The 113,597-nt window shown below is 61.2% G+C and carries 102 protein-coding genes, 2 tRNA genes and 2 pseudogenes (1 of these 106 running past the window's edge); 52 read left to right on the top strand and 54 right to left on the bottom strand.

Annotated features, from left to right (window positions below; all coding sequences use genetic code 11):
- The 13 genes from tolB to ACP7E3_RS11485 all read right to left on the bottom strand — a co-directional run.
- Positions 1-98, bottom strand: partial view of a Tol-Pal system beta propeller repeat protein TolB gene (tolB, locus tag ACP7E3_RS11545; protein ID WP_046382256.1) — the 5' portion only. Its footprint begins 1,183 nt before the window's first position; the window shows 98 of its 1,281 coding nt (coding positions 1-98); it begins with the start codon at positions 96-98; its stop codon lies beyond the left edge, outside the window.
- 17 nt (positions 99-115) lie between these two features.
- A complete protein-coding gene (tolA, locus tag ACP7E3_RS11540; protein WP_017847130.1) occupies positions 116-1,189 on the bottom strand; it encodes a cell envelope integrity protein TolA in 1,074 nt (357 codons plus the stop codon).
- Positions 1,189-1,641, bottom strand: a complete 453-nt coding sequence (tolR, locus tag ACP7E3_RS11535) for a protein TolR (protein WP_160384999.1) — start codon at positions 1,639-1,641, stop codon at positions 1,189-1,191. The genes tolA and tolR overlap by 1 nt, the downstream gene beginning before the upstream one ends.
- Positions 1,642-1,664: 23 nt before the next feature.
- Complete coding sequence (tolQ, locus tag ACP7E3_RS11530) at positions 1,665-2,360, bottom strand: protein TolQ (protein ID WP_017847129.1); 696 nt, start codon at positions 2,358-2,360, stop codon at positions 1,665-1,667.
- Between the two features lies 1 nt (position 2,361).
- Entirely contained in the window at positions 2,362-2,817 is a 456-nt protein-coding gene (gene ybgC, locus ACP7E3_RS11525) for a tol-pal system-associated acyl-CoA thioesterase (RefSeq protein WP_046382255.1), read from the bottom strand.
- A 139-nt stretch (positions 2,818-2,956) separates the two neighbouring features.
- Positions 2,957-4,015, bottom strand: coding sequence for a Holliday junction branch migration DNA helicase RuvB (gene ruvB, locus ACP7E3_RS11520; RefSeq protein ID WP_017847127.1), 1,059 nt, complete (start codon positions 4,013-4,015; stop codon positions 2,957-2,959).
- Positions 4,016-4,627 carry a Holliday junction branch migration protein RuvA gene (gene ruvA, locus ACP7E3_RS11515; protein WP_017847126.1) on the bottom strand — a complete coding sequence of 204 codons (612 nt, stop codon included), beginning with the start codon at positions 4,625-4,627 and terminating at the stop codon, positions 4,016-4,018. It abuts the gene before it with no gap.
- A 68-nt stretch (positions 4,628-4,695) separates the two neighbouring features.
- Positions 4,696-5,220: a crossover junction endodeoxyribonuclease RuvC gene (gene ruvC, locus ACP7E3_RS11510; RefSeq protein ID WP_017847125.1), complete on the bottom strand. Its 525-nt coding sequence runs from the start codon at positions 5,218-5,220 to the stop codon at positions 4,696-4,698.
- Between the two features lie 157 nt (positions 5,221-5,377).
- On the bottom strand, positions 5,378-6,124 hold the full coding sequence (locus ACP7E3_RS11505) for a YebC/PmpR family DNA-binding transcriptional regulator (protein ID WP_017847124.1): 747 nt from the start codon (positions 6,122-6,124) through the stop codon (positions 5,378-5,380).
- A 135-nt stretch (positions 6,125-6,259) separates the two neighbouring features.
- A complete protein-coding gene (gene aspS / locus ACP7E3_RS11500) occupies positions 6,260-8,035 on the bottom strand; it encodes an aspartate--tRNA ligase (RefSeq protein ID WP_079444591.1) in 1,776 nt (591 codons plus the stop codon).
- Positions 8,036-8,144: 109 nt separating this feature from the next.
- The gene (locus ACP7E3_RS11495) at positions 8,145-8,366 is read right to left on the bottom strand and encodes an FmdB family zinc ribbon protein (protein ID WP_026140049.1); all 222 of its coding nucleotides are present in this window, start codon (positions 8,364-8,366) and stop codon (positions 8,145-8,147) included.
- 182 nt (positions 8,367-8,548) lie between these two features.
- A complete protein-coding gene (locus ACP7E3_RS11490; protein ID WP_017847121.1) occupies positions 8,549-8,890 on the bottom strand; it encodes a ribbon-helix-helix domain-containing protein in 342 nt (113 codons plus the stop codon).
- Positions 8,891-9,070: 180 nt separating this feature from the next.
- Positions 9,071-9,544 (bottom strand): Dps family protein, encoded by a 474-nt coding sequence (locus ACP7E3_RS11485; RefSeq protein ID WP_057004530.1) that lies wholly within the window; start codon positions 9,542-9,544, stop codon positions 9,071-9,073.
- Between the two features lie 427 nt (positions 9,545-9,971).
- Between ACP7E3_RS11485 and ACP7E3_RS11480 the strand changes: the two genes are divergently transcribed.
- Positions 9,972-10,574, top strand: coding sequence for a cold-shock protein (locus ACP7E3_RS11480; RefSeq protein WP_010566142.1), 603 nt, complete (start codon positions 9,972-9,974; stop codon positions 10,572-10,574).
- Positions 10,575-10,641: 67 nt separating this feature from the next.
- On the opposite strand, the gene ACP7E3_RS11475 is transcribed toward ACP7E3_RS11480, so the two are convergent.
- Together ACP7E3_RS11475 and ACP7E3_RS11470 are read right to left on the bottom strand one after the other, a co-directional pair.
- Positions 10,642-10,848: a SlyX family protein gene (locus tag ACP7E3_RS11475; protein ID WP_017847119.1), complete on the bottom strand. Its 207-nt coding sequence runs from the start codon at positions 10,846-10,848 to the stop codon at positions 10,642-10,644.
- Between the two features lie 3 nt (positions 10,849-10,851).
- Entirely contained in the window at positions 10,852-11,277 is a 426-nt protein-coding gene (locus ACP7E3_RS11470) for an HIT domain-containing protein (protein WP_046382253.1), read from the bottom strand.
- Between the two features lie 743 nt (positions 11,278-12,020).
- Between ACP7E3_RS11470 and ACP7E3_RS11465 the strand changes: the two genes are divergently transcribed.
- Positions 12,021-13,319 (top strand): OprD family porin, encoded by a 1,299-nt coding sequence (locus tag ACP7E3_RS11465; protein WP_079444592.1) that lies wholly within the window; start codon positions 12,021-12,023, stop codon positions 13,317-13,319.
- 191 nt (positions 13,320-13,510) lie between these two features.
- On the opposite strand, the gene ACP7E3_RS11460 is transcribed toward ACP7E3_RS11465, so the two are convergent.
- Both ACP7E3_RS11460 and ACP7E3_RS11455 read right to left on the bottom strand, forming a co-directional pair.
- A complete protein-coding gene (locus ACP7E3_RS11460) occupies positions 13,511-14,353 on the bottom strand; it encodes a mechanosensitive ion channel family protein (protein WP_017847116.1) in 843 nt (280 codons plus the stop codon).
- 135 nt (positions 14,354-14,488) lie between these two features.
- Positions 14,489-14,974, bottom strand: a complete 486-nt coding sequence (locus ACP7E3_RS11455; RefSeq protein ID WP_017847115.1) for a YajQ family cyclic di-GMP-binding protein — start codon at positions 14,972-14,974, stop codon at positions 14,489-14,491.
- 123 nt (positions 14,975-15,097) lie between these two features.
- On the opposite strand from ACP7E3_RS11455, the gene ACP7E3_RS11450 reads away from it, so the two are divergent.
- From ACP7E3_RS11450 to ACP7E3_RS11440, 3 genes are read left to right on the top strand one after another with little or no spacing between them, the layout of a single operon-like run.
- Positions 15,098-16,015 carry a putative 2-dehydropantoate 2-reductase gene (locus tag ACP7E3_RS11450; RefSeq protein ID WP_126588765.1) on the top strand — a complete coding sequence of 306 codons (918 nt, stop codon included), beginning with the start codon at positions 15,098-15,100 and terminating at the stop codon, positions 16,013-16,015.
- A gap of 46 nt (positions 16,016-16,061) precedes the next feature.
- Positions 16,062-18,098: a sensor histidine kinase gene (locus ACP7E3_RS11445; RefSeq protein ID WP_026140048.1), complete on the top strand. Its 2,037-nt coding sequence runs from the start codon at positions 16,062-16,064 to the stop codon at positions 18,096-18,098.
- Between the two features lie 2 nt (positions 18,099-18,100).
- On the top strand, positions 18,101-18,679 hold the full coding sequence (locus ACP7E3_RS11440) for a cob(I)yrinic acid a,c-diamide adenosyltransferase (protein WP_426123149.1): 579 nt from the start codon (positions 18,101-18,103) through the stop codon (positions 18,677-18,679).
- A gap of 115 nt (positions 18,680-18,794) precedes the next feature.
- On the opposite strand, the gene ACP7E3_RS11435 is transcribed toward ACP7E3_RS11440, so the two are convergent.
- From ACP7E3_RS11435 to secA, 3 genes are all read right to left on the bottom strand, one after another.
- Positions 18,795-19,739 carry a Nudix family hydrolase gene (locus tag ACP7E3_RS11435; protein ID WP_046382249.1) on the bottom strand — a complete coding sequence of 315 codons (945 nt, stop codon included), beginning with the start codon at positions 19,737-19,739 and terminating at the stop codon, positions 18,795-18,797.
- A 19-nt stretch (positions 19,740-19,758) separates the two neighbouring features.
- A complete protein-coding gene (argJ, locus tag ACP7E3_RS11430; RefSeq protein ID WP_026140046.1) occupies positions 19,759-20,976 on the bottom strand; it encodes a bifunctional glutamate N-acetyltransferase/amino-acid acetyltransferase ArgJ in 1,218 nt (405 codons plus the stop codon).
- 124 nt (positions 20,977-21,100) lie between these two features.
- On the bottom strand, positions 21,101-23,836 hold the full coding sequence (secA, locus tag ACP7E3_RS11425) for a preprotein translocase subunit SecA (protein WP_017847109.1): 2,736 nt from the start codon (positions 23,834-23,836) through the stop codon (positions 21,101-21,103).
- 294 nt (positions 23,837-24,130) lie between these two features.
- Between secA and ACP7E3_RS11420 the strand changes: the two genes are divergently transcribed.
- Positions 24,131-24,586 (top strand): DUF721 domain-containing protein, encoded by a 456-nt coding sequence (locus ACP7E3_RS11420; protein WP_017847108.1) that lies wholly within the window; start codon positions 24,131-24,133, stop codon positions 24,584-24,586.
- A 4-nt stretch (positions 24,587-24,590) separates the two neighbouring features.
- Here the strand turns inward: ACP7E3_RS11420 and ACP7E3_RS11415 are convergent, their stop codons facing one another.
- Positions 24,591-26,075 carry a helicase HerA-like domain-containing protein gene (locus ACP7E3_RS11415; protein WP_169881532.1) on the bottom strand — a complete coding sequence of 495 codons (1,485 nt, stop codon included), beginning with the start codon at positions 26,073-26,075 and terminating at the stop codon, positions 24,591-24,593.
- Positions 26,076-26,280: 205 nt separating this feature from the next.
- Here ACP7E3_RS11415 and ACP7E3_RS11410 point away from each other — a divergent pair.
- From ACP7E3_RS11410 to ACP7E3_RS11390, 5 genes and pseudogenes are all read left to right on the top strand, one after another.
- Positions 26,281-27,312: pseudogene (locus tag ACP7E3_RS11410) on the top strand (HAMP domain-containing protein); the annotation flags it as partial.
- Between the two features lie 93 nt (positions 27,313-27,405).
- The gene (locus tag ACP7E3_RS11405; RefSeq protein WP_370737559.1) at positions 27,406-28,170 is read left to right on the top strand and encodes a methyl-accepting chemotaxis protein; all 765 of its coding nucleotides are present in this window, start codon (positions 27,406-27,408) and stop codon (positions 28,168-28,170) included.
- Positions 28,171-28,313: 143 nt separating this feature from the next.
- Positions 28,314-29,435 (top strand): glycosyltransferase family 4 protein, encoded by a 1,122-nt coding sequence (locus tag ACP7E3_RS11400; RefSeq protein WP_046382247.1) that lies wholly within the window; start codon positions 28,314-28,316, stop codon positions 29,433-29,435.
- A complete protein-coding gene (locus tag ACP7E3_RS11395; protein ID WP_177029677.1) occupies positions 29,428-30,171 on the top strand; it encodes a DUF2334 domain-containing protein in 744 nt (247 codons plus the stop codon). Before ACP7E3_RS11400 ends, ACP7E3_RS11395 begins: the two co-directional genes overlap by 8 nt.
- Positions 30,168-31,268: a lysylphosphatidylglycerol synthase transmembrane domain-containing protein gene (locus ACP7E3_RS11390; protein WP_057004534.1), complete on the top strand. Its 1,101-nt coding sequence runs from the start codon at positions 30,168-30,170 to the stop codon at positions 31,266-31,268. The genes ACP7E3_RS11395 and ACP7E3_RS11390 overlap by 4 nt, the downstream gene beginning before the upstream one ends.
- A gap of 127 nt (positions 31,269-31,395) precedes the next feature.
- On the opposite strand, the gene purU is transcribed toward ACP7E3_RS11390, so the two are convergent.
- On the bottom strand, positions 31,396-32,244 hold the full coding sequence (purU, locus tag ACP7E3_RS11385; protein WP_017847102.1) for a formyltetrahydrofolate deformylase: 849 nt from the start codon (positions 32,242-32,244) through the stop codon (positions 31,396-31,398).
- 347 nt (positions 32,245-32,591) lie between these two features.
- Between purU and mvaT the strand changes: the two genes are divergently transcribed.
- The gene (gene mvaT / locus ACP7E3_RS11380) at positions 32,592-32,966 is read left to right on the top strand and encodes a histone-like nucleoid-structuring protein MvaT (protein WP_005790963.1); all 375 of its coding nucleotides are present in this window, start codon (positions 32,592-32,594) and stop codon (positions 32,964-32,966) included.
- A 91-nt stretch (positions 32,967-33,057) separates the two neighbouring features.
- On the opposite strand, the gene sbcB is transcribed toward mvaT, so the two are convergent.
- Positions 33,058-34,485 carry an exodeoxyribonuclease I gene (gene sbcB / locus ACP7E3_RS11375; protein ID WP_108524485.1) on the bottom strand — a complete coding sequence of 476 codons (1,428 nt, stop codon included), beginning with the start codon at positions 34,483-34,485 and terminating at the stop codon, positions 33,058-33,060.
- Between the two features lie 167 nt (positions 34,486-34,652).
- Between sbcB and ACP7E3_RS11370 the strand changes: the two genes are divergently transcribed.
- Genes ACP7E3_RS11370 through ACP7E3_RS11355 form a run of 4 tightly spaced genes read left to right on the top strand, consistent with a single transcriptional unit; the run spans position 34,653 to position 38,992 of the window.
- On the top strand, positions 34,653-35,345 hold the full coding sequence (locus ACP7E3_RS11370; RefSeq protein WP_026139913.1) for an RDD family protein: 693 nt from the start codon (positions 34,653-34,655) through the stop codon (positions 35,343-35,345).
- Positions 35,342-36,322: a stage II sporulation protein M gene (locus tag ACP7E3_RS11365; protein ID WP_017846071.1), complete on the top strand. Its 981-nt coding sequence runs from the start codon at positions 35,342-35,344 to the stop codon at positions 36,320-36,322. Before ACP7E3_RS11370 ends, ACP7E3_RS11365 begins: the two co-directional genes overlap by 4 nt.
- Positions 36,309-37,838 (top strand): DUF4129 domain-containing protein, encoded by a 1,530-nt coding sequence (locus tag ACP7E3_RS11360; RefSeq protein ID WP_169881533.1) that lies wholly within the window; start codon positions 36,309-36,311, stop codon positions 37,836-37,838. The genes ACP7E3_RS11365 and ACP7E3_RS11360 overlap by 14 nt, the downstream gene beginning before the upstream one ends.
- The gene (locus ACP7E3_RS11355; RefSeq protein WP_426123143.1) at positions 37,835-38,992 is read left to right on the top strand and encodes a DUF4350 domain-containing protein; all 1,158 of its coding nucleotides are present in this window, start codon (positions 37,835-37,837) and stop codon (positions 38,990-38,992) included. The genes ACP7E3_RS11360 and ACP7E3_RS11355 overlap by 4 nt, the downstream gene beginning before the upstream one ends.
- Positions 38,993-39,274: 282 nt before the next feature.
- Here the strand turns inward: ACP7E3_RS11355 and ACP7E3_RS11350 are convergent, their stop codons facing one another.
- A complete protein-coding gene (locus ACP7E3_RS11350; protein WP_108524487.1) occupies positions 39,275-40,603 on the bottom strand; it encodes an OprD family porin in 1,329 nt (442 codons plus the stop codon).
- A gap of 498 nt (positions 40,604-41,101) precedes the next feature.
- Between ACP7E3_RS11350 and ACP7E3_RS11345 the strand changes: the two genes are divergently transcribed.
- Together ACP7E3_RS11345 and ACP7E3_RS11340 are read left to right on the top strand one after the other, a co-directional pair.
- Positions 41,102-42,142: an AAA family ATPase gene (locus tag ACP7E3_RS11345; protein ID WP_186354534.1), complete on the top strand. Its 1,041-nt coding sequence runs from the start codon at positions 41,102-41,104 to the stop codon at positions 42,140-42,142.
- Between the two features lie 7 nt (positions 42,143-42,149).
- Complete coding sequence (locus tag ACP7E3_RS11340; protein ID WP_057004539.1) at positions 42,150-43,481, top strand: DUF58 domain-containing protein; 1,332 nt, start codon at positions 42,150-42,152, stop codon at positions 43,479-43,481.
- A gap of 60 nt (positions 43,482-43,541) precedes the next feature.
- On the opposite strand, the gene ACP7E3_RS11335 is transcribed toward ACP7E3_RS11340, so the two are convergent.
- Positions 43,542-43,901, bottom strand: coding sequence for a PilZ domain-containing protein (locus tag ACP7E3_RS11335; RefSeq protein WP_046385190.1), 360 nt, complete (start codon positions 43,899-43,901; stop codon positions 43,542-43,544).
- A gap of 227 nt (positions 43,902-44,128) precedes the next feature.
- On the bottom strand, positions 44,129-44,503 hold the full coding sequence (locus tag ACP7E3_RS11330) for a tetratricopeptide repeat protein (RefSeq protein WP_017139782.1): 375 nt from the start codon (positions 44,501-44,503) through the stop codon (positions 44,129-44,131).
- A gap of 172 nt (positions 44,504-44,675) precedes the next feature.
- Between ACP7E3_RS11330 and pyk the strand changes: the two genes are divergently transcribed.
- Positions 44,676-46,127 carry a pyruvate kinase gene (pyk, locus tag ACP7E3_RS11325; protein ID WP_079444600.1) on the top strand — a complete coding sequence of 484 codons (1,452 nt, stop codon included), beginning with the start codon at positions 44,676-44,678 and terminating at the stop codon, positions 46,125-46,127.
- Positions 46,128-46,219: 92 nt separating this feature from the next.
- Here the strand turns inward: pyk and ACP7E3_RS11320 are convergent, their stop codons facing one another.
- Entirely contained in the window at positions 46,220-47,164 is a 945-nt protein-coding gene (locus tag ACP7E3_RS11320; protein ID WP_169881535.1) for an iron-sulfur-binding ferredoxin reductase, read from the bottom strand.
- A gap of 217 nt (positions 47,165-47,381) precedes the next feature.
- On the opposite strand from ACP7E3_RS11320, the gene ACP7E3_RS11315 reads away from it, so the two are divergent.
- From ACP7E3_RS11315 to ACP7E3_RS11300, 4 genes are all read left to right on the top strand, one after another.
- Positions 47,382-48,905, top strand: a complete 1,524-nt coding sequence (locus tag ACP7E3_RS11315) for a fumarate hydratase (protein ID WP_017846082.1) — start codon at positions 47,382-47,384, stop codon at positions 48,903-48,905.
- Between the two features lie 105 nt (positions 48,906-49,010).
- The gene (locus ACP7E3_RS11310) at positions 49,011-50,777 is read left to right on the top strand and encodes an ATP-binding protein (protein ID WP_426123139.1); all 1,767 of its coding nucleotides are present in this window, start codon (positions 49,011-49,013) and stop codon (positions 50,775-50,777) included.
- Positions 50,771-52,096, top strand: a complete 1,326-nt coding sequence (locus ACP7E3_RS11305; protein ID WP_193039586.1) for a sigma-54-dependent transcriptional regulator — start codon at positions 50,771-50,773, stop codon at positions 52,094-52,096. The genes ACP7E3_RS11310 and ACP7E3_RS11305 overlap by 7 nt, the downstream gene beginning before the upstream one ends.
- Positions 52,097-52,312: 216 nt before the next feature.
- Entirely contained in the window at positions 52,313-53,632 is a 1,320-nt protein-coding gene (locus ACP7E3_RS11300) for an MFS transporter (RefSeq protein WP_046382234.1), read from the top strand.
- 116 nt (positions 53,633-53,748) lie between these two features.
- Here ACP7E3_RS11300 and ACP7E3_RS11295 read toward each other — a convergent pair whose 3' ends face one another.
- Positions 53,749-54,504, bottom strand: a complete 756-nt coding sequence (locus ACP7E3_RS11295) for a COG4705 family protein (RefSeq protein WP_057004542.1) — start codon at positions 54,502-54,504, stop codon at positions 53,749-53,751.
- 193 nt (positions 54,505-54,697) lie between these two features.
- On the opposite strand from ACP7E3_RS11295, the gene ACP7E3_RS11290 reads away from it, so the two are divergent.
- Positions 54,698-55,330 (top strand): flavin reductase family protein, encoded by a 633-nt coding sequence (locus tag ACP7E3_RS11290; protein ID WP_046382233.1) that lies wholly within the window; start codon positions 54,698-54,700, stop codon positions 55,328-55,330.
- Positions 55,331-55,456: 126 nt separating this feature from the next.
- Here ACP7E3_RS11290 and ACP7E3_RS11285 read toward each other — a convergent pair whose 3' ends face one another.
- Positions 55,457-55,702 carry a hypothetical protein gene (locus ACP7E3_RS11285; protein ID WP_017846087.1) on the bottom strand — a complete coding sequence of 82 codons (246 nt, stop codon included), beginning with the start codon at positions 55,700-55,702 and terminating at the stop codon, positions 55,457-55,459.
- A gap of 41 nt (positions 55,703-55,743) precedes the next feature.
- Positions 55,744-56,085, bottom strand: coding sequence for an antibiotic biosynthesis monooxygenase family protein (locus ACP7E3_RS11280; protein ID WP_046382232.1), 342 nt, complete (start codon positions 56,083-56,085; stop codon positions 55,744-55,746).
- A 327-nt stretch (positions 56,086-56,412) separates the two neighbouring features.
- On the opposite strand from ACP7E3_RS11280, the gene ACP7E3_RS11275 reads away from it, so the two are divergent.
- Positions 56,413-57,342, top strand: a complete 930-nt coding sequence (locus tag ACP7E3_RS11275; RefSeq protein ID WP_046382231.1) for an AraC family transcriptional regulator — start codon at positions 56,413-56,415, stop codon at positions 57,340-57,342.
- 36 nt (positions 57,343-57,378) lie between these two features.
- Here ACP7E3_RS11275 and ACP7E3_RS11270 read toward each other — a convergent pair whose 3' ends face one another.
- From ACP7E3_RS11270 to edd, 4 genes are all read right to left on the bottom strand, one after another.
- Positions 57,379-58,806, bottom strand: a complete 1,428-nt coding sequence (locus ACP7E3_RS11270) for an ATP-binding protein (RefSeq protein ID WP_162231530.1) — start codon at positions 58,804-58,806, stop codon at positions 57,379-57,381.
- A gap of 31 nt (positions 58,807-58,837) precedes the next feature.
- Positions 58,838-59,572, bottom strand: coding sequence for a response regulator (locus tag ACP7E3_RS11265; RefSeq protein ID WP_046382230.1), 735 nt, complete (start codon positions 59,570-59,572; stop codon positions 58,838-58,840).
- A 123-nt stretch (positions 59,573-59,695) separates the two neighbouring features.
- Positions 59,696-60,655: a glucokinase gene (locus ACP7E3_RS11260; RefSeq protein WP_108524491.1), complete on the bottom strand. Its 960-nt coding sequence runs from the start codon at positions 60,653-60,655 to the stop codon at positions 59,696-59,698.
- Positions 60,652-62,478 (bottom strand): phosphogluconate dehydratase, encoded by a 1,827-nt coding sequence (gene edd / locus ACP7E3_RS11255; protein ID WP_046382228.1) that lies wholly within the window; start codon positions 62,476-62,478, stop codon positions 60,652-60,654. The genes ACP7E3_RS11260 and edd overlap by 4 nt, the downstream gene beginning before the upstream one ends.
- 221 nt (positions 62,479-62,699) lie before the next feature.
- Between edd and gap the strand changes: the two genes are divergently transcribed.
- The 8 genes and pseudogenes from gap to ACP7E3_RS11215 all read left to right on the top strand — a co-directional run bounded on the left by gap (position 62,700) and on the right by ACP7E3_RS11215 (position 71,718).
- Positions 62,700-63,701 (top strand): type I glyceraldehyde-3-phosphate dehydrogenase, encoded by a 1,002-nt coding sequence (gap, locus tag ACP7E3_RS11250; RefSeq protein ID WP_057004545.1) that lies wholly within the window; start codon positions 62,700-62,702, stop codon positions 63,699-63,701.
- A gap of 190 nt (positions 63,702-63,891) precedes the next feature.
- Positions 63,892-64,410 (top strand): RNA polymerase sigma factor, encoded by a 519-nt coding sequence (locus ACP7E3_RS11245; RefSeq protein WP_017846095.1) that lies wholly within the window; start codon positions 63,892-63,894, stop codon positions 64,408-64,410.
- Between the two features lie 74 nt (positions 64,411-64,484).
- Complete coding sequence (locus ACP7E3_RS11240; protein ID WP_426123133.1) at positions 64,485-65,453, top strand: FecR family protein; 969 nt, start codon at positions 64,485-64,487, stop codon at positions 65,451-65,453.
- A 116-nt stretch (positions 65,454-65,569) separates the two neighbouring features.
- The gene (locus ACP7E3_RS11235; protein ID WP_301556558.1) at positions 65,570-68,134 is read left to right on the top strand and encodes a TonB-dependent receptor; all 2,565 of its coding nucleotides are present in this window, start codon (positions 65,570-65,572) and stop codon (positions 68,132-68,134) included.
- Positions 68,135-68,274: 140 nt separating this feature from the next.
- Positions 68,275-68,883, top strand: coding sequence for a biliverdin-producing heme oxygenase (locus ACP7E3_RS11230; RefSeq protein ID WP_017846098.1), 609 nt, complete (start codon positions 68,275-68,277; stop codon positions 68,881-68,883).
- 159 nt (positions 68,884-69,042) lie between these two features.
- Positions 69,043-69,444, top strand: a complete 402-nt coding sequence (locus ACP7E3_RS11225) for a YbaN family protein (protein WP_057004547.1) — start codon at positions 69,043-69,045, stop codon at positions 69,442-69,444.
- A gap of 135 nt (positions 69,445-69,579) precedes the next feature.
- Positions 69,580-70,860, top strand: a pseudogene (locus ACP7E3_RS11220) (HAMP domain-containing protein); the annotation flags it as partial.
- 102 nt (positions 70,861-70,962) lie between these two features.
- The gene (locus ACP7E3_RS11215; protein ID WP_411565001.1) at positions 70,963-71,718 is read left to right on the top strand and encodes a methyl-accepting chemotaxis protein; all 756 of its coding nucleotides are present in this window, start codon (positions 70,963-70,965) and stop codon (positions 71,716-71,718) included.
- A 102-nt stretch (positions 71,719-71,820) separates the two neighbouring features.
- Here the strand turns inward: ACP7E3_RS11215 and ACP7E3_RS11210 are convergent, their stop codons facing one another.
- From ACP7E3_RS11210 to ACP7E3_RS11200, 3 genes are read right to left on the bottom strand one after another with little or no spacing between them, the layout of a single operon-like run.
- Positions 71,821-72,111, bottom strand: a complete 291-nt coding sequence (locus ACP7E3_RS11210) for a hypothetical protein (RefSeq protein WP_169881539.1) — start codon at positions 72,109-72,111, stop codon at positions 71,821-71,823.
- Complete coding sequence (locus ACP7E3_RS11205) at positions 72,086-72,214, bottom strand: hypothetical protein (protein ID WP_262377345.1); 129 nt, start codon at positions 72,212-72,214, stop codon at positions 72,086-72,088. The genes ACP7E3_RS11210 and ACP7E3_RS11205 overlap by 26 nt, the downstream gene beginning before the upstream one ends.
- Entirely contained in the window at positions 72,189-72,752 is a 564-nt protein-coding gene (locus ACP7E3_RS11200; protein ID WP_017846101.1) for an NAD(P)H nitroreductase, read from the bottom strand. The genes ACP7E3_RS11205 and ACP7E3_RS11200 overlap by 26 nt, the downstream gene beginning before the upstream one ends.
- Before the next feature lie 140 nt (positions 72,753-72,892).
- Here ACP7E3_RS11200 and ACP7E3_RS11195 point away from each other — a divergent pair, with 140 nt between their 5' ends.
- The 3 genes from ACP7E3_RS11195 to ACP7E3_RS11185 are packed head-to-tail and all read left to right on the top strand — an operon-like array spanning position 72,893 to position 76,516.
- Complete coding sequence (locus ACP7E3_RS11195) at positions 72,893-74,320, top strand: di-heme oxidoredictase family protein (RefSeq protein WP_126588776.1); 1,428 nt, start codon at positions 72,893-72,895, stop codon at positions 74,318-74,320.
- A gap of 31 nt (positions 74,321-74,351) precedes the next feature.
- Entirely contained in the window at positions 74,352-75,416 is a 1,065-nt protein-coding gene (locus ACP7E3_RS11190) for an imelysin family protein (RefSeq protein WP_057004550.1), read from the top strand.
- 2 nt (positions 75,417-75,418) lie between these two features.
- Positions 75,419-76,516 carry a DUF1513 domain-containing protein gene (locus ACP7E3_RS11185; RefSeq protein WP_426123236.1) on the top strand — a complete coding sequence of 366 codons (1,098 nt, stop codon included), beginning with the start codon at positions 75,419-75,421 and terminating at the stop codon, positions 76,514-76,516.
- Between the two features lie 97 nt (positions 76,517-76,613).
- Here ACP7E3_RS11185 and ACP7E3_RS11180 read toward each other — a convergent pair whose 3' ends face one another.
- The 5 genes from ACP7E3_RS11180 to colR form a co-directional block, all read right to left on the bottom strand.
- Entirely contained in the window at positions 76,614-76,841 is a 228-nt protein-coding gene (locus tag ACP7E3_RS11180; protein WP_169881540.1) for a hypothetical protein, read from the bottom strand.
- Positions 76,838-77,557: a lipopolysaccharide kinase InaA family protein gene (locus tag ACP7E3_RS11175; RefSeq protein ID WP_057004553.1), complete on the bottom strand. Its 720-nt coding sequence runs from the start codon at positions 77,555-77,557 to the stop codon at positions 76,838-76,840. The genes ACP7E3_RS11180 and ACP7E3_RS11175 overlap by 4 nt, the downstream gene beginning before the upstream one ends.
- Positions 77,558-77,561: 4 nt before the next feature.
- Complete coding sequence (locus ACP7E3_RS11170; RefSeq protein ID WP_057004554.1) at positions 77,562-78,242, bottom strand: class I SAM-dependent methyltransferase; 681 nt, start codon at positions 78,240-78,242, stop codon at positions 77,562-77,564.
- Between the two features lie 187 nt (positions 78,243-78,429).
- A complete protein-coding gene (locus tag ACP7E3_RS11165) occupies positions 78,430-79,710 on the bottom strand; it encodes a sensor histidine kinase (RefSeq protein ID WP_108524496.1) in 1,281 nt (426 codons plus the stop codon).
- Positions 79,700-80,383: a two-component system response regulator ColR gene (gene colR / locus ACP7E3_RS11160; protein ID WP_046382217.1), complete on the bottom strand. Its 684-nt coding sequence runs from the start codon at positions 80,381-80,383 to the stop codon at positions 79,700-79,702. The genes ACP7E3_RS11165 and colR overlap by 11 nt, the downstream gene beginning before the upstream one ends.
- Before the next feature lie 203 nt (positions 80,384-80,586).
- Here colR and ACP7E3_RS11155 point away from each other — a divergent pair, with 203 nt between their 5' ends.
- Together ACP7E3_RS11155 and ACP7E3_RS11150 are read left to right on the top strand one after the other, a co-directional pair.
- Positions 80,587-82,536, top strand: coding sequence for an LTA synthase family protein (locus ACP7E3_RS11155; RefSeq protein WP_426123127.1), 1,950 nt, complete (start codon positions 80,587-80,589; stop codon positions 82,534-82,536).
- 50 nt (positions 82,537-82,586) lie between these two features.
- The gene (locus ACP7E3_RS11150) at positions 82,587-83,324 is read left to right on the top strand and encodes a phosphatase PAP2 family protein (RefSeq protein ID WP_057004557.1); all 738 of its coding nucleotides are present in this window, start codon (positions 82,587-82,589) and stop codon (positions 83,322-83,324) included.
- Positions 83,325-83,431: 107 nt separating this feature from the next.
- Here the strand turns inward: ACP7E3_RS11150 and groL are convergent, their stop codons facing one another.
- From groL to ACP7E3_RS11125, 5 genes are all read right to left on the bottom strand, one after another.
- Complete coding sequence (gene groL, locus ACP7E3_RS11145; protein WP_057004558.1) at positions 83,432-85,078, bottom strand: chaperonin GroEL; 1,647 nt, start codon at positions 85,076-85,078, stop codon at positions 83,432-83,434.
- A 50-nt stretch (positions 85,079-85,128) separates the two neighbouring features.
- Positions 85,129-85,425, bottom strand: coding sequence for a co-chaperone GroES (locus ACP7E3_RS11140; RefSeq protein ID WP_017846112.1), 297 nt, complete (start codon positions 85,423-85,425; stop codon positions 85,129-85,131).
- 246 nt (positions 85,426-85,671) lie between these two features.
- Entirely contained in the window at positions 85,672-86,148 is a 477-nt protein-coding gene (locus tag ACP7E3_RS11135; protein WP_017846113.1) for an FxsA family protein, read from the bottom strand.
- Positions 86,149-86,215: 67 nt separating this feature from the next.
- Entirely contained in the window at positions 86,216-86,947 is a 732-nt protein-coding gene (locus ACP7E3_RS11130; protein WP_046382214.1) for a HugZ family protein, read from the bottom strand.
- A gap of 101 nt (positions 86,948-87,048) precedes the next feature.
- The gene (locus ACP7E3_RS11125) at positions 87,049-88,056 is read right to left on the bottom strand and encodes a DUF481 domain-containing protein (protein ID WP_426123123.1); all 1,008 of its coding nucleotides are present in this window, start codon (positions 88,054-88,056) and stop codon (positions 87,049-87,051) included.
- A 192-nt stretch (positions 88,057-88,248) separates the two neighbouring features.
- Between ACP7E3_RS11125 and ACP7E3_RS11120 the strand changes: the two genes are divergently transcribed.
- The 4 genes from ACP7E3_RS11120 to ACP7E3_RS11105 all read left to right on the top strand — a co-directional run bounded on the left by ACP7E3_RS11120 (position 88,249) and on the right by ACP7E3_RS11105 (position 93,037).
- A complete protein-coding gene (locus tag ACP7E3_RS11120; protein ID WP_186352037.1) occupies positions 88,249-88,563 on the top strand; it encodes an MGMT family protein in 315 nt (104 codons plus the stop codon).
- A 43-nt stretch (positions 88,564-88,606) separates the two neighbouring features.
- Entirely contained in the window at positions 88,607-90,139 is a 1,533-nt protein-coding gene (locus ACP7E3_RS11115) for an AmpG family muropeptide MFS transporter (protein WP_057004561.1), read from the top strand.
- A gap of 208 nt (positions 90,140-90,347) precedes the next feature.
- The gene (locus tag ACP7E3_RS11110) at positions 90,348-92,063 is read left to right on the top strand and encodes a proline--tRNA ligase (protein WP_017846118.1); all 1,716 of its coding nucleotides are present in this window, start codon (positions 90,348-90,350) and stop codon (positions 92,061-92,063) included.
- 20 nt (positions 92,064-92,083) lie between these two features.
- The gene (locus tag ACP7E3_RS11105) at positions 92,084-93,037 is read left to right on the top strand and encodes a hypothetical protein (protein ID WP_426123120.1); all 954 of its coding nucleotides are present in this window, start codon (positions 92,084-92,086) and stop codon (positions 93,035-93,037) included.
- Positions 93,038-93,106: 69 nt separating this feature from the next.
- On the opposite strand, the gene dinB is transcribed toward ACP7E3_RS11105, so the two are convergent.
- On the bottom strand, positions 93,107-94,165 hold the full coding sequence (gene dinB / locus ACP7E3_RS11100; protein ID WP_046382209.1) for a DNA polymerase IV: 1,059 nt from the start codon (positions 94,163-94,165) through the stop codon (positions 93,107-93,109).
- Between the two features lie 281 nt (positions 94,166-94,446).
- Between dinB and ACP7E3_RS11095 the strand changes: the two genes are divergently transcribed.
- The 7 genes from ACP7E3_RS11095 (at position 94,447) to ACP7E3_RS11065 (ending at position 104,176) form a co-directional block, all read left to right on the top strand.
- Positions 94,447-94,523, top strand: a tRNA-Met gene (locus tag ACP7E3_RS11095).
- A 298-nt stretch (positions 94,524-94,821) separates the two neighbouring features.
- Entirely contained in the window at positions 94,822-95,865 is a 1,044-nt protein-coding gene (locus ACP7E3_RS11090) for an HlyD family secretion protein (RefSeq protein WP_057004563.1), read from the top strand.
- A 2-nt stretch (positions 95,866-95,867) separates the two neighbouring features.
- A complete protein-coding gene (gene rbbA, locus ACP7E3_RS11085) occupies positions 95,868-98,609 on the top strand; it encodes a ribosome-associated ATPase/putative transporter RbbA (RefSeq protein WP_079444617.1) in 2,742 nt (913 codons plus the stop codon).
- A 1-nt stretch (position 98,610) separates the two neighbouring features.
- On the top strand, positions 98,611-99,735 hold the full coding sequence (locus ACP7E3_RS11080) for an ABC transporter permease (protein WP_046382207.1): 1,125 nt from the start codon (positions 98,611-98,613) through the stop codon (positions 99,733-99,735).
- Between the two features lie 174 nt (positions 99,736-99,909).
- A tRNA-Met gene (locus tag ACP7E3_RS11075) sits at positions 99,910-99,986 on the top strand.
- Between the two features lie 267 nt (positions 99,987-100,253).
- Positions 100,254-102,896, top strand: a complete 2,643-nt coding sequence (gene mprF / locus ACP7E3_RS11070; protein WP_057004564.1) for a bifunctional lysylphosphatidylglycerol flippase/synthetase MprF — start codon at positions 100,254-100,256, stop codon at positions 102,894-102,896.
- The gene (locus tag ACP7E3_RS11065; RefSeq protein WP_046382205.1) at positions 102,896-104,176 is read left to right on the top strand and encodes a virulence factor family protein; all 1,281 of its coding nucleotides are present in this window, start codon (positions 102,896-102,898) and stop codon (positions 104,174-104,176) included. The genes mprF and ACP7E3_RS11065 overlap by 1 nt, the downstream gene beginning before the upstream one ends.
- A gap of 107 nt (positions 104,177-104,283) precedes the next feature.
- Here ACP7E3_RS11065 and recJ read toward each other — a convergent pair whose 3' ends face one another.
- Positions 104,284-105,993, bottom strand: a complete 1,710-nt coding sequence (gene recJ, locus ACP7E3_RS11060; RefSeq protein ID WP_046382204.1) for a single-stranded-DNA-specific exonuclease RecJ — start codon at positions 105,991-105,993, stop codon at positions 104,284-104,286.
- Positions 105,994-106,050: 57 nt separating this feature from the next.
- Positions 106,051-106,593, bottom strand: a complete 543-nt coding sequence (locus tag ACP7E3_RS11055) for a YaeQ family protein (RefSeq protein WP_017846127.1) — start codon at positions 106,591-106,593, stop codon at positions 106,051-106,053.
- 148 nt (positions 106,594-106,741) lie between these two features.
- On the opposite strand from ACP7E3_RS11055, the gene ACP7E3_RS11050 reads away from it, so the two are divergent.
- Together ACP7E3_RS11050 and ACP7E3_RS11045 are read left to right on the top strand one after the other, a co-directional pair.
- Positions 106,742-107,941 (top strand): CaiB/BaiF CoA transferase family protein, encoded by a 1,200-nt coding sequence (locus ACP7E3_RS11050; RefSeq protein ID WP_017846128.1) that lies wholly within the window; start codon positions 106,742-106,744, stop codon positions 107,939-107,941.
- Between the two features lie 16 nt (positions 107,942-107,957).
- The gene (locus ACP7E3_RS11045; protein ID WP_426123115.1) at positions 107,958-108,827 is read left to right on the top strand and encodes a TIGR02285 family protein; all 870 of its coding nucleotides are present in this window, start codon (positions 107,958-107,960) and stop codon (positions 108,825-108,827) included.
- A gap of 170 nt (positions 108,828-108,997) precedes the next feature.
- Here the strand turns inward: ACP7E3_RS11045 and ACP7E3_RS11040 are convergent, their stop codons facing one another.
- Positions 108,998-109,282 (bottom strand): DUF3509 domain-containing protein, encoded by a 285-nt coding sequence (locus ACP7E3_RS11040; protein WP_017846130.1) that lies wholly within the window; start codon positions 109,280-109,282, stop codon positions 108,998-109,000.
- A gap of 313 nt (positions 109,283-109,595) precedes the next feature.
- On the opposite strand from ACP7E3_RS11040, the gene ACP7E3_RS11035 reads away from it, so the two are divergent.
- On the top strand, positions 109,596-109,817 hold the full coding sequence (locus ACP7E3_RS11035; RefSeq protein ID WP_017846131.1) for a hypothetical protein: 222 nt from the start codon (positions 109,596-109,598) through the stop codon (positions 109,815-109,817).
- 97 nt (positions 109,818-109,914) lie between these two features.
- Here the strand turns inward: ACP7E3_RS11035 and thrC are convergent, their stop codons facing one another.
- The 3 genes from thrC to ACP7E3_RS11020 all read right to left on the bottom strand — a co-directional run bounded on the left by thrC (position 109,915) and on the right by ACP7E3_RS11020 (position 113,557).
- Complete coding sequence (thrC, locus tag ACP7E3_RS11030; RefSeq protein ID WP_426123113.1) at positions 109,915-111,324, bottom strand: threonine synthase; 1,410 nt, start codon at positions 111,322-111,324, stop codon at positions 109,915-109,917.
- Between the two features lie 67 nt (positions 111,325-111,391).
- Entirely contained in the window at positions 111,392-112,696 is a 1,305-nt protein-coding gene (locus tag ACP7E3_RS11025; RefSeq protein ID WP_017846133.1) for a homoserine dehydrogenase, read from the bottom strand.
- A 129-nt stretch (positions 112,697-112,825) separates the two neighbouring features.
- On the bottom strand, positions 112,826-113,557 hold the full coding sequence (locus ACP7E3_RS11020) for a thioredoxin fold domain-containing protein (protein WP_003175893.1): 732 nt from the start codon (positions 113,555-113,557) through the stop codon (positions 112,826-112,828).
- Positions 113,558-113,597 lie beyond the last annotated feature (40 nt).

Here is a 113,597-nt window from a genome sequence, read left to right as displayed (position 1 = left end):
ACGGCGATCGGGGTGGCCCGATCGCTACCGCTGGTGACCAGGATGTTCTTTTCATCCGCCGCCGCTATCCCTGCCATACAGCAAATAACGACAAGCATTCCTCGAAGAAGGTTTCTCACAAGGCTAAATCCTCAGGTGTGAATGTCATCTTGAATGAACGATAGGGAGCGAAGTCGCTTGGTTTCATTCCCTGCATCTCGGTCAACCGGCCAATATTCTTGACCGCCGCGACCGCCGAACTGTCGAACGAACCGTCACCACTGGACTTGGCCACGCTGACCGAAGTCACCGTACCGTCCGGCAACATGCCGATCTGCAGCACTACTGTCATGCCTTTGCGTGCCGAAGGCGGACGTGTCCAGCCTTCTGCTGCCCGCGCCCGAATCAGGTCGTCGAAACTGCCCGCGACTTCATCGCCACGTTCATCGGCCAAGGCTTGCTGACGCTGCGGCGTGTCGGAGAGCAAATCTGCCAAGGCCTGGGCCTTTTTCTCTTCGGCGGATTTACGCGCTGCTTCCTGGGCCTTTTTCTTGGTGGCATCGGCGGCAGCTTTCTTCTTCGCGTCGTCGGCGATTTTCTTCTTCGCCTCGTCTGCTTCAGCTTTTTTCTTGGCGTCTTCGGCGGCTTTCTTCTTCGCGTCTTCGACTATCTTTTTCTTGGCGTCTTCAGCGGCCTTTTTCTTGGCCTCTTCTTCGGCAGCTTTTTTGGCTTCTTCTTCAGATTTCTTCTTGGCTATATCAGCCAATTGTTTCTCTTCGGCTTTTTTAGCTTCGGCAGCTTTCTCGGCTTTCTTGGCTTCATCAGCCTTTTTCGCCTCGTCAGCCTTCTTCGCTTCGTCAGCCTTTTTCGATTCCTCGGCCTTTTGAGCCGCCTCTTCTTTCTTTTGTTCCGCAGCAGCCTTCACTGCTTCCTGCTCGACCTTCTTCTGTTCCATCTGCTCGACTTCAGTCTGGCGCGCAGCCGACTTCTGGGCCTCACCCGCAATCTTCTGATTGGTCTGGGTAGTGGCCTGACTTTTCGATTTCAGCTGATACAGGGTCGCCTGCACGATCGGCTTGGCTGGCGGCAGGTCCGGGGTCATGGCAAAGCTGACGAACAGCATGCCAAACACCAGGACGTGCAGGGCAATTGCCCAGACGCTAGGCCAGAAGTAGCTTTCCGAGGCGGACGGCTCTCGCTGTTGGTGCATCAGGGCGCCTCGGTAATCAAGCCAACGTTACCGACGCCGGCCTTCTGCAGCCCGCCCATGGCGCCCATGACGGAACCGTAGTCGACCGACTTGTCGCCGCGGATGAACACCTGGGTGTGCTTGCCGCCTTCGTTGCCGGAGCGAATGATCTTGGTCACCGCATCGGTCATCGCCGGCAAGGTCAGGGCCTTGTCCTGTTGTTTCTGCGTATCGACTTCACTGCCAAGGTTCCAGTAGTAGGTCTTGTCAGCCTTGATCGAAATCGTCAGCACCTGGGTGTTGTTGTCCTGGGGCAAGGCTTCGCTGGAAACCTTGGGCAGATCAACCTTCACACCCTGGTTGAGCATCGGCGCGGTCACCATGAAGATCACCAGCAGCACCAGCATCACGTCGATGTAAGGCACTACGTTCATCTCGGCGACCGGCTTGCGCTTGGTTCGTGCTCGAGTGATTAAAGCCATCGGGGAGTACCTGCTTATTCTTCGCTGGTGTGCACTTTACGGTGCAGGATCGCCTGGAATTCGTCGGCGAAGGTGTAGTAACGGCTGATCAGGGTCTCACCGCGCGCGGCGAAGCGGTTGTAGGCGATAACCGCCGGGATCGCAGCGAACAGGCCGATCGCGGTGGCGACCAGGGCTTCGGCGATACCCGGGGCCACGGTGGCCAGGGTCGCTTGCTGGGCCTGGGCCAGGCCACGGAAGGAGTTCATGATCCCCCACACGGTACCGAACAGGCCGATGTACGGGCTGACGGAACCCACGGTGGCGAGGAACGGCAGGCTCTGCTCCAGCTTCTCTTCTTCGCGGGAGATGGCCACGCGCATGGCACGGGCCACGCCTTCCATGACCGCTTCCGGATCGACGCCCGGCTGCTGGCGCAGGCGCGAGAACTCCTTGAAGCCGGCACGGAAGATCTGCTCGACGCCCGAATCCGGGTCAGGGTTGCTACCGGCCTGGCGATACAGTTTGGACAGGTCGATACCCGACCAGAAGCGCTCTTCGAAGCTCTCCAGGGCACGTCGACCGGCACGCAGCAGGTTGCTGCGCTGAAAAATCATGACCCAGGATGTAACCGATGCGGCTAACAGGATCAGCATCACCAGTTGAACCACAACACTGGCATTACTGACCAGGCTCCACATGGAGGAATGGTCGACGACGGTAGGTTCCACGCTAAATCTCCTGCTTTGATTGTTTACCCGCGCCGCTCACGGCGGCAAAGGCCGCACGTAGAGTTTCGGGAATGGCCCGAGGTTTCAAACTATTGGGGCGCACACACGCCACCAGGAACTGCCCCTCACAGAGCAGCGTTGCATCCGCAGCCCGCCTGACCTGCTGTTTAAAGCGCAGGCTGACACGGTTCAATTCGATTACTTCAGCGCTGACCAGCAGCTCATCGTCCAATCGCGCCGGCGCGTAATAACGCGCCTCGCTGGAATGCACGACAAACAACAGGTCCTCCCCTGCCAGCTGGGATTGGGCAAAGCCCAGCTCCCGTAGCCGCTCGGTTCGAGCCCGCTCCATGAACTTGAGGTAATTGACGTAATACACGATGCCGCCAGCATCGGTGTCCTCGTAATAAACGCGACAGCGATGTGCGAACGACTGATCCCCGTTTTGCGCGCGCATACTCTAGTGCTTACTCCTCAGGTTGCCAATCCGGCTGGGCAACTGTTTTTTCATTCTATGAAACATTTCTAACGACTGAATGACGACGCCAGCCACTAGGACAGCACAAACCTTGAATAAATCGACCCGAGTGACCTTTTTAATCGTCCACTGCATCGAGGAATTCGTCTAGCACGGGCATCTCGCCCAATCGTGACGGAATGTTTAGCCCAAAGTGCAAATAGGCATGGCGGGTAACCACCCGGCCCCTTGGTGTACGCATGATGTAGCCCTGCTGGATCAGGTACGGCTCCAGCACGTCCTCAATGGTATGGCGCTCTTCACTGATGGCCGCTGCCAGGCTGTCCACGCCCACCGGGCCACCGTCGAATTTCTCGATCATGGTCAACAGTAGCCGCCGGTCCTGGTGATCGAAGCCGTGTTCATCCACGTCCAGCAGGTTCAACGCCAGGTCGGCCACGGCCTTGGTGATATGGCCCTTGGCTCGCACTTCGGCAAAATCGCGCACGCGTCGCAGCAAGCGGTTGGCGATCCGTGGCGTACCCCGCGCCCGCCGGGCGATTTCAAACGCGCCTTCGGGGTCCAGGGGCAAGCCGAGAATGCCGGCCGAACGGCTGACGATGGTCGCCAGGTCTGCGGTGCTATAGAACTCTAGACGTTGGACGATGCCGAAACGGTCTCGCAACGGGTTGGTCAGCATGCCCGCGCGCGTGGTCGCGCCCACCAGGGTGAACGGCGGCAGGTCGAGCTTGATCGAGCGGGCCGCGGGGCCTTCACCGATCATGATGTCGAGCTGGAAGTCTTCCATCGCCGGGTACAGCACTTCCTCGACGATGGGCGACAGGCGGTGGATTTCGTCGATGAACAGCACGTCGTGCGGTTCGAGGTTGGTCAGCAGCGCCGCGAGGTCGCCCGGACGCTCCAGCACCGGGCCGGAGGTGGACTTGATCGACACCCCCATTTCCTGGGCGATGATGTTGGCCAGGGTGGTTTTACCCAACCCCGGCGGGCCGAAGATCAAGGTGTGGTCCAGGGATTCACTGCGCCCACGCGCAGCCTGGATGAACAACTCCATCTGCTCGCGCACGGTGGGCTGGCCGATGTAGTCGGCCAGGCTCAGGGGGCGGATGGCGCGGTCCTGGACTTCTTCACGGTCACGGGGGCCGGTGGCCGCGATCAGACGATCAGCTTCAATCACTTAAATCATTCCCTTCAGGGCTCGGCGGATCATGTCTTCGCTGCTCAGGTTCTTGTCCTTGATGGCCGACACCGCTTTGCTGGCTTCCTGCGGCTTGTAGCCCAGGGAAATCAGCGCGCTGACCGCATCGCTTTCGGCACTGGCCACCTGGGCCGCCGGCTGGTTCGGCTGGTTCGGCACCAGGGCGAACATGCTCGGCACGACTTCCCAGGCTTTGAAACGGTCCTTGAGCTCCACCAGCAGGCGTTCGGCGGTTTTCTTGCCGACCCCCGGCACCTTGGTCAGCGCCGAGGTGTCCTGGGCCGACACCGCGCGTACCAGTTCATCCACTTCCAGGCTCGACATCAGCGCCAGGGCCAGTTTCGGCCCTACGCCATTGAGGCGAATCAATTCGCGGAAGAAGTCCCGGTCACGCTTGCCAATGAAGCCATAGAGCAGTTGCGCATCTTCGCGCACCACAAGGTGAGTATGCAGGGTCAATGGCTCGCCAACCGACGGAAGGCGATACAGGGTGGTCATGGGCACTTCCAGCTCATACCCCAGCCCGTTGACATCCAGAATCAGGTGCGGCGGCTGTTTCTCAGCCAGGGTGCCGCGCAAGCGTCCAATCACGGTTCAGATCCTTAAAGCTTGGGGGTCAGATCGAGGCCTGACCGCAAATAACGATTGCGCCGATGCTATCAGAGACGCAGCCGCCCGCCACGACTACGTGCCGCCCCCAGGCCGTGAGGCAGCAGGCTGGAACGGGTATGCGCGTGGCAAATGGCGATGGCCAGGGCGTCGGAGGCGTCGATCTGCGGCTTGGAGGTGAGTTTGAGCATGTGCATGACCATCATCTGCACCTGCTCTTTATTGGCCGCGCCGGTGCCGACCACGGCCTGCTTGACCTGGGTGGCGGTGTACTCGGCGATTTCCATGGCCTCCTCGGCACCGGCGACGATGGCGGCGCCACGGGCCTGGCCGAGCTTGAGAGCCGAGTCGGCGTTTTTGGCCATGAACACCTTTTCGATCCCCATGGTCACCGGCTTGTAGGTCTGGATCACTTCACGCACGCCGCGATAGACGATCTGCAGGCGCTCGGCCAACTCGCCCGCACCGGTGCGGATGCAGCCCGAGGCGACATACACGCAGCCGCGCGGGGTGTGTTGCACCACACCAAAACCGGTGATGCGCGAACCGGGGTCGATACCTAGAATTAAAGTCATAACGCCTGCAGGTCGGGTAAACACAATTTTTGATACAGGTAAAATCCAATGTGGGAGGGGGCTTGCTCCCGATTACGGTGGTTCAGTCGATTCATAAATGACTGACACACCGTAATCGGGAGCAAGCCCCCTCTCACATTTAGATCCACATCGTCCGTCAGCCTAGCTGCTCGGCGACCGACTCTGGAATGTCAGCATTCGAGTAAACGTTCTGCACGTCATCCAGGTCCTCGAGCATATCCAGCATCTTCAGCACTTTCTGCGCGCCGTCCAGGTCCAGTTCGGCGCTGGTGGTCGGCAGCATCACGATTTCTGCGTCGGTGCCTTTGAAACCAGCGGTTTCCAACGCGTTACGCACCGCATAGAACCCGGCGAACGAGGTGAACACATCGATCGAGCCGTCTTCATTGGTCACCACGTCGTCGGCATCCGCTTCCATCGCGGCTTCCATCAACGCGTCTTCATCCACGCCCGGCGCAAAGGAAATTTGGCCCTTGCGCTCGAACAGGTAGGCCACCGAGCCGTCCGTGCCGAGGTTGCCACCGCACTTGCTGAACGCATGACGCACCGCCGCGGCGGTACGGTTGCGGTTATCGGTCATGCACTCGACCATCACCGCCACGCCGCCCGGGCCGTAGCCTTCGTAGGTCAGCTCGACCATGTCGTCGGTATCGGCCGCACCGGCGCCACGGGCCACGGCGCGGTCGATGATGTCGCGACTCATGTTGGCGCCGAGGGCCTTGTCCAGCGCCAGGCGCAGACGCGGGTTGGAGCCTGGGTCACCGCCGCCCTGGCGGGCGGCGACGGTCAGTTCGCGAATCCACTTGGTGAAGATCTTGCCTTTCTTGGCATCCTGACGCTCTTTGCGGTGCTTGATGTTCGCCCACTTGGAATGGCCAGCCATAACACAACTCCGAAATTCTCTAGAAACCTTATCAACCCCGCCCCAGGCGGGATACAACCCTTGTAACGCAAAGGCGCATCCGAAGATGCGCCTTTTTGACTGCGTAAAACCTTATCGCGCTTTCACGCAGCGGCCTTACTCAGCCTTTGGCGCCTCGCGCAGGCGGATATGCAGCTCGCGCAGTGCCTTGGCATCCACGACACCTGGCGCCTGGGTCATGACGTCCGCAGCGCTCTGGGTTTTCGGGAAGGCGATCACTTCACGGATCGACTGGGCGCCGGTCATCAGCATCACCAGACGGTCCAGGCCAAAGGCCAGGCCACCGTGGGGCGGTGCGCCGTACTTCAGGGCGTCGAGCAGGAAGCCGAATTTCTCTTCCTGTTCGGCTTCGTTGATGCCCAGCAGACGGAATACCGCTTGCTGCATTTCCTTGCGGTGGATACGGATCGAACCGCCACCCAGCTCAGTGCCGTTCAAGACCATGTCGTAGGCCCGGGACAGAGCGCCCGCCGGGTTGGCTTCGAGCTCTTCCGGCGAGCACTTCGGCGCGGTGAACGGGTGGTGCAAGGCGCTGAAGCTGCCGTCGTCGTTCTCTTCGAACATCGGGAAGTCGACGACCCACATCGGTGCCCACTTGCAGGTCAGCAGGTTCAGGTCGTGGCCCAGCTTGATCCGCAGCGCGCCCAGGGCTTCGCTGACGATCTTGGCCTTGTCGGCGCCGAAGAACACGATGTCACCGTCGACTGCGCCCACGCGATCGAGGATCACATTGAGGTTGGTTTCCGGGATGTTTTTCACGATCGGCGACTGCAGGCCGTCAACGCCCTTGGCACGCTCGTTGACCTTGATGTACGCCAGGCCCTTGGCACCGTAGATGCCGACGAACTTGGTGTAGTCGTCGATCTGCTTGCGCGGCATGCTCGCACCGCCAGGCACGCGCAGGGCGGCGATGCGGCATTTCGGGTCGTTGGCCGGGCCGCTGAACACCTTGAAGTCGACGTCCTTGAGTTGGTCGGCCACGTCCACCAGTTCCAGCGGGATACGCAGGTCAGGCTTGTCGGAACCGTAGCGGCGCATGGCTTCTTCGAAGGTCATGTGCGGGAATTCGCCGAATTCCAGGTCCAGCACTTCCTTGAACAGGTTGCGGATCATTTGTTCGGTGATGCCCATGATCTCTTTTTCATCGAGGAAGCTGGTCTCGATGTCGATCTGGGTGAATTCAGGCTGGCGATCGGCGCGCAGGTCTTCGTCACGGAAGCACTTGGCGATCTGGTAGTAACGGTCGAAGCCGGCCACCATCAGCAGTTGCTTGAACAGCTGCGGCGATTGCGGCAGGGCGAAGAAACTGCCGGCGTGGGTACGGCTCGGCACCAGATAGTCACGCGCGCCTTCCGGGGTGGCACGGGTGAGGATCGGCGTTTCAACGTCGAGGAAGCCGTTTTCATCGAGGAAGCGACGGATGCTGGTGGTCATGCGCGAGCGCAGACGCAGCTTCTCGGCCATTTCCGGGCGACGCAGGTCCAGGAAGCGATAACGCAGGCGGGTTTCTTCGCCAACATCGGAATATTCGTTCAGTGGGAACGGCGGGGTTTCCGACTCGTTCAGCACTTCCAGCTCGTAGCCCAGCACTTCGATCGCGCCGGACGCCATGTTCGGGTTCACCGCACCGGCCGGACGCAGGCGCACCTTGCCGGTGATCTTCACTACGTATTCGCTGCGCACGCGGTCGGCGGCGGCGAAGCTCTCGGCGCGGTCCGGGTCGAACACCACCTGGGCCAGACCATCACGATCACGGATATCGAGGAAGATCACCCCGCCGTGGTCGCGGCGACGGTGAACCCATCCGCAAAGGGTGATTTCCTGACCTTCCAGGGTCTCGTTCAGTTGGCCGCAATAATGGCTGCGCATCATGGTAGTGGTTTCACTTCTCGTAATTCGAAATTCGGTGGCAGGCTTGGCCTCAGTCACCGTACATAAGTCAGGGGACGGATAATGCAGGAGCCTGCGCGTAGAGTTCAACTCAGTCTGCTTTGTCGCCGCCCGCCAGATTCTTCTTCGAGCCGGTCTTGAAGTCGGTCTCGTACCAGCCGCTGCCGCTCAGGCGGAAGCCCGGCATGGACAACATCTTTTTAAGCTCAGGCGCCTTGCAAGCTGGGCAATCGACCAGCGGCGCGTCGCTGATCTTCTGGATGGCTTCCAACTGATGACCACAGGAAGCGCATTGATAGTCGTACATGGGCATGGAGATGTCTCGGCGATCAGATCGTTACTGTGCCGCGCCGGCCTCCGGATAGAGGCCACTGCGCAGAAAGCGCCTGCAGCGGCAAAGCGCGGGATTATATCTGGTAAATCGAGGCAGCGCAGCCGGCTTTCTGCCCGAGGCCCGGCCCGCCTGAACGCCGGGCCAGCCCCGGAACCCCCGGATTACTCGGGATTGGACAGGCAAGCGCGGCCTTTCAATACGTGAACCACGCAGACCACCCTGACCAGCCCGCTGAAGTTCTTCACGCCGCCATAGCGCAAATGCACTTCCCGATCGACATAAGACAACAGCGCACTGACTGAACAGGCATTGAGCCTGGCTATTTCCGTGAGGATATTCCAGTAGATCTGTTCCAGCCGCAGGCAAGTGGAAAACCCATTGAGCCTTACCGATCGGGACAACGGCCGCGCCAGCCCCATATCGAACCCTTTGACAAAGGGGTCGACGTTTATCTTATGAAAACCACAGGTCTCCATCACTCTACTACCCACTCCACGCGACATACACCTGACACTCCATTGCCAAACAGCAGTCCATGGGCTTCTCCCATTGGACAGTGGGCCTATCAAACAGCAGGACGACGGGGGGTAGCCAGAAGACGGGGAGTTGATAGTCGTAGGACAACGCCAGGAAGCACGGAGAAACAAGCGAGCGGCGCCAGGGCCGCCGCCCGAGGTCGGTGTTTACTTGTTTTCGAGTAGGGAACGCAGCATCCACGCAGTTTTTTCGTGAACTTGCATACGCTGGGTCAACAGGTCGGCCGTCGGTTCGTCGCTGACTTTATCGAGCAGCGGAAAAATACCGCGCGCGGTACGCGTAACCGCCTCCTGGCCCGCCACCAGTTGCTTGATCATCTCTTCAGCGCTGGGCACGCCCTCTTCTTCCTTGATCGAAGAAAGACGCGCATAGATCGAATAGGCACCCGGCGCCGGGAAGCCCAGGGCACGAATGCGCTCGGCAATCAGGTCCACCGCCAGCGCCAGCTCGTTGTACTGCTCTTCGAACATCAAGTGCAGCGTGCGGAACATGGGGCCCGTGACGTTCCAGTGGAAATTGTGGGTCTTCAGGTACAGTACATAGGTATCGGAAAGCAGACGCGAAAGCCCGTCGACGATGGATTTGCGATCTTCTTCACTGATACCGATATCGATTGCCATGTTTATCCCCTTCAATTGAACAGCATTCATTGATCAGGTGCCGGATCACTCTAGCAAGAGTACCCACTGTGTGCAGCCCGACGCACCGAGGCGACGTGCGGCAAATCGCCCTGCGCGGCCTCGCTGGCCCGCGACGGTGAAGGCTTTAGGCGCGACAGAAAATTTCCCCGACAGCAGGCAAAACGCCTGCAACTGTCTAGGACAAGCGTTTGACGCAGAAATGCCCTGCCCCTTGCAACGCCCGGAAATGCTTGATTTGAGTAGGCACAGCCTTTGCTGTTAAATAGGCAGCGTGTCGCTGCCGTTATTTTCTTCGGCCAGCGCATAGGCTGATACCCGCGCACGTGCCCAACGCCTCCCATTGTTCAGAAGCGAACCGTGCCAGTCAGCTCTTCCTTGTGATCCGTCTTAACGTGAGTTAATCAAAATGTTGAAAATCGTCCACCTGCTAACGGGCGTTGCAGCTTTGCTGCTGTCCTTTATCCCGAGCCTGCAGCCTGAAAGCCTGCCCTACCTGCAACAACATGACGCTCTGTACCTGGCCTTGTTCGGCCTTCTTAACCTGACGCTGGCGCCAGTGATCCCTTACTGGAACAAAGGCACGCGTCATCAACTGCAAAACCTGGTCAGCGCGCTGCTGGTGCTGACTGTTGTCGTACAAACCCTCACCCTCCTGGCACCCATGCCTGAAGTCGGCGGCCACCCGGCCATCCTGCTCAGCCTGGTGATTGCGCTGGTCGCCATCGTTCTTCACCTGGCCATCAGCTTCTACCGTTCGTCCCCTGCGGCCGCGTCGCAAAACTACGACATGACCAATCGGGATACCGGGACCGTCAAGTGGTTCAACACGTCCAAGGGCTTCGGCTTTATTTCCCGCGATTCGGGCGACGATATCTTCGTCCACTTCCGGGCCATCCGTGGCGAAGGCCATCGCGTCCTGGTCGAAGGCCAGCGTGTGGAATTCTCCGTCATGAACCGCGACAAAGGCCTGCAAGCCGAAGATGTGATCGCCGCGTTGCCGCGTCGCTGATTCCAAGCCAGGCAAAAAAAACCGCGATCCGGCACAAGCTGGATCGCGGTTTTTTATTGCGCGGCTATTAATAGTGAGGCGGCGGCGCTTCTTCTTCGGACGACTCGAACTGGCCGCCCATTTCTTCCTGGCGCTTGAGCAGCGCGGTCATCTGCAGTTGCAGGCGTTCGACCGCCCGCTGCTGGGTGACCAGGATGTCGTTGAGGGTTTCGATGGTGTCGTCCTGAAAGGCCAGGCGGCTTTCCAGGTCGGTCACGCGGTCTTGCAGATCCATGGTTCAGTCCTGGCTAAAGATGAAGTCGGCAGGTGACAGCTCGCGCAACCGCGCACGGATCGCTGCCACCTGTTCTTCAGTATACGGCCGGGCCGGATGCTTGCCCCAGACCGGCGCAGGCCAGGCCATGTCATCGCGCTTGCGCACGATCACATGCACATGCAACTGGCTGACAACGTTCCCCAGCGCGCCGATGTTCATCTTGTCGGCGCCGAAACCTTCACTCAGCAATTGCGCAAGGGTTGTCGTTTCATTCCACAGTTTTTGTTGATCTATGACAGACAATTGAAAAACTTCGCTGATACCGTTTATGCGCGGTACCAGAATAAACCAAGGGTAATTCGAGTCATTGGACAGCAGCAGGCGGCACAACGGGAAGTCCCCGATGGTCAGTGTGTCTTGTTGCAGGCGTTGATCTAAGGCGAACACCGCGGGCACTCCGTTCGGCAGGTCAGATTCTGGCGCCCAGCATACCTTCGAACGCCGACGGCTTCACTTCGAATACAGACGCCAACGCGCATCCCGATAAAAAACCTGCCCCTTTTCGAGGCAGGCGAATAATTGAGCTACGCTGAATCGGGACTCATCGGAGTGCACCAAAATGACCCACTCATGCCTCAAAGAGATCCGCCAAGTACCCACCCATGAGGGTGAACCGGTAACGTTTCGCGCAGGTACAGGATTCATGCACCACCGAATCAATGGAATGCATGGCCGTCAAGGACAAACTGAACGGCTTGAGAGGCCCGTGTTTATGCGGTTTTTACACTGCAGTGAGGCTTTTCACGAAAAAATGACATTCAGTTACCGGTTTGGGCGCGCTTGTTGCATTCACACCCACATCGTCGGCAACGGCACCCTTCGGGAAGCGGGTGTTTCGCGATAAGAACACTAGCGAGTCAATGCGTATCAAGGATGCATTCAAACTTAGAAAAGGGTTTGAAAACAGCATTGAAGTTGTCAGTTCGGTAACATTCGGACTGTGAATTTGCGACATGGACCTAGCAATTCACGACAGCCTCGTAAAGAAGCTGAAAGGAAAGATGGGTAAGTATCGTCATTAGAGTCAGCGTGATATAACTTTACGCGGACACAAAAAAAGAAAGAGCCGCCCAGATAAAAATACAGGTGGGACGGCAGTACTCTTCCTAAAACCAAAGGAGCAAATCACGATGCGCGTGATGAAGTGGAGCATGATCGCCCTGGCTGTTTCAGCAGGCACCTCGCAGTTCGCAATGGCGTCTGCCCAAGACGATGCCAAGGGCTTCGTTGAAGACAGCACTTTCAGTATCAATACCCGTGCGCTGTATTTCAGCCGCGACAAACGCAACAATGACTCCGGCCAAAGCCGCAGCGAAGAAACCGGTCTTGGTTTCAACGGTCTGTACCAATCGGGCTTCACCCAAGGCACCATCGGTGTCGGCGTCGACGCCATCGGCCTGCTGGGCCTCAAGCTCGATAGCGGCAAGGGCCGTGCTGGCACTGGTCTGTTCCCAACAGGTTCGGATGGTCGTTCGCAAGACGACTACTCCAAAGGCGGCGCCGCAGTTAAATTCCGCGTCTCCAATACCGTGCTGAAAGCCGGCGATCAATACACCACAGCGCCTGTATTCGCCTCTGATGACAGCCGCTTGCTGCCTGAGTTGCCGCAAGGTATCTCGATCACCAGCAACGAGATCAAAGACCTGAAGCTTGAAGCCGGTCACTTCACCTCGATCGTCGCCCAAGACCATACCTACAAGGACAGTATCTCCAGCTCCGAGCCGATTACCGGCCGTGGCCTGCGTGATGCCAACTTCCTGGGCGGTGTTTACGCCTGGACCCCAGAGTTCACTACCAGCCTCTACTACTCGAAAGTAGAAGACTACTGGAAGAAACTTTACGCCAACGTGAACTGGACCCACGCGCTGAGCGCCGATCAGTCCCTGGCCGTAGACTTCAACATCTACAGCACCAAAAGCGACGGCGCCGGTCTGCAACGCGCAGAAAAAGACAACACCACCAAGCTGGATAACCGTGCCTACAGCCTGCAAGGCGCTTACACCTACCAGGCTCACACCTTTACCCTCGCTTACCAGAAAGTTAGCGGTGACGGTGACTACGGTTACGGCGTAGACGGCGGCGGCACGGTTTTCCTGGCCAACTCCATCGCCCGTTCCGACTTCAACGCTGAAGACGAGAAATCCTGGCAAGCTCGCTACGACCTGAACATGGCCACCTTCGGCGTGCCAGGCCTGAGCTTCATGACTCGTTACGTCAACGGTAGCGGCGCCAACACTGGCACCACGTCGAACGGCAAAGAGTGGGAACGCGACATCGAAGCCAAATACGTGATCCAGAGCGGCCCAGCGAAAGACCTGAGCCTGCGTATACGCCAAGCGACTTATCGCTCGTCTGACGGCGTGTACTACGGTTCGGCGTCGCTCGACGAACTGCGTCTGATCGCGCAATACCCGCTGAACATCTTGTAATTGCCCGTTCGATTACAACGATGACTTAAGGCTTCGGCCTTAAATTAAAAGCCGCTCCCCTGCATGCAAGGGAGCGGCTTTTTTATTGCAATATTATTTCAGCAGTAAAATAACTAGCAAGCTAACTAACGACAGTATCGTTCCCGCACTTAACGTGACCTATCAGCCAAGTTAAGTGCAAATGCCTTTCATTACTTCGCCGCTGTTTCCTGCATCACCCGAATAACCCGCTGCGGAAATGGAATATCGATCCCCGCCGCTTTCAAGCGATCACGTGCCAGTTCATTGAACATGAACATCACGTCCCAATAATCCGCCGTCTTGGTCCAGCAACGCAAAGACACCGTGATCGAACTGTCGCCCAAGGTCGAAACCACGGCCACTGCCGCCGGATCAGCCAATACACGCGGGTCTTTTGCCAGCTCCAGCAACACTTCGCGGGCTTTCTGCAGGTCGGCCTCGTAGTCCACCCCCACATCAAACACCACCTTGCGGGTAGGCTGACGGTTGGTGTTGGTGATGATGCCGTTGGAGAGGATGCCGTTCGGCACGATCACGGTCTTGTTGTCGCCGGTGCGCAGCACGGTGTGGAAGATCTGGATGCTGTCGACGGTACCGGACGTACCTTGGGCTTCGATCCAGTCACCGATACGGAACGGGCGGAACAACAGAATCAGCACGCCACCAGCAAAGTTAGCCAGGCTGCCCTGCAAGGCCAGGCCGATGGCCAGGGTCGCGGCACCGATGGCGGCGACGAACGAGGTGGTTTCCACGCCGATCATCGAGGCCACGCTGACGATCAGCATGACCTTCAGCACGATGTTCGCCAGGCTGGTGATGAAGTGCTGCAGCGCCAGGTCCGCGTTACGGATGGCCAGCAAACGCCCCACTCTGTGGGTCAGGCGGTTGATCAGCCACCAGCCGATGGCCAGGGTAATCACGGCCAGCAATACCCGGCTGCCGTATTCCATGATCATCGGGATCCACGACTGGGAGGTCTTGATCAGGTGATCCACTTCAGCGTTCAAATCCATCTACATTCTCCTGTTTGCCGGATGTACGGCGTTTTTTGTGCCCACTAACGCAATTGAGCCCCGAAGGGCTCAATGGCAGGCGCAGGTTCTGGGGCGTGGGACGTCAAAAACGGCCGCAGGTTCCCCAAAGTGCCATCAGTCGCGGAAGTTATTGAACTGCAGCGGCATCTCGAAGGTCTTGGCGCGCAGGGCAGCGATGGCCTCTTGCAGGTCGTCACGTTTCTTGCCGGTGACGCGCACCTGCTCACCCTGGATGGCGGCCTGGACTTTCAGCTTGGCGTCCTTGATATGCGCCACGATCTTCTTCGCCAGTTCCTTGTCGATGCCTTCCTTGAGGACGGCTTCCTGCTTCATCAGCTTGCCGGACGCGTAGGCGTCCTTGACTTCAAGGCACTGCACGTCGATCTTGCGCTTGACCAGGGCGAGCTTGAGGATCTCGATCATCGCTTCCAGCTGGAAATCGGCTTCAGCGGTCAGGTTGACGGTCAGTTCCTTTTCCTTGAATTCGAAACTGCCCTTGCCTTTCAAGTCATAGCGACGGTCCAGTTCCTTGACGGCGTTCTCGACGGCGTTGGTGACTTCGTGTTTGTCCAGTTCGGATACCACGTCGAACGAAGGCATGTCATTTCTCCAATATAAGGGGCGGGCTCAGTAGAGATGGAGCGCGCCCAAGCTAAAATGCCGGGGCATTATAGCGGTTCTTTCGCCCCATTCGCTGTGAGCGACCCTACGGAGCACAAACTGATGTCGACCACCTGGCATATTCTCGGCGCCGGCAGCCTCGGCACGCTGTGGGCCACCCGCCTGGCCCGCGCCGGCCTGCCGGTGAAGCTGATCCTGCGCGATGCGGCACGCCTGGCCAGCTATCAGGCGGCCGACGGGCTGACCCTGGTGGAGCACGGCGTAGCGCACACTTACCCGGTACTCGCCGAAACGCCTGACAGCCCCGAGCCGATCCATCGCCTGCTGGTGGCGTGCAAAGCCTACGACGCTCAAAGCGCCGTCGCACAACTGCAATCGCGCCTCGCGCCCGGCGTCGAATTGATCCTGCTGCAAAACGGCCTGGGCAGCCAGGACGCCGTCGCCGCGCAGTATCCCCAGGCCCGCTGCATTTTTGCCTCCAGCACCGAAGGCGCGTTTCGCGACGGCGATTGGCGCGTGGTGTTTGCCGGCCACGGCTACACCTGGCTGGGGGACGCCAGTCACCCCACGGCCCCGGTGTGGCTGGACGACTTGCGCGCCGCCGGCATCCCTCACGAATGGAGCAGCGACATTCTTACGCGCCTGTGGCGCAAGCTCGCACTCAATTGCGCCATCAACCCGCTGACCGTGCTGTACCAATGCCGCAATGGCGGCCTGCAAGCCCATCAGTGCGAAGTCGCAACCTTGTGCGCCGAACTCACCGAGCTGCTGCAATGCTGCGGCCAGCCGGCAGCGGCGCAGGACCTGCAGACGGAAGTGGAACGGGTGATCCAGGCCACGGCGGCCAATTACTCTTCGATGTACCAGGACGTGGCCAGCGCGCGGCGCACCGAAATCAGCTACCTGCTGGGCTACGCCTGCCAGGCCGCCGCTCGGCATCGGCTGACGCTGCCGCATCTGCAACAGGTGTACACGCGCCTCGTCGACCAGCTGGTTGCACGCGGATTGCCCCGCGACTGAGGCACGCGCTACCCTGCCCACTCGTCTATTACCTGTGAAACCCCTGATGCCACTGCGCCAGCGTCTTGAAAACCTACCGGTAGGGCAGAAACTGCTGGCCGCCCTGCTGGTGTTGCTGACCACTGTGTTACTGGTGGCCAACCTGACTTTTATCAGCGCCGCTTACTGGATCTCCCAGGAGAGCATGGCGCCCCAGGCGCTGCAGGCGATTGGCCGGCTGGTGTCCAACCCGGCGCTTGCCGCCGAAGCCCTTGAGTCTCCGGCCAAGGCCGACGCCCTGCTCAATGAGCTGACCAGCTATTCGCCGCTGCGCGCAGCCGCGTTGTACGACGCCGAGGGCAACCGCCTGGCACAGATGCAACACGGCGACCGCCTGCACCTGCCGGGCAACTACCGGGATATCGAAGCCTGGCGCCTCACCGAGTTTCGCAGTAACCAAGTCATCACCCTGCCCCGCCCCGGCCAGCCTTCCGGGCATTTGTTGCTGGTGGCCAGCAGTGAGCTACCGGTGGCGTTCTATACCGGCACGCTGACGGCGAGCCTGGGCATCCTGATTTTCAGCGTGCTGCTGTGGCTGGTCATCGCCCGGCAGATCAAACGCCTGATCACCCGGCCGATCCATGAGCTGGAAGAGCTGTCGCGCCAGGTCACCCGCGAAGAGAACTACGCCCTGCGCGCCGGCCGTGGCAACCATGACGAAATCGGCAGCCTGGCAGAAGCCTTCAACACCATGCTGTCGCGCATCGAGGCCCGCGAGCAGCAGCTCAAGCGCGCGCGCGATGAGTCCCAGGCGGCCTACGACCAGGCACAGGGCCTGGCCGAAGAAACCCGCCACACCAACCGCAAACTGGAGCTGGAAGTCCAGGTGCGCAGCAAGATCGAGAAAAAACTCACCGGTTTCCAGAACTATCTCAACAGCATCATCGACTCGATGCCCTCGGCGCTGATCGCCCTGGATGAACAGCTCTATGTCACCCAGTGGAACCAGGAAGCCACCGCACTTTCCGGCACACGCCTGGATGAAGCGCTGAACCAGCCGATCTACCTCGCTTTCCAACCGCTCAAACCCTACCTGCCGCAGATCAAGGCCACGGTCGAGCAACACACGGTGGAGCGCATCGAGCGTGTCACCTGGGTCAAGGACGATGAATCCAAGCATTACGCCCTGACGTTCTATCCGCTGATGGGCGGCGCCGGGCGCGGTGTGGTGATCCGGATCGATGACATCACCCAGCGCCTGTCCCTGGAAGAAATGATGGTGCAGTCGGAAAAGATGCTCTCCGTCGGCGGCCTTGCTGCGGGTATGGCGCATGAAATCAACAACCCGCTGGGGGCGATCCTGCATAACGTGCAGAACATCCGCCGCCGGCTGTCCCCCGACCTGCCCAAGAACCTGGAACACGCCGAACAAGTGGGCATCGAACTGCAGACGGTCAACCGTTACCTGCAAAGCCGCGAAGTCCCACAATTGCTCGACGGTATCCAGCAGGCCGGCGCGCGGGCGGCGAAAATCGTCACCCACATGCTCAGTTTCAGCCGGCGCAGCAATCGGCAGATGGCACCGTGTGATTTGCCGGCGCTGATCGACCAGGCGGTGGAAATCGCCGGCAACGACTTTGACCTGGCGATCGGCTTCGACTTCAAGGGGCAGGCGATCATCCGCCAGTTCGACCCGCAGCTCGGCCCGGTGCCCGGCACCGCCAACGAGTTGGAACAGGTGCTGCTCAACCTGCTGAAAAACGCGGCGCAGGCCATTCACCAGCGCGAAGACGACCGCGAGCCGGGGCGCATCATCCTGCGCACCCGCCTCAACCCGCCCTGGGCGGAGATCCAGGTCGAAGACAACGGCATCGGCATGAGCGAGAACGTGCGCAAACGCACCTTCGAGCCATTCTTCACCACCAAGGAAATCGGCCAGGGCACCGGGCTGGGGTTGTCGGTGTCGTACTTCATCATCACCAATAACCACAAAGGGCAGATGGAAGTGCATTCCACCCTGGGCCAAGGCACCTGCTTCACGTTGCGCCTGCCCCTGGCCGGCAGCCAATTGTCCCCCGCTGAACTTACCCAACTGGAGCACTGATCATGGGCTTTCGCCTGTCGAAGATTTACACCCGTACCGGCGACCAGGGTGAAACCGGGCTCGGCGACGGTCGCCGCGTGCCCAAGGACCACCCGCGGGTGGAAGCCATCGGCGAAGTCGACACGTTGAACAGTCAGTTGGGCTTGCTGCTGGCCGGCCTTAAAGAGCAAAGCGGCAAGCATCCGCACCTGAAGGACGTGATCGAAGTGCTGACGCCTTGCCAGCATCGTCTGTTCGACCTCGGCGGCGAGCTGGCGATGCCGGTGTACAAAGCGCTGAACGCGGCGGAGGTGAATCGGCTGGAGGCAGCGATTGATCGCTGGAACGAAGAGGTCGGGGCGCTGGAGAACTTCATCTTGCCCGGTGGCTCAGCGCTGATCGCCCAGGCCCACGTGTGCCGCAGCGCAGCACGCAGTGCCGAGCGCCGCTGTCAGCACCTGAATGCGGTTGAACCGTTGGAGGGGGTGGCTTTGGCGTATATCAACCGGCTGTCGGATTTGCTGTTTGTGGCGGCGCGGGTAATTGCCAAGCGCCAGGGTGTGGCGGAGATTTTGTGGCAGGCGGCGGCCAAACCCCACTGATTATCAGGTGTCTGGTCTGGCGCCATCGCGGGCAAGCCCACTCCCACATTGGAAGGTGTTCACAAATCCAAATGTGGGAGTGGGCTTGCCCGCGATGAGGCCAACAAACGCTAGATCAATCTTGCGGCCAGAACGCCCGAATCCCTGCCACACCTTGAGCGCCGGCATCCCATGCCTGCTCGCGCTCAGCAGGCCCAACGCCACCCAACAGATACACCGGCTTGCTGAACCCGCGGATCAGCTCTGCCGCCTGCTCCCAACCCAACGGTTGGGCATCGGGATGGGTCTGGGTCGGCTGCACCGGCGACAGCGTGACAAAATCCACGTCCATCAATTCCGCCAGCGCCAGTTCCTCGGCGTTATGGCAAGACGCCGCCAACCAGCGATCCTTCGGCAGCGGGCGGCCCTTGCTTGCGTATTTGCGCAGTTGCGCCGAGGTCATGTGCCAACCGGCCGCGGGAAAATCCCCCAGCCATTCGAACGGGCCCTTGAGCATCAGTTGCGCCTTGCCGGCACACAGGCCCACGGCGTCTACCGCCAGGTCACGGTACTTGGGGTCGTAACCGTTAGGGGCGCGCAGTTGCACCAGCTTGATGCCGCCCGCGATGGCTTTCTGGATACCGCGCAACAGCGGCGCGGTTTCCAGCTCGCCCGGTGTGATCAGGTAGTCGCCGGGCAACCGTGCGGCGGCAACGATCGGCGCATTGGCCGCCGGGAACTCATAGTTGAGCAGGTCACGCGCCGCGACCCATTCCAGGGGTTGACCTTCGGCGCCGTGTGGCTCGCCGGTAAAGGCCGAGACTTCCCAGACATCCAGCAACACCTGCTTATCCGGGTAATCATGCTGCACCTTGATCAACGGTCGCGCCGTGGTGACCTGGATGCCCAGCTCTTCCTGCAACTCGCGGGACAGCGCCGTGGCGACCGACTCGTCGGCCTCCACCTTGCCGCCGGGAAACTCCCAGAGGCCGCCCTGATGCTGGGTATCGGCGCGGCGCGCCAGCAGGATTCTGCCGTCGACGCCGCGGATCACCGCTGCTGCTACATGCACTCGTTTCACCGCGTTTATCCTCCGGGCTTCAGGTACGGTATTCCGCGTTGATCTTCACGTACTCGTGGGACAGGTCCGTGGTCCAGATGGTTTCGCTGCACTCGCCGCGACCCAGCTCGATGCGGATGGTGATTTCTTCCTGCTGCATCACCGCCGAACCCTGGGCTTCGGTGTAGCTCTCGGCGCGGGCGCCACGGCTGGCGATGCACACGTCACCGAGGAACACGTCGATCTTGCTCACGTCCAGGTCCGGCACGCCGGCACGGCCGACGGCGGCGAGGATACGGCCCCAGTTCGGGTCGGAGGCGAACAACGCGGTCTTGATCAGCGGCGAGTGCGCCACGGTGTAACCGACATCCAGGCATTCCTGGTGGTTGCCGCCGCCGTTGACTTCAACCGTGACGAACTTGGTGGCACCCTCGCCGTCACGCACGATGGCCTGGGCCACATCCATGCACACTTCGAACACCGCTTGCTTCAACGCGGCGAACAGCGGGCCGCTGGTGGAGGTGATTTCGGGCAGGTTGGCCTGGCCGGTAGCGATCAGCATGCAGCAATCGTTGGTGGAGGTGTCGCCGTCGATGGTGATGCGGTTGAACGACTTGTTGGCGCCGTCCAGCATCAAGCGCTGCAGCACGTCGCGGGAGACTTTGGCGTCGGTGGCGATGTAGCCAAGCATGGTGGCCATGTTCGGGCGGATCATGCCCGCGCCTTTGCTGATGCCGGTGACGGTGATGGTCACGCCGTCATGTACAAACTGACGGCTCGCGCCCTTGGGCAAGGTGTCGGTGGTCATGATGCCGGTGGCGGCGGCCGCCCAGTTATCCACAGACAGGTCATCCAGCGCGGCTTGCAGGGCGCCTTCGATTTTTTCCACCGGCAGCGGCTCACCGATCACTCCAGTGGAGTACGGCAGCACCTGGCTGGCGTCGACGCCGGCCAGTTGTGCCAGTTTGGCGCAGGTCCGCGCGGCGGCGACCAGGCCAGGCTCGCCGGTGCCGGCGTTGGCATTGCCGGTGTTGGTCAGCAGGTAACGAATCGGACCGGCCACGCGCTGCTTGGCCAGGATCACCGGCGCGGCGCAGAAGGCGTTGAGGGTGAACACACCGGCGACGGTCGAGCCTTCAGCACAGCGCATCACCACGACATCCTTGCGCCCCGGGCGTTTGATGCCGGCCGAAGCGATACCGAGTTCAAAACCGGCAACCGGGTGCAATGTGGGCAAAGGACCAAGACCAACAGCCATGAATGCGCTCCTTAAAAATAGATGATGTCTGTGCCGTCGCGTTCGACGGTGGGAATTAATGGCAAAACGCCGCGACGGCTGATGCCGGTCGCGGCGCGGGGTGTTGCAGCGTCAGGCGAAAATCTTAGTTGATTTCGCCGTGGCAGTGTTTGAACTTCTTGCCCGAACCGCACCAGCACAGCTCGTTACGGCCCAGCTTCTGCTCGTTGCGCACCGGAGTCTGAGCCAGGGCCACATCGACCTCTTCGCCCAAGACCTCAGGCGCTTCAAGACCTGGCGCTTCCTCATGCTGGAACTGCATGCGCGCCGCCAGTGCCTCGGCTTCCTCACGCAGGCGCGCTTCTTCCTCGACCGGGTCTTCGCGACGCACCTGAACGTGGGACAGCACGCGAATCGAATCGCGCTTGATCGAATCCAGCAGTTCGGAGAACAGCGTGAACGACTCGCGCTTGTACTCCTGCTTCGGGTTCTTCTGGGCGTAGCCACGCAAGTGGATACCGTGACGCAGGTGATCCATGGTCGACAGGTGGTCTTTCCACAGGTCGTCCAGCACGCGCAGTACGATTTGTTTCTCGAAAGTGCGCAGCGCTTCGGCACTCGCCTGCTCTTCTTTCTCGTTGTACGCGGCCAGCAGCTCGGTCATCAGCTTCTCGCGCAGGGTTTCTTCGTACAGGTGATCGTCTTCGTCCAGCCACTGCTGAACCGGCAAGTCGACACCGAAGTCGCTCTTCAACGCGGCTTCCAGGCCGGCAACATCCCACTGCTCTGGCAGGGACTGTGGCGGAATATGCGCGCTGACGGTGGCGTTGAGCACGTCCTGACGGAAATCGGCGATGGTCTCGCCAATGTTGTCGGCGGCCAGCAACGTGTTACGCATGTGATAGATCACTTTACGCTGTTCGTTGTTGACGTCATCGAACTCGAGCAGTTGCTTACGAATGTCGAAGTTGCGGCCTTCGACCTTGCGCTGGGCCTTCTCGATGGCGTTGGTCACCATGCGGTGCTCGATCGCTTCACCGGACTGCATGCCCAGGGCTTTCATGAAGTTCTTCACCCGATCCGAGGCGAAGATACGCATCAGGCTGTCTTCCAGGGACAGGTAGAAACGGCTGGAACCGGCGTCACCCTGACGACCGGCACGACCACGCAGCTGGTTGTCGATACGGCGCGATTCGTGACGCTCGGACGCGATCACCTGCAGGCCGCCGGACTCCAGCACCGCCTGGTGGCGTTTCTGCCAGTCGGCTTTGATCTGGGCGATCTGCTCGGGAGTCGGGTTGTCCAGGGAAGCCACTTCCACTTCCCAGTTGCCGCCCAACAGGATGTCGGTACCACGACCGGCCATGTTGGTAGCGATGGTCAGCGCGCCGGGGCGACCGGCCTGGGCGATGATCTCGGCTTCTTTTTCGTGGAACTTGGCGTTGAGGACCTTGTGCTCGATGCCTTCCTTGTTGAGCAGGTTGGACACGTGCTCGGACGTTTCGATCGTCGCGGTACCCACCAGGATCGGACGCCCCTGGGCCATGCCGTCCTTGATGTCGTTGATGATCGCCGCGTATTTCTCTTCGGCGGTCAGGAACACCAGGTCGTTGAAGTCTTTACGCGCCAGCGGCTTGTTCGGCGGGATGACCACAACCGACAGACCGTAGATCTGGTGGAATTCGAACGCTTCGGTGTCGGCCGTACCGGTCATGCCGGACAGTTTGTTGTACAGACGGAAGTAGTTCTGGAAGGTGGTGGAAGCCAACGTCTGGCTTTCGGCCTGGATGTTGAGCACTTCCTTGGCTTCGATGGCCTGGTGCAGGCCCTCGGACAGACGACGACCCGGCATGGTACGCCCGGTGTGTTCGTCAACCAGAACGACCTGGCCGTCCTGGACGATGTATTCGACGTTGCGATGGAACAGCTTGTGCGCGCGCAGGCCGGCATACACGTGGGTCAGCAGGCCCAGGTTGTGGGCCGAGTACAGGCTTTCGCCCTCGGCCAGCAGGCCGATCTGGGTCAGCATGTCTTCGACGAACTGGTGACCGGCTTCGTTGAGTTCGACCTGACGGGTCTTCTCGTCGATGGTGAAGTGACCTTCTTTGGTCACCACGCCTTCCACTTCCTCGATGTGCTGCTCCAGGCGCGGGATCAACTTGTTGATCTCGGTGTACAGGCGCGAGCTGTCTTCGGCCTGGCCGGAGATGATCAGCGGGGTACGGGCTTCGTCGATGAGGATGGAGTCGACTTCGTCGATCACGGCAAAGTTGAGTTCGCGCTGGAATTTTTCTTCCATGCTGAACGCCATGTTGTCGCGCAGGTAGTCGAAACCGAATTCGTTGTTGGTGCCGTAGGTGATGTCGGCAGCATAGGCCGCACGCTTCTCTTCCGGCGGCTGGAACGGCGTCACGACGCCGACGGTCAGGCCGAGGAATTCATACAGCGGGCGCATCCAGTTGGCGTCACGGCGGGCCAGGTAGTCGTTCACCGTCACAACGTGCACGCCCTTGCCGGACAGCGCGTTGAGGTAAACACCCAGGGTCGCTACCAGGGTCTTGCCTTCACCGGTACGCATTTCGGCAATCATGCCTTCATGCAAGGTCATGCCGCCGATCAGCTGGACGTCGAAGTGGCGCATGCCCATGACACGCTTACCGGCTTCACGGGCGACCGCGAAGGCTTCGGGAAGCAACTTGTCGAGGGTTTCACCTTTGGCTATGCGGGCCTTGAACTCTTCGGTCTTGGCGCGCAATTGCTCGTCCGAAAGGGCAACCATCTGCTCTTCGAAGGCATTGACCAGCTGCACCGTCTTGAGCATGCGTTTGACTTCGCGCTCATTCTTGCTTCCAAAAAGTTTCTTTAACAAAGGCGCAAACATATCGGCAGGTTCTTCCACACATAGGGATGGAGGGCGCACCGTGAGTGGCCCGAGCGGCCCTCACGGGCGCATGCGAACGCGCATTCTACCCGGAATCGTGGGTGAGGAAAGTGGCGTTGTTCCCCAATGCAGGCATGAGCCCGTGAGAGGGCTCATTTAAAATAAGGGCTTTTACCGGAACTTCAACCCATGGAGTGCATTGATTTCGCAGATAAAGCCCCGCCAATGCATTGCCTGGGGGTCCACAGGCGCTTTCTGCTAAGATGGCGGCTCTGTTACTTAAGGTGTCTGATCATGGCGTTTCGCCCTCTTACAGCCCGCGCGCCCAGCGTGTTGCTTCGCGAAGCCAAGCCGTTGAAAGCCATCTTCAGCCATGCGCAACGCCTGGGCCACCTGCAACGCCTGGTTGAAAGCCAATTGCAACCGGCAGCGCGGGAACATTGCCATGTCGCCTCGTGGCGCGAGGGCAACCTGCTGCTTATTGTCACAGACGGCCATTGGGCGACACGCTTGCGCTATCAGCAAAAACGCTTGCAGCGACAATTGATGGCGTTTGATGAGTTTGCCAGCCTGACGCGTATCCAATTCAAGGTGCAACCGCCGACCGTTCCGCAAGGCGCGGCGGGGCACACCATGGATTTATCGGCGAATGCGGCCGAAACCATTCAGGCAACGGCCGACGGCATCAGCGATCCGGGTTTACGCGCGGCGCTGGAACGCCTCGCCGCGCACGCCAAGCCCAAAGCCTGATCGGCTATCTACGCTTGCTGCCGCCCAGCAACGACCCCAGCAAGCCCCGCACCAATTGGCGCCCCACCTGATTGGCGGCCTGTTGCATGGCTGACTTGAGCGCCTTGCCGGCCGCAGTCCCGAGGAATGCCCCGGCCCTGTCGGTAAAGCTCGGTTCTTCGCTCACCGGCTTGGCTTCTTCGGCTTCGGTCGGGCCCAACGCCTTGCGCGCCATCAGCACTTCATAGGCCGATTCGCGGTCAATCGGCTTGTCATAGCGACCCTGCAACGGCGAACTGGCAATCAGGGCGGCGCGTTCGACGTCGCTGAGCGGGCCGATCCGCGATTGCGGTGGCGCGACCAACACGCGCTGGACGACTTCCGGCGTGCCCTTTTCCTGCAAAGTGCCCACCAGTGCTTCACCGGTGCCCAGCTCTGTCAGGACCGACAACGCATCAAATGTCGGATTGGGCCGAAAACCGTCCGCCACCGCGCGCAGTGATTTCTGCTCTTTGGTGGTGAATGCGCGCAGGCCATGCTGGATACGCAAGCCAAGTTGCGCCAACACGCTGTCAGGCAAGTCCCCGGGCGATTGCGTGACGAAATACACACCCACGCCTTTCGAGCGAATCAACCGCACCACCTGTTCGAGGCGGTCCTGCAAGGCCTTGGGCGTATCGGCAAACAATAAGTGCGCTTCGTCGAAAAACAGCGCCAGCAGCGGCTTATCGGCATCGCCGCGTTCAGGCAACTGCTCGAACAGTTCAGCCAGCAGCCATAAAAGGAAGGTTGCGTACACCTTGGGGGCTTCGTGGACCAGGCGGCTGGCGTCGAGCAGGTGGATACGCCCGCGACCATCGCTGGCGGGTTGCAAAATATCCTCGAGCTGCAGCGCCGGCTCGCCGAACAACGCTTCCGCGCCCTGCTGCTCCAGCACCGCCAGGCGCCGCAACAGCGCCTGGCTGGAGCCGGTGGTCATCAGCGCCGCATCTTCACCCAGCAGTTCCGGGTGGTAGCGCAAGTGATTGAGCAGCGCCTTGAGGTCCTTCAAATCCAGCAGTAACAGGCCTTCGCGGTCCGCCACCTTGAAGGCGGCATATAACGCTGACTGCTGGCTGTCGGTGAGCTCCAGCAGGCTGCCGAGCAGCAACGGCCCCATTTCACTGATGGTGGTACGCAATGGATGACCGGACTGACCGTGAATATCCCACAGCGTGACCGGATACGCCTTGGCCGTGTAATTCAGGAAAGGCATGCCGGCGATGCGCTCGGCCACCTTGCCCTGGGGGTTGGCCGCAGCGCCGAGACCACAAAGGTCGCCCTTGATATCCGCGGCGAATACCGCCACGCCCGCATCGCTGAACGCTTCTGCCAGGCGTTGCAGGGTGACGGTCTTGCCAGTGCCCGTGGCACCGGCAACCAACCCGTGACGATTGGCCAGGCGCATGGCCTGGGCGATGGGCTGGCCATCAAGGCCGGCGCCGATAAGGAGTTGCGTGGAGTCAGGCATTTCGTCACCTATGGTTAATCTTTCGTGCCGCAAGGTCGATACACATCAATGTAAGACCCACAAAGTCTAAAAACAGGTCAGACAGCTCCTACAGGGACCTCACAGGGCTATCGCCACAAATATCACACCTTTTTTGACGCTACCATTCTGCGCATCCCATAAGGACGCGTTTTGGATATTAAGACCTTAGCGGACCCTTCAGGCCATGAATAAAAACCTGCGCTTCAGCCACAAAATCCTGCTTGCTGCCTCCCTTATCGTCATCGCCGCCTTCGCGCTGTTTACGCTTTATAACGACTACCTGCAACGCAACGCAATTCGCGAAGATCTCAACAATTACCTGCATGAAATGGGTGATGTCACTGCCAGCAACATTCAAACCTGGCTCACCGGGCGCATTGTCCTGGTGGAAAACGCGGCACAAAATATTGCGATCAATCCCGACCCCAAGGTGGTCGCCAGCCTGCTGGAACAGAAAGCCCTGACCTCCTCGTTCATGGCAACCTACGTGGGCGACAGCCAGGGCGCGTTCACTATCCGCCCCGACACCAAGATGCCGGACGGTTTCGACCCACGCGTTCGTCCTTGGTACAAAGGCGCCCAGAGCAGCAATGGTTCGACCCTGACCGAACCCTATATCGATGCCGCGACGGGGCAATTGATCATTTCCATCGCGACCCCCAGCGCCCAGGGCAGCCAGAGCATCGGCGTGGTCGGCGGCGACCTGAGCCTGCAAACCCTGGTGGACAACATCGGCGCGCTGAACTTCGGCGGCATGGGCTACGCGTTCCTGGTCAGCGCCGACGGCAAGGTGCTGGTCCACCCGGACAAAAACCTGGTGATGAAAACCCTGGCCGACGTCTACCCGAAACACACGCCGAAGATCAGCAGCGACTTCAGTGAAGTCGAGGCCAACGGCAAGGACAACATCGTGACCTTTACGCCGATCAAGGGCCTGCCGTCGGTGAACTGGTACCTTGGTATTTCCGTGGATAAAGCCACCTCCTTCGCCATGCTCAGCGAATTCCGCACCTCGGCGATCATCGCCACGATCATTGCCGTGGTAATCATCATCGCCTTGCTCGGCATGCTGATCCGAGTGCTGATGCAACCGCTGCACGTGATGACTCGCGCCATGCAGGACATCGCCGATGGCGAGGGCGACCTGACCCGTCGCCTGAGCATCCAGAATCACGACGAATTCGGCATCCTGGGTAATGCGTTCAACCGCTTCGTGGAGCGGATTCATACGTCGATCCGCGAAGTGTCCTCGGCCACCGGGCAGGTCAATGAAGTCGCCCTGCGGGTGGTCAGCGCGTCCAACTCGTCGATGATCAACTCCGACGAGCAGGCCAACCGCACCAACAGCGTCGCCGCGGCCATCAACCAATTGGGGGCCGCCGCCCAGGAAATCGCGCGTAACGCCGCACAAGCCTCGAACCAGGCCAGCGATGCGCGGCACTTGGCCGAAGACGGTCAGCAGGTGGTTGAACGCAATATCAAGGCAATGACTCAGTTGTCCGCGATGATCAGCGCTTCCAGCAGCAACATCGAAGCACTTAACAGCAAAACGGTGAATATCGGGCAAATCCTCGAAGTGATCACCAGCATCTCTCAGCAAACCAACCTGCTGGCGCTCAACGCCGCCATCGAGGCGGCGCGCGCCGGGGAAGCCGGACGTGGGTTTGCGGTGGTGGCCGACGAAGTGCGTAACCTGGCGCACCGCACCCAGGAATCGGCACAACAGGTGCAAACGATGATCGAGGAGCTGCAAGTCGGCGCCCGGGATTCGGTCAGTACCATGAGCGAAAGCCAGCGCCACAGCCTCGACAGCGTGGAAATCGCCAACCTGGCCGGCGAACGCTTGAACAGCGTGACCCAGCGCATCGGCGAGATCGATGGGATGAACCAGTCGGTCGCCACCGCCACCGAGGAGCAGACCTCGGTGGTCGAGTCGATCAACATGGACATCACCGAGATCAACACACTCAATCAGGAAGGCGTGGAAAACCTGCAATCGACCCTGCGCGCCTGCGCCGACCTGGAACAGCAGGCGGCACGGCTGAAGCATCTGGTGGGCAGTTTCCGTATCTGACCGACACCACAGAACCTTGTGGGAGCACAGGTCCGCCTTGCGCCCACATTGACCTTTATCAACTTGAGCGCGCGCGCCCCCAATTCCGATCGAACATCTATCATTACCTCAGGTCCACGTAAGGAGAGCTACGGATCGGAGGAATGTTCATCGTGCATATCGCGGACATCACCATGTTCTACGCCCCCGCCAGCGGTGGCGTACGCACTTATCTCGACGCCAAGCACCGGCGTCTGACGCTCAAGCCCGGCATTCGCCACAGCCTGTTGGTCCCCGGCGCGCACTTGAGCGAACGGGATGGGATATTCAAGGTGCCGGCCCCCGCCCTCCCCTTCGGCAAGGGCTACCGCTTCCCCCTTCGGCTCGCGCCTTGGCGAAATGTCCTGCACGATTTACAGCCCGATCTGATCGAAGTCGGCGACCCGTACCTGACCGCCTGGGCGGCGCTGGATGCACGACGCCAACTGGATGTGCCCGTCATTGGTTTTTATCACTCGGATCTGCCGCTGCTGGTGAGTAACCGCATGGGGTCGTGGTTTACCCCGAACGCTGAAGCCTACGTCAGCAAACTCTATGGGAATTTCGACCGGGTACTGGCGCCCAGCCAAGTGATGGCTGACAAGCTCATCGGGCTTGGGGTGAATAATGTCTTCGTGCAGCCGCTGGGGGTCGACCTGCAGACGTTCTGCCCGGACGTCCGCGACCCGGGCTTGCGCGCCGAACTGGGGATCGCCGCGGATACCCGGCTGCTGATCTTCGCCGGGCGCGGTTCCAAGGAAAAAAACCTGCCGCTGCTGCTCAACTGCATGAAACGCCTGGGGGACAACTACCACTTGCTGTTGGTGGGCTCCGGCATGCCGGCCAGCGTGCCGGACAACGTCACCGTGATCGATGGGTTCCGCCCCGCCCAGCATGTCGCCCGGCTGATGGCCAGCGCCGACGCACTGCTGCATGGCGGCGATCAGGAAACCTTCGGCCTGGTAATACTGGAGGCCATGGCCTGCGGCATACCGGTGGTCGCCGTGGCGGCCGGCGCATTTACCGAGATCATTGACGAGCGCTGCGGCCTACTGTGTACGCCCAATAATCCACGGGCCATGGCCGATGCGGTGCGCGAGCTGTTCGGTGCCGACAGCCGTCGCCTGGGCGCGCAGGCTCGGCGTCATGTCGAACAGCATTACGCCTGGGAGACGGTCGTCGACAGCCTGTTGACGCACTATTATGCGGTGCTGGGCAGCCACAAGCCGATGCTTGCCCATGGATGAGCGTTCGGTGCTGCTGGTGCTGCACGATGTAGCGCCGCAGACCTGGGCCGACTACCGCCCATTCGTCGCAGCCGTCGACGCGTTGGGCGGCGTGCCCATCACCTGGCTGGTGGTGCCGGAGTTTCATCATCATGACGCCCTGACCGCCCATGGCGACTTTCGCCGCCTGCTGGACAGCCGCGTGGCCAAGGGCGATGAGCTGACCTTGCACGGCTACTACCATTGCGACGACCAACCGGCTCCGCGCACCCCCAAAGCCTGGTTCATGCGGCGCCTGTATACCCATGAGGGTGAGTTCTACCAACTGCGCCAGGATCAGGCGCTGCAGCGTATCAGCGATGGCATCGCGGTATTCCGTCGCTACGACTGGCCGCTGCAAGGCTTTGTCGCTCCCGCCTGGCTGATGAGCCGCGGCACCCGCCAGGCACTGCGCCAATTGCCGCTGACCTACACCAGCGACCCGCAGCATCTGTACCGGCTACCCGACTTCACGCCGGTCAACGCCCCGGGGCTGGTGTGGAGTGCGCGCAGCGCCTGGCGCCGAGGTCTGTCCAAGTGTCTCAGCGACCGACGGGAACAGCGCTGGCAGGCGGCCCCGGTGATTCGCCTGGGACTGCACCCGGTGGACATGCGCCACGAATTTTCCCGCCGCTACTGGCTTGAAACCCTACAACGCCTGCTCAACGCCGGACGCACACCACTGACCAAGGCCGCTTGGCTGGCCACCCAGCCATGAGCCGGGTGATCTGGCTGCTGCTGGGCCTGCTACTGGCGCTGGCGATCCCCGTGTGGCTGGGAGGTGGCGAAACCGTTACGCGCCTGAAGCAATTCCCGCTGCCCCAACTGTCGCTGATGTTCGGCATGATTATCCTGTGCTGGCTGATCAACAGCGTGCGTATCCGCTTATTACTGGGCGAGCAACGCGGCCAACTGGGGCGACTCAACAGCCTGGGCGTGGTGATATCGACCGAATTCGCCATGTGCGCCACGCCCGGAGGCAGCGGCGGGCCACTGACACTGATGGTCCTGCTGGCGCGCAACGGCATACGTCCGGCCCATGGCAGCGCGGTGTTCGCCATGGATCAGTTGAGCGACCTGCTGTTTTTTTTCTGCGCACTGGTGGGGATCGCGTTGTACGCAGTGTTCCACAGCCTCAGCCCACGCCTGGAGTGGCTGTTGGGGCTCAGTGCGGCATCGATGGTGGGCGCAGTGTTCAGCGCTGTGCTGCTGGTGCGCTTTCATCGCCGCCTGATACGGCTGAGCGGCACCTTGCTCCAGCGATGCAAGGTAAGCGCCGCGACTCGCCGGCGCTGGGCGCGCAAAGTATTGCGCTTCCTGGCGGCATTTACCCAAACGCTGAAATTGCCGTGGCGCACCCTGTCCGCCGTGTTTGCCTTGACCAGCCTGCATTGGATACTGCGCTACAGCGTGCTTTACCTTGCGGTGCAAGGGTTGGGAGGCGATGTGCAGTGGGCCTGGAGTTTCCTGATCCAGATGCTGTCGCTGACGGCGGGCCAGTTCAGCCTTATGCCCGGCGGGGCCGGTGCGGCGGAGTTGACGTCAGCGGCCTTGCTGGCGCCCTGGCTGGGCAAATCCAGCGCAGCGGCGGCGATTCTGATCTGGCGGGCGGTGACCTACTATTTCTATCTGCTGGCCGGTGGGCCGGTGTTTCTGCTGATGCTCGGCAGGCCGCTGCTCAAGCGTCTGTTTCAGGGGACGCCGGCCGTTTCTGCAACTCGTCCCACAATTGGGCTGCCCCAGGAAAGTCAGTACCATCCTCGGCCTCCAGCTCATCCGGGTCATAGCGACTCAGACACCCCTCGCCCAACGTAGCTGGCGCCCTGGACGTAGCTTTATCGAGTGGATCGGTCATGGGCTTGTCCTGCTGGGCAGATCAATGAAAAAAGGCATGGGACGATTTAACGCCCAGGCCCTTCATTCTTCAATCAAAACGCGTTGATCAGAACACGACTGTTTTGTTGCCGTGTACCAGCACGCGGTCTTCCAAGTGATAGCGCAGGCCACGGGCCAGGACCATTTTCTCGACGTCACGGCCGAAGCGCACCATGTCGTCAATGCTGTCGCTGTGGCTGACACGCACCACGTCCTGCTCGATGATCGGGCCGGCGTCCAGTTCTTCGGTGACGTAATGGCACGTTGCGCCAATCAACTTCACGCCACGCAGGGAAGCCTGGTGGTACGGTTTGGCACCGACAAACGACGGCAGGAAGCTGTGGTGAATGTTGATCACCTTGCCGGCGTATTCGCGGCACAGTTCCGGCGGCAGGATCTGCATGTAGCGCGCCAGCACCACGACGTCGGTTTCATGCTGCTTGACCAGACGGGACACCTCGGCGAACGCCGGTTCCTTGTCCTGCGGGTTGACCGGCACATGGTAGTACGGGATGCCATGCCACTCGACCATGCTACGCAGGTCGTCGTGGTTGGAGATCACGCAGGCGATCTCACAGTCCAGCTCGTCGCTGTGCCAGCGGTGCAGCAAGTCCGCCAGGCAGTGCGATTCACGGCTGGCCATCAACACCACACGTTTTTTCTGCTCGGTATCGCTGATGTGCCAGATCATCGAAAACTCTTCGGCGATCGGCGCAAACGCCTCGCGAAACGCCTCAAGGCCAAAGGGCAGCGTATCGGCACGGATTTCGTGGCGCATGAAGAACCAACCGCTGAGATTGTCCGAGTGATGGCTCGCCTCGGTGATCCAGCCGTTGTGGGAGGCCAGAAAGTTACTGACTTTGGCAACGATGCCAACCCGGTCCGGGCAAGCGATCACCAGCCGAAAAGTGTGCATTAGGGGGAAACTCCAGAACTTCGCAAAGGCGGTCATTCTAGCGATTACGCAGAAAAACTGCAGTATCCGTTGACGCTTATTCTGCCCTCGCCTTGACCACACCCCTTAATAACGTAGGGTTTTACCACCGCTATATGCATGTGCATCGGCACGCTCAGGCAGTTAGCGGAAATTAAGCAGGTAGTCTTTGCCCATACCCGCTACTAATTAACTCGTTTGCATAGATTTGCCACAAACATTCAAAGTAATTCACATAAATGTTCCCTTAAATGTTTACTTGGGGAAATAGCCTGACTATTATTGGGCCACTATCCCTGTCAATCAGCGCTCTACATAAGGTAGTCCACATGTCCCTGATCAACGAATACCGTGCCACCGAAGAAGCTATCAAAGAGCTGCAAGCCCGTTTGAAGAATCTGTCCCAAGACGACAAACTGCAAACCGAGCTGGAATTCGAAGGCAAACTGCGTACCCTGATGGGTGAATACTCCAAATCCCTGCGTGACATCATCGCGCTGCTGGATCCAGAGTCTAAAGTTAAAGCACCGCGCGGCGCAGTGAAAACTACCGGCACCAAGCGTGCCCGCAAGGTCAAGCAATACAAAAACCCGCACAACGGCGAAGTGATTGAAACCAAAGGTGGCAACCACAAGACGCTGAAAGAGTGGAAAGCCAAGTGGGGCGGTGATGTGGTTGAAGGCTGGGCTACCCTGCTGGGCTAAGCCTCGCCAGGCTCTTGCCTGATACGCGACAGACGAAAAACGCCAGCTTGCTGGCGTTTTTTTATTGTCTGAATAATCTGCAATTGCCTGATTACAGATTGAACCGAACGGCTAAAGAGTCAGCATACTCCTGCCATTGATCCAGCACCTGACGCTGAAACGGCGTGGCACTAACAGCCAATTCAATACGAGCACGTTTAAATGCCTCCAAGGTATTGGGTGCACCCCATTCGCCATCTGACAAGCGTTGCTGACAGAAAAGTTTCCAGCGTTGTTGCTCCTCGCTGTTCAAGGTTGCAGGAAAGTTGCGCGCACGGTAGCGAAATAATAATTCCGGCAAACGCTGATCATCAAAGGGCCACTGCTGCCGCGCCAATTGCGCCGGCTCTGCCGCGCGGACTTGTTCGCACAAACGACGATCGCGGTCGCCGATAAAACCATCATAGAGCTGCTGCTCCGGGTCCGAACTCGGTGCAAAATCTTCCTCGGCATAAATCTCCGCCAACTTGTCGCGCCAAACTTCCTGTGCGTCAGTTAGCCGCAGCGCCCGCGCCTGATAAGCGTCCATATCCAATTGCAGTCGTTCACGGTCTTGCGCCCGCAGCACATTCAATGGCGCCACCACCGGGCAGCGGTTGATATGCAACAACTTGAGCGGTACCGGTAACTCGCCTGCGGCCAGATCATCACGACGGGTGTAGAGGCGCTGACGCAAGGTATTGGCGTCGAGGTCCAGCAGCCCTTGCGGATCAAGGCCCAGGTCACAGACGATCAACGCGTTGCGATTGCGCGGGTGCCAGGCCAGGGGCAGTACAACGCCGAGGAAATGGCGCTCGGCCGAAAAACGCCCGGAGATATGCACCATCGGTTGCAGCAGCCGCACCTGGTCCATCACTCGTTGCTTGCTGCGCAATTGGAATAGCCAGTCGTACAACCTGGGCTGTTTTTCACGGACCAATCGGGCCAGGGCAATGGTCGCGCGCACGTCGGACAACGCATCGTGAGCCTGGCCATGGGCGATCCCGTTGGCCTCGGTCAAACGCTCCAGCTTGAGGGTGACACGCCCATCCTGCTCGGGCCAGACGATTCCCTCCGGGCGCAGCGCGTAGGCGGTACGCATCACATCGATCAAGTCCCAGCGGCTGTTACCGCCCTGCCATTCACGCGCGTAAGGGTCGAAGAAATTGCGATAGAGGCTGTAACGGGTCATTTCATCGTCAAACCGCAGGGTGTTGTAACCCACCCCACAGGTACCGGGGACCGCCAGTTCGGCATGCACCCGCGTCATGAAATCGGCTTCGGCCAAGCCCTTTTCCGCCAGCATGCGCGGGGTGATGCCGGTGATCGCACAGGCCGCCGGATGGGGCAGGATATCGTCGCTGGGTTGGCAATACAGGTTGACCGGCGGGCCAACCTCGTTGAGGTCGACATCGGTGCGAATACCGGCGACCTGGAGGGGGCGATCGCTGCGCGGGTTGATGCCGGTGGTTTCATAGTCGTACCAGAAAAGAGTGGTCACGGGCTATTCCTGTGCTGAAGATCGACGAAGTCTAGGCGCTGGAAGGTGCCTGAGGCCAGCGCCAGTTCAACTGTATAAACATCCAGCAAAACCTTGAATGGTTGCTTCCATCGCCGACACTGCTAGCATCCGTGTCTTCCAACCGCTCTGCGCTGCCAAGGATCGCGATGCCATCAGCTCCATTGGATACCCGTTACCAGATCGAGACCCCGGAGGGCATCGACCTGCCCTTGCGCCCGGCTGGCCTGCTGCCACGTGCACTGGCCTTCGCCTTCGACCTGGGCGTGCGCGGGTTGCTCATGGGCATCCTGCTGGTTCCGTTGGCCCTGCTCGGCAACATCGGCATAGGGCTGGGCTCATTGCTGCTGTTCCTGGTCAGTTGGTGGTACATGGTGCTGTTTGAAGTACTCAACCAGGGCTGCTCGCCGGGCAAGCAGGTCATGGGAATGCGCGTGGTACAGGATGACGGCACGCCCATCGGCTGGTCGGCCTCACTCATCCGCAACCTGCTGCGCTTTGTCGATATGCTGCCGTTCGGCTACTTTCTCGGCGCCATCAGTTGCCTGCAGCACCCTAACTTCAAACGGCTCGGTGATCTGGCGGCCGGCACGCTGGTGGTCTACCGCGAACTGCCATTGGCACGCCCCAAGGTGCCGCAGGCCCCTGCCCTGCGCCTGCCATTTGCCCTGGACCTGAGCGAACAGCGCGCCATCCTCAATTTCGCCGAGCGCCAGGGTGAGCTGTCCGCCGAGCGAGTACAGGAACTGGCCTCGATCCTCGCCACGCCCTTGCAGGTGTCCCCGGCTCGCGCTGTCGAGCAGCTCAACGGCGTGGCCCGTGGCTTGCTGGGGCCGACATGAAACAGAGCCTGTTCGAAAGCCGTCATCAGCCCCAATGGCAAGCGTTCGCCGAACAACTGACGCAGTTGGAACAAGGCAAGGCCAAGGCCGCTGAGCTGGCTGATTTCCCTCATCAGTATCGACGCCTGTGCCAGCACCTGGCCATGGCCCAGGAGCGCGGCTACAGCAGTTACCTGGTGGACCCGCTGCAACAACTGGCCCTGCGCGGCCACCAACAGCTGTATCGCCACCGCAGCCAATTGGGTGCGAACGTATTGGCTTTCCTGCTGGCCGGTTTCCCCCGGCTGGTGCGTGAACAGTGGCGCTTCGTGTTGATCGCCAGCCTGCTGTTCTTCGGTAGCCTGGTGGGTATTGCGCTGCTGGTGTACCTGTTTCCCGAACTGATCTACAGCGTCGTCAGCCCCCAGCAGGTGGCCGAGATGCATAGCATGTACGACCCGGACGCCAGTCGCCTGGGCCGCGTCGCCGAACGTGCATCCAGTGAAGACTGGATGATGTTCGGCTACTACGTGATGCACAACATCGGCATCGCCTTCCAGACCTTTGCCGCGGGCTTGCTGTTCGGCCTGGGCAGCGTGTTCTTTCTGATATTCAACGGCCTGATCATCGGTGCGATCTCCGGGCACCTCACTGAAATCGGCTACGGCCAGACCTTCTGGTCGTTTGTCATCGGCCACGGTGCCTTCGAACTCAGCGCAATTGCCCTGGCTGGCGCGGCAGGCTTGCAGTTGGGCTGGGCGTTGATCGCTCCGGGGCACCTGACACGCGGTGAATCCCTGCGGCTGGCGGCACGTAAAAGCGTGCAGATGCTCTGCGGCGTCATGCTGTTCCTGCTGATCGCAGCATTTATCGAAGCCTACTGGTCTTCCACCACTGCGATCGCGCCTTGGGTCAAATACCTGGTGGGCGCGGGGCTCTGGCTACTGGTGGCCGCCTACCTGACCCTTGCCGGACGGACTCGCCATGCGCCTGAGTGATGCCAGCGTAGTGATTCGCCCGCGAACATCATGGGAAGCCATGGACCTGGGCGTGTTATTGGCCCAGGAACACCGACTGCTGCTGATGGCCAGTTGGGCGCTGGTGAGCCTGCCGATATTCATCGCGCTTAGCGTTCTGTTGTGGCAATACCCGTCCACGGCCTTGTTTGTGTTCTGGTGGTTGAAGCCGGCCTTCGACCGACTGCCCCTGTATATCCTGTCCAAGGCCCTGTTTGGCGAGACGCCCAGCCTGAAACAGGCCGTGCGTCACTGGCCGCGCCTGCTCAAGGGCCAACTCCTGGCCAGCCTGACCTGGCGGCGACTGAGCCTGAGCCGCAGCTTTTTGATGCCGGTCAGCCAACTCGAAGGCCTGGATGGTCAGGCACGCCAAAAACGCCTGGGCGTGCTGCAACAACACAACGCCGGCGCGGCGCGCTGGTTGACCACGCTCGGTGTACACCTGGAAATCGGCCTGTGGTTCGGCTGCATGGCGCTGTTCTATCTGTTCATCCCCCAGCAGGTTGAACTGGATTGGGACTGGCAACGGCTGGCCCTGGCAACCGGCCCGGAGGGGTTGTGGCTGGAACACCTGAGCAACGCCTTCTACGCGCTGGTCCTGGTGTTCTGGGAACCGATCTACGTCGCCTGTGGATTCAGCTTGTACCTCAACCGTCGCACCGTGCTGGAAGCGTGGGACCTTGAGCTGGTTTTTCGCCGCCTGCGCCAGCGCCTGAGCAGCGCGGCCCCGTTGCTACTGCTGGTGATCGGGCTGATGCTGCTGCCGCTGGGCCGACCCGCGATGGCCGATGACTCGCCCCCCACCCGGCAAGTCACCCCCCAATCCGCCAGCCAATCGATCAAGGCGCTGCTGGACAAGCCTCCGTTCAAAAATCCGGAAACCGTCACGCGCTATCGCTTTGCTGACGAAAAACCCAACACCAAGCCCCAGGCACGCGGTGACGGCAAACTACCGGCCTGGCTGCAAGCACTGCTGGACAACTTCAACAGCGACGCCTTCAAGCACCTCGCCCAAGGCCTGGAGGTGCTGCTGTGGAGTCTGTTGGCGGGCAGCGTGGCGTTGCTCGCCTGGCGTTATCGCGAGTGGCTGCGCACCTTTGTCAGCCGGCGCGGGCCACGCCAACCCAAGCTCGCCAAACCGCCACCCACCCAACTGTTCGGCCTGGAGCTGGGCGCCGAAACCCTGCCCGATGACATTGCCAGCGCCGCCGAGCGACTATGGCCCAACCACCCCAGGGAAGCCCTGGGCCTGTTGTATCGCGGGCTGCTCAGCCGGTTACTGCACGACTTCAACTTGCCACTGAAAACCGCCGACACCGAAGGCCAGGTCCTGGAACGCGTTCAACGCTTGCAACAACCACAATTGCTGGCATTCAGCGACGAATTGACCCGGCACTGGCAAAACCTCGCCTACGGGCACCGCCTTCCGCCCGCGGTGGTACAGCAGCAGTTGTGCAACGATTGGCGCACCCTGTTCAGTTCGGGAGTCGCCCGATGAAGCGGCCATTGCTGTGGGTGGGGTTGCTGCTTGCTTGCCTGCTGGGGGCGGGCGGCCTGTATGTGTGGCACAAGGCAATGCCTTATGACGAAGTGGTGGATCGCGGCCCTTCCCCCGAAGCATTGGGCAATCCCTACCTGGCGGCCGAACACTTTCTGCGCCAGCAAGGCCTGGCGGTGGAGCGTGCCAGCGGCCTTGAACGGCTCTCCGATCTGCCCCCCAGAGGCCGCAGCCTGTTGCTGCTGGGCGAACGCGACAACATGACCCCGCGCCAGGTGGATCAACTGCTGGACTGGGCAAAGTCCGGTGGCCACCTGCTGGTGGTGGCCGAAGCGCTGTGGGATGAAGAAACCGCTAAAAGCGGCGACCTGCTGCTCGACCGCCTGCATATCCAGCAGACCTTGAGCGACGAATCCGAGCAACCCGCTCCGGCACGCAAACAGAAAAAACCGGACCTGGCCAAGCTCTATGTCGACAATGAAACCGCCCCGGCGTATTTCAGCTTCGATACCGACTTCAATCTCACCGACCCCAAGCACCTGGCCCAGTTTTCCGCCAACAGCGCCAGGTCCAGCCACCTGATGCAACTCAATCTCGGGCAAGGCCGTGTGACAGTCGTCACCGACAGCGACTTATGGAAAACCCCGGGAATCGGCCAACACGATAACGCCTGGCTGCTGTGGTACCTCAACCAGGGCACCGACGTGAGCCTGCTGTTCAACAGCGACGTGGACGACCTGTTCACCTTGTTGATGCGCTATTTCCCCCAGGCGCTGGTGGCGCTCGCCGCGCTGATCGCCCTGGCGCTCTGGCAGGCCGGCATGCGCCAAGGCCCGATCCAGGCGCCAGCGCCCAGAGCACGCCGACAACTGCAGGAACACTTGCAGGCCAGCGCCGACTTCCTGCTGCGCCGCAGCGGCCAGGGCGCCCTGTTGCACGCCTTGCAGCGCGATATCCTGCGCGCCGCAAGGCGGCGCCACCCTGGCTTTGAACACCTAAACACCGCAGACCAGTGGCAGGTGCTTGAACACCTGACGCGCCAACCCTCTCACGTGATCAGCCAGGCCCTTGGCCCCCTTGCGGCAAAACGGCTTTCCAGCGCCGATTTCAGCCGCCAGGTGGCGTGCCTGCAAACGCTCAGGAATGCACTATGACTCCGCGTTCTGTGACGAAGGTGCGTGGTACAACGCCAGCAAGAGGGCGCTGCGCCTCGACTCTGAGGTTCAGCGCCTCGTGAGATCCACACCCAGAGTGAGAACCAACGTGGAGTGCCTGATCCGTCGCCTGATTGCCCCGGCCGAGTCTCTGGACGCACAAGCCCCGGCAGACCTCAAAGGCCGCGTTTGGTTATATCGCATTTGTGCGGCAAGACTGTCGGTCGAGTTTCGTCGTTGAATCCAAACACGTTAACTAAAGCGACAAGTAAGCCCGCCTGTTTAGAAGATATTCAACGGGTACTCAGTAATCAGACGCGTCTGCACCAAATGCCCCCCGGTAGAGGCATCGCCATCGTGCCAGGCCTCCCGCAGGTGGACAGTCAGTTTCTTGGCAGGGCCACTCTGTACGACGTATTTCACTTCGGCGTCGGTTTCGTGTTCCTGGTCGTTGGCGCCATAGGCCCCGGCGTAGGCCGAGTTACTGGCAGTATGCGTACCGTCGATGCCAGAACCGCGAATATGACGAGCCATGAAGCTCAGGCCTGGGACGCCAAAGGAACTCATGTCCAAGTCATAGCGCATCTGCCAGGACTTCTCGCCCGGGCCGTTGAAGTCGGAGTACTGCACCGAATCAGCGAGGTTGATCGAGTTACCGTAGCGGCCGGCACCGACACCGGCGTTGGTCTCCCCAAAGCCGACATAGTCGAACGGCTCGTCACCATGGATCTTCTGTCCGGCCAGTGTGAAGGTGTGCGCGCCCAGGGTGTAGGCAGCCGCCAGCGAGGCTGCAGTGGTGTCGATGGTACCGGCCTTGGCGCTGCCGTCGTCCAGTGTGCGATAGAGGTTGAAATCCAGTGCGACGGATTGGTCAACGGCCAATGGATGAACAAGGTTCAAGTTGACGTAGTACTGGTTCCAAACGTCTTCCAGGCGCGCTCCGTACAGCGACGCGGTGAATTCCTTACTGAACTGGTACTTGCCACCCGCGAAGCTGGCCGACGCCGCTTCCACACCCGCATAGCTGGCGAGAATGTCGCCGCTGCGCGACGTGGTGGTGTTACCGGTACCGGCGGTGTAATGACCGGCCTCCAGGTTCAGGCCCGTGATTTCATGACTGTCGACCTGGAAGCCTGATGCGGTCTGTGGCATCAGGTAGTTATCAGCGGTGGCAAACACCGGCGACGTGGGCTGCAAGTCGCCGACCTTGAGCGTGGTATTGGAAACACGGAACTTGACGTCACCGCCGGCCTTCGCGAGGCCGTGATCCGGATGGCCATTGGCATCGGATGGAATGTTCGGGCCTCCGGCACGGTCGGTGCTCCCGTCGATGCGCAACGCCAGGTCGGCAAACGCATCAATGCCGACGCCGATGGTGCCTTGGGTGAAGCCCGAGCTGAAGGTCGCCATCAGCGCTTGACTCCAGTCACGGGTGTGGGTGCCGCTGCCGTTCTGGTTCCAGAACATGTTGCGATTCAGAATATTTAAACTGCTGTCCGCGACAAACCCCTTGGAATCGGACTGATCGCTGGCATAGCTCATGGCCGGCAAGGCAAATGCCAGCGCCACGGCCAAGGTATTGAGTTGAAGTGCCGATTGGTGTTTTTTCATTATTTTTGCTCCAGTGCACGATGTCGTGTTGGAGCATTAAGGCGATAGCCCAGACGATCAACAAATGAAACCAGATGAATATTCTGATATTAAACTTGGCGGCTAAACAAGCCAGCTTGTTACTCGAGAGCGGCTGCTTTTGCTCAACACTGTTGAAAAAGTGGCTCTCCTGCCGCCCTATAACGAGCTGCCCGTTGCAGCCGGAGAGGCGAGAGAGCGTCTTATTGAGGTTTACAAAGCATAGCCAGTCTGTAGTGTCTTCTCTTGAGCGGCCACACTACCATTGCCCTTGGCATCAGGGGATGATCCGGAAGGCAGTGCCACTGGCGCCTGGAGGCATCCCTCCAAACCGAAGCGGGTCATTATGGCCGACGCGTCGTCTGTCGAGCGCCCAAAGTCGGGGACTATCATGGAATGAAAGTTGTGCATATCGACCTGATTCCATTCATCCGGCCCATAAAAACCCAACAATAGTTAGATTAGGTAAGTATCTGATTTATGGATAATACAACCAATGTAACAATGAATAAGGCTCCGGAAATCATCAGCGAATTTCCAACACCCACTGCCCTGACCACCGAAACCCTGCAACACGCCAGCCGCCAAGCCCAGGCGTTGCGCGTTGAGCTGCGCAAGGCGGTGATTGGCCAGGACCAGGTGATCGACGACGTCCTCACCGCCTTGATCGCCGGCGGCCACGTGCTGCTTGAAGGCGTACCCGGCCTGGGCAAGACCTTGTTGGTTCGGGCCCTGGCCCGTTGCTTCGGCGGCGACTTCGCGCGCATCCAGTTCACGCCGGACCTGATGCCCAGCGATGTCACCGGGCACGCCGTGTACGACCTGCACACCGAGCAGTTCAAGCTGCGCAAGGGGCCGTTGTTTACCCACCTGTTGCTGGCCGACGAGATCAACCGCGCGCCGGCCAAGACCCAGGCCGCCTTGCTCGAGGCCATGCAGGAGCGCCAAGTGACCCTTGAGGGCGAAGCGCTGCCCATCGGCCAACCGTTCATGGTGCTGGCCACCCAGAACCCCATCGAGCAGGAAGGCACCTACCCGCTGCCCGAGGCCGAACTGGACCGTTTCATGCTCAAGGTGCGGATGGACTACCCCGACTCCCAACAAGAGCTGGAGATGGTGCGCGAAGTCACGCGCTCATCCCGGGCCGACATGCTCGACGTACAACCCCTGCGCACCGTGCTGCAAGCCGAGGACGTGTTGCAACTGCAACAGATCGCCAGCGAACTGGCGCTGGACGAGCAAGTGCTCGACTACGCCGTGCGCCTGGCACGGGCCACCCGCAGTTGGCCGGGGCTGACCATCGGTGCCGGCCCACGCGCATCCATTGCCCTGGTGCGCGGCGCCCGTGCCCGCGCCTTGCTGCGCGGGGGCGAGTTCGTCACCCCGGACGACATCAAGGGCTGCGCCCTGGCGGTGCTGCGTCATCGCGTTCGCATCGCCCCCGAGCTGGATATCGACGGACTGGAAGTGGACCAGGTCCTCCAGCAACTGCTGGACCAGATTTCGGCACCTCGGCAATGACCCATCCATGAAGCCGACCCGTCTGCTGTTGATCTGGCTCGGCGTGCTGCTGGGCCTGAATATATTGCTGGGCGCCGCACAGGCGTTGCAGCTCCCGGTGCCCGACAGCCTGCATTCGGTGGCCTGGGGTCTGCTGCTGGCGCTGTTGTTGCTGGCGCTATTGGACGCGATGCGCCTGCGCCGTCGTCCGTCCGCGCGAGTACAACGGCAGATGCCCGGCAGCCTGGCATTGGGACGCTGGGGCGAAGTACGCCTGACGCTTGAACACGATTACCCACAACCGCTGACGGTGCAGGTGTTCGATCACGTCCCCGACGGCCTGAGCCTGGAACACATGCCGCAGTCGATCGAACTGCGCCCCGGCGAACGCAGCGAACTGGGCTATCGGCTGCGCCCCCTGCGGCGTGGGCACTTCAGTTTCAGTCGCTGCGAGCTGCACCTGCCCAGCCCCTTGGGGTTGTGGTCCGCACGGCGCTTTATTGAGGTCAGCGATGCCACCCGGGTCTATCCGGATTTCGCCCGCCTGTATGGCGCGCAGCTCTTGGGTGTGGATAACTGGCTGAGCCAGTTGGGCGTGCGTCAACGCCAGCGCCGGGGGTTGGGGCTGGAGTTTCATCAACTGCGCGAGTTTCGCGAGGGCGACAGCCTGCGGCAGATCGACTGGAAAGCCACCGCACGCCAACGCACGCCGATCGCCCGGGAATACCAGGACGAACGCGACCAGCAGATCGTGTTCATGCTCGATTGTGGTCGGCGCATGCGCAGCCAGGACGCAGAGCTGTCCCACTTCGATCACGCGCTCAATGCCTGCCTGCTGCTCAGTTATGTTGCCTTGCGCCAGGGCGATGCCGTCGGCCTATGCACCTTTGCCTGCGACCAGCCGCGCTACCTGGCGCCCGTCAAGGGCACCGGGCAGTTGAATCTGTTGCTCAACACCGTCTACGACCTCGACACCACGCGACGCGCGGCCGACTACGAAGCCGCGGCCAACCAGTTGCTGGCTCGGCAGAAACGCCGGGCGCTGGTGATCGTGGTGAGTAACCTGCGAGATGAGGACGATGAGGCACTGCTGACCGCGGTCAAACGCATCAGCCGGCAACACCGGGTACTGGTCGCCAGCCTGCGCGAAGAAGTACTCGACCAACTGCGCCTTTCGCCGGTGCAAACCCTGCCCGAAGCGCTGGCCTACAGCGGCACCGTCGACTACCTCAATCAACGCGACGAACTGCATGACCGCCTGAACGCCCATGGGTTGTCGGTACTGGATACGCGCCCCTCGGAGTTGGGCGCCGCCCTGGTGACACGTTACCTGGGCTGGAAAAAAGCCGGCGTTCTGTGAAAACAGCGCACACCCCGGCTTGGGTCGCTACACCCAAGCCGGGGCGACTGCGCGCTATGTCTAAGCGGACGCCTGTAAGGGGTCAAAGCTGAAATACTGCAGCAAGGCATTGATCAGTTGGCCGTATTCGGCAGGCGCCTCAGCCACGCTGAAACCCGAGTCGTAATGCTGGGGATTGATGTCCTCGTGACTCCATAAACAGGTCGCCGTGAAATCAACTGCCTGGAAATCACCGTCGACCGTGGGAATCTTCAAGCGCAGCTCGAACGCCACGTCGACCATCATCGGCAATTGACTGATCAACATCAGTCCTTCTGCGGATACGTTACCCAAGTAACCAATGGGCTTATCCGTAAGCCGGTTGAACACTTGCAGGAAACAAGACAATTGATGCCGCTCAATTCGTCGGTCGGTAAACATGATGATATCGCCATCCATTGGCCATAACTCTGGCCACGCCAGTGATTCGGAACGGGCCAAACACCCCCGCTCTCCCTGGAGATCGGTGCGACAACAGCTAGCGCTTTGCCACTCTACAGCCTGCCAATCCCAAGTGTTCCATCCGTTTGGACACAAACTTGTACAAACGGACATTCAAAGAATAGCCTAAGACTGGCAACGGGCCAGCTACGCAACGACAAATACCATCACAACGACGCCGGACGTGGCTGCGCAACGCTCGCGCCGGAGTAGTGCCCCAGTTGTTGCAGGGTGTCGAGACGCGCACGGGCCCGGTAGGCGTACTCGCTGGACGGGTACTGGTTGATGATGAACTGATAGGTTTGCACCGCGTCGACGAACAACTTCTGTCGCTCCAGGCACTGCCCGCGCAACATCGAGACCTCCGGCTGCACATAGCGCCGGGTGCGACTTTCCCGGTCGACCTGGGACAATTCCAGGGTCACGCGCTCGCAGTCACCAACCCCATACGCACGGTAGGCGTTGTTCAAATGGTGGTCCATCGACCAGCGGGTACAGCCGACAACACTGACGGCCAGGGCAGCAATGAGCAAAATTCGCATGAGGGTTCTCCTGTCTTGTGCAGTGTATCGACCCCTCGTCAAAAATCTTCAAGGTTGTTCAGCTATTCAACCGGAGCGAAAAGCGAATCGCCGATAAGTAGTGCAAACGAACAATGACTACAACCAAAGAGCATAGTAGCCTTCCTCAGCGCTTGAACTCAGGAGTCTGTGCATGTCCGTCCGTCGTACCAAAATCGTCGCCACCCTTGGCCCGGCCAGTAACTCGCCGGAAGTCCTCGAACAGCTGATTCTGGCTGGTTTGGACGTTGCCCGTCTGAACTTCTCCCACGGCACCCCGGACGAGCACAAGGCTCGCGCCAAGCTGGTGCGTGACCTGGCCGCCAAACACGGTCGCTTCGTCGCATTGCTGGGTGACCTGCAAGGCCCGAAAATCCGCATCGCCAGATTCACCGACAAACGGATCGAGCTGAAGATCGGTGACACGTTCACCTTCTCCACCAGCCACCCGCTGACCGACGGCAACCAGCACGTCGTGGGTATCGACTACCCGGACCTGGTCAAGGATTGCGGCGTCGGCGACGAACTGCTGCTGGACGACGGTCGCGTGGTCATGCGAGTCGACACCGCCAGCGTCACTGAGCTGAACTGCACCGTGATCATCGGCGGCCCGCTGTCGGATCACAAAGGTATCAACCGTCGCGGTGGTGGCCTGACGGCGCCGGCCCTGACTGAAAAAGACAAGGCCGACATCAAGCTCGCCGCCGAAATGGAAGTGGACTACCTCGCGGTGTCCTTCCCACGCGACGCTGCCGACATGGAATACGCGCGCAAACTGCGCGACGAAGCCGGTGGTACTGCCTGGCTGGTGGCGAAGATCGAACGCGCCGAAGCCGTGGCCGATGACGAAACCCTCGACGGCCTGATCAAGGCGTCCGACGCGGTGATGGTTGCCCGTGGCGACCTGGGCGTGGAAATCGGTGATGCCGAGCTGATCGGTATCCAGAAAAAAATCATCCTGCACGCACGCCGCCACAATAAAGCGGTGATCGTGGCGACCCAGATGATGGAGTCGATGATCCAGAACCCGATGCCGACCCGCGCCGAAGTGTCCGACGTGGCCAACGCCGTGCTCGACTACACCGACGCCGTGATGCTCTCGGCTGAAAGTGCCGCTGGCCCGTACCCGCTGGAAGCCGTCCAGGCCATGGCGCGTATCTGCATCGGTGCCGAAAAGCACCCGACCAGCAAGACCTCCAGCCACCGCATCGGCAAAGTGTTCGAAAGCTGCGACCAGAGCATCGCCCTGGCCGCCATGTACACCGCCAACCACTTCCCTGGCGTCAAAGCGATCATCGCCCTGACCGAAAGTGGCTACACGCCGTTGATCATGTCGCGTATCCGTTCCTCGGTACCGATCTACGCGTTCTCCCCGCACCGCGAAACCCAGGCCCGCGCGGCGTTGTTCCGTGGTGTCTACACCGTACCGTTCGACCCGGCGTCGTTGCCGCCTGAGCAAGTCAGCCAGGCGGCCATCGACGAACTGCTCAAGCGTGGCGTGGTGGAGAAAGGCGACTGGGTCATCCTGACCAAGGGCGACAGCTACCACACCATCGGCGGCACCAACGGCATGAAGATCCTGCACGTTGGCGACCCAATGGTCTGAGTAATCTGCTGAAAAAACAAAGCCCCGCCCTGTGAATGGCGGGGCTTTTTGCTTTGCGGCTCACAGTGATGGGCTTGCCTGTGGAAACGTCATCAGCACCCGCTGATCGACCTGGACAGGAACACATCAGCCAACAGTTGATTGCGCGGCAGCCCTGCCAGGAACAGGCGCTTGGAGAACGCCTCGACGCTGGCCGGATGCCCGCAGAGCAAGGCCAGTGTTTGCCGGGAAACCAGCCGCAGTTGCGCCAAGGCCGGGGTCAACTGCGCCGCCGTCCACAGCTCCACCGTCAGGTTCGGATGGCGCTCGGCCAGCGCTGCCAGGGGCTCGGCCAAGTAGTGACCGCTGGCATCGTGGGCCAGGTGAATCACGCGGATCGCGCCTTGGTGGTCCTGGCGCAACGCCTCACGCAACACGCCCCACAACGGGCCCAGGCCGGTGCCGGACGCCAACAGCCACAGTGGCCGGGTTTGCCAGTCGGGGTCGTACTGCAAAGCGCCGCCGCGCAGTTCGCCCAGGCGCAGACGGTCACCGACGCGCAACTGTCGAGCGGCATCGCTGAACGCGCCGGGCTGACGGCAGTCGAGATGAAACTCCAGGAACGGATCTTCCTCGGGCAGGCTGGCCAAGGAATACGGGCGCGCCACCGGCCCCGCCCACAACACCAGATGCTGCCCGGCCCGGTAGCGCAGGCCGCGCTCCGGTTGCAGGCGCAGGCGCAGCACATGCGTGCTCAACCACTCCACGCCGACCACCGCGGCCGGCACGCCGTCACGGCTCGGGTCAAACGCTTCGACGTGCAGGTCCGCCACCACCCGGCACTGGCAGGCCAGGCGCCAGCCGTTCTCGCGTTGCGCCGGGCTGAGGGCGTCGGGCTGCTGATCCTCGACCTCGCCCCGGCAACGCACCAGGCACGCATGGCAACTGCCGGCGCGGCAACTGTAGGGCACGGCAACGCCGGCCTGGTTCAGGGCATCCAACAGGTTGCTGCCGGTGGAGACCGACCAGTGGCGTTCGCCGACGTACAGTTCAGGCATACAAGGTCTCGGATCAAAAAAGCCTACACAGGGAATCACGCCCGGCAGAGTTTGACCATAGTCGGGTGTATCGGCCACCGTGCCGGGTTATACTGCCGCGCCTTTTTAGCGTCGCGCCAGCATCACTCGGCGTGCCTTGGAAAGGTGGTTTCAGCCGACCGATACACCCCACTGAAGCCACCTTTATTGAATGTTCCCTTATAGAGGAGCGCGACTCATGACCGTGATCAAGCAAGACGACCTGATTCAGAGCGTTGCCGACGCCCTGCAATTCATTTCCTACTACCACCCCGTTGACTTCATCCAGGCAATGCACGAAGCCTACCTGCGCGAAGAATCGCCGGCAGCCCGTGACTCCATCGCCCAGATCCTGATCAACTCGCGCATGTGTGCCACCGGCCACCGCCCGATCTGCCAGGACACCGGTATCGTCACCGTGTTCGTGCGCGTAGGCATGGACGTGCGCTGGGACGGCGCCACCATGGGCCTGGACGACATGATCAACGAGGGCGTGCGTCGCGCCTACAACCTGCCGGAAAACGTCCTGCGTGCTTCGATCCTCGCCGACCCGGCGGGCGCGCGTAAAAACACCAAGGACAACACCCCGGCGGTGATCCACTACTCCATCGTCCCGGGTAACACCGTGGAAGTGGACGTGGCCGCCAAGGGCGGTGGTTCCGAGAACAAGTCGAAAATGGCCATGCTCAACCCGTCCGACTCGATCGTCGACTGGGTGCTCAAGACCGTTCCGACCATGGGCGCCGGCTGGTGCCCACCGGGCATGCTCGGCATCGGCATCGGCGGCACCGCCGAGAAAGCCGCCGTGATGGCCAAGGAAGTGTTGATGGAATCCATCGACATCCACGAGCTGAAAAAGCGTGGCCCTTCCAACCGTATCGAAGAGATGCGCCTGGAGCTGTTCGAGAAGGTCAACCAACTGGGCATCGGCGCCCAGGGCCTGGGTGGCCTGACCACCGTGCTCGACGTGAAGATCATGGATTACCCGACCCACGCCGCCTCCCTGCCGGTGTGCATGATCCCCAACTGCGCCGCCACCCGTCACGCGCACTTCGTGCTCGACGGTTCGGGCCCGGCATCGCTGGAAGCGCCACCGCTGGACGCCTACCCGGAAATCGTCTGGGAAGCCGGCCCGTCGGCCCGTCGCGTCAACCTCGACACGCTGACCCCGGAAGACGTGCAGAGCTGGAAGCCGGGCGAAACCGTGTTGCTCAACGGCAAGATGCTGACCGGTCGCGACGCGGCGCACAAGCGCATGGTCGAGATGCTGAACAGGGGCGAAACCCTGCCGGTGGACCTCAAGGGTCGCTTCATCTACTACGTCGGCCCGGTTGATCCGGTGCGCGACGAAGTGGTTGGCCCCGCCGGCCCGACCACCGCGACGCGGATGGACAAGTTCACCCGTCAGATCCTCGAACAGACCGGCCTGCTGGGCATGATCGGCAAATCCGAGCGCGGCCCGACCGCCATCGAAGCGATCAAGGACTACAAGGCCGTGTACCTGATGGCCGTAGGCGGTGCTGCTTACCTGGTGGCGCAAGCCATCAAGAAGTCGCGCGTGGTGGCTTTCGCCGAACTGGGCATGGAAGCGATCTACGAGTTCGAAGTGAAAGACATGCCGGTCACCGTTGCGGTGGACAGCAAAGGCGAATCCGTCCACATCACCGGTCCTGCCATCTGGCAGAAAAAGATCAGTGAAAGCCTGGCGGTAGAAGTGCAGTAAGCGCTTCTTCGCACCGATAAAGGCGACTGCGGCTACACAGCCCAGTCGCCTTTTTTATCGCGCATGCTATGGTGCTCCCCCCTAATTGCAGCTGTTCATCTCCGTATGATCGCGATCCCTCGCCCCCTGCGCCTGACCTTCTACTCCCTGTTGATCATCGCCGGTGCGGTGCTGGCCGCTGCCTTGGCCACCCGCCACGCTGAACACCAGGCCCTGGTGGACGATGCCGCCCGTGCCAATCAGCAATTAGCGCTGTACGCCAACTCGCTGCACACCCTGATCGAACGCTACCGCGCCCTGCCCGCCGTGCTGGCACTGGATTCGGAAATGATCAGCGCGTTGAAAGGCCCGCTGGATGCCGCGACTCAGGACCTGCTCAACCGTAAACTGGAACGTATCAACGGCGCCGCGCAGTCCTCCACATTGGAACTGATGGACCGCACCGGCCTGGCCGTGGCCGCGAGCAACTGGAAGCTGCCGAGCAGTTACGTCGGGCACAATTATGCGTTCCGGCCATATTTCAGGCAGACCCTGAGCCAGGGCACCGGGCGCTTTTATGCGGTCGGGGTGACCACCGGCGTGCCGGGGTATTTCCTATCCAGCGCGGTGCTCGATGAACACGAGCAGTTCCTCGGCGCGATGGTGGTCAAACTGGAGTTCCCCGAACTCGAGCGCGAATGGGCCCAGGGCAACGACCTGCTGCTGGTCAGCGATGCGCGCGGCATTGTGTTTATTGCCAACCAGCCGGGCTGGCGTTATCGCAACCTGCGCCCGCTGTCGGCCAGCGACCTCGCCGAACTCACGGCCACCCGCCAGTACGACAAGAAACAGCTGCAATCGCTGGAGACCCAGACCCTGCAGCGTTTCGACGAAAACAGCCACCTGATGCGCGTCAACGGCCCCGACGGCAACGCCCGGTACCTCTGGGAATCCCTGCCGCTGAAGGGCGAAGGCTGGACCTTGCACCTGCTGCGCAAACCCCAGCTCGCCTTCGAAGACCAACGCAACGCCGGCCTCGCCGCCGCCGGTTCGTGGCTGGCGCTGGTGTTCCTGGTGCTGTTCCTGACCCAGCGCTGGCGCCTGGCCCGCATGCGCCAGCGCAGCCGCGAAGAGCTCGAACAGCTTGTCGAGGAGCGCACCCAGGCCCTGCGCACGGCCCAGGATGGTTTGGTGCAATCGGCCAAGCTGGCGGCGCTGGGGCAGATGTCTGCCGCCCTCGCCCATGAAATCAACCAGCCGCTGACCGCGCAGCGCATGCAATTGGCGACCCTGCGCCTGCTGCTCGACCATGGCCGCGTGGAAGATGCCTACAAGGCGCTCACACCACTGGACGACATGCTCACCCGCATGGCCGCGCTGACCGGCCACCTCAAGACCTTCGCCCGCAAAAGCCCCAGCGGCCTGCGCGAGCGCCTGGACCTGGCCAGTGTGGTCGACCAGGCCCTGCAACTGCTCGACGCACGCCTGCGCGATGAAGGCATCGGCACCGTGCTGGACCTGACCCGCCCCGCCTGGGTCCGTGGCGACGCGATCCGCCTGGAACAAGTACTGATCAACCTGTTGCGCAATGCCCTCGACGCCATGGCCAACAAGCCGCGCAAACGCCTGGAAGTCCGCCTGCACGCCGATGAGCAACTGTGGCAACTGACCGTCAGCGACAGCGGCGGCGGCATCGCCGAAGAACACCTGAACAGCGTGTTCGACCCGTTCTTCACCACCAAGCCCGTGGGTGATGGACTCGGCTTGGGGCTGGCGGTGTCCTACGCTATCGTGCATGAACTGGGTGGACGCCTGTGCGTCGCTAACCGTGGCGACGGCGCGGTGTTTACCCTGACCCTGCCTATCGCGCTGGAGACGCCGGAGCTATGTTGAATGCGGTGATTGTGGTCGATGACGAAGCCAGCATTCGCACAGCCGTTGAGCAATGGTTGAGCCTGTCGGGATTTGACGTGCAATTGTTCAGTCGCGCCGAGGCCTGCCTGGCGCAACTGCCCAAGGACTTTCCCGGGGTGGTGTTGAGCGACGTGCGTATGCCCGGCCTCAGCGGCCTGGAACTGCTGGCCGAAGTGCGGCGGCGCGACGCCGACTTACCGGTGATCCTGCTGACCGGCCATGGCGATGTGCCGATGGCCGTCGAGGCGATGCGCGACGGGGCCTACGACTTCCTGGAAAAACCCTTCAGCCCCGAAGCCCTGCTCAACAGCCTGCGTCGCGCCCTCGATAAACGTGGGCTGATCCTGGAAAACCGCCGCCTGCATCAACAAGCCGATCATCGGACACAACTGGAAAACAGCCTGCTGGGCGTGTCCCGCAGCATGCAGAACCTGCGCCGCCAGGTGCTCGACCTGGCGACGCTACCGGTCAATGTGCTGATCCGCGGCGAGACCGGCAGCGGCAAGGAACTGGTCGCCCGCTGCCTGCACGACTTCGGCCCGCGGGCGAAGAAAGCCTTTGTCGCGCTCAATTGCGCGGCAATCCCCGAGCAGCTGTTTGAAGCCGAGCTGTTCGGCCACGAGAGCGGCGCGTTTACGGGGGCTCAGGGTAAGCGTATCGGCAAGCTGGAATACGCCCACGGCGGCACGCTGTTTCTGGATGAAATCGAAAGCATGCCCCTGGCCCAGCAAGTCAAATTGCTGCGGGTGTTGCAGGAGCAGAAGTTAGAGCGCCTGGGCTCCAATCAGAGCATCCACGTCGATCTGCGCATCATCGCTGCGACCAAACCGGACCTGTTGGAAGAAGCCCGCGCCGGACGTTTTCGCGAAGACCTGGCCTATCGGCTGAACGTCGCACAACTGCGCCTGCCGCCCCTGCGCGAGCGCCGTGAAGATATACCGCTGCTGTTCGATCACTTTGCGCAAAGCGCCGCCGAACGCCTGGGCCGCACCGTTGAACCGCTGAGTGGCGCGCAACTGGGGCGCCTGCTCAGCCATGACTGGCCGGGCAACGTGCGCGAACTGGCCAACGTCGCCGAACGCCAGGTGCTGGGGCTGGGCGAACCGGAGCCCGAAGGCATCGAGGCCGGGCAATCATTGGCGGCGCAACAGGAAGCCTTCGAGGCCCACTGCCTGAAAGCCGCACTGACCCGACACAAAGGCGATATCAAGGCGGTACTGGCCGAGCTGCAACTGCCCCGGCGCACCTTCAACGAGAAAATGCAGCGGCATGGGTTGGTGCGCGAGATGTTTCTCTAGGGCGTTCTTTGTGGTGTTTTCAAAGACGCCATCGCAGGCACGTCATAAGCGGATTTCCGCTCACCCACCCCAGAACCATCGGCGGCTTTCCGCTCAAAAAAAGCTGCAAACCCTTCTAGATCGGACCTTCCCCCACCTGGCACAGCTCCTGCTATAGCCCCAGTCAGGCTGTGCTCAGGCACGCTCCATAAAAACAACTATCTGAAGGTTCCTTCAATGGATAACTCCAATACTTTGCCTCTGGGGTCGGCGGCTGCGCCGGCGAAAGAACGCACCACCACCAGCCGCATCAAATCGATCTTCAGCGGATCGGTCGGCAACATGGTCGAGTGGTACGACTGGTACGTCTACGCGGCGTTCTCGCTGTACTTCGCCAAAGCCTTCTTCCCGAAAGGCGACACCACCGCCCAACTGCTCAACACCGCTGCGATCTTCGCCGTGGGCTTCCTGATGCGCCCGATCGGCGGCTGGCTGATGGGCCTGTATGCCGACCGTGCCGGTCGCAAGGCCGCGTTGATGGCCTCGGTGCTGCTGATGTGCTTCGGCTCGCTGATCATCGCCCTGAGCCCGGGTTATGAAACCATCGGCGTCGGCGCACCGATCCTGCTGGTGTTCGCCCGTCTGCTGCAAGGCTTGTCGGTGGGTGGCGAATACGGCACCTCGGCCACTTACCTGAGTGAAATGGCGACCAAGGAGCGTCGCGGTTTCTTCTCCAGCTTCCAGTACGTGACCCTGATCTCCGGCCAGCTCATAGCCCTGGCGGTGCTGATCGTGCTGCAACAAGTGCTCACCACCGAGCAACTATACGATTGGGGCTGGCGTATCCCGTTCGCCATCGGCGCCCTGTGTGCAGTGGTCGCGCTGTACCTGCGTCGCGGCATGGAAGAAACCGAGTCGTTCACCAAGAAGGAAAAAGCCAAGGAAAGCGCAATGCGTACCTTGATGCGCCACCCCAAGGAACTGATGACCGTGGTCGGCCTGACCATGGGCGGCACCTTGGCCTTCTACACCTACACCACCTACATGCAGAAGTACCTGGTGAACACCGTCGGCATGAGCATTTCCGACTCCACCACCATCTCGGCGGCGACGCTGTTTCTGTTCATGTGCCTGCAACCCCTGGTCGGCGCGCTGTCGGACAAAGTCGGCCGCCGTCCGATCCTGATCGCCTTCGGCATCCTCGGCACGCTGTTCACCGTGCCGATCCTGACCACCTTGCACACCATCCAGACCTGGTGGGGCGCGTTCTTCCTGATCATGGCGGCGCTGATCATCGTCAGCGGCTACACCTCGATCAACGCGGTGGTGAAGGCTGAGCTGTTCCCCACCGAAATCCGCGCGCTGGGCGTGGGCCTGCCGTATGCGCTGACCGTATCGATCTTCGGCGGCACCGCTGAATACATCGCGCTGTGGTTCAAGAGCATCGGCATGGAAACCGGCTACTACTGGTACGTGACCGCATGTATCGCGGTGTCGTTGGTGGTCTACGTGACCATGAAAGACACCCGCAAGCACTCGCGGATCACCACGAACTAACCGCTGAACGCAGTCACGAATGTGGGAGGGGGCTTGCTCCCGATCGCGGTGTATCAGTCAACTTGTCTCAAGCTGACCCACCGCCATCGGGGGCAAGCCCCCTCTCACATGTGGAATCAGGACAACTCTGCCACTTCGCGCCGCACATAGCGCCGCTGCGCATACGACGCCCCGATAATCATCACCACCAGCACCGCCGCCAACACCGCCGACGAACCGATGGTGCCGAAGTCCAGCCCGCCCTTGGCATGGGGCTTGGTCAGGAAGTCGCCCAGGGTCGCACCAAACGGCCGGGTCAACACGAACGCCACCCAGAACAGCAACACCGACGAGATCCGTGTGAAGTACTTGAGCGCCACCACCACTGCGATGGTCGAGCCGATCAACAAGGCGCCACCAGCGAAGCCGAGCCCGGAATCGTCGGCAAGGAAGTCGCCGAGGGCGGTGCCCAAGGTGTTGGAGAACAGGATCGCCATCCAGTAGAACAACTCGCCGCGAAAGGTCTGCACCTTGTTCACGTTCAGCGAATCACCGCTGAGGTGCCACAACGCGAAGATGATCATCAGGATCACGATCAGGATCATCGACCCCGTGGCGTAGCCCAGGCCGAGGCTGCGGTCCATGAAGTCGGACATGGTGGTGCCGGCGGTGCTGGTGGACAGGATCACGATCCAGTACAGCACCGGGTTGTAGGCTTTCGACCAGAGTTGCGTCACCAGGGTGACCAGGAACACGCTGATCAGGATCATCGAGCTGATGGCGTAACCGACGTTAAGGGTCATCGACAGCAAATCCCCGGCGGTTTCGCCCAGGGTGGTTGCGCAGATTTTCATGACCCAGAACGCCAGGGTGATCTGAGGAAGTTTGTTCATGCAGTGGAAGGCTCCGAAGCTCAATCTATCAATGGGCCGACTTATAGGGGGTGTCGACCGCGCGCGCAGACTGAACGGGACGCTGTGAAAAATAGGTGGGCGCTGAATGAAAATTCCATAGGGTCGATGGAAATTCGCCGCCATGGCTTGCACTATGACGGCCTCCCAGAGAAGCGCAGCAGGAACCCCAGCCATGTCTGACGACAGCTACTACTACGAACCCGCCAAGGGCCACGGCCTGCCCCATGACCCGTTCAACGCCATCGTCGGCCCGCGACCGATCGGTTGGATTTCGTCCCACGACAGTGAGGGCCACCTGAACCTGGCGCCCTACAGTTTCTTCAATGCGTTCAACTACATTCCGCCGATCATCGGGTTTTCCAGTGTCGGGCGCAAAGACAGCCTGAACAACATCGAACAGACCGGCGAGTTTGTGTGGAACCTGGCCACCCGTCCGTTGGCCGAGCAGATGAACCAGAGCTGTGCCGCCGTGCCGCCGCAGGTGAATGAGTTCGAGTTGTCCGGCCTGACGCCGGTGGCCTCGAAGATCGTCGGCGTGCCACGGGTGGGCGAGAGCCCGGTGGCGTTCGAGTGCAAGGTCACGCAGATCATTCAGTTGCAGCGTGCCGACCATGTGCTGGTACCCAGCTGGCTGGTGCTGGGCGAGGTGGTCGCGGTGCATATTGCCAAGTGGCTGCTCAAGGATGGGATCTACGACACCGCCGCCGCCGAGCCGATCCTGCGTGGCGGCGGCCCGGCGGATTACTTCCAACTGGGCCCCGAGGCGCTGTTCAAAATGTATCGCCCAGGCGTCACCCAAGCCTGACTGCAATGCAATAAAAAATGTGGGAGGGGGGCTTGCCCCCGATAGCAGTGTTTCAGCTACAGATAGGCTGACTGACACACCTCCATCGGGGGCAAGCCCCCTCCCACATTAGATCAGCGGCGTGCGTTAGTTTGTGGCAGTCGCCCAGGTCAACTGACCTTCTGCGTCGACGTCGGTCAACAACTCAAGGTGCAGCGTCGCCGCATCATCGGCATCGGATGCCGTCTTGAACTTCTGTCCATCCAGGATCTTGTGAAACTGCGGTGCGCCCATGCCATCGAGTGCCTTGACGGCGACGGCGGCGCTGTAGCCCCCTTCGCCCGGTACTACGGCGGAAACGGCTTCGTGGTGGGCAAATTGTTTACGTGCCATGTTGCAGGTCCTGGCCAATGGAAAGTCGGCCATTCTAAACCCTAACCGGCGAGTTGCAGGTACTCGCCGTAAGCACTGGCGGCGGATGCATCGGTGAAGGTCTGGAAATCCATGCTGCGAACGACTGCGTCGTTCAACAGCTCGGTGAAGATCATCAGGGCTGGCGAGTTGAAGTAGGCACTCATCGCCTGCTCGCTGCTCCAGAGGCCCGAGACCAGCCAGACATCGGGGTCGACCTGGGAATGCTGCAACGAAAATTGCAGGCAACCCTGAGCCTGACGGCCCGGTTCGATCAAACTGCTCAAACGAGCACCGAGTTCGGTGCTGCAGCCGCTACGGGCGCGGATAAAGGCCATATGGCTCGCGGGAATGGGGGTGGACATGTTCGACTCTCCCGTTGAGAAGTGATGCTCGGCAAACACTGTGAGGGTGTGTTGCCACAGGATCAAAGATAACGGCGCGGGTCGAGGCGCGGTTAGTCGATTCCTGCCGGCTTATTGCACAATCCTGCGAAAAGCGTAGACAGGACGATTGCCCGCCGGTTTTATTCCACCGGCAAACGCCTTGTTTCAGGGACGTGACAACCGCCGCGCTTGCCTGATTCACGCAGCTTCGCAGGATCAGGCAAGGATCGAGCAGAATCGACATAACACGGTTTGCACCGCCACCGCTAAGCTGAGCCCATCAAAGAAGCCTGCAGAGGACGCCCTATGTCGTCGCCCGAACCTAAGCCCGTGCCCCTCGATGCCGAGATGGAAAAACAGCGCGCCGAACTGGCCAGCATCGTGCGTCGGCATACCTGGGAAGACGGCTCCTACGGTACGGCGATCACGTCACTGTTCCTGAACCGCCACAACACCCCGCGCGACTTCAGCCCGGTGCTGGTGGAGCCCGCCTTGTGCATCCTGGCCAATGGCCGCAAGGAAGTGCGCCTGGCCGATGAAATATTCGCCTATGACCCGCTCAATTACCTGGTGTTTTCGGTGTCGATGCCCGTGGCCGGGCGGATCATCGATGCCACCGCGCAAGACCCGAACCTGTCGATCCGCATCAACATCGACCCGGCGCAGCTCACCGCCCTGATCGCAGAAGCCGGACCGATGGGCGTGCCATCGCGCCCGACTGCGCGTGGGATGTACGTCGACCGCCTCGACAACCAACTGCTCGACGCCGTACTGCGCTTGACGCGCTTGCTCGATTCGCCCAAAGACATTGCGATGCTGGCGCCGTTGATCAGCCGTGAAATTCTCTACCGCTTGTTACGTGGGCCGCAGGGCTATCGGCTGTATGAAATTGCCGTAGCCAACAGTCAGAGTCATCGGGTCAGCCAGGCGATCAAATGGCTCAATGGCAACTACGAACAACCGCTGCGCATCGATGACCTGGCCAGGGAAGTGAACCTGAGCGTCTCGACCTTGCACCACCGCTTCAAGGCCATCACCGCGATGAGCCCGCTGCAATACCAGAAGCAGTTGCGCTTGCAGGAGGCGCGGCGGCTGATGCTTGCCGAAGGTCTGGAAGCCTCCGCGGCGGGGTATCGGGTGGGGTATGAAAGCCCGTCGCAGTTCAGCCGCGAATACAGCCGGCTGTTTGGTGCGCCGCCGCTGCGGGATTTGGCCAGGTTGCGTCAGAGCGTGTGATTCAGCGCCCCTCCCACATTTGATCGGCGGCGCTGCTTAGTCGAGGGTGCGGGGCAGTTGCAAGGTGACCCGCAAACCACCCTCGCGCAAATTCTGCAAACTCACTTCGCCGCCATGGCTGTGCGCTATGTTGCGCGCGATGCCCAGGCCCAGGCCGTAGCCCTGCTGCTGGCCGGCGAGGCGAAAATGCGGTTCGAAGACTTGCTCCAGGCGCTGTTCCGGCACGCCGGGGCCTTCGTCGTCGACGTGCAGGATGAACTCCGCGCCATCGTCCTCGATATGCAAATGGGCGTTCTGCCCGTACTTCAATGCGTTGTCGATCAGGTTGCCGATGCAGCGCTTGAGCGCCAGCGGCTTGCCCGGGTACGGTGCCAACGCGCGCCCATGCTGGGTCACGCGGCCGTTGCCGTTGGGCGCCAGGTACGGTTCCACCAGGCAGTCGAGCACATGGTTGAGGTCCACCGGCTCGATGTTTTCGTGGATGTCGGTGTCTTTCACGCATTGCAGCGCGCCTTTGACCAGCAACTCCAACTCGTCCAGGTCGCGGCCGAATTTGGTTTGCAGGTTTTCATCTTCAAGCAATTCAACCCGCAGGCGCAGGCGTGTGATCGGTGTGCGCAAGTCGTGGGAAATTGCACTGAACAACTGGCTGCGCTCGGTGAGGTAACGGCTGATGCGCTCGCGCATGGCATTGAAGGCGCGCCCCACTTCGACCACTTCACTGCCGCCGCCTTCGGCCACCGGCTCCACGTCGGCGCCCAGCGACATGTCCCGCGCCGCCCGCGCCAGGCGCTTGAGCGGCCGGCTCTGCCAGTGGACCAACAGGCCGATGAACAGCAGCAAAAAGCCGCTGGTCAGCACGATAAACCACACTTGCTGCGACGGCAGGCCTTGTTCTTCGAGGCTGGTGTACGGCTCGGGCAACAGCGAGGCGATGTACAGCCATTCGCCGGGGGCGAGTTGGATCTGGGTGACCAGCACGGGCGGGTTCACCGGTTCCAGGGTCAGCGCGTAATGCGCCCAGGAGCGTGGCAGCTCATCGAGTTTCAACCCGGCATTGAAGATGCGCAGGTCTTCGGCGCTGACGAATTCCACCGAGATATGCACATCGGCGCCCAAGGTCTGGCGCAACACTTCATCGACCGCCTTGAGCACCGCTTGCTTGCGCGGGGTCTGCGGCAAGATCGCCATGTCCAGCGGGCGGTCGTTGAGCGTCACCACAAACCGTGTGCCGCCCATGCTGCGCAATTGGTCGAGGACCAACGGGCGATAAGCCACCGGCAACGAACGGAAATAGCTCACGCTGGCCGTCATCGAATGCGCCAGGCTGCGGGCGCTGGTGACCAGGCCTTCGAGCTGGGTGGCGCGCAATTGCGAGACCCAGATCACGCTGGACAGCGCCTGGGCGAACAGCACCGCGAGCAGCGTCAGCAGGAGCATGCGCCCGAGCAGCGAGCGCGGCACCGGGAAGCGGCGGCGACGTTCGCTCAGGTGTTCAGTGGACACTGCCGGCAACCACGCTGGCTGCCAGTTGATAACCGCTGCCGCGCACGGTGCGGATCAGCCTCGGCGGTTTTTCCGTATCGCGCAGACGTTGGCGCAGGCGGCTGACGGCCATGTCGACGATCCGGTCGAGCGGCATCAGGTCGCGGCCACGGGTGGCGTTGCCGATGGTGTCGCGGTCGAGGATCTGTTGCGGGTGATCGAGAAACAGCTTGAGCAGGGCAAAGTCGGCCCCGGAGAGGATCACCTCTTCACCGTCGACGTGAAACAGTCGGTGGCTGATCGTGTCCAGGCGCCATTCATCGAACGCCAACACGTCGCCATTGCCGCCGCGCTCCTGGCCGAACTGGCAGCGGCGCAACAGTGCCTTGATCCGCGCCTGCAACTCGCGGGGGCTGAAAGGCTTGCCGATGTAGTCGTCGGCGCCCAGCTCCAGGCCGATCACACGGTCGGCTTCGTCGGAACTGGCGGTGAGCATGATGATCGGCACCTGCGCCTGGCGCGGGTGCTGGCGAATCCAGCGACACAGGCTGAAGCCGTCTTCGTCCGGCAACATCACATCGAGGATGACCAGGTCGCACGGCGCCTCGTCCATCGCCTGGCGGAACCCCGCACCGTCCGGCACGCCACGCACCTGGAAACCGGCGCGACTGAGGTAGGTTTGCAGCAATTCGCGGATTTCCTGGTCGTCGTCGACGAGGAGAATCGATTTACTGATTACGCTCACGGGGTCCTCCTTGTTGTTATGGCCATGCTGTAGGAGCGAGCTTGCTCGCGAAAATCCTGAGGCTGCCGCGTATCACCTGATGCGCTTCGTTATCGTCAACGTTCTTCGCGAGCAAGCTCGCTCCTACATGGCAAATGCCTGTTCAAGCGCCACACCCGCCCCGGTCAACCCGGAATACGGCGCCGTCACCAGCCATACCGGAATGCCCTTGAAGTAGTCGCTCATGCAGCCTTTGTCACTGAAGCTCTTGGCAAAATCGCTGTGGATAAAGAAGTCGGCAAACCGCGGGATCACCCCGCCGACGATATACACACCGCCCCGTGCGCCGGTGGTCAGGACGTTGTTACCGGCTACGCGGCCCAGCCAGATACTGAACTGGTTCAACACTTCCATCGCCACCGGGTCGCCGGCCAGGCCTGCCGCCGTGATCGCTTCCGGCGTATCCAGCACCGGCGAGTGACCATCCACCGCACAGATCGCCCGATACACCCGTGGCAAACCTGCACCACTCAAGGCGCTTTCGGCGCTGACATGGCCGATCTCATTGTAAATGTGCTGCCACAGCTGGGCTTCCCGCGGGCTGCTCAGGGGCAGGTCGACATGGCCGCCCTCCCCCGGCAACGCGGCCCAACGGCCGCCGCCCAGGTCGAGCAAGGTGCCGACGCCCAGGCCGGTGCCCGGACCGATCACCACCGCCGGGCGCAACGGTTCCGGCGTGCCAGGGCAGACCACGCAGAATTCGTCGGGCTTCAAGCGGGTCATGCCCAGGGCCATGGCCGAGAAGTCATTGACCAGCAGCAGTTCATCCACCTGCAAGGTGTTGCAAAACGCAGTCTTACTCAGGCGCCAGTGGTTGTTGGTGAATTTAAATTCATCGCCGCTCACCGGCCCGGCCACCGACAGGCACACCGCGCCGATGTCGCCGATCGCCAGGCCTTCTTCCTTGAGGTAGACCTTGATCGCGTCCTCAGGGCTTTTATGATCCGCGGTGGCCTGCACCCGGATCGAATGCAGTGCCTGATCCCGCCACAACGCAAACCGGGCGTTGGTACCGCCAATATCACCGACCAGCGCAAGCTTCACTTAAGCGTCTCCAAGGCACAGGTAAAGGCGCTGGCGCCTTGCTCTGCGGAGCTTGCGGCCAAGCGCATAAATGCAAACAGCTCGCGACCGGCCCCCACGTTATTGCCCAACAGGCCCGTGGCAGGTGTGCGCGCTGCAAATTCTTCGGCGTCCACCTTAAGCTCCAAGGTGCCTTTGACGCCATCCACACGAATGATATCGCCATCGCGCACCCGTGCCAGCGGCCCGCCGCTCTGGGCTTCGGGGTTGACATGGATCGCGGCGGGGATCTTACCCGACGCGCCGGACATGCGCCCGTCCGTTACCAGCGCCACTTTGAAGCCACGGTCCTGCAACACGCCGAGGAACGGCGTCATCTTGTGCAATTCGGGCATGCCGTTGGAGCGCGGCCCCTGGAAGCGCATCACCGCGACAAAGTCTTTTTCCAACTGACCGGCCTTGAACGCATCGGCCAGATCTTGCTGGTCCTGGAACACCACCGCTGGGGCTTCGACGACCTGGTGCTCGGGGGCCACGGCGGAGACTTTCATCACGCCACGGCCGAGGTTGCCTTGCATCACGCGCAAGCCACCTTCGGGCGAGAACGCACGGGCCACCGGGCGCAGGATGGCTTCGTCGAGGCTTTCGATCGGGCCGTCGCGCCAGATCAGTTCGCCGTCGACCAGGAACGGTTCCTGGATGTAGCGGCTCAGGCCTTTGCCGGCCACGGTGTTGACGTCTTCGTGAAGCAGGCCGGCTTCGAGCAGTTCGCGGATCAGGAACGACATGCCGCCCGCCGCCTGGAAGTGGTTGATGTCGGCTTTGCCGTTTGGATAGACGTGGGACAGGGTCGGCACCACCTCGGAGAGGTCGGCCATGTCTTGCCAGGTCAGGATGATCCCCGCCGACATGGCGATGGCCGGCATGTGCAGGGTGTGGTTGGTGGAACCGCCGGTAGCGTTGAGCGCAACGATGGCGTTGACGATGGATTTTTCGTCGACGATCTCGCCGATCGGCGTGAAGTTGCCGTTGGCCTTGGTCAGGCGCGTGACCTGATGCGCGGCTTCGCGGGTCAGCGCGTCACGCAGCGGCGTGTACGGGTTGACGAACGAGGCGCCGGGCAAATGCAGGCCCATCACTTCCATCAGCAACTGGTTGGTATTGGCGGTGCCATAGAAGGTGCAGGTGCCGGGGCTGTGGTAGGACTTCATCTCCGACTCCAGCAGCTCTTCGCGGCTGGCCTTGCCTTCGGCGTAGCGCTGGCGCACGTCGGCCTTCTGCTTGTTGGAGATGCCCGACGGCATTGGCCCGCCAGGAACGAAGATCATCGGCAGATGGCCGTAGCGCAGGGCGCCCATCATCAGGCCGGGGACGATCTTGTCGCAGATGCCCAACATCAGCGCAGCGTCGAACATGTTGTGGGACAGCGCTACCGCCGTGGACATGGCGATGACTTCACGGCTGAGCAGGCTCAGCTCCATGCCCGGCTCGCCTTGGGTCACGCCGTCGCACATGGCGGGCGTGCCGCCGGCGAACTGGCCGACCGAGCCGACTTCGCGCAGGGCTTTTTTGATCTGGTCCGGGAAATGTTCATACGGCTGGTGCGCCGAGAGCATGTCGTTATATGACGAAACAATTGCCACGTTGGCGGCATTCATCATACGCAGACTATTTTTATCTTCGGTGCCGCAACCGGCCACGCCGTGGGCAAAGTTGGCGCATTGCAGCTTGCCGCGCATCGGGCCGTCGCTGGCGGCGCCGCGAATGAGCGCAAGGTAAGCCTCACGGGTTGCACGACTGCGGGCGATAAGCCGATCGGTGACCTCAAGAACGCGGGGATGCATGTGTAGAACTCCAGGCTAACGGATGTGGCGACCTGAGTGTCTATGCTGATCAAACGCCCGCGGCACATGGGATGGCAGAGAGTCGTTTGGATCATCGGACCAGTTGATTCAGGTCACTCGTTGTAGATTGAACAAAATATTGCCACTAAAAAGGCTTGTTTTCTATTTTTATGCGAATAATCTTGTAATTCTTACAACAAATCGACGACAGGCACTCTTCAATGACTCTTCGAATCGCAATCAATGGTTTTGGCCGTATCGGCCGCAATGTCCTGCGCGCACTGTATACCCAAGGCTATCGCCAGGATTTGCAGATCGTCGCGATCAATGACTTGGGCGACAGCTCGATCAATGCCCACCTGCTCAAGTACGACACCGTCCACGGTACTTTCGATGCAGAGGTCGCGCACGATCAGGAAAGCCTGACCGTCAATGGTGACCGGATCGCCGTCAGTGCCATTCGCAACCCGGCCGAGCTGCCCTGGGCTGCGCACAATATCGACGTGGTGTTCGAATGCACCGGCCTGTTCACCGACCGGGCCAAGGCTGCTGCCCATATTAGCGCCGGCGCGCGCAAGGTGATCATCTCTGCCCCGGCCAAAGGCGCGGATGCCACCGTGGTCTACGGGGTAAATCATGACATTTTGCGTCAATCCCACCAGATCATCTCCAACGCTTCCTGCACCACCAACTGCCTGGCACCCGTGGCCCAGGTGCTGCACCGCGAGCTGGGCATCGAAAGCGGCCTGATGACCACCATCCATGCCTACACCAACGACCAGAACCTGACCGACGTCTACCACACCGACCCCTACCGCGCGCGCTCGGCCACCCAGAACATGATCCCGAGCAAGACCGGCGCCGCCGAAGCGGTCGGCCTGGTGCTGCCGGAACTGGCGGGCAAGCTGACCGGCATGGCCGTGCGGGTGCCGGTGATCAACGTATCGCTGGTGGACCTGACCGTGCAGTTGAAGAAAGACGCTACCGCCGAGGAAGTCAACGCGCTGCTCAAGGAAGCCAGCCAGCACTCGAAGATCCTCGGCTACAACACCCTGCCGCTGGTTTCCAGTGACTTCAACCACAACCCGCTGTCGTCGATCTTCGACGCCAACCACACCAAGTCCAGCGGCAAACTGCTGAAAGTGCTGGCCTGGTACGACAACGAGTGGGGCTTCTCCAACCGCATGCTGGACAACTGCCTGGCGCTCTGCAACGCCGAATAATCTTTTGTGGGAGGGGCGGTTCGACTTGCTCCCGATGGCGGCGTATCAGTCATGCATGTGTTGACTGACATTCCGTAATCGGGAGCAAGCCGCTCCCACATTTGATCGGTAGAGGCCCAGAGAAACAGCCACTTGCCATTTGTGCTGATGATACGCATTATCATTAACTACAAATCGGTCCGGTATCGCTGTGAGCCAATCTCGCTTCAACCAAGTATTTCTCACCCAACGGGTGATTCTGCTACGCACCTTGCAGCGGATGGTGAACAACCACAGCACCGCCGAGGACCTGTTGCAGGAAACCTACCTGCGCGTGACCCGGGCCCTGGGCGAGCGGCCGATCGATCACCTCGAACCCTTCGTCTACCAGACCGCGCGCAACCTCGCGCTGGATCACTTGCGTTCCCGCAGGATACAGGCGCGCACACTGCAGGAAGATGTCCCGCTGGACGTCCTGCAAAGCGTCGCCGCCCCCATCAGCACGCCCGAAGACGCGACCCAGGCCGAGCAACTGCTTGAGCACCTGAGCATCAGCCTCGGCCAATTGAGTGCCCGCCAGCAACGGATTTTCATCCTCAGCCGCCTGCACGGTTGCAGTTACCAGGAGATTGCCGATCAATTGGAAGTGTCCTTGAGCACGGTGCAAAAGGAACTGAAATTGATCATGGCCATCTGTGTAGGTGTGGCCGAACGGCTGGATCAGCCTTAAGCTTCACCCGACAGAAATGTCGACCCAGGCTGTAGGAAAGATAAATAGAACGTGGCGAAGACCCGAGGCACACCGTGACCGACCCGAATAAACTGCGCCCCCATGCGCTGGCTCATGAGGTGTTGCAAGACCCGGCGATGGACCAGGCCCTCGACTGGCTGATCGCCCTGCAGTGCCCGCAACCCGGGCAGCAGGCCGCGTTCGAAGCCTGGCTGGCCGGCGACCCGGCACGCGTCCGTGCCTTCGGCAAAGCCCAGGCCGCCTGGGGCGGGGCGCCCGTCCACAGCGCCGCCGTCGCGCTGGCCGCACCGCGCAAACCCGGGGCCTGGCGCCGTATCAAACCGCATTGGAAACCACTGGCCACCGCCGCCGTGTTGATGCTCGGGCTGTTCAGCTTCAGCAACCTGCCGGTACGCCTGCAAGCTGACCACCTCACCGTGGTGGGTGAGCGCCAGCGCCTGCAATTGGATGAGGGCTCGAACGTCCTGCTGAACACCGATTCGGCGTTCTCCAGCACCACCCGGGATCACCAGCGCATCGCCCGCCTCTACCAAGGCGAAGCGTTTTTCGAGGTAACGCCCAACCGCGGCCTGCCCCTGGAAGTCGACGCCGGCCCGGTGCGCGCCAGCGTGCGCGACACCGCGTTCGCCGTGCGCTACCTCAACGGCGAAGCGCAGGTGCAGGTGCAGCGCGGCGACGTCGACCTGAGCAACACCTTCGACGATGCCCGCGTGCGCCTGAGCGCCGGGCAAAGCATCCGTATCGGTCCCAACGGCTTCGGTCAACCCGCCAGGCTCGACGCCAACAAGGACCTGGCCTGGGTCCAGGGCCGGCTGATCTTCGAAAACCGCCCGATGAGCGAAGTGCTCGCCGAATTGCGTCGCTACTACCCCGGCTGGATCGTCAACACCAACGACCAACTCGCCAGCGTCGCCGTCACCGGCAACTACCGCCTCGACCAACCGTTGGACGTAGTGCGTTCCCTGGCCCACATCACCTCGGCCAAGCTCTCTGAATACCCGGCATTGGTGATCCTGAACTAAATGAGAATTATTTTTACTCGATAGACCTCGGCTGTACGTCTCGTCTTAGCCAATGCAACTGATTCCTATTTGAACCAGTGCGCAACTATAAGACTCGTACTTCCGGAGCGCTCTCGATGTCCTCTCGTTTCAATCGCCGGTCTTCTTCACCCGTGCTGTCCTTGCTGACCGCCGCCCTCCTGCTGGCCGGTACCCCGCTGACGGCCGCCGCCGCCGAACCGACCGCCCGCAGCCACGGCAACTACAGCTTCAGCATCGAACAGCAGCCACTGGTTTCGGCACTCAATGCCTTCACCGCCGTGACCGGCTGGCAAGTCGGCCTGCCGGCGGAGCTGGGCCAGGGCGTGTCGTCCCCTGGCGTGCGCGGTGCGCTGTCGCCGGAAAAAGCCCTGGAGCGCTTGTTGGTGGGGACCAACCTGGGCTACCGCAAACTCGGCAACAGCAACATCGTCCTGGAAAAGCGCGCTGCCGGCGGTGTCCTCAACCTGCAACAGGTGACCATCAGCGCCACCCGTAACGAGCAGGACGTCAACAGCGTACCGAACACCGTCAGCGTGCATGATCGCCAAACGCTGGACCGCCAGAACGTCAACACGATCCGCGAGCTGGTGCGTTACGAGCCCGGCGTCTCGGTCGGTGGCGCCGGCACCCGTGCCGGCAATGCGGGCTACAACATTCGCGGTATCGACGGCGACCGCATCCTCACCCAGGTCGATGGCGTGGAAGTGCCGGACAACTTCTTCAACGGCCCCTACGCCAAGACCCGTCGCAACTACGTCGACCCGGAAATCGTCAAGCGCGTGGAAATCCTGCGCGGCCCGGCGTCGGCCCTGTACGGCAGCAGCGCCATCGGCGGCGCGGTGAGCTATTTCACCCTCGACCCGGACGACATCATCAAGCCCGGCCAGGACGTCGGCGCCCGCCTCAAGACCGGCTACAGCTCCGCCGACGAGAGCTGGCTGACCTCCGCCACCGTCGCCGGTCGCGTACAGGACGTCGACGGTTTGCTGCACCTGAGCCAGCGCAACGGCCATGAAACCGAAGCCTACGACGGCAACAATGCCACCGGCCTGGCCCGCACCGGCGCCAACCCCGAGGAGGCGCGCACCACCAACGTGTTGGCCAAACTGGGCTGGAACTATGGCGATGACAACCGTCTGGGCCTGACTTACGAGAAGTACAAGGACGATCGCGACGTCAACCTGAAGAATGCCGTGGGTGGCCCGTTCGTCGGTGGTCAAGGTTTCAATCTCTACCGTGATCGCCGGGGCAACGACACCATCACCCGCGAACGTTTCGGCCTGGAAAACACCTTTGCCTTCGACTCGCCCGTGACCGATCGCATCAAGACCAGCCTCAATTACCAGATCGCCAAGACCGACCAGAGCACCGCAGAAATCTACCAGGCCGGCCGTCGGGTATTGCGCACCCGCGACACGCTTTATGAAGAAAAACAGTGGGTATTCGATGCCCAGCTGGACAAGGCATTCAGCGTCGGCGAAACCGATCACCAAGTGACCTACGGCACCACGCTCAAGCAGCAGAAAGTCACCGGCTCCCGCGAGGGCGCGGCCACTTGCCTTGCCGTCGGCGCCGGTTGCACAGCCATTGGCGCGCCCAGCCCAACGGCCAGCGACAGCGTGAAGAAGGCCAGCGACTTCCCCGACCCGACCATCAACACCTATTCGTTGTTTGCCCAGGACCAGATTGCCTGGGACAAATGGACCTTCCTGCCCAGCCTGCGTTATGACTACACCCAGCTCAAACCCAAGCTGACTCAAGCGTTCCTCAGTACCGTCAACCCGACCGGCCAATACCCGGTGAGCGACAAGGAAAAAACCTGGCACCGTGTCACCCCCAAGTTTGGCCTGACGTATGCCCTGACCGATCACTACACCCTGTTTGGCCAATACGCCGAAGGCTTCCGCACCCCCTCGGCCAAGGCGCTGTACGGACGCTTTGAAAACCTGAACCTGGGCTACACCGTCGAGCCCAACCCCGACCTCAAGCCGGAAACCAGCAAAGGCATCGAAACCGGGATTCGCGGCAAGTTCGCCGCAGGCTCCTTCGACATCGCGGTGTTTTACAACAAGTACCGCGACTTTATCGACGAAGACAACGCGGTCGTCGGCGGCACCGTCGAACAGTTCCAGGCCGTCAATATCAAGCGCGCAACCATCAAGGGCGCGGAAGCCAAGGGCCGCTTGAACCTCGACGCCTTCGGGGCGCCTCAGGGCCTGTATACCCAGGGGTCGATTGCCTACGCCTACGGGCGCAACGACGACAGCGGCGAGCCACTGAACAGCGTCAACCCACTCAAAGGCGTATTCGGCCTGGGTTACGAACAGGACAACTACGGTGGCCTGCTGAGCTGGACCCTGGTGAAGAAACAAGACCGTGTCGACAGCAAGACCTTCTTCGCGCCCGACGGCGACAGCGCCAACGGCCCGTTCAAGACCCCAGGCTTCGGCATCCTCGACCTGACCGGCTTCTATAAAGTCACCCACGACGTGACCCTCAACGCCGGCCTCTACAACCTGACCGACAAGAAGTACTGGAACTGGGATGACGTGCGCAGCTACGACAGCGTCGGCGAAGCCGGTGTCACCGGCCCGGCCAACCTCGACCGCCTGACGCAGCCCGGTCGCAACTTTGCGATCAATGTGATCTGGGACATCTGATCAATCCGCCTCGCCTCGCCGGAATCAATCACCGGCGAGGTGAGGATTTTTTACTGTGCCGCGTCTTCTTGTTCGTCTAGTTACTAACCGCCCAGCCATGCCTCAGGGCAACACGGCGCTCCCTTCACAAGGACTTTGTCATGACCGCTTCGCCTTCCGCAGAACGCCCAAGCCTGCGCTCCCAGCGCCTGAACCAGATCACCAGCGAGCCGCACACCCGGCTCGATGCGCTGGTCAAGGCGCACGCGCCGTTTGAAACCCGGCCCAACTTCGCGCGCTTCGTGGTGGCGCAGTACCTGTTCCAATCGGAACTGGTGGCGCTGTACAACGATGCCGCGCTGATCAAGATCGTCCCCGACCTGGCCGAGCGCTGCCGCGCCGACGCCGCCAGACTGGACCTGGCCGACCTGGACACTGACGTGCCGGCCGCCGTCCCCGGCGCCGTGCAGAACCCGAGCCAAGCCGAAGCCCTGGGCTGGTTGTTCGTCTCCGAAGGCTCCAAGCTGGGCGCGGCGTTCCTGATCAAGCGCGCCGTGGCCCTGGGCCTGAGCGAAACCTTCGGCGCCCGCCACCTCGGCGAGCCGGCCGGCGGCCGCGCCGACGGCTGGAAGCGCTTCACCCGCACCCTCGACGGCCTGGAATTCAGCGCCGAAGAAGAAGCCGATGTGGAAAAAGGTGCGCTCAATGCGTTTATGCGCTTCACGGTGTTGCTCGAACAGGCATACGCTACCGCCCCTGAACTGGCCTGATATTCGATTGAAATGCGTATTCGGTGGGAAGGGCGGTGCGACGATTCGACTTGCTCCCGATAGGGATGGGTCAGCCATGAAAGTGGTGGCTGACACGCCCCCCCACACTTGGATCTCATGCCAAGCTGAATAATTGTTTTCCCCGACTTGCACACACCCATGACCGGCAAATCCCCATCCACCTCGAGAATCGCCCGGCTCCTCTTCGGCCTGCTGGCCTACGTCAGCCTGGGTATCGGATTGGTGGCGATTGTCGTGCCGGGTTTGCCCACCACCGAATTCATCCTGCTGGCTGCCTGGGCCGCCACCAAAAGCTCGCCGCGCCTCAGCGCCTGGCTGGAAAACCACCGCCTGTTCGGGCCGATCCTGTTCAACTGGCGCAACGGCAAGATCATTGCGCGCCGCGCCAAAATCAGCGCCACCGTCAGCATGCTGCTCTGTGCCCTACTGATGCTGCTGACGCTCGATCACGGCTGGCCGATCTACCTCACCATCGCCGGAATGAGCCTGGGCAACCTGTGGATATGGTCCCGCCCGGAACGGCTTGCACGCCCCGTATAACGCGGGATGTAGGCGTTTTCCTACCGTTCATCGCCTCCCTCTCATGAAACCCCTGGCTACGCCGATGCTCCGGATAAGGCGCCGAATGGACTTGGCCCGGCTCGCATACCAACAAGCCCATCCGTGAGTGAACCTATGTTCGATACCCTCTCCATCCGCTTGAAAATCGTGCTGCTGTCCGGCCTCTGCCTGCTGGGAGTGATTGCGCTGGTGGTCGGCATGAATATTTACAATACCGCGCAGAACAATGCGCTGGTCAGCGACTCAAGCTCACGGATGCTCACCGCCAGTGTGCAACAACTGCTGCAAGCCAAGGCTGCCGAACAGGCGGTGCAACTGCAGCGAACCTTCGGCGACAGCCTGGTGGCGCTGACCGCCCTCGCCGACCAGGTCAAAGACCTGCGCACCCTGGCCGCCAAGCGCTCCCTCGAACCCGGCGCGCTGCGTGAAGAACTCAATCAGAGCCTGAAAACCGCGTTTGAACGCAACAGCAAGGTGCTGGGGATATGGATGTCGTTCGAGCCCAATGCGCTGGATGGCAAGGACAGTGAGTTTGTCGACGACAAGGCGCGTGTCTCCAACGATAAAGGCCGTTTCTCCAGCTACTGGAGCCGCGCCGGCGGCGAAGGCTTGAACACCATCATGGTCGAAGAGGACCTGAACAAAACCACCCTCAACCTCAACGGCACCCCCTACAACATCTGGTACACCTGCCCACGGGACACCCGTCGCGCTTGCCTGCTGGACCCGTATGAAGACACGGTGGGCGGCAAGCTTGTACTGATGACCACCATCGCCCTGCCGTTGCTGGTGGACGGCAAACTCATCGGCGTCCTGGGCGTCGACATTGCCCTCAATGCCTTGCAAGCCAGCACCGATGCCGCGCAGAAAGACCTGTTCAACGGTATGGCGCAGTTGGAGATTCTCTCCAGCACCGGTTTGATCGCCGCCTACAGTGGCGAACCGGCCAAGGTCGGCAAGAACCTGATCGACACCCTGGGCGCCGAAGGCAAAGAGATCGTGCAACTGCTGGGCAGCGACAACCGCACGATTCTCGAACAGGACAACACCATCCGCGCGGTGTACCCGGTCAAACCGCTTGCCGACGCCAAGTCCTGGGGCATAGTGATCAAGCTGCCCAAGGCGGTACTGCTGGCCGACAACGTCAAGCTGCAAGCCGTACTCGACAAGGCCCAGGCCAGCGGCACGCTCAAGGCCTTGCTGGTCGCGGCCGTCGCCGCATTGCTCGGCCTGCTGCTGGTCTGGCTGACCGCCACCGGCGTGACCCGGCCGATCAACAGCGTGGCCGCCATGCTCAAGGACATCGCCAGCGGCGACGGCGACCTCACCCAGCGCCTGGCCTACTCCAAGAAAGACGAGCTGGGCGAACTGGTGACCTGGTTCAACCGTTTCCTCGACAAGCTGCAACCGACCATCGCGCAGATCAAGCAAAGCATCAGCGAAGCCCGTGGCACGGCGGACCAGTCTTCGGCCATTGCACGCCAGACCAGCGAAGGCATGCAGGTGCAGTTCCGCGAGATCGACCAGGTGGCCACGGCGTCCAATGAAATGAGCGCCACCGCCCATGACGTCGCCAACAGCGCCTCCAACGCCGCCAGCGCGGCGCGCGGGGCCGATCAGTCGGCACGCGAAGGCATGTCGATCATCGAGCAGAGCACCCGCGATATCACCACCCTCGCCGACGAAGTCAGCAAGGCCGTAAGCGAAGTCGAAGCACTGGCCGTCAACAGCGAGCAGATCGGTTCAGTGCTGGAAGTGATTCGCAGTATTGCCGAGCAGACCAACCTGCTGGCGCTCAACGCTGCCATCGAAGCGGCACGCGCCGGGGAAAGCGGGCGCGGGTTTGCGGTAGTGGCCGACGAAGTACGCAACCTGGCCAAGCGCACCCAGGATTCGGTGGAGGAAATCCGCCAGGTGATCGAACGCATCCAGAGCGGCACCCGTGGCGTGGTGGCGACCATGCATTCGAGCCAACAGCAGGCCCAGAGCAATGCCGGGCAGATCCATCAGGCCGTGCAGGCGTTGGGCAAGATCAGCGACGCGGTGACGGTGATCAGCGACATGAACCTGCAGATCGCCAGCGCCGCCGAACAACAGAGCGCAGTGGCCGAAGAGGTCAACCGCAATGTGTCGGCGATCCGCACCGTGACCGAAACCCTCACCGGCCAGGCCACCGAGTCGGCGGCAATCAGCAGCCAACTCAATGCACTGGCGACTCAACAGATGACGTTGATGGACCAGTTCAGGGTGTAAACAACACTGTAGGAGCGAGCTTGCTCGCGAAGAACGTCAACGATCACGCGTGCATCCTGGATGAACGCGGTGTCCTTGAGTTTTTCGCGAGCAAGCTCGCTCCTACAGACCGGTCCAGGCCGTGACAAACGCCGCTACATCCTCGATCACGCGTGCATCCCGAATGAACGCGGTGTCCTTGAGTTTTTCGCTGTAGGAGCGAGCTTGCTCGCGAAGAACGTCAACGATCATGCGTGAATCCTGGATGAACGCGGTGTCCTTGAGTTTTTCGCTGTAGGAGCGAGCTTGCTCGCGAAGAACGTCAACGATCACGCGTGCATCCTGGATGAACGCGGTGTCCTTGAGTTTTTCGCGAGCAAGCTCGCTCCTACAGGCCGGTCCAGGCCGTGACAAACGCCGCTACATCCTCGATCATGCGTGCATCCTGGATGAACGCGGTGTCCTTGAGTTTTTCGCGAGCAAGCTCGCTCCTACAGGCCGGTCCAGGCCGTGACAAACGCCGCTACATCCTCTTTCGGCGCGGTACGCGGCGGGTTCTGCGGGGTGCCCAGGTAGAGGAAGCCAATGACTTCCTCGCCCTCTTTCAGTCCCAGCCCCTTGGCCACATGGGCCGAGTAGGACAAGTCCCCGGTGCGCCACACCGCGCCAATCCCCTGGGCGTAGGCCGCCAGCAGGATGCCATGGGCGGCACAAGCCGCCGCCAGCAACTGCTCGGATTTCGGCACCTTGAAGTGTTCCTGCAGGCGGGCAATCACCACTACGACCAGCGGCGCGCGCAACGGGCCGTTCTGGGCCTTGTCGAGGACGGCCTGCGGCGCGTCGGGGTCTTGCAGGCGGGCGGCTTCGACCAGCAACGTGCCCATCTGCTCACGGGCCGCGCCTTCCACGGTGAGGAACCGCCAAGGACGCAACTGGCCGTGGTCGGGCGCACGCATGGCCGCGGCGAACAGCACATCACGCTGCTCCTGGGTCGGTGCCGGTTCCAGCAGGCGCGGCACGGAAACACGGTTGAGCAAAGCGTCGAGAGCCTGCATTGGCCACCTCCAGAAAAAAATGTGCGGTCATTCTAGCGGGAATGGACCGGGATGCCATCAAACGATAATTGCTCTTATTCAAACCGCCCCGCCCTGTTAGACTTTGCGACCTTATTTTCCGCCTTTGCTCAGGAAACTCGATGCTCCGTTCGCTTCTTCGCCTGTCTGCAGGACTGATGGCCATGAGCCTGGTTGCCTGCGACGACGCCCCCCGGTTTACCCAGGCTGAGCCGGGGGAAGCGCGGGCCGGCGGGGCAACGACGGTGAACAAACACGGCCAGAACGCCTTTTCCCTGCCCTCGGCCAACCTGTCGCCAACCCGCCGCCTGGATTTCAGCGTCGGCAACAGTTTCTTTCGCAGCCCCTGGGTGATCGCGCCTTCCACCACCACCGCGCGCGACGGCCTGGGGCCGCTGTTCAACACCAATGCCTGCCAGAACTGCCATATCAAGGACGGCCGTGGCCACCCGCCGCTGGCCGACGCGCAGAACGCCGTGTCGATGCTGGTGCGCCTGTCGATCCCGGATGCGCCGCCGTATGCCAAACTCATCGAGCAACTCGGCGTGGTGCCCGAGCCGGTCTACGGCGGGCAGTTGCAGGACATGGCCGTACCCGGCGTGACGCCGGAGGGCAAGGTGCGGGTCGACTACACGCCGGTCAACGTCACGTTCACGGACGGCAGCGTCGTCGAACTGCGCAAGCCCAACCTGCAGATCACCCAACTCGGTTACGGCCCGATGCACCCGGACACACGCTTCTCCGCACGCATCGCCCCGCCGATGATCGGCCTGGGCCTGCTCGAAGCGATTGCCGACGCGGATATCCTGCGCAACACCGACCCGAAGACCGCCGACAAAGACGCCATCGTCGGCCGCGCGAACTGGGTCTGGGATGACGCCCGGCAAAAAACCGTGCTCGGACGCTTCGGCTGGAAAGCCGGGCAACCCAACCTCAATCAACAGAACGTTCACGCGTTTTCGGGGGATATGGGCCTCACCACGTCGCTGAGACCGTTCGATGACTGCACCGACGCCCAGGTCGCCTGCAAACAGGCGCCCAACGGCAATGGGCCCGATGGCGAGCCGGAAGTCAGCGATAATATCCTGCGCCTGGTGCTGTTCTATACCCGCAACCTGGCGGTGCCCGTGCGCCGCGACGTCGACGCACCACAGGTGCTGGCCGGGAAGAACCTGTTCTACCAGGCCGGTTGCCAGGGGTGTCACACGCCGTCGTTCACCACGGCGGCCAATGCTGCCGAACCTGAACTGGCCAACCAGGTGATTCGCCCCTACAGCGACCTGCTGTTGCATGACATGGGCGACGGCCTGGCCGACCACCGCACCGAATTCAAGGCCAGTGGCCGCGACTGGCGCACGTCGCCGTTGTGGGGCATCGGCCTGACGCAAACCGTCAGTGGCCACACCCAGTTCTTGCATGACGGCCGCGCCCGCAACCTGCTGGAAGCCGTGCTCTGGCACGGCGGTGAAGCACAAGCGGCGCAGCAGCATGTGTTGTCCTTCAATGCCGAGCAGCGCGCTGCACTGCTGGCGTTCCTGAACTCTTTATAAGCTTCGCCCCACTTACAGAAGGGAGCTCGACATGTTCCGTCCCAAGTTGTTGTTCACCAGCCTGGCCGCCCTCGCGCTCGGTGCCTGCTCGCCGCAAGACCCGCAAGCGGTGACCTCGGCCGCCATCGCCAAGCAAGTGATCTTGCCGACCTACAGCCGCTGGGTGGAAGCCGACCGTCAACTGGCCGTCAGCGCCCTGGCGTACTGCCAGGGCAAGGAAAGCCTGGACACCGCTCGCGCCGACTTCCTTCACGCCCAAAAAGCCTGGGCCGAACTGCAACCGCTGCTGATCGGCCCGCTGGCCGAGGGTAACCGTTCGTGGCAGGTGCAGTTCTGGCCGGACAAGAAAAACCTGGTGGGTCGTCAGGTCGAGCAACTGGTCGCCGCCCAGCCGCAGATCGATGCGGCCGCCCTGGCCAAATCCAGCGTGGTGGTGCAAGGCCTGTCGGCCTATGAATACATCCTCTACGACGCCAAGACCGATATCGCCGACGCCGCGCAGAAAGCCCGCTACTGCCCGCTGCTGACGGCCATCGGCGAGCGCCAGAAAGCCCTGGCCGAAGAGATCCTGGCCAGTTGGAACAGCACCGACGGCATGCTCGCGCAGATGAGCAAGTTTCCCAACCAGCGCTACGCTGATTCCCACGAGGCCATTGCCGACCTGCTGCGCGTACAAGTGACCGCACTGGACACCCTGAAGAAAAAACTCGGCACGCCGATGGGCCGCCAGACCAAGGGCATCCCGCAGCCGTTCCAGGCCGATGCATGGCGCAGCCAGTCGTCCCTGCGAAGCCTGGAAGCCAGCCTTGCCGCGGCCCAGACCGTGTGGGTCGGCGTCGACAACAAAGGCCTGCGTGGCTTGTTGCCGGCCGATCAAAAGGCCCTGGCCGAGAAGATCGACGCCGCCTATGCCGCGTCCCTGAAACTGTTCGCCAGCAACCAGCGCACCCTCAACGAATTGCTCGCCGATGACGCCGGACGCCAGCAGCTCAACGATCTCTACGACAGTCTCAACGTCGTCCACCGCCTGCACGAAGGCGAGCTGGCCAAGGCGCTGGGCATCCAACTGGGCTTCAACGCCAACGACGGTGACTGATGATGCTCAGGCGACAGGCTTTGGCCATTGGCAGCGCGTTGCTCGGCGCACTCACGCTGGGCGGCTGGACGTTGTTCAAGCAGAAAGACAAGGGCCCGCTGCTGCTGTCGGCGCGGGATGATGCAGACGGCAAACACTATGCTGTCGGTTATCGCCTGGACGGCCAGCGGGTGTTCGCCACCCAGGTCGGCCAGCGCTGCCACGACATCATCAACCACCCGACGCTGCCGATCGCGCTGTTTGTCGCCCGTCGCCCAGGCACCGAGAGTTACCTGATCGACCTGCGTGATGGCGCGCTGCTGCAAACCATCACCGCGAATGCAAACCGCCACTTCTATGGCCACGCGGTAATCCATAAAAGTGGCGACTGGCTGTACGCCACCGAAAACGACACCTCCGATCCGGGCCGTGGCCTGCTCGGGGTGTACCGGTTCGAAGGCGAACGGCTGGTGCACAGCGGCGAGATTTCCACCCATGGCATCGGCCCGCACCAGGTGGCGTGGATGCCCGACGGCGAAACCCTGGTGGTGGCCAACGGCGGCATCCGCACCGAAGCCGAAAGCCGCGTGGAAATGAACCTCAACGCCATGGAACCGAGCCTGGTGCTGATGCAACGCGACGGCAGCCTGATCAGCAAGGAAACCCTCGGCCAGCAGATGAACAGCGTGCGCCATATGGGCATCGCCAGCGATGGCACCATCCTGACCGGGCAGCAGTTCATGGGGCCGTCCCAGGAGCGCTCCGAGTTGCTCGCGATCAAGCGGCCGGGGCAGCCATTCATGGCGTTTGCAGTGGCCGACGAGCAGCTACAGGCGATGGAGCACTACACCGCCAGCGTCGCGGTACACAGCGAATTGCGCCTGGTCGCGTTGACCGCACCGCGCGGCAACCGCTTGTTTATCTGGCACATGGACAGTGGCGAGCTGCGCCTGGATGGGCCGTTGCCGGACTGTGCGGGCGTGGGTGCGGTGGCGGATGGGTTTGTCGTGACCTCCGGCCAGGGGCGCTGCCGGTTCTATGACTGCCGCCAGGCACAGCTGAGCGCAACACCGTTGGAATTGCCGGCCGGGCTTTGGGATAACCATCTGCATCTGGTCTGACGGTCAGGCTCGGCCAACGCTGCGCCCGACGGCCAAATCGCCGGCGAAAAAAAAGGGCCTCGTTTCACAAGGCCCTTTTTGGGTGGTTTCGATCGTTTCAACTTTGTGGCCCCATCCCTCGAGACATCCCGAACATGAACAGCAGCAGGTCATGATCGGGCTTGACCGTCGCATTCGCCTTGGCGATGCGCGGCAGCAGGCATTGCCCGCTGCCTTGCACCGCACTGAGGACCTGTGTCCGAGGCTGTTCCCATGCAGCCAGGGCCAGGGCAGCAATGCCCAACGCCCCGACCAGAAACAGACCTCGAGCTATTTCTAGCTTCATTTGGTTAAACCCTTGATAGCGCTGCCAAACGCCGTCTCGTAAAAGTAGCTGAGTTTTGCCCAGTCGCCATCGCTCCACGACGAATGGCGGCGCAGTTGCAGCATGTCATGGGAGGCGGCTCGATAAGCGGTCAGGCGCTGGCGGCATTTCTCGAAGTCCAGCAGCGCGACTTCCACGTTGGCCGAGTCGGGCTCACCCGTGACGCGCACAAAGATATGCTTGATGTACAAGCAACCGTGTTGCCAGCGACCTTTGTGCATGCGCGCCAATGTCGCCGCCACCTCTTTGAGTACACGCTCGTGTACCGCTTCGCCGTACTGTTCACGGCCACCGGCGGCGTACCATTTTTCGATTTCGTCGAAACCGTCCAGCGAAGCCGTCACCAACAATGCTTTCCATTGGTGTTGCGGATCACGACGCGCCTCGCAGAACACCATCTCCGGTACCCGTACATTCAGCGCGCGCAGGCCTTTGAGAGCATCCCGTTCGCGCAACACCGTCGGGCGCCCAAACGGATGCAGCAAACTGCGGTAGATATGCCCGGTCTGACGTTTGCTGTAGAGCAAACGCCCGGTGGGGCCCATCACACGCTGCACGCCACTTTCACCGCCACGCCGACGATTAGGCTCTTCGACCCACTCGCCCTGCTGGCGCCAGAAATACTCAAATCGCTCTTCGGGAGCTACATGACTGCCTGCTACGCACTCAACTGCCATCCTGTTACCTCTTGCGCAATACGTATACCCGCCACATGGCGTAGAACGGAATAAAGTCCAGGGACTCCTGAACTCGGAAACCGGCCTGCTCAAACTCTGCCTCGACAGTAGCAGCCGGTAACACGAACCGGTTTTGGTAACCTTCCTGCTCACCTTTCCTACGACGTTTTACTTCAGCACGCTTGCGTTTCCAGGCCTTGAAGTTGCCATCCACCCACAGCGAGATGATCACGCTGTCGCGGGTAACACGATGAAACTCCTGCAATATCGCCAAGCGGTGCTCAGGCTCACCAATGTGGTGCATCAGGCGCATGCAGAAGATGCTGTCGACCGCGTTATCAGGCAAATCGATATCAAAGGCGGATGTCTGCAAAGGGCGTACCCGTTTGACCACATCCGCTGGCTGGGCGACCATCGCGACCTTCAACATCGACTCCGAATTATCGGCGCCGATGATCACCCGGTTGGGTTTTTCCGCCAGCAACGGCCAGAAACGCCCCGCCCCGCAAGGCAAGTCCAAGACCAGGCCAGGTTCACCGGCCATGGCCAGCGCACCGCGCGCCAACTGCTCGTCACGTTTGTGGGACAGCCGGCGAGCTAAATTATCCTGATGTTTGAGCAAATAATTCTGTGCATGCTCTTCGTCGTACTTATCGGAAAATTCGAGCTTGATCGGGGTAGGCATCTTACGTCTCCGTTTACTGATGCCTACGACCTTAAGTTGCAAACTGTGATCAATAGGTCAACTCGTTGTGAAAAACTTGTCCTGTCCAGACTCATACATTTCAAGACTTTACCGACACGATTGATGGCACAGGGCCATCTTCGACGAATTACACTGATCGTTGCCAGCATAGCGGTAGCACGGCAAGTCAGGGTTTGACTTGGCTCAACTGGACATGAAAGCGGCAACCATTGGGCTCCATGGTGCTCAGGCTGACGCTCCAGCCTTGGTTTTCGCAGATCCGCTGCACCAGCGACAGCCCCAGGCCAAGGCCCTCACCGCGTTTTTCGCTGCCGCGCACGAAGGGCTCGAACATGGCTTCGCGCTTGTCTTCAGGAATGCCGACGCCGGAGTCTTCCACCACAAAACCACTCGGTTCCAGGGTGAGCCGGATAAAGCCCTGCTCGGTGTAATGCAGTGCATTACGCAGCAGATTGCCCATCACCGCATGCAGGAAGGTGGTGTTATAGCGCGTATCCAGGGGGTTGCCCGGCTGGTAGATCAGTTGCAGGCCTTTTTGCTCGATCGGCTCACGCCAGAGGCCGAGCAAATCATCCGCCACCTGGGTGAGGGTTACCCGGGGGGACATGGTGGCGTCGTTGTGTTGGGCGCGTGCCAGCATCAGGAAGGTCTGCACCAGTTCGCGCATTTCTTCGCAGGCCCTGGCGATGCGCAGCACCTGGTTGCGCCCACGCTCGTCGATGGCCGGGTTTTCCAGCAGCAGCTCGCAGGAACTGGCCAATACCATCAACGGCGTGCGCAATTCGTGGCTCACATCACTGGTAAACAACTGCTCGCGGGACAGCGCCTGGCGCAGACGGCCCAATGTGGCGTCGAAGGCCACAGCCAGCTCGCCCACTTCATCGGCGGCGTAATCCGGTGCCAGGGGCGGCGCCAGGCCGAGCAACTGGTCACGATGACGCACCTGGCGCGCCAGGCGCACCACCGGTGCCATCACCTTGCGGGCCAGCACCCAGCCGAGGAAGACCGCCAGCGCCAGGCTGAGCACGAAGCCCACCAGCACCACCGCGAACAGCACGCGCTCACGCTCTTCGAAATCGCTCTGGTCTTGCAGCAGCACGTAACGCCGACCATCGACCACTTCGACCATGGCGTGGTACGACAACGCCTCGCGGAACACTTCATGAAAACCCGGTTCCAGGTGCCGCAGGTCCTTGGGCAGCTCGAAATCCCCGCGCCCGCCGCTGAAATAGAACAGCTGGTCCGGCTCGGGTCGGTGGCTCCAGTCCTCGACGCTGTCCATCAGCAGCAGGCGCTGCAAGTCGCCGCCCAACCCTGCCGAAATCAGCTTCTCTTCCACCAGATGCACCGTCGCGATGATCCCCATCGCGAAGGCGCCCGCCACCAATGCGCTCATCAAGGCAAAGGCGATGATGATCCGCTGGGCAAGGCTTTGCTTAAACTCCATCACGACCCTCGGCCAGGCGGTAACCCACACCGTGTACCGTTTGCAGCAATGGCTTGGCGAAAGGTTTATCGATCACTTGGCGCAACTGGTGGACGTGACTGCGCAGGCTGTCACTGTCGGGGCAATCATCCCCCCATAGGGCTTCTTCGAGAATTTCCCGACGCAGCACATGGGGACTTTTCTGCATCAACACCGCCAGCAGCTTCAGGCCCACCGGGTTGAGCTTGAGCAGGCGCCCTTCGCGGGTGACTTCCAAGGTATCGAGGTCGTAATGCAGGTCGGCCACCTGCAGGGCACGGCGCCCGCCGCCGTGGGCGCGGCGCAGCACGGCTTCGATGCGCGCGGCCAGTTCCGACAGGGCGAACGGTTTGAGCAAGTAGTCATCGGCCCCGGACTTGAAGCCCTGCAGGCGGTCATCCAACTGATCGCGGGCGGTGAGCATGATCACCGGCGTATCGCGGCGCGCATCTTCGCGCAGGCGCTTGCACAAGGTGTAGCCATCGATGCCAGGCAGCATGATGTCGAGCACGATCAGGTCGTAGTGCTCGGTGGCAGCCAGGTGCAGGCCCGACAAGCCGTCCTGCGCGCAGTCCACGGTGTAACCTTTGAGCCCCAGATAATCGGCCAGATTGGCCAGAATATCGCGGTTGTCTTCAACCAATAAAATTCGCATGGGCAGTGTCTCCGTACTTTCGTGCCAGCCGTGTGTTGGCCCGCGCAGCTTAAGGCCAAGTAGGGCTCAGGGATAGAGCTGAGCGCTAGGCAGATAAACGATTTCAACCGACTAAAGAGTTGAACGAGTTTTTCACTATAGCTTCACAAACTCACTACAGTAGCGGGGTGAACATCGCGCGCATCGATATAAGGAAGCTGTACATGGTTTTTTTCAAAACAGCGCCTATGCGCTATTTGCTATTGGTAACCGGTGCCTGGCTGGTTATTTTCCTGCTCACACGTAGCGTATTGCTCATTACTCACCTGAGTGAAGTCGGCGGCAATCTGTTGCCGGTGTTTGGTGTGGGCCTGCTCTATGACCTGGCCTTTCTAGCCTATGCCGCCCTTCCTCTGGGGCTGTACCTGTTGCTGTGCCCGCCCGCGCTGTGGCGTCGCCGCGGCCATCGCTGGTTCCTGCAGGCGGTGCTCACCGTCAGCCTGTTCGCGATGCTGTTCACCTCGGTGGCCGAATGGTTGTTCTGGGATGAGTTCGGCGTGCGCTTCAACTTTATCGCCGTCGACTACCTGGTGTACTCCGACGAAGTACTGAACAACCTGCTGGAATCCTATCCCATCGGCAAGTTGCTCAGTTTGCTGGCGATGCTGGCTGTCGTGCTGAGCCTGGCCCTGCGCAAGCCATTCAATGCGGCAATGAACGCCCCGCTGCCGCCCATGCGCGGCCGTCTGTTGAATGCCTTGGCGCTGTTGGTCGTCGCGGGCCTGAGCCTGCAACTGATCAGCCAGGACAGCCCACGCGCCCAAGGTGGCAATGCCTACAAGAACGAACTGGCGAGCAATGGCCCGTATCAGTTTTTCGCCGCGTTCCGTAACAACGAGCTGGATTACTCACAGTTCTACAAGAGCCTGCCAACCGAAATCGTAGCCAAGCAGTTGCGCGCCGAACTCAGCGAGCCCAATGCGCGCTTCATCGGCCAGGACCCACTGGATATCCGCCGTGCCATCACCCACCCGGGCACGCTGCGCAAACCCAACATCGTGCTGGTGACCATCGAAAGTTTCAGCGCCAAATACATGGGCAGCAATGGCGACGGGCGCAACCTCACGCCGAATCTCGACGCCTTGCGTCAACAAAGCCTGTACTTCAACAACTTCTACGCCACCGGCACCCGCACCGACCGTGGCCTGGAGGCGATCACCCTGGCCATCCCACCGACGCCGGGACGCTCCATCGTCAAGCGCATTGGTCGGGAGAGCGGCTTCGCCAGCCTGGGGCAACAACTCACGGCCATCGGTTACGACAGCGTGTTTGTGTATGGCGGGCGCGGTTATTTCGACAACATGAACGCGTTTTTCAGCGGCAACGGTTATCGCGTCGTAGACCAGAGCAGCGTGCCCGAGTCGGAAATTTCGTTCAAGAATGCGTGGGGCATGGCGGACGAGGATCTGTACAAACAGACCCTGAAGCTGGCCGATGCCGACTACGCCAAGCAGCAGCCGTTCCTGCTGCAACTGATGACCACCTCCAACCATCGCCCCTACACCTACCCGGACGGGCGCATCGATATCAAATCCGGCAATGGCCGCGACGGCGCGGTGAAGTATACCGACCATGCCATCGGCCAGTTCCTGGAAGCGGCGCGTCAGAAGCCATGGTTCGATAACACGATCTTCGTCTTCGTCGCCGACCACACCGCCGGCAGTGCAGGCAAGGAAGACCTGCCCATCACCAACTATCAGATTCCACTGTTCATCTATGCGCCGAAGCTGATCGACGCACGGGAATCGGCGCAACTGGCCAGCCAGATAGACCTGGCGCCGACCCTGCTGGGCCTGATCAACCTGAGCTATGAATCGACCTTCTTTGGCCGCGACCTGTTGCAGGACAACCCATTGCCCCCTCGGGTCGTGGTGGGTAATTACCAGCACCTGGGGCTGTTCGACGGCAAAGACCTGGCGATTCTCAGCCCACGCCAGGGCCTGCGTCGCCACGACGAGGCGCTGGGTGAAAGCCAGGAGTTGCGGGTCGGCAGCGATGACCCGCTGATCCTGCGGGCGATCACCTATTACCAGGCCGCCAGTTATGGTTTCAAACAACAACTGCTGAGCTGGAAAGCGCCCAAGGAAGAGGCCCCGGCATTAAGCACGCGCTAACCAAAACGTCCCGTACAGCCGAGTACGGGACTTTTTTATCAGGGTTTACCATGCAATCCCCTCCTGTTGTTCCGGTTTCCAAACCTCTCAATTTCTGGCTGTGCCTGGGCATCCCCGCCGGTGCTGCGCTGCTGATGCTATTGCTGCAGCTGACATCGCTGGACATGGACCTCGCCAAGCAGTTCTACAGCGCTGCGGATGGCGGCTTCATCGGGCGTTACAGCTTCTTCCTCGAAGACATCCTGCATGACCGCGCCAAACAGTTGGTCATCCTGTTCTCGGTGCTGGCCATTCTGGGGTTTGCCGGTACCTTTATCCTCCAGCGCCTCAAGCCGTACCGCCGCGAACTGGGCTGCCTGGTGTTGTCCCTGGGGCTGGCCACGGCGTTCGTCTCGCCGTTGAAAACCGTCACCGCCGTGCAATGCCCGTGGAGCCTCAAGGAGTTCGGTGGCCAGGAAACCTACAGCGAACTGCTGAGCCCTCGCCCGCCCACCGATAAACCTGGGCGCTGCTGGCCCGGCGGGCATGCGGCAACCGGGTTCGCCCTGTTCGCCTGGTTCTTTGCGCTACGGGATCGCCGGCCGCGGATGGCACGCAAGGCGTTCATCTTTGCCGTGGCGCTGGGCAGCGTGTTTTCCGTGAGCCGCATGGCACAGGGCGCGCACTTCTTTTCCCACAACGTGTGGACGGCGATTTTCTGTTGGCTGATCTGCCTGGGGCTGTACTGCCTGATGCTCTATCGACCATCGAAGGTCAGGGTGTCAGAAGTGCGTGCATTGAATACGTAGACCGGCCAACCACTTCAGTTACCTCCCTCCCTTATTACGCACCCGCATAAAAAAACCCCGCCTGCATCGCTGCAGGCGGGGTTTTTCAGTCGCCGGGTAAGGCTGGCTTACATCATGCCGCCCATGCCACCCATGCCGCCCATGTCTGGCATACCGCCGCCAGCCGAGCCTTCTTTCTTCGGTGCTTCAGCAACAGCGGCTTCGGTGGTCAGGATCAGACCGCCGATGGAGGAAGCTGCTTGCAGCGCCGAACGAGTCACCTTGGTAGGGTCCAGGATGCCCATTTCGATCATGTCGCCGTATTCGCTGGTTGCCGCGTTGTAACCGAAGTTACCTTTACCGTTCTTCACAGCGTTAACCACAACGCTTGGCTCGTCGCCGCTGTTGGCAGCGATCTGACGCAGCGGTGCTTCAACGGCGCGACGCAGTACAGCGATACCCACGTCCTGATCGGCGTTGTCGCCTTTCAGGTCCAGGATGGCTTCCAGGGCGCGGATCAGCGCAACACCACCGCCAGGTACCACGCCTTCTTCAACGGCTGCGCGGGTTGCGTGCAGGGCGTCTTCAACGCGGGCTTTCTTCTCTTTCATTTCAACTTCGGAGCCAGCGCCAACCTTGATCACTGCAACGCCGCCGGACAGCTTGGCCAGACGCTCTTGCAGTTTTTCACGGTCGTAGTCCGAGGAAGTTTCGGCAACCTGGGCACGGATCTGAGTGATGCGCGCCTGGATGTCGGCGTCTACGCCAGCACCGTCGACGATGATGGTGTTTTCCTTGGAAATGGTCACGCGCTTGGCGCTGCCCAGGTTTTCCAGGGTGGCGCTTTCCAGGCTCAGGCCGATCTCTTCGGAGATAACGGTACCGCCGGTCAGAACGGCGATGTCCTGCAGCATGGCCTTGCGACGGTCGCCGAAGCCTGGAGCCTTGACGGCTGCAACCTTGACGATGCCACGCATGTTGTTCACAACCAGAGTCGCCAGGGCTTCGCCTTCAACGTCTTCGGAAACGATCAGCAGTGGGCGGCCGGCCTTGGCAACGGCTTCCAGCACCGGCAGCATTTCGCGGATGTTGGAGATTTTTTTGTCGACCAGCAGGATCAGCGGGCTTTCCAGCTCGGCAACCATGGTTTCTGGCTTGTTGACGAAGTACGGGGACAGGTAGCCACGGTCGAACTGCATGCCTTCTACAACCGACAGTTCGTTTTCCAGGCCAGTGCCTTCTTCAACGGTGATCACGCCTTCTTTACCGACTTTTTCCATGGCTTCGGCAATGATGTCGCCGATGGAGTTGTCGGAGTTGGCGGAGATGGTACCCACCTGAGCGATAGCCTTGGTGTCAGCGCATGGCTTGGACAGGTTTTTCAGCTCTTTGACGATGGCGATGGTCGCCTTGTCGATGCCGCGTTTCAGGTCCATCGGGTTCATGCCGGCAGCGACGGCTTTCAGGCCTTCGTTGACGATCGACTGAGCCAGAACGGTAGCGGTGGTGGTGCCGTCGCCTGCGTCATCGTTGGCACGGGAGGCAACGTCTTTGACCAGCTGCGCGCCCATGTTCTCGAAACGGTCTTCCAGTTCGATTTCTTTGGCGACGGAAACGCCGTCCTTGGTGATGGTCGGAGCGCCGAAGCTCTTCTCGATGATCACGTTACGGCCTTTAGGGCCCAGGGTCGCTTTTACTGCGTCAGCCAGGACGTTGACACCGGTGAGCATTTTCTTGCGGGCGGAATCGCCGAATTTAACTTCTTTAGCAGCCATTATCGATATTCCTTAAATACTTTGTAGTAACGGGAAAATGAGCGGGGAAATCAGCCTTCCAGAACGGCGAGAATCTCGTTCTCAGCCATGACCAGCAGGTCTTCGCCGTCGACTTTCACAGTGTTGCTGCCGGAGTAAGGACCGAATACAACCTTGTCACCGACTTTAACGGCCAGCGCACGTACTTCACCGTTTTCCAGAGTCTTGCCTGGGCCTGCAGCGACGATCACACCGTGGTTGGCTTTTTCAGCAGCCGAACCTGGCAGAACGATACCGCCAGCGGTTTTCTTTTCTTCTTCGCTGCGACGGATAACGACGCGGTCGTGCAGAGGACGAAGCTTGCTCATTGTCGATCTCTCCTAATTGTGTTTTTCATCGGCCGGTGTCAGTACCGGCAGGTTAAATCCGGCGGGGCCGGTCGCGGTTCGCAGGGCGAAACGCGGAAGTCTGTCTGGTGTCGCCACCAGAAACCTTGCGGTGACCGTTACATAAGGGCGCATCAGCTTATTACAAGGGGCCGGCGATGAATTTTTTTGCGTCTGCCGGCCCTTAAAAACAACACAGCCCCCGAAGGGGCCGCGCCAGTGAAGCGGTTATTTGCTGTCGCGATGCTCGAACTCACCTTCGATCACATCACCTTCTCGCCCCAACGGCTGGCGCGGAGCCGGACCGCCACGGGGTTGCAGGTCGTCGGCGAACGCGCGTTGGCGAATCGCAGCCTCTTCGGCGCGCTGGCGCATCTTGCCCGCCAGCAGCTTGCGCGTGAACGGCAGCAACATGACCAGGCCGAGCACATCGCTGATGAAGCCTGGCAGGATCAACAGGCCACCGGCCAGGGCCATCATCAGCCCTTCGAGCATGGTTTGAGCCGGTAATTCGCCGCGATTCAGGCTTTCACGGGCACGCAGCGCCGTGGCCAGACCGGCGACGCGCAGCACCAGAACGCCGAGCATCGAGCCGAGAATGATCAGCAGCAGTGCCGGGAAAAACCCGATCGCACCACTGACTTTTACGAATACGAACAGCTCCAACACCGGGAACAGCAGAAAGAGCAATAAAAAAGGGCGCATCAAATGGTTTCCTCAACGCAAGATTGCCTTGCCAGTCCACCTTAGATGACGTCGCCATTTCGTGAATTCAAGCTTCAGCGGCGCTTTTTTTCGGCCAGACCTCAGCATGAGCCAAGGAAACCAGGGCCTCGCGCACTTGTGTCGGCGTGTTGCAAGACTCGGCGAACGGCAACCAGTGCAGCGCATGCCCTATGCGCAGGTGCATGCCTTCGCTGTCGATCCCGGCCAGTTGCGCCGGCTCGTGGGTGGGCAAACCGGCCAACTCGACGTAATGGGCGATGGCCTTGGAGTGGTCGGCGTTCATGTGCTCGACCATGCTGCGCTCGGCCGGGCCGGCGAACGGGTTGGCCAGGGTCAACCGGTCAAGCCAGTGAATCGCGCCAAAGCCGCCGATATAGCGGTGACGTACCGGCTTGAGTACCCAGAAGTCGAAGTCGTGGGCCTGGTGATAGTTGGCCGATTCGGGGAAGTAGCGGTAATAGCGTTCGGCGGCCGCTTCAATCGCGGCGGCGTCGTGCAATTGCTCGGCTTCGGCCAGGTAGGTCAGGCGCCCCACTGCCTGCACGTCATCCGCTTCACGCTCGCCGACCAGCAGCGAGCACTTGGGGTCTTTCTGCAGGTTATGGGTGTGTTGGGCGATCCGGCTGATCAGGATCAGCGGCCGGCCTTGCTCGTCCAGGCAATACGGCACGACCGAACCGAAGGGAAAGCCAGGCATGGCTTTGGACAATGTGGAGAGGGCTCCACGGTATTCCTTGAGCAGCAGCTCTCGGGCGTTCTTGGCAACGTGCGCGCTCAACGTATGACTCCTCGGGAATTCAGTCGCCCATAGCGTATGGGAATGGATCTCAAGCCAAGGTAATCAATATCCGCGCAGGTTGCCAGCGGGCACGAAGCGGATTACCAGGCCACGCCAAACCCTGCGGTGTAGCGGGTCTTGCTCAAGCTGCTTTCCGAGTCGCCGCTGATCACGTCACGCTCGGCCTTGAGATTGAGCGACGCCCACTCGGTGACCTTGTAGCGCAGGCCCATTTCCGCATCGAGGGCATACTCGGCCGGCCCGCCGATAGGCTTGCCCAACTCGCCGGAGGTGAAGAATTCAACCGTCTTGCCGATCAGGTAGCGGTTGTAGTCCCACTTCATGGCCAGGGAATAGAAGTTGTCCTTGCCGCCATCGAAATATTCGTAATCGGTGCGGTTGACCAACGAACCCAGGGAGAACGCGCCGAGCTCATCGTCCCAGAATTGGTAGCCCGGGCCGGTGCCGACAGTGCGTTGGCGGGACAGGTCTTCGACCCTGTCGCGCTTGTAGGTCAAGCGGCCCTGCCAGAACCAGTGCTCGGTGATGAAGCGGTCGAGGTCGTATTCCAGGGACCAGTTGTCGGTGGTGGTGACGTCGTCCTGGAACTCGCGGTTGTACTCGCCCTGTCCGGTGTGGCGCCATTGGCCGTGGCGGGCGGAGGTCTTGAAGTCGATGTCGTAGTCGTTGGTGTCTTTCTCGGCGCGCTTGTAGTCCAGCGCCATGTCGACATTGCCTTTCCACACCAGGTCTTCGATCACCGGCTTGGGCTTGATGATCTGCTGGATGCTGGCCAGCTCCACGGTCTTGGGCGCTTCGCCATTGGCCAGCACCACTTTGCCATCAGCCGCAGCCTGCAAGGATTTGGCTTTCTCACCGGTGTAGGCATCCTGCTTGACCAACAACTCCTGATCGCTCTCCAGGGTTTTCACCTGTTTCCAATCCACCGGGATAGCCCCCGCATAGTCGGTCTGGATCAGCAGCTTGCCACCGTCGAAGAGCTTGATCTTGCCGGACAGGCGGTCACCGTTCTTTAACCAGACGGTGTCGGCGAGCAAGGGGGTGGAGGCGCTGAAAACAGCAAGGCACAGCAGGGTTCTGGACAACATAAGCAGATAAGGGGCTCAGGATTGGCGAAATAGGGGCGTTATCGTGTTAGATAGCTAGGACTGACTCAATGAATTGTGTTGAGTTCAGTTCTCATCTGCATATTTACAGACGTTTCTTACAAGAAACCGACGATCTGAACGGATATATCCACCGTGAAGCAACCCGCCGAAGCCCCGCAAAGCCCTGCCGAGATGCGCCGCACCGCGCTGTACCTGACGCTGGCGCAAATCCCCGAAGGTTGCGTGGTGAGTTACGGCGAACTGGCCCACCTCGCCGGGCTGGGGCGCGCGGCGCGTTGGGTCGGGCGCACCCTGAGCCAACTGCCCGACGATACCCGCTTGCCCTGGCACCGCGTGCTGGGTGCCGGCGGTCGGATAAGCCTGCCGGCGGGCAGCGCCTCAGGCGACGAACAACGTGCGCGTTTACGCAACGAAGGTGTCGCTATCCTGAACAATCGCGTGGATATTCAGCGTCATGGCTGGCGCCCGGTAGAGCACAGCGGTTAGAGTGCGCGCTTTGTTTCCGTGAATCTGAGGCAGACTCCAGCCCATGCCCCGTAAAACCTGGCGCGCCGCGCTCGCCGCCTATGCCAGCCCCTCGACGTTAGTGCTGTTGTTGCTTGGCTTTGCCGCCGGCTTGCCTTACATGTTGGTGTTCTCGACGCTTTCGGTATGGTTGCGTGAGGCCGGTGTGGCCCGCGAGACCATCGGCTATGCGAGCCTGATCGGTTTGGCGTATGCCTTCAAATGGGTGTGGTCGCCATTGCTCGACCAATGGCGCCTGCCGCTGCTGGGCAAACTCGGACGTCGTCGCTCCTGGCTGGTACTGGCCCAATCGCTGGTGATCCTCGGATTGATCGGCATGGGCTTCTGCGACCCGCAGAAACACTTGTCCTGGCTGATCGCTATTGCGGTGATCGTCGCCTTCGCTTCGGCTACCCAGGATATTGCAGTCGATGCCTATCGCCTGGAAATCGCCGATGACAGCCGCCAGGCTGCCCTGGCCGCCAGCTATATGTCCGGTTACCGCATCGCCGCCCTGCTCGCCACGGCCGGCGCGCTGTTTTTTGCCGAAGGTTTCGGCTCTACCGGTTTCAACTATAAACACTCGGCGTGGACCGGCACCTATGTGCTGTTCGGCGTGCTGATGATTCCGGCGCTGCTGACCACCCTGTTCATGCGCGAGCCCAATGTGCCACTGCGCACCCAGTTGCAGGCCGGACGCTACAGTTTCGTGCATCAGTTGGTGTCGGTGTTTGTGCTGATCGTGCTGTTGGTGTCGGTGCCGGCGACGTTCACCCAGTTGTACAACACCGATTTCGCCAGCGTGCTGTTCCACGGTGTCAGCCTGTGGGAACTGTTAATGGAAGACCGCGCCTTCCTGCGCGCCATCCTCTACATCACCCTGACAACATTGTGCCTGTCGGCCATGGGCCGCCGAGGCCTGGCGCCGGTGCTGACGCCGGTCAACGACTTCATCCTGCGCTATCGCTGGCAGGCGCTGCTGCTGCTTGGGCTGATCGCCACCTATCGCATGTCCGATACCGTGATGGGCGTGATGGCCAACGTGTTCTATATCGACCAGGGCTTTACCAAGGACCAGATTGCCGGGGTCAGCAAGATCTTCGGCCTGATCATGACCCTGGTCGGCGCCGGCATGGGAGGCCTGTTGATTGTGCGCTTCGGCATCCTTCCGATCCTGCTCATCGGCGGCATCGCCTCGGCCGGCACCAACCTGCTGTTCGTGATGCTCGCCGACATGGGCCCGGACCTGCAGATGCTGATCTTCACCATCTCCCTGGACAACTTCAGCTCAGGCCTTGCCACCTCGGCGTTTGTCGCCTACCTGTCGAGCCTGACCAACCTCAAGTTCTCCGCCACCCAATACGCGCTGCTGAGTTCGATCATGCTGTTGCTGCCGCGCCTGATCGGCGGGTATTCGGGGGTGATGGTGGAGAAGTTCGGTTATCACAACTTCTTCCTGATCACCTGCGTGCTGGGTGTGCCGACGTTGCTGCTGATTGCGCTGCATTGGTTCCAGGAAAGCCGACGGATTCGCTTGAATCCACCGGCAGAAGACTGACAGAGCCTCCCCTTGTAGCTGTAGCGAGCTTGCTCGCGAAGAAGTCACAGACACCGCGTTTATCCCGGTTTCCCGCGTCATCGTTGACGATCTTCGCGAGCAAGCTCGCTCCTACAAACAGCTCTGCGTCCTGATGCCTGTACGGCGGCAGTTTGCGCCCGTACAATCCCAAGTCACTTCAAGTCCAAGCAACCGACAACGGCCTACCATGCGTACCAGTCAATATTTGCTCGCCACACTGAAAGAAACGCCTTCCGACGCGGTTGTGATCAGCCATCAGCTGATGCTGCGCGCCGGTATGATCCGCAAGCTGGCTTCTGGCCTGTACACCTGGCTGCCCATGGGCCTGAAGGTGATGCGCAAGGTCGAAGCCATCGTTCGCGAAGAAATGAACGCTGCCGGTTCTCTGGAAGTGTTGATGCCGAGCACCCAACCGGCCGAGCTGTGGCAGGAATCCGGGCGCTGGGAAGAGTACGGCCCTGAATTGCTGCGCTTCAAGGACCGTCATGGCCGCGACTTCTGCGCTGGCCCGACCCATGAAGAAGTGATCACCGACCTGATGCGCAACGAGTTGAGCAGCTATAAACAGCTGCCCCTCAACCTGTATCAGATCCAGACCAAGTTCCGTGATGAGATCCGCCCACGCTTCGGCCTGATGCGCGGCCGCGAGTTCATCATGAAGGACGCGTATTCGTTCCACGCCGACCAGGCGTCCTTGCAGGTCACCTATGACCGCATGCACACCGCCTACTGCAACGTGTTCACGCGCCTGGGCCTGAAATTCCGCCCGGTTGAAGCGGACAACGGCTCCATCGGCGGCGCCGGCTCCCACGAGTTCCACGTACTGGCCGAGTCCGGCGAAGACGATATCGTGTTCAGCAACGGTTCCGACTACGCGGCGAACATCGAGAAAGCCGAAGCCGTGCCACGGGAAACCGCCCGTCCAGCCCCGGCTGAAGAACTGCGCCTGGTGGACACCCCGGACACCAAGACCATCGCGGCCCTGGTGGAAAAATTCAATCTGCCGATTGAAAAGACCATCAAGACCCTGATCGTTCACGCCGAGGAAGCCGGCAAGCTGATCGCCCTGGTGATCCGTGGCGACCACGAGCTCAACGAAATCAAGGCCGCCCAGCAACCGGGCGTGGCCAGCCCGCTGGTCATGGCCTCCGATGCCGAACTGCGCGACGCCATTGGCGCCGGTGCCGGCTCCTTGGGCCCACTGAACCTGCCGCTGCCGATCATCATCGACCGCTCGGTCGAGCTGATGAGCGACTTCGGTATCGGCGCGAACATCGACGACAAGCACTACTTCGGCGTGAACTGGGAACGCGACTTGCCGGTGCCGACCGTGGCCGACCTGCGTAACGTGGTCGCCGGCGACCCGAGCCCGGATGGCAAGGGCACCCTGGAAATCAAGCGCGGCATTGAAGTCGGGCACATCTTCCAGCTGGGCAACAAGTACAGCAAGGCGATGAAGTGCGAAGTGCTGGGCGAAAACGGCAAGCCGATCACCCTCGAAATGGGTTGCTACGGCATTGGCGTATCGCGCGTGGTTGCCGCTGCCATCGAGCAGAACAACGACGAAAAAGGCATTATCTGGAGTGACGCCCTGGCGCCGTTCCAGGTGGCCCTGGTGCCGCTGCGCTATGAAACCGAGCAAGTCCGTGAAGCCACCGACAAACTGTACGCCGAACTGACGGCCGCCGGTTTCGAAGTGTTGCTGGACGACCGCGACAAGAAAACCAGCCCGGGCATCAAGTTCGCCGACATGGAGCTGATTGGCATCCCGCACCGGATCGTGGTCAGTGACCGTGGCCTGGCCGATGGCAATCTGGAATACAAGAGCCGGACCGAAGCCGAAGCCCAACCGTTGCCGGTGGCTGACGTGCTGTCTTTCCTTCAGGCGCGTATTCGTCGCTGAAAACCAGATCAAGAGAAGTCATGTTCAAGCGAAACACCAGAGCCCTGGGGGGCGCCGCCTTGTGCGGCGCCCTGCTGGTCAGCGGCTGCGCCAACCAGATGTCGCAACGCAGTGAGCACGAGGAGCGGGTCGAGCGTAAGTTGCTCGACCACAGCCTGCAGATCGATGTAGGCGAACCCAAAGTGCTGGAGCTGCCGCAACGTCGGGTTCGCATTCACGAGCAGAAGACCTTCGAGGTCACCGAATTCGAAGTCACCCGTCGTTACGACCGCTACACCCCCTACCAACCCTGGCGCAAACTCTATGAGATGCCGCTGGGCGCGGTCGCTTTGGTGGCCGGCGCGGGCGCCAACGTGGCGAATATCTTCGCCCTCGGCAACCTGCCGACCAGCATGACCCACGATTGGCTGAGCTACGGCATCGACGGCATCAACCCGTTCATGAACGTGCAATCCCACGGGCGTGCGCAACAGAACCTGGCGGGTATCGATGAAGTCCAGCGCGACAAGCGCGTGGAGTATTCGAGCCTGCCCTGGAGCGAACGCCCGGTGCAGGTCACCGCCGGCAGGCAAGTGTATGAAATGACCACCGACCGCAACGGCGTACTGCGCCTGAACCTGTTGGACAGCCCGTTTGCCGAGCAGGATCTGAACCGCATCAGCACCTTGAAGATCAGCGTGGAAGATAGCCAGGACGACGTACATTCGGACTCGACCCTGGCGGTGAGCCACACACTGCGCGGCAAGTTGCTCGAAGCCCACGGCCTGATCTACGACGACCTGGAAGACGACGAAGTCAGCCAGTGGGTCCACCGGGTCAAGCGCCTGTCGGAGCTGGGCCTGGAGGAAGAAGCCAGCGAACTGGAGCAGAGCCTGATCGAACTGACCCACAATGATCCGGAGTTGCAGCAGGAATTCCTGCAAGCGCTGACCAAGGACGCGGGGCGACTCGTCGCGGATCCTGGCGCACGCTGAGCCCTCGAAAACGCTGTAGATCTAAATGTGGGAGGGGGCTTGCCCCCTCCCACATTTGGTTTCCGGGTTCTACCAGGAGAGTTCGAGTTGTTCATTGCCACTGCTCAGGTCGAGCAACCGCACCCCAATCCCCAGCAACCGCACCGGCTTGCCACCGCGATTGAACGCCTGGGTCATCAGCTGTTGATAACTCTCCAGGTCCCGCCCTGCCCCCGCCTGCTCCAGGGTCGTCTGGGTAAAGTCATGAAACTTCACCTTCACGAACGGCTTCCCCGCGCGGTAACTGCTGTCGATGCGCGCGATGCGTCCAGCCAGGGTTTCCATCAGTTCAGGCAGTTTCGCCAGGCAACTTGAAAGATCTGGCAGGTCCACATCGTAGGTATTTTCCACACTGATCGATTGCCGACGACTGTCGTTCTGCACCTCGCGCTCATCTATCCCACGCGCCAGGCTCCACAGTCGCTCGCCAAAACTGCCGAATTCGCGCACCAGCGCCAGCTTGTTCCATTCGCGCAACTGCAGGCAGTCTTCGATCCCCAGGCGCGCCAGCTTGTCGGCGGTCACCTTGCCCACGCCATGCAGCTTTTTCACCGGCAATATCGACACAAAGTCTTCGACCTGGTCCGGGGTGATCACAAACAGGCCGTTGGGTTTCTTCCAATCACTGGCGATCTTGGCCAGAAACTTGTTGGGCGCCACACCGGCGGACACGGTGATATGCAATTGATTCGAGACCCGGCGGCGGATGTCCTGGGCAATACGCGTGGCGCTGCCGCCAAAATGCGGGCTGTCGGAGACGTCCAGGTAAGCCTCATCCAGGGAAAGCGGCTCGATCAGGTCGGTATAGTCGCGAAAGATGCCGTGGATTTCCTTCGACGCTTCCTTATAGGCATCCATGCGCGGCTTGACGATGGTCAGGTCGGGGCAGAGCTTCAAGGCATGGCGTGATGACATCGCCGAACGCACCCCATAGGCCCGCGCTTCGTAGTTGCAGGTTGCGATCACCCCGCGCCGATCCGCCGAGCCGCCGACGGCCAGCGGTTTTTGCGCCAGGCTCGGGTCATCGCGCATCTCGATGGCGGCGTAGAAGCAATCACAGTCGACGTGGATGATTTTGCGCTGCGTCATATATAAGAAGGGGAGCAATCCAACGGATGGGCAGTATCGCACTCACCCCTGTATATAGCACCAGTAGTTTGAATCTTCCGCTTGAGCGGTAGGAAAATTCTCAGATGAATTTATTTTCTCAATCGAATTTAACCTGCCAATAGAGCTGAAACCCTCGGCCAGACTGGCCCCGAAGGCTCAACCTGGCTGTGATGGAGAGCTAACCGATTGAAGCACAAGCGCTTTTCTTCGATTCATAGGTTGACACCCCTGCGTTGCGCTGTAGAATGCCGACACACAGACGCGGGATGGAGCAGTCTGGTAGCTCGTCGGGCTCATAACCCGAAGGTCGTCGGTTCAAATCCGGCTCCCGCAACCAGTTTTAAGTACACGTCAAACACCGCCACGACCTCACCGTCGCGGCGGTGTTTTCGTTTGTGCTGATTTTAATGACTGAGACTGAGGGCGATGGCCGCGCCCGGTTTCGGCTCGATTGCTTGATAAAAATCAACGTTATGTACAGCCCTTGGTTGGTAACGTTTACCCGGATGGGCAAGCATCGGAATTCACCTGCCGCCACGGATGAAATAACGCGCTCGCGTTTGCGTCTCGCGGCCTGACAGGTGCTGGTGTACGCCTCAATCGATCTTCACGCCTCCCCACTCAAGGATCGGATCATGACGGCCATCCCGAGTAACGATGCAAAGTGGTCTTGGCGGCGTGTCACAAGGATTGTTCTGATCCTTGTCATCGTCTTGGCAGCCGGCGCCGGTGGCGCCTGGTACTGGTGGCAAAGCCAGCAAGGCAAGTTGCCCGAGGGCATTGTCTCCGGGAACGGCCGCATCGAATCCGACCAAATCGACATCGCCGCGAAGCTGGCCGGACGCGTGCGCGAGGTGCTGGCCCGGGAAGGCGACCTCGTCGCCGAAGGCCAGGTGCTCGCCCGCCTCGATACCACGGAGTTGCAAGCGCAACGCGCCAAATATGCCGCCGACGTGGCTTCCGAGGAGGCCTCGATGCTCGAGGCAAAGGCGACTGTCGTGCAACGGCAGGCAGAACTGACCCTCAAGGAAGCAAAGCTGCGCCGCGCCCTCAAGCTGATCGTCACCGGGGCGATCAGTGAGGACAACCGCGATGAGGCGCAGGGCGAACGCGATTCTGCGCGCGCCGTTCTCGACGCCGCGCAGCGGACCGTGACCGCGCGCGAGCGTTCGGTGGTGGCCGCACAAGCCCTGGTTAATCAGACCGACGCCCAGATCGCCGACACCATTCTTGTGGCGCCCGTGCAGGGGCGTGTTCTGTATCGTCTCGTCAACCCCGGGGAAGTCGTTTCGGCGGGCGGAAAGGTGCTGACGATCATCGACCTGTCCGAAATCTACATGGAGATTTATCTCCCCTCCGAACAGGCCATGCGCGTAACGATCGGGTCGGCCGCGCGAATTGTGTTCGACGGTGCCGACTTCGCCGTGCCGGCCAAAGTGAGTTTCGTGTCGCCGGACGCGCAGTTCACCCCCAAGCAGGTCGAGACGCGCAGCGAACGCGACAAGCTTATGTTCCGGGTCAAGCTGCGCATCCCGCCGAGCCTCATCGCGCGCCACCTCAACCAAGTGAAAACGGGCACCCGCGGCATCGGCTATGTGCGCCTCGATCCGAACCCGCCCAATTGGCCGGACACCCTGCAAAAGCGCATTCAGGCCGATCCTGTCGACGCTGAGGATTGATAATGGAGACTCGCGCAGCGCTGATTGCCGAGGTTTCCAACGCGAGCCATGTCTATGGCAAGGTTCTAGCGCTCGACAATGTCTCGCTCGCACTGCCGAGCGGCCAGATGACGGGCATCATCGGCCCTGACGCCGCCGGCAAGTCCACGTTGCTCGGCCTGATCGCCGGTGCGCGGAAGATGCAGACCGGATCGGTCGAGGTCCTCGGCGGCAGCATGAGCAATGCCCGGCACCGCCGCTCCGTCTGCACACGCATTGCCTATATGCCGCAAGGGCTCGGCAAAAACCTCTATCAGGAGATCAGCGTCCGCGAAAACCTGGCCTTCTTCGCCACCCTCTTCGGCCTGTCCGCATCGGAACGTGACGCACGCACCCGGCGCCTGGCGGCGGCGATAGGCTTACTCGCGTTTCTCGAGCGGCCGGCCGGAAAGCTGTCGGGCGGCATGAAGCAAAAGCTCGGCCTGTGCTGCGCGCTCATTCACGACCCCGACCTGCTCATTCTCGATGAGCCGACGACCGGCGTCGATCCGTTGTCGCGTCGACAGTTCTGGGACCTGATCAGCGAACTGCGGCGCGAGCGACCGACGATGAGTGTCGTCATTTCCACCGCCTATATGGACGAGGCCGGCCAATGCGATTGGCTCATCGCAATGGATCACGCCCGCGTGCTTGCCTGCGGCACCGCGGATGAGCTGCGCGAGAAGACCGGCCAACAAGACATCGAAGCGGTGTTTGCCGCCCTGCAGCCGGGGCACAAATCGACGGCGCAGCGCTTCGTCATTCCGCCGCGCCAACCAGGCAGCGAGGCGCCGGTCATTGTCGCGAGGAATCTGACACGCCGTTTCGGCAGTTTCACCGCGGTCGATAACGTCAGCTTCGCCATCGAGCGCGGAGAAATCTTCGGCTTCCTCGGCTCGAACGGCAGCGGCAAGACCACCACCATGAAGATGCTGACCGGACTCCTGGCGCCAAGCGAGGGAGAGGCCGAGGTCTGCGGCAAACCTGTCGATGCCAACGACCTGTCGGTCCGCCAGCGCGTCGGCTTCATGTCGCAATCGTTCTCGCTCTATGGCGAACTCACCGTGCGGCAAAACCTGCGTCTTCATGCACGCCTTTTTCATCTGGCCGCGGACCACGCTAACGCGCGTATCGCCCAGCTCATGGTCGATGTCGGCCTTGTCGACTATGCCGACACCGAAGCGAACTCGCTGCCGCTCGGCGTGCGACAGCGCCTTTCGCTGGCCGTGGGGATCGTTCACGACCCCGAGTTGCTGATCCTTGACGAGCCGACCTCGGGCGTCGATCCGCTGGCACGCGATGAATTCTGGCGTTTGCTCGGCGATCTCTCGCGAACCCGCAATGTCACGATCTTCGTCTCCACGCATTTCATGAGCGAAGCCATGCGCTGCGACCGCATCTCATTGATGCACGCAGGTCGCGTCCTCGTCTGCGACACACCGCAAAACGTCATTACCGCCAAGGGCAGCGCGAATCTCGAAGAGGCGTTCATCGCCTATATCGAGGATGCCGAGCCCGCTGCGCCCGCGCCCTCCGTGGCGGATGCCGAGGCGCAGACCCAGCGCGATGCAGCGGCGTTGTCGCCCAGCCGCTCGACCTTCATGCCGCTGCGCCGCCTCCTGGCCTTTACCAAGTGCGAGACGTTGTCGCTTATGCGCGATCCGGTGCGGCTCGCCTTCGCCTTCCTCGGCTCCTTCATCATGCTGTTGATCTTCGGCTTCGGCGTCTCCAGCGATGTGACCAACCTCACCTATGCGGCGTTCGACCACGACGACACGCCGGAGAGCAGAGCCTATCTCGCCAACTACTCGAGCTCCCGATATTTCACCGAAAAGACGCCGATCCACAGTGTCGACGAAATGCAAAGGCGCCTGAAGTCGAACGACATCACGCTGGCCATCGAAATCCCACCTGGCTTCGGGCGCCTGGTAAAGCGCGACTCGGATTGGCAGGTATCGGCCTGGATCGACGGCGCCAACACCTCGCGTGCCGCCACCATCGAGGGTTACGTCGAGTCGGCGCACAACCTCTTCGCCGAAGAGAGAAAGCGCCAGTCCAGCGACGTAGCGAGCAAGAAACCGACGACCAGCATCGTGATCCGCAACCGTTACAACCCGACGGCCGAGAGCATTTATGCAATCGGGCCGGCCGTGCCGGCGATGTTGCTCATGATGTTTCTCGCCATTCTCACAGCCGTCAGCGTTGCCCGTGAAAAGGAGATCGGCACGATCACGAACTTCTACGCCACGCCCACGACGCGCCTGGAGTTCCTGATCGGCAAACAACTGCCCTACATTGGCGTCGGCATGATCAATTTCTTCATCATGACCGTGACCGTGCGGTTCCTCTTCGATGTTCCGCTCAAGGGCGACGGCCTCACGCTGACCCTGGGCGCGCTGTTCTATGTGGCGGCGGCCACCGGCTACGGGCTGTTCATCTCGACGTTCACCTCAAGCCAGGTCGCAGCGGTGTTCGCCGGAGCGGTGCTGTCGATGCTGCCGACCATGCAGTTCTCCGGCATGATGCAGCCCGTCTCGACGCTGGAGGGCGGCGCGCGCCTCATGGGGTACCTCTGGCCGACGAGCTATTACATGCACATGAGTGTCGGTGCGTTTACCAAGGGGCTTGGCTTCACCGACATGGTGACCGACCTGCTCGCGCTGAGCCTGTTTTGCCCGGCCTTCTTATTGCTGTCCGCGCTGCTCCTGCGCAAACAGGAGAAATAAGATGCAGAGTCTCTCCAACATTTTCTGGCTCGGCGTCAAAGATCTGCGCACCCTCTCGAAGGACCTGATGATGATCCTCTTCATCATCTATTCCTTCGGCCTCAGCATTTATATGCAGTCGACCGGAGCCGGCGAGACCGTCAACAATGCCTCCGTGGCGATCGTCGACGAGGACCACTCCAGCCTGTCGCGATCGATTGCCGGACTGTTCTATCCGCCGTACTTCCAGGCAGCCAAGATGATCAGCGCCGCCGACATCGATCGCGGCATGGACAACGGCCTTTACACCCTCGTCATCGTGATTCCTCCGCACTTTGAAGCGGATGTGCGAAAGGGCCGCGATATCGAAGTCCAGGTCAACGCAGACGCCACCGCAGTCCAGCAGGCGTCCCTGGGGTCGGGCTATATCCAGAACATGGTGACCGACGAAGTCACGCGCTACCGACAGGAGGCGCAGCAAACCACCGGGCTGCCCTCCGATCTCGTCGTGCGCCGCGCCTTCAATGCCAACGGCACACAATCCTGGTTCCGCGCGATCGTCGGCCTTGCCGATCAGTTGTCGATGCTGATCATTATCCTGACCGGCGCGGCGCTCTTGCGCGAGCGCGAGCACGGCACGATCGAGCACCTGCTGGTGATGCCGTTGACGGCCTTCGAGATAGCGCTCGCCAAAGTGTGGTCGAGCGGACTGGTGATCTTCATCGGCTTCATCTGTTCCCTGTTGTTCGTGGTCGAGGGCCTTCTCGACGTTCCGATTGCCGGCTCGCGCGGTGTGCTGCTGCTCGGCACCCTCATCTATATCTTCGCCACGGCAGCGATCGGCATCTTTCTTGGCACCCTCGCCCGCACCATGGCGCAATTTGCCCTGCTGATGATGATGGCCGTCATGCCGATGATGATGCTGTCGGGCGGCATGTCGCCCATCGAGAGCCAGCCGCAATGGGTCCAGTACGTGACGTGGTTTTTCCCGTCGCGGCACTATGTGAGCTTCATGCAGGCGATCGTGTATCGAGGCGCGGGCCTCGATATCGTGTGGAAAGAGTTCGTGACGGTCCTGGTGATGGGCGTGACATTTATCGCGATGAGTTTGCTGCTGTTCCGCCAGTCTGTTGCGACCTTGCGCTAAGGCTTTTTTGCGCCTGCCCGCGTCAGGCGTGGACGATTGTCCGACAAAAAACCTTGCCCGAGCGCGCACTTAGCGCATTTCGTTGAGATTCAACGGCCAATTTGCACTTATTTGACCCAACGGACCATTAACGGTTGACACTCCGCCGCTGGGCTGTAGAATGCCGGCCACAGACGCGGGATGGAGCAGTCTGGTAGCTCGTCGGGCTCATAACCCGAAGGTCGTCGGTTCAAATCCGGCTCCCGCAACCAAACATCAAAAAAGGCTACTCGAAAGAGTGGCCTTTTTTGTATCTGACAAAAAAGTTCTTCTGAAACAATGACATGGCATCTTTCATGAAACCCTAGACGTTTCGTGGAGTCCATTTCATCGCACGCTATGCTTGATCCTTCTACGACCAATGGCCGCAGTCGCCGCATCCGGTGATCCGCGTTAATATTTGTAATTATTTTGTCCATAGGGATTGGTAACTTGGCTGGATACCCCCATCCTGTCGCGCACAATCCACGAGGTGATTGATGCGCGCCAACTCGTCTGAACCACAAGACCCTGTCACAGCGACACAACCGATCACTCCCACCCGTTTGCGCTGGCTGGATCTGTTAAGCAAGTATCGGCAACCCATCGGGCTGGCCGTGACGCTGTTGCTGTTCGCAATCGCCCTGATCGCCTGCCGACACCTGCTGCTGGAACTGGATCTCTACGCCCTCCACGACTCGATCCTGGAAGTACCCAAACCGGCGTTGTTGGGCGCGTTCGTCGCCGCCATCGCCGGCTTCGTCATTCTATTGGGCTATGAGTTCTCCGGCGCACGCTATGCCGGGGTGAAACTGCCCCGCAAGACCCTCGCCCTCGGCGGCTTTACCGCCTTTGCCATCGGCAACGCCATTGGCCTGTCGATGCTCTCGGGCGGTTCGGTGCGTTACCGTTTATATGCGCGCCATGGCATCGGGGCTTCGGAAGTCGCCCGCATGACTGTGTTCGCCAGCCTCTCCCTGGGCTGCGCCCTGCCGCCGCTGGCGGCCTTGGCCACCTTGAGCAACTTGCCCGCCGCGTCCACTGCCCTGCATGTGTCGCAAGGCTTGCTGGGGGCGATTGCCGGCGTCGTGTTGCTGTTGTCGGCCGCGCTGTGCATCGGGATTTATCGCCGTCGCCTGCCGGAACAGCCCTACGCGGACAACCTGCTGGTCAAGGTCGGCCGCCGCACCCTGCGCCTGCCCGGTCGACGCCTGACGTTCCTGCAACTGATCATCACCGCGCTGGACGTCGCCGCTGCCGCCACCGTCCTTTATATGCTGCTGCCGGAAGCGCCACCGTTCGGCCCGTTCCTGCTGGTGTACCTGCTGGCGCTGGCCGCTGGCGTACTCAGCCATGTGCCGGGTGGCGTCGGGGTGTTCGAGGCGATCCTGCTCGCGGCCTTTGCCGACAAGCTCGGCGCCGCGCCATTGGCCGCCGCCCTGCTGCTGTACCGCATGATCTATGTGGTGCTGCCGCTGCTGATCGCCTGTGTGTTCCTGCTGGTCAACGAGGCCCAGCGCCTGTTCCAGACCCAGCAGAGCCTGCGCGTGGCGTCGGGCTTCGCCGCGCCGGTGCTGGCCGTACTGGTTTTTTTGTCCGGCGTGGTCCTGCTGTTTTCCGGCGCCACGCCGGAGATCGACTCACGCCTGGAAAACATCGGCTTCCTGATTCCCCACCGCCTGATTGACGCCTCGCACTTTGGCGCGAGCCTGATCGGCGTGTTGTGTCTGTTGCTGGCCCAAGGCCTGCGTCGACGCTTGTCGGCGGCCTGGATGTTGACCATGGTGCTGCTGCTGACCGGCGCCCTGCTCTCACTGCTCAAGGGCTTCGACTGGGAAGAAGCCAGCCTGATGACCATGACCGCCGTGCTGCTGGCGATCTTCCGCCGCTCCTTCTACCGCGCCAGCCGACTGACCGAATTGCCGTTCTCGCCGCTGTATCTGGTAGCCAGCGTGTGCGTGCTGGGGGCTTCGATCTGGCTGCTGCTGTTTGCCTATCAAGACGTCCCGTATAGCCACCAACTGTGGTGGCAGTTCACCCTCGACGCCAACGCCCCGCGCGGCCTGCGCTCGCTGTTGGGGGCCGCGGTGCTGCTGGTGATCGTGTCGCTGACCTGGCTGCTGCGTACCGCGCGCCCGGTGATCCACCTGCCGACAGCCGAAGAACTGGAACGCGCCACCAAGATCCTGATGGCCTCATCGCAACCCGACGGCGGCCTGGCGCTGACCGGCGACAAGGCGCTGCTGTTCCACCCCAACGACGAAGCCTTCCTGATGTACGCCCGTCGCGGGCGCAGCCTGGTAGCCCTGTACGACCCGATCGGCCCGACCCAACCCCGCGCCGAGATGATCTGGCAGTTCCGCGACCTGTGCGACATCCACCATGCGCGCCCGGTGTTCTACCAGGTACGCGCGGAAAACCTGCCGTACTACATGGACATCGGCCTGACCGCGATCAAGCTGGGCGAAGAAGCCCGCGTCGACCTGAAACGCTTTGACCTGGAAGCCAAGGGCAAAGAGATGAAGGATTTGCGCTACACCTGGAACCGTGGCACCCGGGATGGCTTGTCCCTGGAGATCCACGAACCGGGCACGGCGCCGATGGACGAACTCAAGGTTATTTCCGACGCCTGGCTGACCGGCAAGAACGTGCGGGAGAAGGGGTTTTCCCTGGGACGCTTCAGCGACGACTACCTCAAGCACTTTCGCATCGCGATCATTCGCTTCGAAGGGCACCCGGTGGCCTTCGCCAACCTGCTCGAGACCTACAGCCACGACCTGGCCAGCCTCGACCTGATGCGCGCCCACCCCGATGCGCCCAAGCTGACCATGGAATTCATGATGGTCGGCCTGATTCAACACTATAAGAGCCACGGTTATGCTCGCTTCAGCCTCGGCATGGTGCCATTGTCTGGCCTGCAACCGCGTCGTGGCGCGCCGCTGACCCAACGCCTGGGCTCGATGGTGTTCCGCCGTGGCGAGCAACTGTATAACTTCCAAGGTTTGCGCCGCTTCAAAGACAAGTTCCAGCCTGACTGGGAACCCCGTTACATGGCCGTGCCCGCAGGACTTGATCCGCTGGTGGCACTGGCCGATACCGCCGCCCTGATCGCAGGCGGCTTGACTGGATTGGTGAAACGCTGATGATTCGACGCTCCTGGCGGTATGTATTAGCCTTTGTGGTGCTGCTCGCCGTGGTCCTGGGTGGCGGCTATTGGTACTGGAACCGCCCTGCCCCACAGCCGACCCTGGAGCAACTGCCCCAGGCCGATGGCTCGGTGATGACCCGCGTCACCCCGGCCGGCACCCCCAAAGCCCGCGTGGCCGTGGCGGTGATGGCTGACGAGACCCTGACCGACAGCCAACTGATTGCCCTCAGCCAGGGCGGCAAGGCGCAGATCGTGCAGGTGATCCTGCCCAAGGATGACTGCACACTGCAGCAACAGGCACTGCAAGGCGCCCTGAGCCAGCTCAAGGGCCCTGCGACGCTGGTCAGCGGCATCGGCCCTGGCGCAGCCCTCGCCTGGCGCTGGCTGGCCACACAGAACGACGACAAGGCCAATGCCATCTCCGTCGGCTTCGCCCTGGTGCAGGAAGGCTGCAAAGACCCGTTGCCGAAAACCGCCGCTCACGGCAACTGGCTGGTGGCGTGGAACGACAACCCTGACGATGAAAGCGCCAGTTTCGTGCGCGACACCCCGCGTGCCACCACCAGCATCAGCGACTACGACATTCACTACCCACAAGTGCTGAATAACGAACTGCGCAAGCAACTGGTCGGTTCGGACAATGGCGGCCTGGCGATTCCAGTCGTGGAAGTCCCGGCAGGCCAGGCCAAGGACACCGTGACCCTGTTCCTCTCCGGTGACGGCGGCTGGCGTGACCTCGACCGCGACGTGGCCGGTGAAATGGCCAAGATCGGCTACCCGGTCGTGGGCATCGACACCCTGCGCTACTACTGGCAGCACAAGACTCCGGAACAAAGCGCCAAGGACCTCAGCGAGCTGATGCAGCACTATCGGCAGAAATGGGGCACCAAGCGCTTCGTACTGACCGGCTATTCGTTCGGCGCCGACGTGTTGCCGGCCATCTACAACCGCATGCCGGAAAGCGAGCAGCAGCGCGTCGACGCAATCATCCTGCTGGCGTTCGCACGCACCGGCAGCTTTGAAATCGAAGTGGAAGGTTGGCTGGGCAACGCCGGCAAAGAAGCCGCGACCGGCCCGGAAATGGCCAAGCTGCCAGCGGCCAAGGTGGTGTGCATCTACGGTGCCGAAGAGGTCGACGAAAGCGGCTGCACCGACAAGACCGCCGTCGGCGAAGCGATCAAGCTGCCGGGCGGGCACCACTTCGATGAGAACTACCCGGCGCTGGCCAAGCGTTTGGTGGATATCATCGTCAAGCACCAGGCCAAGGCCGAGTAATTCCGCGCTGTACGCAAAACCCAATGTGGGAGGGGGCTTGCCCCCGATAGCGATAGGTCAGTCATACCGCTATCGGGGGCAAGCCCCCTCCCACATTGGGGTTGGAACTAGCGCGGCTCGATATGCGCAATCATCAACTGCACGGTTTCCTGCCCACGGAACTCGTTCACATCCAGCTTGTAGGCCAACTCCACCCAACGCACGGTCGGGTTCGGCCAGACCTCACGGTCAACCCCAAACGCAATGCCATCGAGCTTCACGGAGCCGCATTCGCTCTTGAGCACCACTTTCAGGTGCCGCTCCCCCACCACACGCTGCTCGACCAACTGAAACACCCCGTGAAACAACGGCTCGGGGAAGTGCTGCCCCCAGGGGCCGGCATGCCGCAGCGCGCGCGCCAGCTCCAGGTGAAACTCTTCCACCGCCAGGGTGCCGTCGGACAATAGCCGGCCGGTCAAGTCTTCTTCGCGCAGTTGCCGACGCACTTCGGCATCGAAGGCCTGGGCAAACAACGGGAAATTCGCCTCGGGCAATGTCAGGCCGGCCGCCATGGCGTGACCGCCGTATTTGCTGATCAGGTTGGGATGCTGGCTCGCCACCACCGCCAGCGCATCGCGGATGTGAAAGCCCTGCACCGAGCGGCCTGAGCCCTTGAGCAGGCCATCACCGGCGTCGGCAAAGGCGATGGTCGGACGGAAATAGCGCTCTTTCATGCGCGACGCCAGGATCCCGATCACACCTTGGTGCCACTCCGGGTCGAACAGGCACAAGCCATACGGCATCGACTCCAGCGGCAAGTCCTTGAGCTGGGCCAGGGCCTCGCGCTGCATGCCTTGTTCGATGGATTTGCGGTCCTGGTTCATGCCGTCCAGTTGCGCGGCCATTTCCCGTGCAGCGGCGAAATCCGTGGTGAGCAGGCATTCGATGCCCAGGCTCATATCGTCCAGGCGCCCGGCGGCATTGAGCCGTGGCCCGAGGATAAACCCGAGGTCGGTGGACGTGAGGCGAGCGTGGTCACGCTTGGCCACTTCGAGGATCGCCTTGATCCCCGGCCGCGCGCGACCGGCACGGATACGCTCGAGGCCCTGGTGGACCAGGATGCGGTTATTGGCGTCCAGCGGCACCACGTCGGCAACGCTGCCCAGGGCGACCAGGTCAAGCAACTCGCCAATGTTCGGCTGCTGCGTGTTCTCGTACCAGCCCAGGCTGCGCAAACGGGCACGCAGGGCCATCAAGACATAAAAGATCACCCCGACCCCGGCCAACGCCTTGCTCGGAAACTCACAGCCGGGCTGGTTCGGGTTGACGATGGCGTCCGCCGCCGGCAACTCATCCCCCGGCAAGTGGTGGTCGGTGACCAGCACCTTGAGCCCCGCCGCCTTCGCTGCCGCCACACCTTCGACGCTGGAGATGCCGTTATCCACGGTGATCAGCAACTGCGGCTCGCGCTGCAGGGCTACGGCGACGATTTCTGGCGTCAGGCCGTAGCCGTATTCGAAACGGTTGGGCACCAGGTAATCGACATGGGCCGCACCGAGCAAGCGCAGGCCCAGGGTGCCCACCGTACTGGCAGTGGCGCCATCGGCGTCGAAGTCGCCGACGATCAGGATGCGCTGGCGTTGCTCCAAGGCCGTCACCAGCAGGTCTACCGCGGCGTCGATGCCCTTGAGCTGCTGATAAGGGATCAACCGCGCCAGGCTCTTGTCCAGCTCAGCTTCCGAGCGCACCCCGCGCGCAGCGTAGAGGCGGGTCAACAGCGGTGGCAATTCACCGAGAAACGGCAGGACAGCAGGCAACGGGCGGGGATCGATACGCATGGGACGCTGGGAAATTCTCTGTAGGGGAAATATTAGCGGCAAGCTACAAGCGCTAGCTCAACCGCGCTCGCCGATCAGCCATTGCAGTTGCACTTCATGCTGGCCACGATCATCGGTGACGAAGATCGTGCCTTCGCTGATCATCACGTCCCACTTGATCACGCGGGGCATGTCCTTGGCCAGGGTCTCGAGGACTTCCTGCGGCACGGCGGCGATGTGGACGTTCTTCAGGGTTTTCGCCACCGGAATCACCTTGCCTTCCCACACGCGCAGGCTGCCGTAAGCCAGCAGACTGGTACGCTCGGCGCGACGCGAGCACCAGGTCAGGCGGTCGGCATCGGGCTGGCCGACTTCGATCCAGTGCAAAACCCGATCATCCAGACTTTTTTCCCACAGGGCTGGCTCGTCTACATCTGACAGACCACGGCCAAACGACAGCTGCTCGCTGTACCAAAGGGCGTAGGCCAGCAGACGCACGGTCATGCGCTCTTCGGTTTCCGAAGGGTGGCGGGCAATGGTCTGTTTGACGCTCTCGTACACCGAGCGATCGAGGTCGGTGAGGTTGAGTTCGAACTTGTAGGTCGTGGACGGCTGGGCCATGAACGGGCTTCTAGAGACAGGGAAAGGCGGGCAGTCTAACCGATGGTAGGGCTATTCAACGAATCCTGCGCTGCATCATCCTTATCCCTGCGCGACTCGCCTATGTTAAAAGGCATTACACCACTGTGCTGCGTATGAAAGGTTCCTCATGTCGTTTAACGCCAAACCGCTTGCCGGCCTGAAAGTCATCGAACTCGGCACCCTGATCGCCGGCCCGTTCGCTTCACGCATCTGCGCCGAATTCGGCGCCGAAGTGATCAAGGTCGAATCCCCGGACGGCGGCGACCCGCTGCGCAAATGGCGCAAGCTGTACGAAGGCACCTCACTGTGGTGGTTCGTACAGGCACGCAACAAAAAATCACTGACGCTGAACCTCAAGCACCCCGACGGCCTGGCCATCCTCAAGCAGTTGCTGACGGACGCCGACATCCTGATCGAAAACTTCCGCCCCGGCGTCCTGGAAAAGCTCGGCCTGAGCTGGGACACCCTGCACGCGCTGAACCCCAAGCTGGTGATGGTGCGCCTCTCGGGCTTTGGCCAGACCGGCCCGATGAAAGACCAGCCGGGGTTTGGCGCGGTCGGCGAATCGATGGGCGGGCTGCGTTACATCACCGGCTTTGAAGACCGCCCGCCGGTACGCACCGGGATTTCCATCGGCGACTCCATTGCCGCCCTGTGGGCGGTGATCGGCGCGCTGATGGCGTTGCGTCACCGCGAGGTCAACGGCGGGCTGGGCCAGGTGGTGGATGTGGCACTGTATGAGGCCATCTTCGCCATGATGGAAAGCATGATCCCGGAGTTCGATGTGTTCGGGTTCATCCGCGAACGCACCGGCAACATCATGCCCGGCATCACACCGTCCTCGATCCACACCAGCGCGGACGGCAAGCATGTGCAGATCGGCGCCAACGGCGATGCGATCTTCAAGCGCTTCATGTCCGCCATCGGCCGTGAGGATCTGGCCAACGACCCGCAATTGGCCAGTAATGACGGGCGTGACGAGCGCCGCGACGAGCTGTATGGCGTGATTGATCGCTGGGTCAATTCGCTGCCGCTGGAACAGGTGGTCGAGCAGCTCAACAAGGCCGAGGTGCCGGCCAGCCGCATCTATAGCGCCGAAGACATGCTCGGGGACCCGCAATTCCTGGCGCGGGAAATGTTCCTCAAGGCGCAACTGCCCGACGGCAAGGACTTCAAGATGCCAGGCATCGTGCCCAAGCTCTCCGACACCCCTGGCAGTTGCGAGTGGGTGGGGCCGCAACTGGGCGAACACAACAGCGTGGTACTCGGTGAGCTGGGCTATGACGCGGCGGCCATCATCCGCTTGCGTGAACAAGGGGCGATCTGATGGCGCGTTCAAGATAATGACTCGCCGCTGGCTATTGCACCTGTGCGCGCCCTTGTTGGGGCTATTGCCGCTACCGACCCAGGCGGAGCAGACCTTGATCTGGCTGGTTCGCGACCTGCCGCCGCTGACGATCTTCGAAGGCCCGCAAAAAGGCCAGGGCGCCATCGACGAATTGTTGCCGATGCTGATGGAGCACCTGCCGGAGTATCAGCACCAGGTCCAGCACGTCAACCGTGCGCGGGGCATGCAGATGCTCCAGGCGCCCTCCCTCACCTGCGACCCTACCCTGCTGTGGACGCCGGAGCGGACCCAATGGATTGTGTATTCCGGCCAGGCGTTTCCCGTGGTGAGCAATGGCGTGGTCGTCCGCCAGCAAAACCGTGAAGTCCTGGCGCCCTTTATCGTGCAAGGCAAGGTCGACCTGGACGCGATGCTACGAGACAAGAGCACACGCCTGGGCATCATCGCCGAGCGCAGCTACGGGCCATTCATCGACGGCATGTTGCAGCAAGGCGACACGCACAATCGAGTGATGCACTACGGCACCGACGCCTTGGGCAGCCTGCTGCAAATGCAGCGCCTGGGACGCCTGGAAGGCGTACTGGGTTACTGGACCGAAATTCGCTATCACGCATTGCAGCAAGGTATCGATCCCGAAGGGCTGGCGTTCTATCCGATTGCCGGCACCGCGCCCTATCAGCACATCCATATCGGTTGTTCGGATACGCCCGAGGGGCGCGAGGTCATGGCGCGTATCAACCAGTTGCTGGGCGACCTGCCGCAGGCGCAGTTGCTGCGTTCCTACGCGTCATGGCTCGACCCGGCCCTGCGCGAGCAATACCTGCTGGACCATTCGCGATTCTATGAAGAAGTGCCCACCCCGTGATAAATCGCGGGCAAAAAGAAACCCCGAAGAGTGGGGAGACACTTCGGGGTTAAACGTGGCCTACAAAGACCAGTACAGCAAGTCACAAACACCGGAGCACAATGTCTGCTCTTGCTGTTACTAAATCTGACCGGCCACGCCGTAGGAAGTTTCCGCGGATAAACAATTCTTCATGCGAGGGCGCTGCTGCGGGTCTGGGCCGCATTGCGCAAGGCAGCGATGACCGAGGGCTCCAGGCGCCCTTCGGCGATTTTCAGATCGCGCAGCAAGCAATCCACGACATCCACCAGGACGCGCTTGTCGGTCAGTTGCGCCCGGTCGACTTCACGCTCGACCACGATGGCACCAGCAGGGTTCTTTACGGTTACCAGGCACTCGCCCTGCACACCAGCGGTGGTCAGCGTAACCTGATAAGGGCTCAGCGCTTCTTCGAGCAATAGGCTGATACTTTCCATTTCGATCACCACTCAATAGTTCGGGAACAATCGTTTCAATGGGGGTTGCCTCTCTCCTAAGTGACTGTTTGTAACGTAGGAAAGTTCGCTTTTTCGTGTTTATGGAGCCGTCAGGGAGTGACTTGATCCAGCATGCGCTTGCAACATGACAACGAAAAAACGGCCGCACATAACTGCTTACGCAATGGGCGGCCGTTTCAGGGTTCGCCCTGCAGCGCGGCCGAGGGTGAACCCTATACTCGGTAAGCGCTGATCACGCTGTCACGCAGCTAGAAGTGCATGTCAAAGGCCCTTATTGCTAAGGATGAACATGATGGTGGAACACAACGAACAACAAGCGTCGATGGAGAAGATGCATGCTGACGTATCTCGCATCTATGCCGAGATTTCACGCATGCATGCCGAGCGAGGCAAGCTCAACGCAGAGTCCTTGAAGATAACCTGTGAGACTTTCTGGTACCCCGTGGGTATCGCCACGGGTTTCTACGCCGCTGTCGGCACCGTGATTGTCGTGGCGCAGAAACTACTCTCATAACGCTCAGCAACCCGGGCCTGCCTGAAACGAAAAACGCCGCTGACCCACGGAAGGGAAAGCGGCGTTTTTGTCTGCGCCAGGGCGCCAGCAGTTTGCCTTACAGCGGCTTACCGCGATTGCCATGCTGGCTGACAAACGCCTGCATCGCCTTCAGGTCATTCGGCAGCACGGTGCAACGCTCTTCACGCTCGAACAGGTCGGACAGATGCTCCGGCAACTCCAGCGCCTTGCCAACGCCGGCCTTCTCCACCGCTTCCGGGAATTTGACCGGGTGCGCGGTGCCGAGGATCACCATCGGGATATCCAGGCTGCGACGGCATTCGCGTGCAGCCCTCACGCCGATCGCGGTGTGCGGGTCGAGCAGTTCGCCGGTCTGGGCATAGACTTCTGCGATGGTTTCGCAGGTCTGTGCATCGTCCACGGCCAGGGAGTCGAACAGCTTGCGGGTTTCGGTCCAGCGCTCTTCATCGACACTGAAACCGCCACCGCTTTTGAAGGTGTCCATCAAGCCGGCAATCGCCGCACCGTTGCGGCCGTGCATGTCGAACAGCAGGCGTTCGAAGTTCGACGACACCATGATGTCCATCGACGGCGACAAGGTGGCGTGCAGGGTTTCCTTGACGTACTGGTTGCCGCTCATGAAGCGGTGCAGGATGTCGTTGCGGTTGGTGGCGACGATCAACTGATTGATCGGCAGGCCCATGTTGCGCGCCAGGTAGCCGGCGAAGATGTCGCCGAAGTTGCCGGTCGGCACCGAGAACGACACCGAACGCGCCGGCCCGCCCAGCTGCAGCGCAGCGTAGAAGTAGTAGACGATCTGGGCCATGATCCGCGCCCAGTTGATCGAGTTCACCGCAACCAGGCGCGTGCCCTTGAGGAAGCTCTGGTCAGCGAAGCTGTTCTTGACCATTTCCTGGCAGTCGTCGAAGTTGCCTTCGATAGCGATGTTGTGGATGTTTTCACCGAAGATGGTGGTCATCTGCCGACGCTGTACTTCCGACACGCGCTTATGCGGGTGCAGGATGAAGATGTCGACGTTTTCGCAGTGCTTGCAGCCTTCGATGGCCGCCGAGCCGGTATCACCGGAAGTGGCGCCGATGATCACCACGCGCTCGCCGCGCTTCTCCAGCACGTAATCGAGCAGGCGCCCCAACAGTTGCAGAGCGAAGTCCTTGAACGCCAGGGTCGGGCCATGGAACAGCTCCAAAACCCACTCATTGCCATTCAGTTGGCGCAGAGGCGCGATGGCGTTGTGGGAAAACACGCCGTAGGTCTCTTCCAGGATCTTTTTGAAATCCGCATCCGGAATGCTGCCGGTGACGAACGGGCGCATCACCCGGAACGCCAGTTCGTGATACGGCAGGCCGGCCCAGGAAGCGATTTCTTCCTGGGTGAAGCGTGGCAGGTTTTCCGGCACGTACAGGCCGCCGTCGGTGGCAAGGCCTGCCAACAGGACGTCTTCGAAATTCAGGGCCGGTGCCTGGCCGCGGGTGCTGATGTAACGCATGACTGGCTCCTCTAAAACATTCTCGAACAGGGGCCGCCGATCACACGGGGCCCCTGGAACAAATCGGTTAGTTCAGGTGTTCGACGCGAATCCGTACCACCGGGCCCACTACGCCTTGCAAGGCTTCCAGGGCTTTGATGGCATCGTTGATGTGCTGCTCGAGCACGCGGTGAGTCAGCAGGATCATCGGCACCTGGCCGTTCTGCTCCTCGACTTCCTTCTGCATGATCGACTCGATGTTGATGCCACGTTCCGACAGGATGCTGGCAACCTGGGCCAGTACGCCCGGATGATCCTTGGCCTGGATGCGCAGGTAGTAGGCGCTTTCGCACGCCTCGATCGGCAGGATCGGGTGGGCCGACAGCGAATCCGGCTGGAAGGCCAGGTGCGGCACGCGGTTTTCCGGGTCGCTGGTCATGGCGCGAACCACGTCCACCAGGTCGGCGATCACCGACGAAGCGGTCGGCTCCATACCGGCGCCGGCACCGTAGAACAGGGTCGAACCGGCGGCGTCACCGTTGACCATCACGGCGTTCATCACGCCATTGACGTTGGCGATCAGGCGGTCGGCCGGGATCAGCGTTGGGTGTACGCGCAACTCGATACCGGCCGCGGTGCAGCGCGCCACGCCCAGGTGCTTGATGCGATAGCCCAGGGCTTCGGCGTAATTCACGTCGGCGGTGGTCAGCTGGGTGATGCCTTCGGTGTAGGCCTTGTCGAACTGCAGCGGGATGCCAAAGGCAATGGACGCAAGGATGGTCAGTTTGTGCGCCGCGTCGATGCCTTCAACGTCGAAGGTCGGGTCGGCTTCGGCGTAACCCAGGGCCTGGGCTTCGGCCAGCACGTCTTCGAAGGTGCGGCCCTTCTCGCGCATTTCGGTGAGGATGAAGTTACCGGTGCCATTGATGATGCCGGCCACCCAGTTGATGCGGTTGGCGGACAGGCCTTCACGGATCGCCTTGATCACCGGGATACCACCGGCCACCGCGGCTTCGAACGCGACGATCACGCCCTTCTCACGCGCCTTGGCGAAGATCTCGTTGCCGTGGACGGCGATCAGCGCCTTGTTGGCGGTGACCACGTGCTTGCCGTTTTCGATCGCCTTGAGCACCAGCTCGCGGGCAATGGTATAGCCGCCCACCAGCTCGATGACGATATCGATTTCTGGGTTGGTCGCCACGGCGAAGACATCGTTGGTAATCGCAATACCGGTCGTTTCGAACTGAGGCTTTGGCGAACGCGTGGCAATTTGCGCCACTTCAATCCCGCGCCCTGCACGGCGGGAAATTTCTTCAGCATTACGCTGAAGTACGTTGAAGGTGCCGCCACCGACGGTCCCTAACCCACAGATGCCTACTTTGACCGGTTTCACTGAAGAACTCCCCATGAAACGGCCGACGCGAGGTCGGCCGTGGAAAACAGCCGCACAACCGCGGCTTTCAATTAATGGCCCATCGACTTATCGAAGGGCCATGATCGTCAAAGGTTCGACGATGCTGGTTTATTTGGCACTCAGCGCCAGTTTCGCAACTTGCGGTGCCGGCTGATAGCCCGGAATCACCTGGCCGTCAGCCAAAACGATGGCCGGTGTACCGTTCACACCAATGGACTGGCCCAGGGCGAACTGCTTGGAAACCGGATTGGCGCACTTGGCCGCTTTGATTTCCTTGCCGTCGACCATCTTGTCCATCGCCGCTTTCTTGTCGGCCGAGCACCAGACCGCCTGCAACTGCTCGTCGCCCGGCGAACCGAGGCCCTGGCGCGGGAACGCGACATAGCGCACTTCCACACCGAGCTTGTTCAGCGCCGGCACTTCGGCGTGCAGCTTGTGGCAGTACGGGCAGGTGGTGTCGGTGAACACGGTGATGTGCGTCTTGGTCTCGCCGATGGCCGGGTAGACCACGGTTTCTGCAACCGGAATGCCGTTGATCAGCTTGGACACGCCCAGGCGCTCGGCTTTCTCGGTCAGGTTGACCGGCTTACCGTCCTTCAACTGGAACAGGTAGCCCTGGACAATGTACTGGCCGTCGGCACTGGCATACAACACGCGGCTGCCCTTGAGCTTGACTTCGTACAGACCGGCCATCGGGCTGGCACTGATGCTTTCGATCGGTGTGTCGAGTTGCAGGTTGGCCAGGCTCTTGCGAATAGTCTGCTCGGCAGCGTCATCGGCGACGGCAAAGGTGGAAACCAACGCAATGGCTGCGGCGGCAATAATCTGGGTCAAGCGCATGGGAACTCCTGAAGGCAGATGCAGGGACGGGTGTGTCGAA

This window comes from Pseudomonas sp. PSPC2-3 (genome assembly GCF_049898265.1).
GTDB classification, from domain to species: domain Bacteria; phylum Pseudomonadota; class Gammaproteobacteria; order Pseudomonadales; family Pseudomonadaceae; genus Aquipseudomonas; species Aquipseudomonas veronii.
This window is presented reverse-complemented; position numbering and strand designations above follow the sequence as displayed.

Excerpts from the sequence above, each read along its gene's own strand:
- tolA (WP_017847130.1), bottom strand. The coding sequence starts at position 1,189 with ATGCACCAACAGCGAGAGCCGTCCGCCTCGGAAAGCTACTTCTGGCCT.
- ybgC (WP_046382255.1), bottom strand. The coding sequence starts at position 2,817 with ATGCGCGCGCAAAACGGGGATCAGTCGTTCGCACATCGCTGTCGCGTT.
- ruvC (WP_017847125.1), bottom strand. The coding sequence starts at position 5,220 with ATGACTTTAATTCTAGGTATCGACCCCGGTTCGCGCATCACCGGTTTT.
- ACP7E3_RS11505 (WP_017847124.1), bottom strand. The coding sequence starts at position 6,124 with ATGGCTGGCCATTCCAAGTGGGCGAACATCAAGCACCGCAAAGAGCGT.
- aspS (WP_079444591.1), bottom strand. The coding sequence starts at position 8,035 with ATGATGCGCAGCCATTATTGCGGCCAACTGAACGAGACCCTGGAAGGT.
- ACP7E3_RS11495 (WP_026140049.1), bottom strand. The coding sequence starts at position 8,366 with ATGCCCATGTACGACTATCAATGCGCTTCCTGTGGTCATCAGTTGGAA.
- ACP7E3_RS11490 (WP_017847121.1), bottom strand. The coding sequence starts at position 8,890 with ATGTCGCGTGGAGTGGGTAGTAGAGTGATGGAGACCTGTGGTTTTCAT.
- ACP7E3_RS11485 (WP_057004530.1), bottom strand. The coding sequence starts at position 9,544 with ATGGCAATCGATATCGGTATCAGTGAAGAAGATCGCAAATCCATCGTC.
- ACP7E3_RS11480 (WP_010566142.1), top strand. The coding sequence starts at position 9,972 with ATGTTGAAAATCGTCCACCTGCTAACGGGCGTTGCAGCTTTGCTGCTG.
- ACP7E3_RS11475 (WP_017847119.1), bottom strand. The coding sequence starts at position 10,848 with ATGGATCTGCAAGACCGCGTGACCGACCTGGAAAGCCGCCTGGCCTTT.
- ACP7E3_RS11465 (WP_079444592.1), top strand. The coding sequence starts at position 12,021 with ATGCGCGTGATGAAGTGGAGCATGATCGCCCTGGCTGTTTCAGCAGGC.
- ACP7E3_RS11460 (WP_017847116.1), bottom strand. The coding sequence starts at position 14,353 with ATGGATTTGAACGCTGAAGTGGATCACCTGATCAAGACCTCCCAGTCG.
- ACP7E3_RS11455 (WP_017847115.1), bottom strand. The coding sequence starts at position 14,974 with ATGCCTTCGTTCGACGTGGTATCCGAACTGGACAAACACGAAGTCACC.
- ACP7E3_RS11450 (WP_126588765.1), top strand. The coding sequence starts at position 15,098 with ATGTCGACCACCTGGCATATTCTCGGCGCCGGCAGCCTCGGCACGCTG.
- ACP7E3_RS11445 (WP_026140048.1), top strand. The coding sequence starts at position 16,062 with ATGCCACTGCGCCAGCGTCTTGAAAACCTACCGGTAGGGCAGAAACTG.
- ACP7E3_RS11440 (WP_426123149.1), top strand. The coding sequence starts at position 18,101 with ATGGGCTTTCGCCTGTCGAAGATTTACACCCGTACCGGCGACCAGGGT.
- argJ (WP_026140046.1), bottom strand. The coding sequence starts at position 20,976 with ATGGCTGTTGGTCTTGGTCCTTTGCCCACATTGCACCCGGTTGCCGGT.
- secA (WP_017847109.1), bottom strand. The coding sequence starts at position 23,836 with ATGTTTGCGCCTTTGTTAAAGAAACTTTTTGGAAGCAAGAATGAGCGC.
- ACP7E3_RS11420 (WP_017847108.1), top strand. The coding sequence starts at position 24,131 with ATGGCGTTTCGCCCTCTTACAGCCCGCGCGCCCAGCGTGTTGCTTCGC.
- ACP7E3_RS11415 (WP_169881532.1), bottom strand. The coding sequence starts at position 26,075 with ATGCCTGACTCCACGCAACTCCTTATCGGCGCCGGCCTTGATGGCCAG.
- ACP7E3_RS11405 (WP_370737559.1), top strand. The coding sequence starts at position 27,406 with ATGATCAACTCCGACGAGCAGGCCAACCGCACCAACAGCGTCGCCGCG.
- ACP7E3_RS11400 (WP_046382247.1), top strand. The coding sequence starts at position 28,314 with ATGTTCATCGTGCATATCGCGGACATCACCATGTTCTACGCCCCCGCC.
- ACP7E3_RS11395 (WP_177029677.1), top strand. The coding sequence starts at position 29,428 with ATGGATGAGCGTTCGGTGCTGCTGGTGCTGCACGATGTAGCGCCGCAG.
- ACP7E3_RS11390 (WP_057004534.1), top strand. The coding sequence starts at position 30,168 with ATGAGCCGGGTGATCTGGCTGCTGCTGGGCCTGCTACTGGCGCTGGCG.
- purU (WP_017847102.1), bottom strand. The coding sequence starts at position 32,244 with ATGCACACTTTTCGGCTGGTGATCGCTTGCCCGGACCGGGTTGGCATC.
- mvaT (WP_005790963.1), top strand. The coding sequence starts at position 32,592 with ATGTCCCTGATCAACGAATACCGTGCCACCGAAGAAGCTATCAAAGAG.
- ACP7E3_RS11370 (WP_026139913.1), top strand. The coding sequence starts at position 34,653 with ATGCCATCAGCTCCATTGGATACCCGTTACCAGATCGAGACCCCGGAG.
- ACP7E3_RS11365 (WP_017846071.1), top strand. The coding sequence starts at position 35,342 with ATGAAACAGAGCCTGTTCGAAAGCCGTCATCAGCCCCAATGGCAAGCG.
- ACP7E3_RS11360 (WP_169881533.1), top strand. The coding sequence starts at position 36,309 with ATGCGCCTGAGTGATGCCAGCGTAGTGATTCGCCCGCGAACATCATGG.
- ACP7E3_RS11355 (WP_426123143.1), top strand. The coding sequence starts at position 37,835 with ATGAAGCGGCCATTGCTGTGGGTGGGGTTGCTGCTTGCTTGCCTGCTG.
- ACP7E3_RS11350 (WP_108524487.1), bottom strand. The coding sequence starts at position 40,603 with ATGAAAAAACACCAATCGGCACTTCAACTCAATACCTTGGCCGTGGCG.
- ACP7E3_RS11345 (WP_186354534.1), top strand. The coding sequence starts at position 41,102 with ATGGATAATACAACCAATGTAACAATGAATAAGGCTCCGGAAATCATC.
- ACP7E3_RS11340 (WP_057004539.1), top strand. The coding sequence starts at position 42,150 with ATGAAGCCGACCCGTCTGCTGTTGATCTGGCTCGGCGTGCTGCTGGGC.
- ACP7E3_RS11335 (WP_046385190.1), bottom strand. The coding sequence starts at position 43,901 with ATGTTTACCGACCGACGAATTGAGCGGCATCAATTGTCTTGTTTCCTG.
- ACP7E3_RS11330 (WP_017139782.1), bottom strand. The coding sequence starts at position 44,503 with ATGCGAATTTTGCTCATTGCTGCCCTGGCCGTCAGTGTTGTCGGCTGT.
- pyk (WP_079444600.1), top strand. The coding sequence starts at position 44,676 with ATGTCCGTCCGTCGTACCAAAATCGTCGCCACCCTTGGCCCGGCCAGT.
- ACP7E3_RS11320 (WP_169881535.1), bottom strand. The coding sequence starts at position 47,164 with ATGCCTGAACTGTACGTCGGCGAACGCCACTGGTCGGTCTCCACCGGC.
- ACP7E3_RS11315 (WP_017846082.1), top strand. The coding sequence starts at position 47,382 with ATGACCGTGATCAAGCAAGACGACCTGATTCAGAGCGTTGCCGACGCC.
- ACP7E3_RS11310 (WP_426123139.1), top strand. The coding sequence starts at position 49,011 with ATGATCGCGATCCCTCGCCCCCTGCGCCTGACCTTCTACTCCCTGTTG.
- ACP7E3_RS11305 (WP_193039586.1), top strand. The coding sequence starts at position 50,771 with ATGTTGAATGCGGTGATTGTGGTCGATGACGAAGCCAGCATTCGCACA.
- ACP7E3_RS11300 (WP_046382234.1), top strand. The coding sequence starts at position 52,313 with ATGGATAACTCCAATACTTTGCCTCTGGGGTCGGCGGCTGCGCCGGCG.
- ACP7E3_RS11295 (WP_057004542.1), bottom strand. The coding sequence starts at position 54,504 with ATGAACAAACTTCCTCAGATCACCCTGGCGTTCTGGGTCATGAAAATC.
- ACP7E3_RS11290 (WP_046382233.1), top strand. The coding sequence starts at position 54,698 with ATGTCTGACGACAGCTACTACTACGAACCCGCCAAGGGCCACGGCCTG.
- ACP7E3_RS11285 (WP_017846087.1), bottom strand. The coding sequence starts at position 55,702 with ATGGCACGTAAACAATTTGCCCACCACGAAGCCGTTTCCGCCGTAGTA.
- ACP7E3_RS11280 (WP_046382232.1), bottom strand. The coding sequence starts at position 56,085 with ATGTCCACCCCCATTCCCGCGAGCCATATGGCCTTTATCCGCGCCCGT.
- ACP7E3_RS11275 (WP_046382231.1), top strand. The coding sequence starts at position 56,413 with ATGTCGTCGCCCGAACCTAAGCCCGTGCCCCTCGATGCCGAGATGGAA.
- edd (WP_046382228.1), bottom strand. The coding sequence starts at position 62,478 with ATGCATCCCCGCGTTCTTGAGGTCACCGATCGGCTTATCGCCCGCAGT.
- gap (WP_057004545.1), top strand. The coding sequence starts at position 62,700 with ATGACTCTTCGAATCGCAATCAATGGTTTTGGCCGTATCGGCCGCAAT.
- ACP7E3_RS11235 (WP_301556558.1), top strand. The coding sequence starts at position 65,570 with ATGTCCTCTCGTTTCAATCGCCGGTCTTCTTCACCCGTGCTGTCCTTG.
- ACP7E3_RS11230 (WP_017846098.1), top strand. The coding sequence starts at position 68,275 with ATGACCGCTTCGCCTTCCGCAGAACGCCCAAGCCTGCGCTCCCAGCGC.
- ACP7E3_RS11225 (WP_057004547.1), top strand. The coding sequence starts at position 69,043 with ATGACCGGCAAATCCCCATCCACCTCGAGAATCGCCCGGCTCCTCTTC.
- ACP7E3_RS11215 (WP_411565001.1), top strand. The coding sequence starts at position 70,963 with ATGCAGGTGCAGTTCCGCGAGATCGACCAGGTGGCCACGGCGTCCAAT.
- ACP7E3_RS11200 (WP_017846101.1), bottom strand. The coding sequence starts at position 72,752 with ATGCAGGCTCTCGACGCTTTGCTCAACCGTGTTTCCGTGCCGCGCCTG.
- ACP7E3_RS11195 (WP_126588776.1), top strand. The coding sequence starts at position 72,893 with ATGCTCCGTTCGCTTCTTCGCCTGTCTGCAGGACTGATGGCCATGAGC.
- ACP7E3_RS11190 (WP_057004550.1), top strand. The coding sequence starts at position 74,352 with ATGTTCCGTCCCAAGTTGTTGTTCACCAGCCTGGCCGCCCTCGCGCTC.
- ACP7E3_RS11185 (WP_426123236.1), top strand. The coding sequence starts at position 75,419 with ATGCTCAGGCGACAGGCTTTGGCCATTGGCAGCGCGTTGCTCGGCGCA.
- ACP7E3_RS11180 (WP_169881540.1), bottom strand. The coding sequence starts at position 76,841 with ATGAAGCTAGAAATAGCTCGAGGTCTGTTTCTGGTCGGGGCGTTGGGC.
- ACP7E3_RS11175 (WP_057004553.1), bottom strand. The coding sequence starts at position 77,557 with ATGGCAGTTGAGTGCGTAGCAGGCAGTCATGTAGCTCCCGAAGAGCGA.
- ACP7E3_RS11170 (WP_057004554.1), bottom strand. The coding sequence starts at position 78,242 with ATGCCTACCCCGATCAAGCTCGAATTTTCCGATAAGTACGACGAAGAG.
- ACP7E3_RS11165 (WP_108524496.1), bottom strand. The coding sequence starts at position 79,710 with ATGGAGTTTAAGCAAAGCCTTGCCCAGCGGATCATCATCGCCTTTGCC.
- colR (WP_046382217.1), bottom strand. The coding sequence starts at position 80,383 with ATGCGAATTTTATTGGTTGAAGACAACCGCGATATTCTGGCCAATCTG.
- ACP7E3_RS11155 (WP_426123127.1), top strand. The coding sequence starts at position 80,587 with ATGGTTTTTTTCAAAACAGCGCCTATGCGCTATTTGCTATTGGTAACC.
- ACP7E3_RS11150 (WP_057004557.1), top strand. The coding sequence starts at position 82,587 with ATGCAATCCCCTCCTGTTGTTCCGGTTTCCAAACCTCTCAATTTCTGG.
- groL (WP_057004558.1), bottom strand. The coding sequence starts at position 85,078 with ATGGCTGCTAAAGAAGTTAAATTCGGCGATTCCGCCCGCAAGAAAATG.
- ACP7E3_RS11140 (WP_017846112.1), bottom strand. The coding sequence starts at position 85,425 with ATGAGCAAGCTTCGTCCTCTGCACGACCGCGTCGTTATCCGTCGCAGC.
- ACP7E3_RS11135 (WP_017846113.1), bottom strand. The coding sequence starts at position 86,148 with ATGCGCCCTTTTTTATTGCTCTTTCTGCTGTTCCCGGTGTTGGAGCTG.
- ACP7E3_RS11125 (WP_426123123.1), bottom strand. The coding sequence starts at position 88,056 with ATGTTGTCCAGAACCCTGCTGTGCCTTGCTGTTTTCAGCGCCTCCACC.
- ACP7E3_RS11120 (WP_186352037.1), top strand. The coding sequence starts at position 88,249 with ATGCGCCGCACCGCGCTGTACCTGACGCTGGCGCAAATCCCCGAAGGT.
- ACP7E3_RS11115 (WP_057004561.1), top strand. The coding sequence starts at position 88,607 with ATGCCCCGTAAAACCTGGCGCGCCGCGCTCGCCGCCTATGCCAGCCCC.
- ACP7E3_RS11110 (WP_017846118.1), top strand. The coding sequence starts at position 90,348 with ATGCGTACCAGTCAATATTTGCTCGCCACACTGAAAGAAACGCCTTCC.
- ACP7E3_RS11105 (WP_426123120.1), top strand. The coding sequence starts at position 92,084 with ATGTTCAAGCGAAACACCAGAGCCCTGGGGGGCGCCGCCTTGTGCGGC.
- dinB (WP_046382209.1), bottom strand. The coding sequence starts at position 94,165 with ATGACGCAGCGCAAAATCATCCACGTCGACTGTGATTGCTTCTACGCC.
- ACP7E3_RS11090 (WP_057004563.1), top strand. The coding sequence starts at position 94,822 with ATGACGGCCATCCCGAGTAACGATGCAAAGTGGTCTTGGCGGCGTGTC.
- rbbA (WP_079444617.1), top strand. The coding sequence starts at position 95,868 with ATGGAGACTCGCGCAGCGCTGATTGCCGAGGTTTCCAACGCGAGCCAT.
- ACP7E3_RS11080 (WP_046382207.1), top strand. The coding sequence starts at position 98,611 with ATGCAGAGTCTCTCCAACATTTTCTGGCTCGGCGTCAAAGATCTGCGC.
- mprF (WP_057004564.1), top strand. The coding sequence starts at position 100,254 with ATGCGCGCCAACTCGTCTGAACCACAAGACCCTGTCACAGCGACACAA.
- ACP7E3_RS11065 (WP_046382205.1), top strand. The coding sequence starts at position 102,896 with ATGATTCGACGCTCCTGGCGGTATGTATTAGCCTTTGTGGTGCTGCTC.
- recJ (WP_046382204.1), bottom strand. The coding sequence starts at position 105,993 with ATGCGTATCGATCCCCGCCCGTTGCCTGCTGTCCTGCCGTTTCTCGGT.
- ACP7E3_RS11055 (WP_017846127.1), bottom strand. The coding sequence starts at position 106,593 with ATGGCCCAGCCGTCCACGACCTACAAGTTCGAACTCAACCTCACCGAC.
- ACP7E3_RS11050 (WP_017846128.1), top strand. The coding sequence starts at position 106,742 with ATGTCGTTTAACGCCAAACCGCTTGCCGGCCTGAAAGTCATCGAACTC.
- ACP7E3_RS11045 (WP_426123115.1), top strand. The coding sequence starts at position 107,958 with ATGACTCGCCGCTGGCTATTGCACCTGTGCGCGCCCTTGTTGGGGCTA.
- ACP7E3_RS11040 (WP_017846130.1), bottom strand. The coding sequence starts at position 109,282 with ATGGAAAGTATCAGCCTATTGCTCGAAGAAGCGCTGAGCCCTTATCAG.
- ACP7E3_RS11035 (WP_017846131.1), top strand. The coding sequence starts at position 109,596 with ATGGTGGAACACAACGAACAACAAGCGTCGATGGAGAAGATGCATGCT.
- thrC (WP_426123113.1), bottom strand. The coding sequence starts at position 111,324 with ATGCGTTACATCAGCACCCGCGGCCAGGCACCGGCCCTGAATTTCGAA.
- ACP7E3_RS11020 (WP_003175893.1), bottom strand. The coding sequence starts at position 113,557 with ATGCGCTTGACCCAGATTATTGCCGCCGCAGCCATTGCGTTGGTTTCC.